The organism is Kitasatospora sp. NEAU-69, from assembly GCF_057158765.1.
The window spans coordinates 1-115343 of record NZ_JBWXUE010000018.1; the positions used below are offsets into that span (position 1 = coordinate 1).

The following is a 115343-nucleotide window of genomic DNA, read 5'->3' on the forward strand; positions in this document are numbered from 1 at the left end:
CCTGGAGTATGCGGTGGAGTTGTTCGATCGGGTGTCGGTGGTGGGGTTGGCGGAGCGGTTTGTGTCGGTGTTGCGGGGTGTGGTGGGGGATCCGTCGTTGCGGGTGGGTGCGGTGGATGTGTTGTTGGTGGGGGAGTTGGAGCGGTTGGTGGGTGTGGCCTCTTCGGTGGGTGGGGTGCCGGGTGGGTCGTTGGTGGAGTTGGTGGAGCGTCGGGTGGGGGTGTCGCCGGGTGCGGTGGCGGTGGTGTGTGAGGGGGTGGAGTGGTCGTTTGCGGAGGTGAATGCGCGGGCGAATCGGTTGGCGCGGGTGTTGGTGTCGCGGGGGGTGGGGCCGGAGTCGTTGGTGGGGTTGGCGTTGCCGCGGTCGGTGGATCTGGTTGTCGGGTTGTTGGGGATCTTGAAGTCGGGTGCTGGGTATGTGCCGGTTGATCCGCGGTATCCGAGTCGGCGGTTGGATCTGATTCTGTCGCAGGCGTCGGTGGCGTTGGTGGTGACGGATGCGGTGACGTCGGGTGTGGTGCCTGGGGTTGGTGTGGGGTTGTTGGTGTTGGAGGAGGTGGATCTGGTCGGGGGTGATGGGTCGGATCTGGGTGATGGGGAGCGGTTGGCGCCGTTGCGGGCGGAGAACGTGGCGTACGTGATGTACACCTCGGGTTCGACCGGCACCCCGAAGGGCGTCACCATCACGCATGCCAACCTCGTCAACGGTGTCTCCCGGCTGGCCGAGGCGGTCGGCCTGCGGCCCGGCTCGCTGATGCTCGGCGCGACCTCGATCAACTTCGACGTGTCCGTCTTCGAGATCTTCAGCGCGCTGACCTCGGGAGCCGCGGTCGAGATCGTCCGCGATCCGCTGGAGATCGCCGAGCGCGGCGGCTGGACGGGCGGTGTCCTGCAGGCCGTCCCGTCGGTGCTGGAACGCGTGCTCGACCAGGTGGCGGGCGGGTTGCAGGCGGACACCGTCGTGCTCGGCGGCGACGCGTTCCCCGCAGGCCTGTTCGCGAAGCTCAGGGCCGCGATACCGGGCGCCCGGATCATGCAGGCGTACGGGCAGACGGAGGACTTCTACGCGACGACGTACGCCGTGCCCGACGACTGGGCCGGTGCGGGCAACGTCCCGATCGGTTTGCCGTTGGGTGGGATGCGGACGTATGTGCTGGGGTCCGGTCTGGCGCCGGTTCCGGTGGGTGTGGTGGGTGAGTTGTATGTCGGTGGTGCGATCGGTCGGGGGTATCACCAGCGGCCGGGGTTGACTGCCGAGCGGTTCGTCGCGGATCCGTTCGGTGAGCCGGGCAGCCGGATGTACCGCACCGGCGACCTCGTCCGCTGGAACGCCGAGGGGGCGCTGGAGTACCTCGGCCGCAGCGACGCCCAGGTGAAGATCCGTGGTTTCCGGATCGAACCGGGCGAGGTCGAGGCCGTCATGGCCGAGCACCCGAGCGTCGCGCAGGCCGTGCTGCTGGTCCGCACGGCAGCCGGGTCGGGCGACCCGCAGCTCGTCGGCTACGTCGTGCCGGCCGGCAGTGCGGCGACGCCCGGCGGCACCGACTTCGACCTCGACGCCCAGGTGGACCTCGCGGAACTGCGGCGTTTCGTGGCTGAGCGGTTGCCGGAGTTTCTGGTGCCGTCGGTGTTCGTGGTGTTGGAGCGGCTGCCGTTGGATCTGAATGGGAAGTTGGATCGGCGGGCGTTGCCGGAGCCGGAGTTCTCGGGTGGGGTGTATCGGGGGCCGTCGTCGGCGGGTGAGGTGGTGCTGGCGGGGGTGTTCGCCGAGGTGCTGGGGCTGGATCGGGTCGGTGTGGATGATGATTTCTTCGCGGTGGGTGGGGACAGCATCCGTTCGATTCAGGTGGTGACGCGGGCGCGGGCGCGGGGTGTGGAGGTGTCGGCGCGGGATGTGTTCGAGTGTCGGACGGTCGCGGAGCTGGCGGTGCGGGCGCGTTCGGTGGGGTCGGCGGTGGTGCTGGAGGAGCTGGCCGGTGGTGGGGTCGGTCGGGTGCCGCTGCTGCCGGTCGGCGGCTGGCTCACCGACCTGCCCGGTGACACCAGCGCCTTCGCGATGACCAGCCTGGTGGAGCTCCCGATCGGGATCGACGGGGTGCAGTTGGGTGCTGTGCTGGCGGCGGTGCTGGATCGTCATGATGTGCTGCGGTCCAAGTTGGTGCCGGGTATGGCTGGTGTGGGTTGGGAGTTGGAGGTCGGTGCGCCGGGTTCGGTGGTGGTGGGGGATGTGCTGTGCCGGGTGGTGTGTGACGGGCGGTGGGAGTCGGAGGGCTGGCGTGCGCTGGCGGGGCGGGAGTTGGATGCCGCGCTGGGTGAACTGGATCCGGTTGGTGGGGTGGTGGCGCGGTTCGTCTGGTTCGACGCGGGTGTGGGGGTGGCGGGTCGGCTGTTGATCGTGCTGCATCACTTCGTGGTGGACGGGGTGTCGTGGCGGATTCTGTTGCCGGATCTCGCGCAGGCGTATGCGCAGGTGCGGGAGGGGCGGGTGCCGGTGTTGCCGGGGGTCGGCACCTCGGTGCGGCGATGGGCACACGCGCTCACCGAGGAGGCGCAGGCGGACCGCAGGGTGGCCGAACTCCCGTACTGGAGGCAGACCCTGGAAGGCGGCGGCGGACTCTTCGGGGAGCAGCGGCCGGCTCCGGTGACGGACACCATGAGCAGCGTCGAGGTCGCGCGGGTGGCCGTGCCGACCGCCGTGACGCGGGCGTTGTTGACGTCGGTGCCGGCGGTGTTCCGGGGTGGGGTGAACGACGGTCTGCTGGCGGGGTTGGCGCTCGCGGTGGCGCGGTGGCGTGATCGGGTGCGGGTGTTGGTGCGGCTGGAGGGGCACGGCCGTGAGGAGGCGGTGGTGCCGGGGGCTGATCTGTCGCGCACGGTGGGTTGGTTGACGAGTATGTTCCCGGTGCGGCTGGATGTGTCGGGTGTGGATCTGGCGGATGCGTTCGCCGGTGGCGTGGCGGCCGGTCGGGCGGTGAAGGCGGTCAAGGAGCAGTTGCTCTCGGTGCCGGACAAGGGTCTTGGCTATGGTCTGCTGCGGTATCTGAACCAGGAGACGGCGGCCGAGTTGGCCGGGTATCCGGAGCCGCAGATCGGGTTCAACTACCTGGGCCGGTTCTCCGCCGCCGACATGCCCGAGGAACTGCGCGGCCTCGGCTGGACCCAGGCCACCGAGCTGGACGGCGTCGAGGCGCGCGTGCTGACCGACATGCCGGCGCTCTCCGCGCTGGAGATCGGTGCGTACGTCACCGACACCGCCGACGGCCCGACACTGGAGGCGACGTTCAGCTACGCCCCGAGCGTGCTGGACGCGGCCGAGGTCGAGCAACTCGCCGAGCTGTGGCGGGCGGCGCTGACCGCGCTCGCCGAGCACGTGGCGCGGCCGGCGGCGGGTGGGCTGACGCCGTCGGACCTGCCGCTGGTGCGGGTCGGCCAGGCCGAGATCGAGGTCTGGGAGCAGCGTTACCCGGCGCTCTCGGATGCCTGGCTGCTCACCCCGCTGCAGGGCGGCCTGCTCTTCCACACGCTGCTGACCGGCAACGACTCCGATGTCGACGCCTATCAGATGCAGCTGGTCTTCCACCTGTCCGGCCGGGTCGAGCCGGAGCGGATGCGACGGGCGGGCCAGGCACTGCTGGACCGGCACGCGAACCTGCGCACGGCCTTCGTCTCCGGTGGCGACGGGCTGGTCCAACTCGTCGTGGACGGCGTCGAGTTGCCCTGGCGTGAGCTCGATCTGCGCGCGCTCGCCGAGGCCGAACGCGGCGCGGCGCTGGAGGAGTTCCTCGCCCGCGACCACACCGTCCACTTCGACCCCGCCACCCCGCCGCTGCTGCGCCTGGCGCTGGTGCGGCTGACCGACGAGCGCTCCGAACTCGTGCTGACCGCACACCACGTGCTCTTCGACGGCTGGTCGGGTCCGCTGCTGATGCAGGACCTGCTGCGGCTCTACGGATCGGCGGGGGAGGCGACCACGCTGCCGACGGTCGCCGGCTACCGGGACTTCCTGGCCTGGCTGGCCCGGCAGGACCGGGCGGCCGCCGCCGAGGCCTGGGCCGCGGAACTCGACGGCCTGGCGGAGCCCACGCTGCTCGCGGCGGCGATGCCCGCCTCGACCGACGCGCCCGCGCCGGAACCGGTGCGGGGGCACGTCGAGATCGCGCTGGACGGCGACGAGACCCGGGAGCTGAGTCGCCGGGCCGGTGAGTTGGGCGTCACCGTCAACACCTTGGTGCAGGGCGCCTGGGCGCTGGTGCTCGGCCAGCTGACGGGCCGTCAGGACGTCGTCTTCGGTGCCACGGTCTCCGGCCGCCCGCCCGCCGTGCCCGGTGCGGACGCGATGGTCGGCATGTTCATCAACACCCTGCCGGTCCGGGTGAGCCACACCACCGGGGAGACCGGCGGTGCACTGCTGCGGCGGCTCCAGGAACGGCAGGCGGCGCTGCTCGACCACCACCACTACGGGCTCACCGAGATCCAGCAGCACACCGGACTGCCGACACTCTTCGACACGCTCGTCGTCTTCGAGTCCTACCCGCTCGACCGGATCGGCATCGCCGAGGCGACCGACGCGGCGGGGCTCGCCTGCACCGGGATCAGGGCGTTCTCCGGCACGCACTATCCGCTGACCGTGATGGCCGTGACCGCGCCGCACCTGCAACTGGCGCTGGACTACCGGCGGGACCTGTTCCGGCATGAGGCGGTGTCGGACATCGGCGACCGGCTGCTGCGCGTCCTGCGCGCGCTGGTCGCCGACCCCGGGCGCCCGGTCGACTCGATCGACACCCTGGCGGCCTCCGAACGGGCCTGGCTGCTGGGCGATTTGACCGACACGGCCGTCGAGGTTCCGGACGCCACCGTGCCGGGCTTGTTCGAGCGGCAGGTGGCGCTGACCCCGGACGCCGTCGCGCTGGAGTGCGGAGCGGTCGCCTGGACCTACCGCGAACTCGACGACCGGGCCGAGCGGTTGGCGCAGGAGCTGATCGGCCGGGGCGCCGGGCCCGAAGCCGTGGTGGGACTCGCGCTGCCCCGGACGCCGGAGCTGGTCGCGGGCCTGCTCGGCATCCTCAAGGCCGGGGCGGCCTATCTGCCGATGGACCCCGCCTACCCCGGCCACCGGCTGCACCTGGTGCTGGAGCAGGCCCGGCCGCTGCTCGTGCTGACCGACACCGCGAGCGCGGGCACACTGCCGCTGGGCGACGTGCCCACGCTCCTGGTGGACGCGCCGGTGCCGGCGACGCAGCCACAGCCACAGCCGCAGGCTCGGCTGACTGCGCGGCCCCGGCCCCCGCTGCGCCCGCAGAACCTGGCCTACGTGATGTACACCTCGGGCTCGTCCGGCACACCCAAGGGCGTGGCCATCACGCACCGCGGCGTGACGAACGGCCTGGCCGGGCTGCGGTCCGCACTGGACGTCGCACCGGGCGCCCGGATGCTCGCGGGCACCTCGGTCAACTTCGACGTGTCGGTCTTCGAGCTCTTCACCACGCTCTGCTCGGGCGGCACCGTCGAGCTCGTCCGGGACGTCCTCGACCTCGCCGAGTTGGCCGAGCGGGACGACTGGACCGGCGGGGTGATCAGCGCCGTGCCGTCGGCCTTCGCCGAACTCGTCGAGCGGATCGCCGGTCGCGTCCACGCGGACGCCGTCGTGCTGGCCGGTGAGGCCCTGCCCGGCGGTCTGGTGCGGCGCATCCGGGAGATCATGCCGACGGCGAGGATCGTCAACGGCTATGGCCAGAGCGAGAGTTTCTACGCCAGCACGTACCGCCTCGCGGCCGGCGAGGAGTGGTCCGGCGCCGACAGCGCCCCGATCGGCGCCCCGCTCGGCAACATGCGGGCGTACGTGCTCGGCCCGGGCCTGCTCCCGGTGCCGCCGGGTGTGGTCGGCGAGCTCTACGTGGCCGGCGCGATCGGCCGCGGCTACCACGGCCGGGCCGCGCTGACCGCCGAGCGGTTCGTCGCGGACCCGTTCGGACCGGCCGGCGAGCGGATGTACCGCACCGGCGACCTGGCCCGGTGGACGGCCGACGGACAGCTCGACTACGCCGGACGCGCCGACGCACAGGTCAAGGTCCGCGGCTTCCGGGTGGAGCCGGGCGAGGTCGAGGCGGCGCTCGCCACCCACCCGGACGTCGCCCGCGCGGTCGTCCAGCCGCGCGGCGACCGGCTGATCGCGTACGTCGTCCCCGAGCGGGACGCCGCGCCGAGCGGCGCGGAGCTGCGCCGGTACGCGGCCGAACGCCTGCCGTCGTACCTGGTGCCGGCCGCCGTCGTGCCGCTGGAGCGGCTGCCGCTGATGCCGAACGGCAAGCTGGACCGGGCCGCGCTGCCGGAACCCGGATACGCCGGCGAGGCCTACCGGGCCCCGGAGACGGACGACGAGCGGCTGCTCGCCGGCCTGTTCGCCGAAGTGCTCGGGGTGGAGCGGGTGGGGGTGGACGACAGTTTCTTCGCGCTCGGCGGGCACTCCCTGCTGGCCGCCCAGCTGACCGGACGGATCGGGACGGCCTTCGGGACCGCGCTGCCGATCCGGCTGCTGTTCCAGTACCCGACCATCGCCGAGCTCGCCGGACAGCTCGGTGAGGGCGCGACCCACCAGATCGAGGACCCGTACGCACGCCTGCTGACGATCCGGTCCGGCGGGGACGGCGAGCCGCTCTGGTTCATCCAGCCCGGGTTCGGCCTGAGCTGGTCGTACCTCAACTTCGCCGCGCACATCCGCGACCGGCCGGTGTACGCGTTCCAGGCGCAGGTGTTCAGCGGCGAGGCCGCCCCCGAGACGGTCGAGGACGTGGTCGAGGACTGCATCCGGCGGATCCGCGAGATCCAGCCCGAAGGGCCGTACCACCTGCTCGGCTGGTCGTTCGGCGGCACGGCCGCGCACGCGGTCGCCGCCGAACTCGCGGCCCGCGGCCACGAAGTGGGCCTGCTCGGCCTGCTCGACTGCGCGCCCGCCGACTACTTCGCCGATGCGCAGATGCTGCCGCAGCGCGAGGTCGAACAGATCCTGGAGGGGTACATCGGCCACCTGGTCGGGGCGCAGGAGTACCAGCGAGTGCTGGAGAACTCGGCGGCCGCGCTCATCACGCACGTGACGATCCTGCAGAAGTTCACCTCGCCGCAGTACGCGGGGGACGCGGTGTTCTTCCACGCCACGCAGAGCCCGCACGACCGGTACGCCGGGGACGCCGGGCACTGGCGGCCCTACATCTCCGGCACCGTCGAGTCGTACGACATCGAGACCGGCCACCCGCAGATGTGCGACCCGGGACCGACGGCCGAGATCGCCGCGATCGTCAACCGCAAGCTCGCCCAGCGCAAGGACACCCAGCGCAAGCCGGCCGCCCGCAAGGACACCGAGCGGTAGCCGACGGCAGCCGGGAGGGGCGCGGCTCTCGCCACGCCCCTCCCGGCTGCCGCCCGGTGCGCCCGCTACCAGAGCACCGGCAGCTCGGACAGCCCGTACACGCCCTGGTCGCCCTTGAAGCGCAGCTCGTCGAGCGGCACCGCGGCCTTCAGCCCGGGCATCCGGGCGAGCAGCGAGTCGAACACGATCTGGAACTCCAGCCGGGCCAGGCTCTGGCCGAGGCACTGGTGCGGGCCGTGGCCGAACGCCAGGTGGTTGTGGACCGGCCGGTCGATGACGAACGCGCCCGGGTCCTCGAACACCGACGGGTCGTGGTTGGCCGCGAGTCCGAAGCCCACCACGCCCTCGCCGGCCCCGATCCGCCGCCCGCCGATCTCGACGTCCTCGGTCGCGACCCGGACCATCGCGAGCTCGGACACGGTGAAGTAGCGCAGCACCTCCTCCACCAGCCCCGGCGTCAGCGACGGATCGGCCCGCACCCGCTCCAGCTGCTCCGGGTGCCGCAGCAGCAGCGCGATGCCGAGCGCGATCGTGTTCGCGGACGTCTCGTGGCCGGCGATCAGCAGCAGGAACGCCAGACCCATCAGCGTCATCCGGTCGTAGTCGCCACGCTCCCGGTTCTTCGCGATCTGCCGGCTCAGCAGGTCGTCCGCGGGTTCCCGCTCCTTCTGCTCGACGAGGCCCATCAGGTACCCGGCGAGCGCGCCGAACGCCTCGTCCCGCTCGCTCTCCGAGGCCGTGATGCTGACCAGGCGGGTGCTCTGGGCCAGGAAGAACCCGTGGTCCCCGTGTGGCACGCCGAGCTGCTCGCACATCACCAGCGCGGGTACCTGCACGGCGAGTTCGGCCACCAGGTCGGCGGGCCGCGGGCCGGCCAGGATCGCGTCCAGCCGTTCGTCGACGATGCGCTGCACCTGCGGCCGCAGGTCCTTGACGCGCTTCGCCGTGTACTCGGTGATCACCCTGCGGCGGGCCTCGCCGTGCGCCGGCGCGTCGAGGTTGATCATCGTCTGGATCGGCTGCTCGGTCGGCTTCTCCAGGCTGAACAGCGGGTAGCCGGGGTGCCGGTTGTCCGAGCTGAAGCGTGGGTCGCTCAGCATCGCCCGGACGTCCTCGTAGCGGGTCAGCGCCCAGACCTGGTCGCTGTTGGGCAGCCGGACCCGGGCGACCGGCTCCTGCTCGCGCAGGCGGGCGTAGGCCTCGGGCGGGGCGAACGGGCACTGGCGGGGGAACGGGATCCGCTCCCCGGCCGGTGCGGTCTGCTCTGACATGTCGGGTGGACCTCTCTCGTGATGATCCGTCAGATCCGGACGGGCAGCCGCAGCAGGTGGTTGCCGTCGCCCGGCCAGCTGGCGTACTCCAGCTCGTCGCGGCCGACGGCAAGGCGCAGCGAGTCGCGCCGCAGGACCAGCCGGTCCAGCGAGATCTCGGCCTGCATCACGGCGAGTGCGGCGCCGAGGCAGTAGTGCGCGCCGCCGCCGAACGCCACGTGCGGTTCGCCCTGGGCCATCCGGCGGGTGATGTCCAGCCGGGCGGGCTGCTCGAACCGGCGGGGGTCGTGGTCCGCCGCGAGCAGCGCGTACGTGACGGCCTCGCCGCGCCGCACCGGGACGCCGGCGAACTCCAGGTCCTCGGTCGCGTACGCGGTGGCGCCGATCGTCACCGGCGTGGTGTAGCGCAGGAGTTCCTGGATCGCGTTGTCCAGCAGCGCCGGTTCGGCCTGCAACTTGGCGAGCTGGTCCGGGTGGTCGAGCAGCGTGAGCAGCGCCGAGCAGAGGAACAGCACCGGTGGCGTGTTCCCCGTGTTGATCAGGAGGAAGACCATGGCGATCATCTCGGCCTCGGTCGTGTGGTCCGGGTCGGCGATCATCCCGGAGATCAGGTCGCCGTTCGGCTCCTTGCGGCGCCGCGCGATCAGCTCCTTCGTGTAGCCGACGACCCCCTCCAGGCCGGCGACGATGTCCTGCGGACTGCTGCCGGAGACGTACTGGCGGATCCAGTCGCACATCCGGTCCTGGTCCGCCTGCTCGACGCCGAGCAGGTCACAGACCGCCCGGTTCGCCAGCCGGTACCCGAAGTCGACCATCAGGTCGAACGGTTCGCCCCCGGCGAGCTCCTCGATCAGCTGGTCGGCGAGCTGCTCGATGCGCGGGCGCAGCGCGTTGATCCGGCGCATCGAGAACGCCCGGACCACCTTGCCGCGCAGCCGGGCGTGTTCGGGGCCGTCGAGCACCACCAGGCTGGTCAGGTACTCGGTGTACTCGAGCGGCAGGCCGTAGGCGGCCAGCATCTCCACGCCGAGGTTGGGGATGTCACTGCCGGGCAGCTTGCGGTGGTCCCGGACGAAACGGGGGTCGTGCGTCAGGGCCTTGACGTCCTCGTAGCGGGTGGCCAGCCAGACCGGCGTCTCGGTGCCGGGCAAGGTGACCCGCACCAGCGGACCCTGCTCGCGCAGTTCGGTGTAACCGTCGACGGGGTCGCTGACCTGTTCCGGGGTCAGCTCGATCGAAGAAGGGCGGAACATGGTTGTCCTTTCTGCTTCGCAAAGGGATTCTGGATGCACGCCGGAGACAATTCCCGGATAAGCCAGGCGAATTGCACAGTCGCGCACCCTACGATGCGGTGTGCTGATGTTCTTCCGGCACGACGTGTCCCGTCAACGGGACGTGGCCCGCCCGGAAATCTCCGCCCCGGCCACAATCCGACGAACCCGAGGAGCAAACGTGTCAGACGGAAAGACGGCGGTGACCGGCGAGCGCGCGGTCACCCGGCGGCACTATCTGATGTGCCAGCCGACACACTTCGACGTGACCTACTCGATCAATCCGTGGATGGAGCCCGACAAGCCGAGTTCGGCAGAGGTCGGCCTGGCCCAGTGGAAGCTGCTGCACGACGCGTTCGTCGCGCTCGGGCACGAGGTGGACCTGATCGAGCCGGTCCCCGGCCTGCCCGACATGGTGTTCGCCGCGAACGGTGCGACCGTGGTCGGCGGCAAGGTGCTGGTCGCCAGGTTCCGGCACCAGGAGCGGGTCGGTGAGGCGGAGCCGTACCTGGACTGGTTCCGGTCCCGGGGCTGGAGCGAGGTGCGGCAGGCCGAGTACATCAACGAGGGCGAGGGCGACTTCCTCTGCGCGGGGGACGCGATCCTGGCCGGCACCGGGTTCCGCAGCGACCGGCGCTCCCATGACGAGGCGCGGGAGTTCTTCGGCCGCGAGGTCGTCTCGCTCACGCTGGTCGACCCGCGCTTCTACCACCTGGACACGGCACTCGCGGTGCTCGGCCCGGGGGAGGTCATGTACTACCCGGAGGCGTTCTCCGCGGAGAGCCGGGGGGTGCTCGCCGAGCGGTTCCCCGACGCGATCCGCGCCGAGCGGGAGGACGCGGAGGTCTTCGGCCTCAACGCGCTCTCGGACGGCCGGCACGTGCTGCTGCCGGGTCAGGCCGTGCGGCTCGCCGCCCGGCTGCGCGAGCGCGGCTACGAGCCGATCGGCGTGGACATCACCGAACTCCTCAAGGCCGGCGGCAGCGTGAAATGCTGCACGCTGGAGCTGCGCGACTGACGCCCGCGGCGCGGCGTCCTGTCGGCGGGACGACCGCGGGACGACCGCGGGACGATTGCGGGGCGGCCGGGGGACGGCTGGGGCCGTTCCGGCGGTACGTTCGAATCCGGCCGGAGAACGGCCTTCGCAAGGAATTCACCGGCGCCCCGGGCCCATTCACGAATGGGTCGCCGTTTCCCGGAAACCGACCGGGAAACGCGAAATGCCCACCGATCAGGAGGAGGGAACATGGCGCATTCCACGACCGGCCGGCCCCATATCTCGTCAAGGGCCGCGGTGCTGGCCGGCAACAGCCTCGGCGAACTCTTCCTGCTCGCCCGGGAACGCGGCGCGATCGATCTGGCGGTCGGCACCCCGGGATTTCCCGAACCGGCCGCCGAGATCATCGAGGCCGCCGCCGACGCGATGCGGGCCGGCCGCAACCAGTACGACCACCCGTCCGGCGACCTGCTGCTGCGCGAGCGGATCGCCGCGACGCTGACCACCCCGGCCGACCCGGGGTCCGAACTGACCGTCACCGTCGGCGCGACCGAGGCGCTCTGCGTCGCGCTGCTCGCCAGCTGCGACCCGGGCGACGAGGTGGTGCTCCTCGACCCCGGCTACGAGCAGTTCAAGGCGGCCGTCGCGCTGGCCGGCGCGGTGCCGCGGTTCGTGCCGCTGCACCCGCCGACCTGGCGCTACGACCCCGCCGACCTGGCGGCGGCGTTCGGCCCGCGGACCCGGGCGGTGCTGCTGAACTCGCCCGCGAACCCGACCGGGCGCGTCCTCGACCGCGCGGAGCTCGACGAGATCGCCGAGCTCTGCGAACGCTGGGACGTCACCGTCATCTGCGACGAGGTCTACGCCGCCTTCGTCTTCGACGACCGGCCCCGGCTCTCGGTCGCCGACGTGCCCGGCCTCGCCGAGCGGAGCATCGTCGTCGGCTCCCTCTCCAAGAGCCACGCGATCAGCGGCTGGCGCCTCGGCTTCCTGCGCGCCGACCCGGCCCGCACCGAGGTGCTGCGGCGCGTGCACGAGGTGACCACGAACGGCGCCGCCACCCCGCTCCAGGTAGCCGTCGGGCTGGCCGCGCTCGCGGTGGACCCGGTCGCCGCCGGCGTGGGGATGGCCCGGCGCCGGGACCTGGCGCAGCAGATCTTCGCCCGGCAGGGCATGAAGTTCGCCCCGACGGAGGGAGGTTGCTTCCTCTTCGCGGACGTCGGCCCGCTCACCGGCGGAGCCCGAGACGGCCGGCGGTTCGTCCTCGACCTGCTGGACGAGGCCGGCGTCCTGCTGGTGCCCGGCGCCTCGTTCTTCGCCGACCCCGCCCGCGGCGGGCAGTACGTGCGCATCGCGTTCAACCGGCCGACCGAGCTGCTGCACGAGGTCGAGCGCCGGCTCCTGGGTGGCTGACACCGACGAACTGGAGGGAGAACCCGCATGAGGCAGTACCCGGCCTACCCGTTGGGGCCGCTTCCGGAGTTCCTGCACGACGGCACCGAGGACGTGGCCCGCATCGTCACTCCCGCCGGCGACAAGATGTGGCTGGTGCGCGACTACGCGCTGGGGCGCACGGTGCTGACCGACCCGAGGTTCAGCCGGGCCGGGGCCGTCCGGCCCGAGGCCCCGAAGTTCAACGACGCCCAGCCGGCGCCGGATTCGATGATGAGCATGGACGGCGACCGGCACACCCGGCTGCGCCGCATCGTCAGCGGCGCGTTCTCCACCGGCCGGATCGCCGCGATGGTCCCGTTCGTGGAGGAGCTGGCCGACCGGCACCTCGATGCGATCGCCGCGCACGGCCCCGGTGCCGACCTGGTCGGTCAACTCGCCGACCCGCTACCGCTGGCCGTGCTCTGTGAGGTGCTCGGCATCCCGGCACAGGACGGCGACCGGTTCCGCGGCTGGGTCGAGGTGCTCTTCGACATCTCGGCGAGCGATCTGCGGGAGAAGGCCCGCCGGCGCCTCGAACTCGCCGACTACATCAGCGATCTGGTGGACCGCAAGCGCCGGGAGCCACAGGACGACCTGCTCAGCGCGCTGATCCGGGTGCACGACCAGGGCGACCTCACCATGAACGAGCTGCTCACGCTCGGGCTCACGCTGCTGATGGCCGGCTACGAGACGACGGTCGGGCAGCTGGGGCTCGCGGCGCTGTCGCTGCTGACCGACCGCGGCGTGCAGGAGGAACTCGTCGCGCGGCCCGAGCGGATCGCGCCCGTCGTGGAGGAACTGCTCCGGATCAACCCCGCCACGCCCCTCGCGTTCCCCCGGGTCGCGCTGCAGCCGGTGCGACTCGGCGACGTCACGGTCCAGGCGGGGGAGGCCGTGATGGTCGCCCTGCTGCACGGCAACCGGGACGCGAAGGTGTTCGCCGAGCCGGCCTCGCTCGCCCTGGTCGGCCATGACTCCGCGCACCTGACCTTCGGCCACGGCGTGCACCGCTGCCTCGGCGCGCCGCTCGCCCGGATCCAGGTGCGGATCGTGCTGGAACGGCTGCTGCGGCGGTTCCCGACGCTGCGGTTCGCCGCCGTGGAGACGCCGGTGACCTGGAAGGACGGCCTGGCGACCCGCGGCCTGTCCCGCCTGCTCGTCGACTGGTAGCCCCGGGCGGTCCCGATCTCCCGGCCCCGCCACGCCCTGCCCGCGCCCCTTGCGCCCCGCGCCCAGACCTGAAGCGAGAGACACGTGTCTGAAGACCGCACACGCACCGACGCCGGGACCGTGCCGCACGGGTCGGGCAGTCCCGTCCTCCGCAGCGCCACGGTCCCGGTGCCGCTCGCCGGGGCGGACCGGGCCGCGCTGAGCGAGCGCGCGGCGCGGCTGCTCGCGCACGTCACGGCGCACCGGCCCGCGCTGCCCGACCTGGGCCTGGGCCTCGCATCACTCGGCCCGGGCATCGACGGGCCGGGCAGCGGCGGGCCGTACCGGGCCGTGCTGATGGCCGAGGACCACGCGCAGCTCACCGCCGAACTCGCCGCACTCGCGGCCGGCGCCCGCAGCGCGACCCGGGTCGATGGCCGTGCCGAGCCGCGCGCCCGCACCGTGTTCGTCTTCCCCGGTCAGGGCTCGCAGTGGACGGGCATGGCCGCCGGGCTGCTCGACAGCTCCGAGGTGTTCCGGGACGCCATCGACGCCTGCGCCCGTGCGCTCGCCCCGCACATCGACTGGTCGCTGCACGACGTGCTGCGCGGCGTGCCCGGCAGTGCCTCGCTCGACCGGGACGACGTCGTGCAGCCCGCGCTGTTCGCGGTGATGGTCGCGCTGGCCGAGCTGTGGGCCGCGTTCGGCGTGCGCCCCTCGGCCGTCATCGGGCACAGCAACGGTGAGCTCGCCGCCGCGGTCGTGGCCGGCGGACTGTCGCTGGCGGACGGCGCACGGGTCGTCTCGCTGTGGAGCAGGGCCCAGGCGCGCCTGGCGGGTCAGGGCGGCATGCTCGCCGTCTCGGCGCCGCTGGCAGTGCTGGAGCCGAAGCTCGCGGCCCTGGGTGACCGGGTGGTCGTCGCCGCGATCAACGGACCGGCCTCGGTCGTGCTCTCCGGTGACCCGGAGGCCATCGAGGGGCTGTGGGCGGAGCTCACCGACGCGGGCATCACCGCACGGCGGATCCCCGTCAGCGTGGCCGCCCACTCCCCGCAGATGGAGGTGCTGCGCACGGAGGTGCTCGACGGGCTCGCGGCGCTGCGGCCGCGCAGCTCCACCGTGCCGTTCCACTCCACCGTGACCGGTGGCCTCCTCGACACCGCAGGCCTGGACGCCGGCTACTGGTACGCGAACCTGCGCGGCACGGTCCGGCTCGAGCAGGTCACCCGCGGGCTCGCGGACCACGACGCGTTCGTCGAGATCAGCCCGCACCCGGTGCTGACGATGGCGCTGCAACAGACGCTGGACGAGGTGGACTCGGCCGCCGTCGTCGCGGAGTCGCTGCGCCGCGGCCAGGACGGTGCCCAGCGCCTCCTCGGCTCGCTGGCCCGGCTGCACACCAACGGCGTCGCCGTGGACTGGCGGCCGGCCTTCGGCCCGGACGCCGTACCGGCCGAGCTGCCGGAGGAGGTGCTGCGCCTGACCCCGGCGTCGCCCCCGGCTCCCGCGACCGGGAGCGACCATGCCGGGACCGAGCCTGGCGCGCCCGCCGGTGCCGCCCGCTCCGGCCGGCAGGCCGAGGAGCGGGCGGAGGCCGTCGGCCGCCTGCTGGAGCTGATCCTCGCCGAGACGGCCCTCGTGCTCGGGTCCGACGCGGCCGTCCTCGTCGATGCGGTCGGAGCGTTTCGCGACCTCGGCCTCGACTCGGCGATGGCGGTCGAACTGCGCAATCGGCTGGTCGCCGCGACCGGCCTGCGGCTCCCGATGACGCTGCTGTTCGACCTGCCCACCCCGCAGCGGCTCGCCGAGCACCTCGCCGACCGGCTGGCCGGGGCCGACACCGACACCGACACCGGGGCCGGCACCACCGTCACGGCCGCCGCGTCGCCCGCCCGCCGCCGCGCCGACGCCGATGACCCGGTGGTGATCGTCTCGATGGCCTGCCGCTTCCCCGGCGGGGTGACCACGCCCGAGGAGCTGTGGCAGCTCGTCCTGGAGGAGCGGGACGCCATCGGCGAGTTCCCCGAGAACCGCGGCTGGCCGCTGGACACGCTCTTCGACGCCGACCCGGGCCGGGCCGGCCACTGCTACACCCGCCACGGCGGTTTCCTGTACGACGCGGACCGGTTCGACGCCGAGTTCTTCGGCATCAGCCCGCGAGAGGCGCTCGGCATGGACCCGCAGCAGCGGCTCGTCCTGGAGGCCGTCTGGGAGGCCGTCGAACGGGCCGGGATCCCCTCGGCCGCACTGCAGGGCAGCAACACCGGCGTCTACTTCGGCGCGATCGGGCAGGACTACGGCCCCCGGCTGCACGAGGTGGACGACACCGCGGGCGGCTACCTGCTGACCGGCACCTTCACCAGCGTGCTCTCCGGTCGCGTCGCCTACACCAACGGCCTGGCCGGCCCCGCTGTCACGGTGGACACCGCCTGCTCCTCCTCGCTGGTTGCGTTGCACCTGGCCGCGCAGGCGCTGCGCGCCGGCGAGTGCGACCTGGCATTGGCCGGTGGCGTGACGGTGATGTCGAGCCCTGGCCTGTTCGTGGAGTTCAGTCGTCAGCGTGGTCTGGCGCCGGATGGGCGGTGCAAGGCGTTTTCGGAGTCGGCGGATGGCACGGCGTGGAGTGAGGGTGTGGGGGTGTTGCTGTTGGAGCGGCTCTCTGATGCTCGGCGTCTTGGGCATGAGGTTTTGGCGGTGGTTCGTGGTTCGGCGGTCAATCAGGACGGTGCGAGCAACGGCCTGGCGGCGCCGAGTGGTCCGGCGCAGGAGGGTGTGATTCGTGCTGCGCTTTCCAGTGCGGGGTTGGGTGTGGGGGAGGTGGATGTGGTCGAGGCGCATGGGACGGGTACGCGGTTGGGGGATCCGATCGAGGCGCAGGCGTTGTTGGCCACGTATGGTCAGCGGGGTGATGGTGAACGGCCTTTGTTTGTGGGGTCGTTGAAGTCGAATATCGGTCATGCGCAGGCTGCGGCCGGTGTGGGTGGGGTCATCAAGTCGGTTCTGGCGATGCGTCATGGTGTGTTGCCGCGGACTTTGCATGTGGTTGCGCCGACCTCGCATGTCGATTGGGGCAGCGGTGCGGTGTCGTTGCTGACCGAGGCGCGGCCGTGGCCGCGGACCGGTCGGCCGCGCCGTGCGGGTGTCTCCTCCTTCGGCATCAGCGGCACGAACGCCCACGTGATCCTGGAGCAACCGGCCGACTCCACCGACTCCGTCGTCCCCGACGCGCCGCTCACCCCGGCCTCGGCGGTGCCCGGCCCGTGGCTGCTGTCCGCCCGCAGTACGGACGCGCTGCGCGAGCAGGCCGCCAGGCTGCACGCGCATGTCTCGGCCCGTCCGGAACAGCAACTCGCCGATGTCGGCCTGACCCTGGCCACCGCGCCCGCCCGCTTCGCGCACCGCGCCGCAGTTGTCGCCGAGGATCGCGAGGGCTTCCTGCGCGGCCTCGCCGCACTCGCGGCGGCCGAGCCGTCGGCGGACGTCGTGACCGGCCAGGCCCCTCGGACCCCCGGCCGCACGGCCTTCCTGTTCTCTGGTCAGGGGAGTCAGCGGGTGGGTGCGGGGCGGGAGTTGTATGGGCGGTTCGGGGTGTTCGCGGGTGCGTTGGATGAGGTGTGTGCGGGGCTGGATCCGGTGGTGGGTCGGTCGGTGCGGGGGTTGCTTTTTGCGGGGGAGGGGTCGGTAGAGGCGGGTTTGCTGGATGAGACGCGGTATACGCAGCCGGTGTTGTTCGCGTTGGAGGTTGCGTTGTTCCGGTTGTTGGAGAGTTTCGGGGTGGTGCCGGATTTCTTGTTGGGTCATTCGGTGGGTGAGTTGGTGGCGGCGCATGTGGGTGGGGTGTTGGGGCTGGCGGATGCGTGTGTGTTGGTGGGGGCGCGTGGGCGGTTGATGCAGGCGGCGCCGGTGGGTGGGTTGATGGTGGCGTTGGAGGGTGGTGAGGAGGAGGTTCGTGGGGTGGTGGCGGATCTGGGTGGTCGGGGTGCCGGGGTTTCGGTGGCGTCGGTCAATGGTCCGTCTTCGGTGGTGGTTTCGGGTGATGCCGGTGTGGTGGCCGGTTTGGAGGGGGAGTGGCGGCGGCGGGGTCGGCGGGTGTCGCGGTTGCGGGTGAGTCATGCGTTTCATTCGCCGCATATGGATGGGGTGTTGGAGGAGTTTCGGGAGGTTGCGGCTGGGCTTGGGTTTGGTGCGCCGCGGATTCCGGTGGTCTCGAATGTGACGGGTTGGTTGGCGACGGCGGAGGAGCTGTCCGATCCGGATTACTGGGTACGGCAGTTGCGCGGCACCGTCCGGTTCCAGGACGGGCTGCACACGCTGCGCGAAGAACGCGTGGGCAACTACCTCGAACTCGGCCCGGACCCCGTCCTCGCAGGGATGGCCCGGGCCTGCCTGGGGGATTCGGGCCGGCAGATCGCGGCCGTCCTGCGCCGTGACCGGCCCGAGGCGCACACGCTCATCAGTGCGATCGCCCAACTTGCCCTGAACGGCCAGGAGCTGGACACCGAGAAGGTGTTCCCCGGCGCCCGGCGGACGGTGCTGCCCGGCTACCCGTTCCAGCGTCGCCGCTACTGGCTCGACACACCCACGCCCGCCGGTGATGCCGCCGGCCTGGGCCTCGCACCAGCCGGTCACCCGCTGCTCGGCGGCATGACCGGTCTTGCCGACGGCGACGGGCTGCTGCTGGCCGGTCGGCTCTCGTCGCGCACCAGCCCGTGGCTCGCACAGCACGTGATCGCCGGCGCGACGCTGCTGCCCGGCGCCGCGCTGGTCGAGCTGGCGGTCGCCGCCGGGGATCGGGCCGGCTGCGGTGGGCTGCGCGAACTGGTGCTGGAGGAAGCGCTGTTGCTGCCCGAGGGTGGCGTCCGCGTGCAGCTCACGGTGGGCTCCGCCGAGGCGGACGGCAGCCGGACGATCGCGCTGTACTCCTGCCGCGAGGAGGAGGCCGGCCACGGCGAGGGGACCTGGACCCGGCACGCCGCCGGCGTCCTCGCACCGGCCGCCCAGCCCGAACCGGCCGCGCAGCCCGTACCGCCCGTGCCGGGAGATCTGACCGCCTGGCCGCCGCCGGACGCCCGGCCGCTCCCGCTCGACGGCGGCTACGAACGGCTCGCCGAGCGCGGCTACGCGTACGGTCCGGCCTTCCACGGGCTGGTCGCCGCCTGGCGGTCGGGCACCGACCTGTACGGCGAGGTGGAACTGCCCGAGCCACTGCACCCGGAGGCCGCCGAGTACGGCATCCACCCAGCGCTGCTCGACTCGGCGCTGCACACACTGCTGCTCGCCGAACCGGCCGAACCCGCCGAACCGGGCACGCTGAACCTGCCGTTCGCCTACACCGGTGTGACGCTGCATGCCGCCGGCGCCACCCGGCTCCGGGTCCGGCTGTCCCGGGATCCGCAACGCGACGGCCTCCTGCTGACGGCGACCGACCCGACCGGGCAACCGGTGCTGACCATCGACTCGGTGACGCTGCGTCCGGTACCCGCCGATCGGATCACCGGGTGGACCGGATCCGCCGAGCTGCCGCACCGCATCGCCTGGCAGCCCGTGCCGGCCGTCACCGTGGCGGCTGCCACCGGTCCGGCAGTGGCCGGGCAGTGGGCGGGCCGGCGGTGGGCCGCTCTCGGCGCGGCCGTCCCGGGCCTGACCACGGCCACCTTCGCCGACCTCGGTACGCTCGGCGCGGCCCTCGACGCGGGCGAAGCGGCGCCCGAGGTAATCGTTCTGTCGCACTCGGCGGATCACGGCGGCGATCCGGCGGCGGTCCGCGGCGCCGTCCGTGAGGCGCTCGGCGTGATCCGGCACGGCCTCGCTGATGAGCGCCTCCAGTCCACCCGCTACCTGCTGTTGACCCGGCAGGCGGTCGCCGTGACCCCGGGCGAGGACGTCCACGACCTGCCCGCGGCGGCGGTGCGCGGGCTGCTGCGTACCGCGTCGAGCGAGCACCCGGGCGGCTTCGCGCTGCTCGACGCCGACCGCACCGACGACCTCGACCGGCTGCGCGCGGCCGCCGCCACCGCGGTCGCCGAGGGGCTCGAACTCGCGCTGCGCGACGCCGAGATGCTCACCCCCCGGCTGGTTCGCGGCCACACCGCGCCGGGCCGCCCGGTCGCGCTCGACCCGGAGGGGACCGTCCTGATCACCGGCGGGACCGGCGGTCTCGGCCGGCAGCTCGCCCGCCATCTGGTCGCCGAGTACGGCGTGCGGCGGCTGCTGCTGACCGGCCGACGCGGACCGGATGCCCCGGGGGCCGCCGAACTCGTGGCCGAACTGGCCGAGTCGGGCGCCGAAGCCACCGTCGTCGCGTGCGACGCCGCGGACCGTGCGCGGCTCGCCGAGGTGCTCGGCGCCGTCCCCGCCGCGCACCCGCTGACCGCGGTGGTACACGCCGCCGGTGTCCTCGCCGACGCGACGCTGGAGAACCTGCGCGCCGACGAGGCCGACCTGGTGCTCGCCGCGAAGGCGGACGGTGCTCGGCATCTGCACGACCTCACCGCCGGGCTGCCGCTCGCCGCCTTCGTGCTGTTCTCCTCCGTCGCCGGACTGCTCGGCACCCCCGGCCAGGGCGCGTACGCCGCCGCCAACACCTACCTCGACGCGCTCGCCCAGCACCGCCGGGCCAACGGACTGCCCGGCACCTCGCTGGCCTGGGGTCTGTGGGACGGCGCCGCCGGCGGCATGGCCGCCCGGCTGGGCGAGCCGGACGTCGCCCGCTGGAGCCGGATCGGAGTGCGGCCGCTCTCCGTCGAACGCGGCCTGCGGCTGCTCGACGCGGCACTGGCCACGGACGAACCGCTGCTGGTGCCGATCGCGCTGGACCCGACCGCGCTGGGAGATCCCGACGGCGCCGCGTTCGTCCGGCCGCCCGCCCTGCTGGCCGCCCTCGCTCCTCGCAGCCGCCCTCGCGCCACCGCCATCGCCGCCACGGCGGGCGGTGTCTCCTGGGCGCAGCGGACGGCGCTGCTGCCCACGGCCGAACGCCGCCGAGTGGTGGCCGACCTGGTCCGCGGCACGGTAGCCGCGGTGCTCGCGCTGCCGGGCGCCGGGAGCGTCGATACGGCGGCGGCGTTCCGTGACCTCGGCCTGGACTCCCTGTCGGGTCTGGAACTGCGCGCCCGACTCGGTACGGCGACGGGCGTCCCGCTGTCGGCCACCGTCGTCTTCGACCACCCGAGCCCGTCGGCCCTCGTCGAGCACCTGCTGGCCCGGCTCGGCCCGGCGCCTACCGGACCCGCCGCCGGAGAGGCAGGCGACCCCGCAGGCGGCCTTGCCGACGGCCCCGCCGCCGAGCGCGTCGCACCGCTCGCCGTCCGCCCCGAGCAGGACGACCCTGTCGTGATCGTCGGGATGGCCTGCCGCTACCCGGGTGACGTCCGCACGCCCGACGAGCTGTGGCGCCTGGTCGCCGACGGCGTGGACGCGATCGGACCGTTCCCCGAGAACCGTGGCTGGGACGTCGATGCCCTCTACGACCCCGACCCCGACCGTCCGGGCAAGTCGTACACCCGGCACAGCGGTTTCCTGTACGACGCGGACCGGTTCGACGCCGAGTTCTTCGGCATCAGCCCCCGCGAGGCACTCGGCACGGACCCGCAGCAGCGGCTGCTGCTGGAGACGAGCTGGGAGGCCGTGGAGAGCGCGGGCATCGCCCCGACCGCGCTGCACGGCAGCCGAACCGGCGTCTTCTGCGGCGTGATGTACAGCGACTACACCAGCCGGCTGCACAGCACGCCGGACAGCGTCGAGGCGTACCGGTTCATCGGCAACTCGCCGAGCGTCGTCTCAGGCCGGGTGTCCTACACGCTCGGGCTGAAGGGCCCGGCCGTCACGGTGGACACCGCGTGCTCCTCCTCGCTGGTCGCGTTGCACCTGGCCGCGCAGGCGCTGCGTGCCGGCGAGTGCGAGCTCGCGTTGGCGGGCGGCGTCACCGTGATGGCCGCGCCGAGCACGTTCGTGGAGTTCAGTCGTCAGCGTGGTCTGGCGCCGGATGGGCGGTGCAAGGCGTTTTCGGAGTCGGCGGATGGCACGGCGTGGAGCGAGGGTGTGGGGGTGTTGCTGTTGGAGCGGCTCTCTGATGCTCGGCGTCTTGGGCATGAGGTTTTGGCGGTGGTTCGTGGTTCGGCGGTCAATCAGGACGGTGCGAGCAACGGCTTGACGGCGCCGAGTGGTCCGGCGCAGGAGGGTGTGATTCGTGCTGCGCTTTCCAGTGCGGGGTTGGGTGTAGGGGAGGTGGATGTGGTCGAGGCGCATGGGACGGGTACGCGGTTGGGGGATCCGATCGAGGCGCAGGCGTTGTTGGCCACGTATGGTCAGCGGGGTGATGGTGAACGGCCTTTGTTTGTGGGGTCGTTGAAGTCGAATATCGGTCATGCGCAGGCTGCGGCCGGTGTGGGTGGGGTCATCAAGTCGGTTCTGGCGATGCGTCATGGTGTGTTGCCGCGGACCTTGCATGTGGTTGCGCCGACCTCGCATGTCGATTGGGGCAGTGGCGCGGTGTCGTTGCTGACCGAGGCCCGGCCGTGGCCGCGGACCGGTCGGCCGCGCCGCGCGGGTGTCTCCTCGTTCGGCGTCAGTGGCACGAACGCGCATGTCATCGTGGAGGAAGCCCCCGCGACCGGCACGGTCGAGGCGGCCACCGAACCCCGGGAGCCGGTCGTGCCGGGCCTGCTGCCCTGGGTGGTCTCCGCCCGCGGCGACCGGGCGCTGCGTGCCCAGGCCGACGGCCTGCTGCCGTTCGTCACCCGGTCGGTCCACGCGCAGTCGGCTGTCGCCGAGCCGGCCGTCGCTCAGTTGGGCGTCGCCGAGCCGGCCGTCGCCGAGTCGGGCGGCGAACTCGGCGACCGGAGCGCCGCATGGGGCACGGCGCAGCTCGATATCGGTCACTCGCTGGCCGTGTCCCGCGCCGCGCTCGCCGACCGCGCCGTCGTGCTCGCCGCCGACCACGCCGAACTCCTCGCCGGCCTGACCGCGCTGGGCCGCGGCGAACCGGCCCCCAACGTGCTGACCGGGCGGGACGAGGGGCGGTCCAGGATCGCCTTCCTGTTCTCTGGTCAGGGGAGTCAGCGGGTGGGTGCGGGGCGGGAGTTGTATGGGCGGTTCGGGGTGTTCGCGGGTGCGTTGGATGAGGTGTGTGCGGGGCTGGATCCGGTGGTGGGTCGGTCGGTGCGGGGGTTGCTTTTTGCGGGGGAGGGGTCGGTAGAGGCGGGTTTGTTGGATGAGACGCGGTATACGCAGCCGGTGTTGTTCGCGTTGGAGGTTGCGTTGTTCCGGTTGTTGGAGAGTTTCGGGGTGGTGCCGGATTTCCTGTTGGGTCATTCGGTGGGTGAGTTGGTGGCGGCGCATGTGGCTGGGGTGTTGGGGCTGGCGGATGCGTGTGTGTTGGTGGGGGCGCGTGGGCGGTTGATGCAGGCGGCGCCGGTGGGTGGGTTGATGGTGGCGTTGGAGGGGGGTGAGGAGGAGGTTCGTGGGGTGGTGGCGGATCTGGGTGGTCGGGGTGCCGGGGTTTCGGTGGCGTCGGTCAATGGTCCGTCTTCGGTGGTGGTTTCGGGTGATGCCGGTGTGGTGGCCGGTCTGGAGGGGGAGTGGCGGCGGCGGGGTCGGCGGGCGTCGCGGTTGCGGGTGAGTCATGCGTTTCATTCGCCGCATATGGATGGGGTGTTGGAGGAGTTCCGGGAGGTTGCGGCTGGGCTTGGGTATGGTGCGCCGCGGATTCCGTTGGTCTCGAATGTGACGGGCCGGCTGGCGACGGCGGAGGAGCTGTCCGATCCGGACTACTGGGTGCGGCAGTTGCGCGGCACCGTCCGATTCTATGAGGGAGTGCGCCTGCTCGTCGTGGACGGTGTCACGACCTGTCTGGAGCTCGGCCCGGACCCCGTCCTCACCGCGATGGTCCGCGCGAGCGGGACGGACGAGGACGGCGGCCGGCCGATGACCGCCACGCCGCTGCTGCGCAGTGGCCACGACGAGGCCCGCACGCTGACGACCGCGCTCGCCGAGGCCTACGTCGGTGGCGCGCAGGTGGATTGGCGCGGTTGCTTCCCCGGTGCCCGCACGGTGCCGCTGCCGACCTACCCGTTCCAGCGTGAACGGTTCTGGCTGAGCGAACCGGCCGGCACCGCCACGGCGCCGCCCACCGGCGGCGAGCTGCCCGGCCACGCCGTGCTGGACGACGGAGTCGAACTGGCCGACAGCGGAGTCGTGCTGTTCACCGGTCGGCTGGACCCGGGCACCCGGCCCTGGCTCGCGGAACACGTGATCGCCGGCGCCACCACGCTGCCCGGCGCGGCCGTCGCCGCGCTCGCGCTGCACGCGGTGGGCCGCACCGGTGGCGGGCAGGTGGCCGAACTGACGCTGGAGCAACCGCTGTTGCTCGCCGAGCCGGTCGCGATCCAGCTCACCGTCGGTGCCGCGGCCGGCGACGGCAGCCGCGCCCTGACGCTGCACGCGCGGCCGGCCGACGCACCGGCGGCCCAGTGGACCCGGCATGCCACGGGCGTGCTGGTCACCGGCGTCGCGGTCACCGACGTCCCGGTCACCGGCGTCGCGGCCGTCGGCGCCACGACCGGCGCCGGTGAACCGGCCGGTCTGACCGCCTGGCCGCCGCCGGATGCCTCGCCCGTTCCGCTGGACGGCCGCTACGAACGGCTCGCCGAGCGCGGCTACGCGTACGGTCCGGCCTTCCGGGGGCTGCGCGCGCTCTGGCACCAGGGTGCGGACCTGTACGCGGAGGTCAGCCCGCCTGCCGGCGCCGACGGTTTCCCGCTGCACCCGGCCGCCCTGGACGCCGCGCTGCACGCGCTGCTCGGCGCCACGGGGGACGACGCCCGGCTGCTCGTGCCCTTCGCCTGGAGCGGCCTGACCCTGTACCGGCCGGCCGGGGACGGCCCGCTGCGGGTGCGGCTGCGCCGAACCGAGGGCGATGCCTACGCGCTCCTGGTCGCCGACGCGGCCGGAGCACCCGTCCTCGCCGTCGATGCGCTCGCCCTGCGCGAGCTCACCGGCCCCGCGACCGGCCCCGCGACCGGGCCGGCCATCGGCGCGGCGCTGTACGCGCTCGGGTGGGCGCGGCAGGATCCTGACGCGGCACTGCCGACCGGCCCGTGGGCCGTGCTCGGCTCCGACAGCGCTGAGGGCCCCGGCGGCCCCGGCGGCGCGGAGGTGCGCGAGGCGCTGCGCGCCGCCGGGGCCAGGGTCGGCGGGTATCCGGACCTCGACGCGCTGCTCCACGCGCTCGACGCCGGTGCGCCGGCACCCGCCCTCGTCGTCGCGCTCGTGCCCGGTGCCGCCGAGCCGTCGGTCACCGCGGCCGCCAGGGCGGACACCCGCGCCGTGCACGCCGCTCTCGACCTGACCCGGCGCTGGCTCGCCGACGAGCGGCTCGCCGCCTCGCGGCTGGCCCTGCTCACCCGGGACGCGGTCGCGGCCGCCGACAGCGACCGCCCCGACCCGGCCCGCGCCGCGGTCTGGGGCCTGGTCCGCTCGGCGCAGACCGAGCACCCGGGACGCTTCACCCTCATCGACACCGATGGCCACCGCACCTCCCACCGGGCCCTCGCCGCGGCACTGGCCTCGGGCGAGCCCCAGGCGGCGGTGCGCTGCGGCAGCGTGTGGGTGCCCCGGCTGCGGTCGCACACCGGCGTGGCGGCGCGGCAGCCCGAACTCCGCACGGCCGCAACCGCTATCACGGCCCCAGACACGATCACGATCGCAGGCACGGCCACGCCCGAAGGCATGGCCGCCCCCGCAGTCACCCGCTTCGACGAGCAGAGCCACGTCCTGATCACCGGTGGCCTGGGCACCCTCGGCCGGCTGCTCGCCCGGCACCTGGTGGACCGCTACGGCGTGCGGCACCTGACGCTCACCGGCCGCCGCGGCCCGCGCACGCCGGGCGCCGCCGAGCTCGTGGCCGAGCTCCAGGCCCGCGGGGCCCGGGTGATGGTCACCGCCTGCGACGTGGCCGACCGCACCGCGCTGGCCGCCGTCCTCGCCGGTCTGCCCGCCGACCGGCCGCTGACCGGCGTGCTGCACGCGGCCGGCGTGCTCGACGACACCGTCGTCGAGCGGCTCACGCCCGAGCGGCTGGACCGGGTGCTGGCGCCCAAGGCGGATGCGGCCGTCCACCTGCACGAGCTGACGCAGGGTCAGGAACTGTCCGCGTTCGTGCTGTTCTCCTCCCTCTCGGGCATGCTCGGCACGGCCGGGCAGGGCAGCTATGCGGCGGCCAACAGCCAGCTCGACGCACTGGCCCAGGCCCGCCGCGCCGCGGGACTGCCCGCACTGTCGCTGGCCTGGGGTCTCTGGGCGGGCGAGGGGGAGATGACCGCCGGCCTCGGCGAGCGGGACCTGCGCCGGCTGGCCCGGGCCGGGATCGGTGCGCTCACCGCGGAGGAGGGCCTCGCGCTCTTCGACGCCGCGATCGCCGACGGCGCACCGGTCCTGGCGCCCGCCCGCTTCCACCTGCCCGGTGGCTCCGGCCCTGACAGCCCGGACCCGGGCAGCCTCGACCCCGCCACGCTCCCGCCTGTGCTGCGGGCGCTCGTCCCGGCCGCCGGTGTGCGCGCGCAGGCCGCACGGCCGGCCGCCGACCCGGCCGCCGACCCGGCCGCCGAGCTGCGCGAGCGGCTGGACCGGGCGCCGCGCAAGGAGCGGCGGCACATCCTGCTCGAAACCGTGCGCGCCGAGATCGCCGCCGTCCTCGGGCATCTGACGCAGGAGCGGGTGCCGGCCGACCGCCGCTTCCAGGACATGGGCTTCGACTCGCTGACCGCCCTCGAACTGCGCAACCGGCTCAGCACGGTGACCGGCGTCAGGTTGCCCCCCACCCTCGTCTTCGACCACCCGAGCCCCGGCGCGCTGGCGGAGCGGCTCGGTGCCGACCTCGTGCCCCGCACCACCCCGCAGGAACCACGGGAAGCGCAGAAGCCCCAAGAGCCCCAGGAACCGCGGGACGGGACCGGTGACGGCAGCGCCGTGGACTCGATGACCGCCGACGAACTGGTCCGCCTGGCCCTGGGCGCGGCCCGCCCCGATCAGCCCTAGCGAGTTACGGAGAGAGACGATGACGGCCACATCCCCCGAGCAAGTCGTCGACGCGCTGCGGGCCGCGTTGAAGGAGAACGAGCGCCTGAAGACGGCCGCCCGCGAAGCCGAGCGCGACGCTTCCCGCGAAGCCGAGCGCAGCCGCGAGCCCGTCGCGATCGTCGGCATGGCCTGCCGCTACCCCGGTGGGGTCGGCTCCCCGCAGGACCTCTGGCGATTGGTCACCGACGAGGTGGACGCGATCGGCCCGTTCCCCGACGACCGCGGCTGGGACCTGGCCTCGCTCTACGACCCGGACCCGGACACCCCCGGCACGTCGTACGTCAAGGAGGGCGGGTTCCTGCGGGACGCCGCGCGGTTCGACGCCGAGTTCTTCGGCATCTCGCCGCGCGAGGCGTACGCGACGGACCCGCAGCACCGGCTGCTGCTGGAGACCGCCTGGGAGGCCGTGGAGGACGCCGGACTCGACCCGGCCGCGCTGCGCGGCAGCCGTACCGGCGTCTTCGTCGGCACCATGTACGGCGACTACGGCTCCCGCCTCGTGCCCGCCCCCGCCGAGTACGAGGGCTACCTCGGGCTCGGCAGCGCCGGCAGCGTCGCGTCCGGGCGCGTCGCGTACACCCTCGGCCTCCAGGGCCCGGCGCTGACCGTTGACACGGCCTGCTCCTCCTCGCTGGTCGCGCTGCACCTCGCCTGTGCCGCGCTGCGCCGGGGCGAGTGCTCGCTGGCGCTGGCCGGCGGCGCGACCGTGATGGCGACGCCGATGCCGTTCGTGGAGTTCAGCCGGCAGCGCGGGCTCGCCGCCGACGGCCGGTGCAAGTCCTTCGCCGCGGCCGCGGACGGCACCGGCTGGTCCGAGGGCGCCGGACTGCTGCTGCTGGAACGGCTGGCGGACGCCCGTCGCCTCGGCCACCCGGTGCTCGCCGTGGTCCGCGGCACCGCCGTCAACCACAGCAGCGACAGCAACGGGCTGACCGCGCCGAGCGGCAGTGCGCAGGAACGCGTGATCGCCGACGCGCTCGCCGCCGCCGGCCTGCCCGCCGGAGAGATCGACGCGGTCGAGGCGCACGGCACCGGCACCTCGCTCGGCGACCCGATCGAGGCGCAGGCGCTGCGGGCCGTCTACGGCGCCGGTCGGCCGGCGGACCGTCCGCTGTACCTGGGCTCGCTGAAGTCCAACATCGGGCACACCCAGGCCGCCGCCGGCGTGGGCGGCGTGATCAAGACGGTCCAGGCACTACGGCACGGCGTCCTGCCGCGGACGCTGCACGCGGACGAACCCACCCCTCATGTGGACTGGGCCGACGGCGCGTTGGCGCTGCTCACCGAGGCGACGCCGTGGCCCGACCGAGGCCGTCCCCGGCGGGCGGCCGTCTCCTCGTTCGGCATCAGCGGCACCAACGCGCACGTGATCCTGGAAGAGGACGCCGAAGCCGAAGCGGAAACCGGCGCCGCAGCTGAGCCCGCATCACCCGCCGGCCCGGCGCCGGTGCCGCTGCCCGTCGTGCCCCTGGTGCTGTCGGCGGCCGGCGCACCGGCGCTGCGCGCGCAGGCCGCCCGGCTGCTCGACCGGGTGACCGCCGAGCCGGCCCGTCCGGTCGATCTCGGCTTCTCCCTCGCGACGACCCGGGGGCACCTCGACCACCGTGCCGTGCTGCTCTGCGCGGACCGGACGGATCTGCACGAGGGCCTGCGCGCGCTGGCCGACGGCGCCGACCACCCGGCCGCCGTGCGGGGCACGGCGGCCGGCGGCCGCACGGCCTTCCTCTTCGCCGGGCAGGGCGCCCAGCGGCTCGGCATGGGCCGGGAGCTGGCCGCGGCGTTCCCTGCCTACGCCGCGGCCCTCGACGCGGCGTGCGCCGAGCTCGACGCCCGGCTCGACCGCCCGCTGCGCGAGGTGCTGTTCGCGGCCGAGGATTCCGCCGAGACCGGGCTGCTGCACCGCACGGAGTACACCCAGCCCGCGTTGTTCGCTTTCGAGGTCGCACTGTTCCGCCTGTTCGAGGCGTGGGGCGTCCAGCCCGACGCGGTCATCGGGCACTCCGTCGGCGCGCTCGCCGCCGTGCACGCCGCCGGGGTGCTCTCGCTCGCGGACGCGGCCGAACTGGCGGTGGAGCGTGGCCGGTTGATGCAGCGGCTGCCCAGCGGCGGCGCCATGGTCGCGCTGCGGGCGGGCGAGGAGCAGGCGGCGGCACTCGTCGCCGGCCGGACCGACCGCATCGCGGTTGCCGCCGTCAACGGGCCGGCCGCCAGCGTGCTTTCCGGGGACACCGACGAACTGGCCGAGGTGGTGGCCGAGTTCGAGAAGTCCGGGGGCAGGGCCCGCTGGCTGCCGGTCAGTCACGCGTTCCACTCGCCGTTGATGCGGCCGGCGCTCGACGAGCTGCGGGCCGTCGTCGAGCGGCTGACGTTCCACCCGCCGCAGCTCACGGTCGTCTCCGACCTGACCGGCGAGCCGACGCGGCCCGGCGAGCTCGCCGACCCCGAGTACTGGGTGCGCCACGCCCGCGAGACGGTCCGCTTCCAGGCCGGTGTGCGCACCTTGACGGAGCTCGGCTGCCACCGGTTCCTCGACCTGGGCCCGGCCGGCGATCTGCTGGCGACCACCGCCGACTGCCTCGCCGGCCTTGCCGCCGGCCCCGCGCCCGGCCAGCCGCCCGGTTCGGCGGCCGGGCCCGAGCTGGTGCCGGCGCTGCGCCGTGGCCGGGCCGAGCCCGTGGCCGCGCTCAGCGCGCTCGCGCGGCTGCACGCCGGCGGCACGGAGGTGGACTGGACCGCGGTCTTCGCCGGCAGCGGCGCCCGCCGCGTCCCGCTGCCGACCTACGCGTTCCAGCGCCGCCGGTTCTGGATCGACCGGACCGGCGGCGCCGGTGACGTGCGGTCGGCCGGTCTCACCGGCCTCGATCACTGGGCGCTGACCGCCGTCGCCGAGCTGCCGGAACCCGGCGGGACGCTGTACACCGGACGGCTCTCGCTCGCCGCGCAGCCGTGGCTCGCGGACCACCGGGTCGCCGGCCGGGTGCTGCTGCCGGGCACGGCGCTGCTCGACCTGGTGGCGAGCGCCGCGCGGGCCGCAGGGGGCGGCGCGGCCGAAGCGGCCGAAACGGTGGAGGAGCTGGTGCTGGAGGCGCCGCTGACCGTGCCGCAGGAGGCCGGGATCCAGCTGCGTGTGTTCCTCGCCGCGGCCGGCGCGGACGGCACCCGTGCGGTCACCGTGCACGCCCGCCGGGCCGACGGCCCCGAACCGTCGCCGTGGACCCGCCATGCGCACGGCACGCTCACCCGCCGGACGCTGGCCGTCGCGGATCCGGCCGATCCGGCGGGTCCGGCCGGCCCTGCGGATCCGGCCGACCCCGCGGGTCGCACCGACCCGGCGGATTCTGTCGATCCCGCCGCCGGCACGTGGCCGCCCGTGGGCGCCGAACCCGTCCCGGTGCCGCTCGACGAGCTCTACGCGGAGCTGGCCGGGCGCGGCCTGGAGTACGGACCGGCGTTCCGCGGGGTGCGCGCGCTCTGGCGGCGCGGGGCGGAGCTCTTCGCCGAGGTCGCGCCGCCCGCGCAGCGGTGGCCGGGCGGCGCCGGGAGCAGCCTGCACCCCGCGCTTCTCGACGCCTGCCTGCACCCCTTCGCGCTGAGCTCCCCGGACCCCGGCGCCCCCCGGGCCGAGGGCGGCCGTGCGCTGCTGCCGTACGTCTGGTCCGGCGTCCGGATCCACCGCGCGGCGGCCGACCTGGTCCGGGTCCGGCTGACCCCCACCGGCCGCGACGCGGTGGCCGTCGAGGTGACCGACGGCGACGGCAGGCCGGTGGCCACGGTCGGCTCGCTCTCGCTGCGCCCGGTTCCGGCGGGTGCCGCCGGGCCGGCCGCCGCCCTGCTGCTGCCGCACTGGACGGCCGGGCCCGTGCTGCCCGCGCCGCCCGGCACCGAGCGCTGGCTGCGGGTCGGCCCCGGCGAAGCCGTCGCCGACGCGGCAGCCCTCGGGTCCGCGCTCGCCGCCGATCTCGCCGCCGGGGCGGCGGCCCCGGAGGTGGTGCTGCTCGGTTGCGCCGAGGCCGACGCGGACCCCGCCGCCGTCCGGGCGCTGCTGCGGGAGGTGCTGGCCGCCACCCGACTGCTGCTCGGCGACGAACGGCTCGCCGGCACCCGGCTCGTGGTGCTCACCCGCGGGGCCGTGGCCGTTCCCGCCCCTGCGTCCGCGCCTGGCCCGGCGTCCGCCGCCGCGGACCAGGCACCCGCTCGGCTCGCCCACCGCGCCGTCTGGGGCCTGCTGCGGTCCGCCCAGGCCGAACACCCCGGCCGTTTCACCCTCATCGACGAGGACGGCACCGCGGCCTCCCTCGCCGCGCTCCCCGCCGCCGTGGCGACCGGCGAACCGCAGCTCGCGCTGCGCGACGGCACGGCCCACCGCCCCGGCCTCGCCGAGGCACCCGAGCGCACCGGACTGGTCCCACCAGCCGGCACCCGGAGCTGGCGGCTGGACTACGTCGCCAAGCAGTCCTTCGCCAACCTGTCGCTGGAGCCCTGGCCGGAGGCAGACCTGCCGCTGGCACCCGGTCAGGTCCGGGTGCGGTTGCGGGCCGCCGGGCTCAACTTCCGTGACGTGCTGCTCTCGCTGGGCGTGATACCGCCCTCCGTCGACCCGGACGCGGGCGACCGCGGCCAGGGCGGCGAGGGCGCCGGCGAGGTCGTCGAGGTCGGCGCGGGCGTCACCGACCTGCGCCCGGGCGACCGCGTCCTCGGCCTCTTCTCCGGCATCGGGCCGACTTCGGTGACCGACCGGCGGCTGGTCTGCCCGGTCCCCGAGGGCTGGACGTTCCAGCAGGCCGCCGCCGTGCCGGTCGCCTACCTGACCGCCTACTACGGGCTGGTGGAGCTGGCCGGGCTGAGCGCGGGCGAGTCGGTCCTGGTGCACGCGGGCACCGGCGGCGTCGGCACCGCCGCGCTGCAGATCGCCCGCCATCTCGGCGCGGTGGCCTACGCCACGGCTTCCCCCGGCAAGTGGGACACGCTGCGGTCCTTCGGGTTGCCGGACGAGCGGCTCGCCTCCTCGCGCAGCCTCGACTTCGAGCAGCGCCTGCTCGACGCCACCGGTGGTGCGGGCGTAGACGTCGTCCTCAACTCCCTGGCCGGCCCCTACACGGACGCTTCGCTGCGCCTGCTGCCGCGCGGCGGCCGCTTCCTGGAGATGGGCAAGACCGACCGGCGGGATCCGGCCGCCGTGGCCGCGCAGCACCCCGGGGTCGCCTATCGGGCGTACGACGTGCGCGAGCCGGGTCCCGACCGCATCCAGCAGATGCTCCGTGCCCTGCTCGCGCTGTTCGAACGGGGCGAGCTCCAGCCGCCGCCGGTCCGCGGCTGGGCCGTCCGCAGCGCGCCGGAGGCGTTCCGGTACCTGGCCGAGGCTCGGCACGTCGGCAAGGTCGTCCTCGAACTGCCCGACCCCGTCTGGGACACCGGGCGGGCCGTGCTGATCACCGGCGGCCTCGGCTGGCTCGGTCGGCTGACCGCGCGCCACCTGGTCGTCGAGCACGGCGTCCGGCAGCTGGTCCTGCTCGGGCGCGGCGCCCCCAGCCCGGCCGCGACCCGCGACATCGCCGAACTGCGCGGCCTGGGCGCCGAGGTGCGCACCCTCGCCTGCGACGCGGCGGACCGGACGGCACTGGCCGCCGCGCTCGACGGGCTCGACCGCGAGGGCCTGCGGCTCGGCGGCGTCGTCCACGCGGCGGGCGTCGTCGATGACGGGCTGCTGGCCGCTCTGACCCCCGAGCAGCTCGACCGGACGCTCCGGCCGAAGGTCGATGCGGCGGTCAACCTGCACGAACTGACCGCCGGGCGCGAGCTGTCCGCGTTCGTGCTCTACTCCTCGCTGGCCGGCACGCTCGGCTCCGCAGGGCAGGCCGGCTACGCCGCCGGCAACGCGTTCCTGGACGGCCTGGCGGAGCGGCGGCGCGCGCTAGGCCTGGCCGGTGTCTCGCTCGTCTGGGGCCTGTGGGACGTCGCCGGTGGCATGGGCAGCGCGCTGACCGGGGCCGACCTGGCCCGGATGGCCCGGCTCGGCGTGCTGCCGCTCCCGATCGATCAGGGCCTCGGCCTGCTGGACGCGGCACTGGACGGCGACCGGCCGGTGGCCGTGGCCGCCCGCTGGGACCGGACGGCGCACCGGGACCGGGACCGGGATCAGGAACGGGAGCAGGAGCGGGAGCAGGAGCGGGACCGGTCGGCCCGAGCCGCGACAACCGCGAGTGCCGGAACCGCCGTTGTGCCGGTCGGCGACCTGCAGGAGGTGATCCTGCACGAGGTCGCCACCGTGCTCGGCCACGACTCGGACGCGGTGCTCACCCCCGACAGCGTCTTCGACCGGATCGGCTTCGACTCGCTGACGGCCGTCGAACTGCGCAACCGGATCGCCGCCGCCACCGGCGTCCGCCTGCCGGCCACGTTCATCTTCGACTGGCCGACCCCGCGCGAACTCGCCGACCACCTGCGGACGGAGCTGCCGACGGAAACGGCCACGGACACGGACACGCTCATGGCCACCGCTGCCGCACCGGCGGACGAGCGGCCCGGCTCCCCGTCCCACGCACTCGCCGCCGTCGAGGCCGCGATAGCGGACGGCACCCTCGGGGACGCCGAGCGCACCCGGCTGCGCGAGCGACTGCACGAGCTGCTGGACCAGCTGTCCACCACCACCGAGGACAGGACACCGAGGACATGACCCAAGACGTGACCCAAGACATGGCCGAGCGCACCCCTGCCGCCGCGCCGCAGCCTGGGGCGCAGCGGTGGCTGCGGGACTTCCCGGCGGGGGAGCAGCCGGCCGCCCGCCTGGTCTGCTTCCCGCACGCGGGCGGCACCGCCAACGCCTTCGCCGCGCTCGCCGCCGCGCTGCCCGCGGACATCGCGCTGCTCGCGGTGCAGTACCCCGGCCGGCAGGACCGCCGTGCCGAACCCGAGCCGCACGACATCGCCGCGCTCGCCCGGGGAGCGGCCGCCGCGCTCACGCCGTACACCGACCGGCCGCTGTTCCTGCTCGGTCACAGCATGGGCGCGCTGGCAGCCTTCGAGACGGCCCGGCTGCTGGCCGAACGCACCACCGTGGCACGCCTGTTCGTCTCCGCCGCCCGGCCGCCCGCGGCGGACTGGGCGGAGCCCGACCTCGACGCGCTGGCCGACGACGAGCTGGTCGCAGGCCTGCGCCGGCTCGGCGGCGTCCCGGACGCGCTGCTGCGCGACCCGGAGATCCGCATCGAGGTGCTGCGCCTGCTCCGCGCCGACCATCGGCTGCTGCGCCGCTACCACTGCGCGCCGGACACCGCCCTCGCCACCCCGATCACGGTCCTGCTCGCGGCCGAGGACCCGAAGAACACACTGGAACAGGTGCAGGGCTGGGCCGGGCACAGCGGCGCCGGGCACACGGTCGAGATCCACCCGGGCGGCCACTTCGCGCTGATCGAAGAGGCGGCGGAGACCGCGAAACTGCTCGTCCGCCAGATCCACGCCGATCTGGCGGCCCGGCCCCTGCCCGCCCCATCGGCTGCCCCGCCGGCCGATTTGGTGCGCGAGATCTACCTCGCCGGCCCCGCCGCCGCGGGGTCCCGCCTCTCCACCGACCTCACGCTCCTGCAGGACGCGGCCCGCGCGGTGCTGCCGCCGTCCGCGTACGGGTACGTCGCGGGCGACGCCGGGACGGGGGCGACGGGCCGCGCGAACCGCGAGGCGTTCGACCGGTGGCGGATCGTGCCGCGGATGCTGCGCGGCGTCGTCCGGCGGGACCTGTCGGTGCGGCTGCTCGGCCGGGAGTCGGCGGTGCCGGTGCTGCTCGCGCCGGTCGCCGCGCAGACCGTGGTCCACCCCGAGGGCGAGCTCGCGGCCGTGCGCGGCGCGGCCGACGCGGGCGTGCCGTTCGTCCTCTCCTCGTTCGCGTCGCACAGCATGGAAGAGGTCGCGGCGGCGGCTGGTCCGCAGCCGCGCTGGTTCCAGCTGTACTGGCCCTCGGACCCGTCGGTCGCGGAGTCGCTGGTCCGCCGCGCCGAGGCGAGCGGGTACACCGCGCTCGTGCTCACCGTCGACAACCCCGCCTTCGGATACCGTCCTTCGGATCTCGACCACGGCTACCTGCCGTTCCTGCACGGCGCCGGACTCGCGAACTTCACCAGCGACCCCGCGTTCCGGGCGGCGCTGCCGCCGGACGCCGGCGACCGGGCGACGCTCGCGCACTGGGCGGCGATCTCCGCGAACCCCGGCCTCACCTGGGACCGGCTCCCGCAGCTGCGCGAGCTCACCGATCTGCCGATCCTGATCAAGGGCATCCTGCATCCGCAGGACGCCCGCCTGGCGCTCGCGCACGGCGCCGACGGGGTGATCGTCTCCAACCACGGTGGGCGCCAACTCGACGGCGCCGCCGCCGCGCTGGACTGCCTGCCGGCCGTCCGGGCGGCAGTCGGCGACACCGTGCCGGTGCTGATGGACTCCGGCGTGCGGACCGGCAGCGACGTGTTCAAGGCGCTGGCCCTCGGTGCGGACGCCGTGCTGCTCGGCCGGCCCTACCAGTACGGCCTGGCGCTCGACGGGCGCGGCGGCGTGCGGCACGTGCTGCGCTGCCTGCTCGCCGAGCTCGACCTCGCGCTGACGCTCAGCGGCTGCGGCAGCGTCCGCGAGATCACCCGGGACCTGCTCACCCCGCCGGGCCCGCCGGGAGGCGCCTGACCGCCCGGCCCGGCGCCCGGCTCTGCCGGCGGCGCCCCGTCCCGCCCGGGCCTCACCCGCACCACTCGCCTCGCCGGCATTCCGCGCCTCACCCGCACCCCGTCCCTCACTCGCGCTCAGCGCCTCACCCGCACTCCGCGCCTCACCGGCACCCCGTGCCCCCGCAGCCCGCTCGCCACCGCAGCTGGGCCGCGAGCACGCAGGACACCGAAGGAGAACGTACGCATGATCCCGTCGCCCTCGCCGTTGCCGTCGGCGCAGCCTCGCCCGCCGATCGCGAGCGGCCGGGTCGGTACCGTTCCGGTGCTGCTGGAGCCGGGCGTCGCGGCCGCCGTCCGCAGGCTGGCCGCCGACCGGCGCGCGAGCCCGCTGATGGTGCTGCAGGCGGCGTTCGCCGTCCTGCTGCACCAGCTCGGGGCCGGCACCGACGTGCCGGTCACCGCGGTCACCGCGGTCGGCACGGTCGGCGCCCACGGCTCGGCGCCGGCGCCGCCCGGCGCCACCCGGGTGCTCCGCGCGGACCTGTCCGGCCACCCGTCGTTCGCACGGCTGCTCGACCAGGTACGGGACCGCACCCGGGCCGCCCGCGACCGCCCGCCGTCCCCGCCCGAGCCGACGGTGACCGCAGAGCCCGGCCCCGCCGGGGGAACGGGCTGCGCGCTGGCCCTGCGCCTCCCACCCGGCACCGGCACCGGCACCGGCACCGGCACCGGCACCGGCACCGGCGAGGCGGCGAACGGCGGCGCGCCGGCAGCCGAGATCGCGTATGCCGCCGACCTCTTCGAGCCCGCGGCGGCAGCCGCCCTCGCCACCCGGTTGCTCCGGATCCTGGCGCAGGTGACGGCCCGTCCGGCCACGGTGGTGAGCCGCATCGACCTGCTGGACCCGGCCGAGCGCCACCGGCTGCTCGGCGAACTGGCCGGAGCCGCTGCGCCCACGCCGGACGCGTCGGTGCCCGAGCTGGTGGCCCGGCAGGCCGCCGCGACCCCGGACGCGCTCGCGGTCGTCTGCGGCGAGGAGAGCCTGACGTACCGTCAACTCGACGAGCGGGCGACCGCGCTGGCGCGGCGACTGCGGAGCGCCGGGGTCGGCCCGGAGTCACTCGTCGCGCTCGCGCTGCCCCGCTCCGCTGAGCTGGTGGTCGCGCTGCTCGGCACGCTGAGGTCGGGAGCCGCGTATCTGCCGATCGACCCGCGCTATCCGGCCGGGCGGCTGGCGTTCCTGCTCTCCGACGCCGCACCGGACCTGCTCCTCACCGACTCCGCGACGGCGGCGGAACTCCCGGGGCACACCGTCCCTGTCTGCCTGCTCGACGACCCGGTGCCTCCTCGACCCCTTCAGCCCCCGATACCCGGTGAGCCGTGGCTCGTGCGTCCGGGCCAGCTCGCGTACGTGATGTACACCTCCGGCTCGACCGGCACTCCGAAGGGAGTCGCCGTCACGCACGCGAACGTCGTCAACGGCATCACCCGGCTGGCCGCTGTGGCCGGGATCGGCCCCGGTGCGCGGGTACTGGCCGGGACCTCGATCAACTTCGACGTCTCCGTGTTCGAGGTGTTCACCGCGCTCACCAACGCGGCCACCGTCGAGGTGGTCCGCGACGTCCTGGTGCTGGCCGAGCGCGGCGGCTGGCAGGGCAGCGTGCTGCACACCGTGCCGTCGGTCTTCGCCGAGCTCACCGACCGGCTTGCGGGGTGCCTGGGCGCCGACGTCCTGATGTTCGCCGGCGAGCCGCTCCCGGCCGACCTGGTCCGGCGGCTGGGGGCTGCGCTGCCCGGCACGCGGCTGGTCAACGCGTACGGGCAGACCGAGAGCTTCTACGCCACCGCGTACACCGTGCCGGAGGGCTGGCAGGGCGCCGGCGTGCCGATCGGGCGGCCGCTGGGCAACATGCGGACGTACGTGCTCGGCCCCGGACTCGTGCCCGTGCCACCGGGTGTGACGGGGGAGTTGTACGTCGCCGGCTCGGTGGCACGCGGCTACCACGGCCGGCCCGGGGCAACCGCCGAACGGTTCGTGGCGGACCCGTTCGGACCGCCCGGTGCGCGCATGTACCGGACCGGGGATCTGGCCCGCTGGAACGCGGACGGCCAGTTGGAGCATGTCGGCCGGGGTGACGGCCAGCTGAAGATCCGCGGCATGCGGATCGAGGCGGCCGAGATCGAGGCCGTGCTCGCCGGACACCCCGGCATCGCGCACGCCGCGATCGCCCTGCGCCCGGACCCTGGCTCGCACGGCAAGCGCCTGGTGGCCTACCTGGTCCCCGCGCCGCGGCCCGCCGAGCCGGCCGGAACCGCTGACGCCGCGCAATCCGCCGCGCAGCCCGCCGCGCTGTCCGCAGAGCTGTCCCCGCGCCGGCTGCGCCGGTACGTGGCCGACCGGCTGCCCGCCTTCATGATCCCGGCCGTCTTCGTCACCCTGGAGCGGCTGCCGCTCACCCCGAACGGCAAGCTCGACCGGGCGGCACTGCCGGAGCCGTCGGCAACCGCTTGAACACGACCGTCAGGCCGCCGGGCACCCGGCGGCCTGACGGTCGTGCTCAGGCGGTTGCCGTTCGGGCTGGCCCGTCAGGCCCGTCGTCTGCGGCCCGTCGTCTCCGGGTGGCAGCCGGTCAGGCGGTGCTGAACCGCTTCTCCCGCTCGGTCTCCGCCGCCGTCGTCGGCATCCGGCGGGTCGCGTGTCGCAGCAGTGGCGGAGCCATCATCGACGTCACGACCGCGACCAGGATGATCACCGTGTACGTGGCCGTGGTGAGCACGCCGAGCTTGAGGCCGACCGTCGCCACCACGATCTCCACCACGCCCCGGGCGTTGAGTCCGGCCCCGATCGCCAGCCCCTCGCGGTGGTCGAGGCGTCCCGCGCGGGCGCCGAGGTAACCGCCCGCGAACTTGGCCGAGGTGGCGACCGCGAGTGTGACCAGCGCGGCGGCGAACACGGCAGGGCGGGCCAGCGCGGACAGGTCGACCTGCAAGCCCGCGGTGGCGAAGAAGAGCGGAGCGAGCACGGCCATGACGAACGGCCGCAGCGCGTTCAGGCCGGCCCGCCCGGCCGGCCCGAGCGAGGCGATCACGATGCCGCCCAGGAACGTGCCGAGGATCGGTTCCAGGCCGAGCGCGTCGGTCGCCGCCGCGAAGACCAGCAGCAGGACGACGACCGCGGCCACCGCGCCACCGGAGTGATCGGGGTGCTCGCCGATCCGCAGCACCCGGGCGGCCACCGGTCGCGCGACCAGCCCGGTGAACGCCAGCACGGCGACGAGGCAGCCGGCCGCTCTGGCCACCGGTGCCAGCTGCGTCCCCGTGGTCGCCATGGTGGAGACCAGCGACAGCAGCAGCCAGCCCACGATGTCGCTGACCGCGGCCGCACCGATGATCAGCTGGCCGACGTTGCGGTGCAGCAGCCGCATGTCCAGCAGCGTCTTCGCGATCACCGGCAGTGCGCTGACCGCGACGGCGACCCCCACGAAGAGCGCGAAGGAGACGCGGTCGGCGTTCGGTGCCAGCAGCGAACCGGGGGCCAGGAAGCCGAGGCAGACGCCGAGGGCGAGCGGCAGCACCACACCGCCGACGCTGACGAAGCCGACGGCCCGGCGGCGTCGCCGGAGCAGGTCGAGGTCGATGTGCGCGCCGGTGACGGCGACCAGCAGCAGCACGCCGAGCTGGGCCACCACCGCGAGCAGGTGTCGCTGGTCCGGGTCCGGCGGCAGTAGCCAGCCGGACGGGCCGGGCAGCAGGTGGCCGAACACCGACGGGCCGAGCAGCACCCCGGTGCTCAGCTCGCCGACCACGGCTGGCATCCGCAGCCGCGCCGCCACCCTGCCCAGCACCACCGCGGCGGTCAGGAACAGGGCGAACTGGAGTAGGAACAGCAGCAGTTGATGGTCGCCGATGCCGGGGACCGGCCCGGCCGCCCGCGCTGTCATCATCGGCATCGTCGTTGCCATCGCCATCTCGACTCCTTCGGCCGCGGTGGTCGGGGGCCGGGCCCGGCCCGGCCGGTGGATCAGTGCGGCTCGACCGCCCCCGGCGGCGGACCGAGCAGCGCGTCGAGCACGGCCGCGGCCAGGCCGGCGGGATTGGCGGCGGAGAGCAGGTGTCCGCCGGGCAGCCGCAGCACGGCGCAGTGCCCGTCGGCGTGCTGCGCCCAGGAGTCGAGCCGCTCGGCGGCGGCGTCGTCCCGGCCGGCGATCACCCGGATGTCCCCGGGCGTCCGGGTTGCCCGGTGCCCGGCGATGAGCGAGCCGGCCAGCCGCAGGTCGTCCCGGATCAGCGGGAAGGCCCGTGCGGCGAGGGCCGGATCCGTGACGACCTCCGGCGGGATCTCGCCGCCCATCGCCGTCAGCGCCGCGACCGCCGACTCGATCGAGGTCACCTCCGGGAGCGGGCCCGTCCGCCGCACCGACGGCGGCGAGTTGGAGACGGCGAACAGCAGCGGGGGACGAGCCTGCCGGAGCACCGCCGTCACGGCGAGGCCGACGTACGCGCCGAGGCTCTCGCCGTAGACGGCGTCCACCGGGCCGTCGAGCTGCCCGGTCACGTCGCGTACGGCGGCCTCCGCCGTCACCAGGCAGGGCTCCTCGAACCGGCGGCCGTGGCCGGGCAGTTCGATGCCGCGGAAGTCGATCCGGTCGCCGAGGGCCCGCCTGAGCCGCCGGAAGTAGCCGGCGCCGCAACCGGACGGCGGGATGAAGGCGACCACCGGCCTGGCCCGCGCGTCGTCCCGCTCGCGCTGCCGCCCGTGGTCCGGGTCGGGTTGCCGGTTGCGGTCATGCTCGGGTTCCCGGTCATGCGTCATGGGGGCTCCAGACGTGGTGCTCCGGACAACCGGGCGGTCAGGCCTGGTGGATCGGCGTGCCCCGCAGCGTCGTGTCGCTGATCCTGTTGTGGCCGTAGTCGTCTCGGCCGCTGACCAGGAAGGCGGACCACTTCTCCAGTGAGATGCTGCCGCCGTACTCGTCGATGTGGTCGGTGCCGGGATAGACCCGCACCTTGGTCGGGACATAGCGGGTGGCGAAGCCCATCCGGTAGTTCTTGCCCGTACCGGTGTTCGGCAGCGAGGCGTGCATCAGCGTGGACAGGAAGATCACGCACTGACCACGCTCCATCACCAGCGAGACGGCGTCCTCCTCGTTCGGCCGCCACCCGGGATCGACCTGCAACTGCCGGTAGTCGTACCCGAAGAATCCGCGCCGGACACCGTCCTTGACCTCCGAGTTGATGCGGCTCTCGTTGTACTCCATCCGCTTCGTCTCGTCGTAGTTCATCTGGTGGTGCGTGCCCGGGATGATCTGCAGGCAGCCGTTCTCGATGGTGGAGTCGGTGAACGCCGTCCACACGGTCAGGGTGCCCGCGCCGAAGTTGTCCTCGGTCTCGCCGGGCCACAGCAGCTGCGGCTTGCCGCTCGCGTTCGCGAAGGTGTCGGCCTGGTGCCAGTCGGTGCCCTCGTCTCCCGGGTACTTCGGGAAGAACTCCGAGCGCCAGCAGAGCAGATCGGGGCCGAGCACGGACGCGACCCGGTCGACGATCCTCCGGTTGCACGCGTGCCGGGCCAGCAGATCGATGTCCAGGTGGCGGTCGTAGTTGAAGATGTTCGGTGCTCCGACGCCCTTGTCCACCTCGGGATAGGCGGCGTACCGGCGGTCGAGCGCCTCGCGCTGGACGGTCTTCCACATCTCGTCCATCTCGTCGGGCGAGTAGACCGTCAGCGGGCCGAGGTAGCCGTTCTGCTGGAACGAGGCCACCTCCTCGTCCGACAGGGAGAATTCGGCGCCTTCGATGGTGGTCATGTCCTGCGTCCTCTCAACTGCGTCTGCTGGTCGGGGTCAGCGCTGCTCGGCCGGCCGCAGCTGCGCGACGGCCGCGTCGAGCGGCTCGGAGTACGTGGTCTTCATGTCGAGGACGACCCCGAAGGAGTCGCCGAGGTGCTTGTTCAGCTTCGCGAAGGTCACCGAGTGACCCCCGATGTCGAGGAAGTTGTCGGAGCCGACGAGTTCCGGATCGTCCAGCTCGACGCGCAGCCACTCGACGACGGAACGCTCGATCTCCGCCCGGCCGGCTTCGGGAGCCGTCTCGTTGCCTGCCGCTGAAACCTGCATGGGGGCATTCCTCCTGTCGTTCTTTCAGGTGAGTTTCGAGTGCCCTGCGGGGCGCACCGGAAAATGCGGTGCGCGGGTCCGGGAGTTTGTCTCGAAGCGGAATCGGCGCCGGCGCCGGAGAACGCGGCCCGGAGCACGGTGGACCGCCTCGTCACGCTAGACCGGCGGGCGTCGGCACTTCAAGGCCCGCACCGGGGCCGCATGTCCCGTCGGCGGGACAGCGCCTGACGGATGGTCATCGGGTTCGAATGCTGGATAGCCTTCGAAGGAACCCCGAAGAACGCGCGGCTCGACACCGACAACTCGAATGCGGGAAGGGGAAAACGATGACGAATCCCTTTGAGGACGAAAACGGCGTTTACCTGGTACTGGTGAATGACGAGGGCCAGTATTCGCTGTGGCCGTCGTTCATCGACGCACCGGCCGGCTGGACGATCGCCAAGGGCGAGGACGGCCGGCAGGCCTGCATCGACTTCATCAACGAGAACTGGACGGACATGCGCCCGAAGAACCTGGCCGAGGCGATGGCGGGCGACGATGCCTGAGCCGCGCGGCCGGGCGGCCGAACCGGCGCCCGGGATCACCGAACTGGCCGACGATGATCTCGAACTCCTGCTGCTGATCCGCAACTTCGAGCTGGCCCTGCTGGACCTCTTCGCGGCGGGCCGGCTCAACGGCACGACCCACACCTGTCTTGGCCAGGAGTACGTGCCGGTCGCGCTGGCGCCACTGCTCCGCGACGACTTCGTCTTCAGCAACCACCGCGGCCACGGGCACTACCTCGCCCGGTTCCGGGACCCGGCCGGGCTGCTGGCGGAGATCATGGGACGCTCCGGCGCGGTGTGCGCCGGCGTCGGTGGCAGCCAGCACATCTACCGTGAGGGCTTCCTGTCGACCGGTGTGCAGGGGCAGAGCCTGCCGGTGGCCGTCGGTGTCGCGCTGGACTTCGCCCGCACGGGCCGCCGGAGCATCGCCGTGGCCCACATCGGGGACGGTACCTGGGGTGAGGGATCGGTCTACGAGGCCCTGAACATGGCGCAGTTGTGGCAGGTGCCGCTGCTGGTCGTGGTCGAGAACAACGGGATCGCCCAATCGACGCGGACCGAGCGGCAGTTGGCCGGCAGCATCGCGGATCGCGCTGCGGCGTTCGGCATCGCGCACCACGAGATCCACAGCAGCGACGTCAACGCGATCCGCGCCGAACTCGCCCCGGTGATCGAGGACGTGCGCCGTCGGCGGACGCCGGCCGTGCTGGAGTTCCACTGCCTGCGGCTGGGCCCGCACAGCAAGGGTGACGACACCCGCTCCGAGGCGGAGCTGGCCGAGGTACGCGCCCGGGAGTGGGGGGCGGCGTACGCGCAGCGGTTCGGTGAGCAGTTCGCGGTGATGGACAAGCGCACCCGGGAGCGGATCGCCGACCTGGTCGCGCAGGTCTCCGCCCGTCCGCCGTCGCACTGGCCGGCCCTGACCGACGCGCTGACCGGTGCGGGGGTGGGCGGATGAGTGCGCTGGAGCGGATCGTCGCCGAGGTGCTGGGCATAGGCGAGGACGAGGTCGCCGACGACACCGGCCCGGCGGTCACCGCGCTGTGGAGCAGTCTCAAGCACGTGCGGATCATCGCGGCCGTCGGCCAGGAGTTCGGCGTCAGGTTCACGCCGCGGCAGGCGCGTTCCTGCCGCAGCGTGGGCGACCTGCGCAAGCTCCTCGCGGAGAAAGGACACCCGGTATGACAGCGGTCGCGACCGACCCGGTCGGCACCGTCGCCCTCCGCGTCGCGGAGCACCTCAACCGCGCGCTGCACCAGCTGTTCCGCCGGGAGGAGCGGCTCTACCTGCTCGGCGAGGACCTGACCGATCCGTACGGCGGTGCCTTCAAGATCACCAGGGGGCTCTCCAGCGGCTTCCCGGACCGGGTACTGTCCACGCCGCTGAGCGAGAGCGGTATCGTCGGCGTCGCCGGGGGCCTCGCGCTCTCCGGGAACAAGGTCATCGTCGAGATCATGTTCGGCGACTTCATCGCGCTCGGCTTCGACCAGGTGCTGAACTTCGCCTCCAAGTCGGTGTCGATGTACGGGCGGGAGGTGCCCGTGCCGCTGGTGGTCCGCTGCCCGGTCGGCGGCAACCGCGGCTACGGACCGACGCACAGCCAGAGCCCGCAGAAGCACTTCATCGGCATCCCCAACCTCGCGCTGTACGAGCTCTCGCCGTACCACGACGTGGGCGCGCTGCTCGGCGAGGCGTTCGATCGCGGTGCGCCCGCCATCCTGTTCGAGGACAAGGTGCTCTACACCCGGCGGATGTACCGGGACGGACGGGTCGACGACCTGTTCCACTACGAGATGCTGGGCGGCACGGGCACGGGCACGGGCGCCGGCACGGGCTGGGCGCACACGTTCCCCGAGGGGGAGCGGTCCACCCCCGATCTCGTCGTCATCGCCCCGGGCGGCATGGCCCACCGCTCCCTGGACGCGGCCCGCGCGCTGCGCGCCGAACACGGCCGCTCCGTGCACCTGCTGACCCCGGGGCGGCTCTATCCGCTGGATCTGGAGCCGGTGCTGCCGCTGCTCGCCTCGGCCGGGCGGATCGCCGTCGTCGAGGAGGGGACGGCCGGCGGCACCTGGGGAGCCGAGGTGGCTCGCGGGCTGTACGAGCGGATCTGGTCCTCGCTGCGCGGACCGGTGATCCTGCTCAACTCGGCCGACTCGATCATTCCGACCGCCCCCCACCTGGAGAGCCGGGTGCTGCTGGGCGCCGGCCACATCGAGGCCGGTCTCCGGTCCGCGGCGGGCTGGGACGCCGCCGGCCCGTCACCGGCCGAGACGGCGACCACCGGGGAGGCGGACCGGGCCGATGCGGCGCGGGAGCCCGGTGGGACCGGCGTTGCGGTCACCGTGCCGAAGCTCAACAACAACGACACCGCCTACCTCGTCGTCGACTGGCTGGTCGCGGACGGCGAGTGGGTCGAGGCGGACACCGACCTCGTCTCGCTGGAGACCTCCAAGGCCGTCGAGGACATCCCGGCCCCCGGCTCCGGCTATCTGCACCGCATGGTGCCGGCGGGGGAGGAGCGCGGCGTCGGCGAGCTGCTGGCCCGGCTCCTGCCGCAGCCGGCCGCGGCCCCGGCCGCTGCCACGACGGGCACCCCTTGGGGTACCGACGCCCCTCTCCCGGTCTCCGACCTCGCACCAGGCCCCGCACCAGGCCCCGCATCCGACGCTGCCCGCCCGTCCCGCACGCTGCTGCTGGACCGGGCGCAGCAGGGCACCGCCGCGGTGGTCAGCAGGAGCCACCGCGAAGTGCCGGCCGGCTTCACCGTGGTGCGTGCCGAGGTGGACACGGTGCTGGAGGAACTGGATCGCCTCGGGGCCGAGACGGGCACGGACTTCGGCCTCGCCGAGGTGGTGGTCAAGGCGGTGGCCGGGACGTACGACGAGTTCCCGCACTTCTTCGGCTCACTGGTGGACGACCGCACCGTCGCCGTCGCGGACGCCCCCCACGTCGGTGTCACGGTGGACGTCGACGGAGGCCTCTATGTGCCGGTGGTCGAGCGCGCCCACGAACGCTCGCTCGAAGACGTCGCCGACGCGCTGATGGACTTCCGGATGAAGGCGCTGACCAAGAGTTTCGCCGCCGCCGAGCTGGCGGGCGGTGCCATCTCCGTCTCGCTCAACCCGGACGCCGGTGTGGTCCTGGTGCATCCGATCGTGCTGTGGCCGCAGCTGTGCATGGTCTCGGTGGGCGCCGTCGGCGAGGAGTGCCGGCTCGACGCCGACGGGACCGTGCGGACGGTCCGGTCCGTGCACCTCGGACTGGCCTACGACCACCGGGTGGTCAACGGCCGGGACGCCGTCCTGTTCCTGACCCGGCTCAGGGCCTCGCTGGAACAGCCGGACGGCCTGCGGCCCTGGCTCGACCCGCAGCAGCTCGACACCCAGGAGCTCGACACACAGGAGAAGGAGCCGCCACGGTGTTCGGGATGACGTCTTTCGGTTCGGTGATCGGGGAGCGAGCCCCGGTGGCCGACATCGTCGCGGAGTACACACCCGACGTGGAACGGGTGCTCGCGTACGGCTACCGCGCCGTGCACCGTTCCCCGGCCGAGGTCGGCCTGACCGACCTGGCTGTGGACGCCGCCCGTCGCGCGCTCGAAGGGTCCGGCACCGCGCCGGAGGACCTTGACCTGGTGGTCATGGCGATCACCGACATCCCCGAGTACCTGTACTGGGATCCGGCGGCGAGCCTGCAGGCCCGGCTCGGCGCCCATCGCGCCGAGGCCGTCCTGATCAGCCAGGGCTGCCTCGGCGGGATCACCGGCTTCGACACGCTCGCGGGCCGGTTCGCGACCCACCCGGACTACCGGCGGGCGCTGTTCGTCGGCGTGAACCGCACCTGCGAGGCGTATTGGAACCGGATGGCGACGCACTCGCTGCTCTTCTCCGACGGCGCCGCCGCGACGGTCGTCGCCCGCGGCCACGACCGGTTCCGCTGGCTGGCGAGCGAGGTCATCAGCGACGGCCGCTTCGCCGAGTTCTTCCTGATGGACCAGGGCGGCGCGGCCATGCCGTTCACGCCCGGGGACGAGCCGCCGGCCGCGCGGGACGCCTGGGACATGATGGAGTTCTTCGACTACGACTCCGACCGCTTCGAGGGCTTCATCGAGCTGATGAACGACCGGGTGCGGGAGGTGGTCGCCCGCGCCTGCAAGCGGGCGGGCACCGATCCCGACCGGCTGGCCCGGGTCGTCCTGCTCAACGACAACCGGCAGACGCTGACCGCGCTGGCCGAGCGGATCGGCGTGCCGCTCGACCGAACCAATCTCGCGTTCTCCCTGGAACACGGTCACTTCGGTGCGGCAGACCACCTCCTGACGCTGCAGCACCACGTCGAGTCGGGCGAGCTGCGCCGCGGTGACCTGGTCGCGCTGGCCGGTATGGGCCGCGGCATGCACTGGGGCTGCACGGTCCTCGAGTGCTGACCCGCGTTCCCCCCTGACCCCTCCTCGGTCCCTGGCTCCCCCGGGGCCGAGCGGCGCCATCGGGTGCTCCGCGCAGCGGCGCCGTGGCGCACCCGATCGCCTCGGGGCGGCTGACGGGACCTGTTGACTCGGTTGCCCCACCGATGACTTCCAGCCAAGACATATACCGACCGGCCACCCGGACCGATGGCCGGTCGCGCGCAGATCTCCAGGTCGGAGCCGCGCCGGCACGGCGAGCGCCCGAGCCGAACCGTGCGCCGCCCGACGCGCGGCGCACGATATACGCCAGGGTGGCGCGCATCGGCTTGGCATGGCCATCACGTGACGTCATCATGGCGTTATGCCTCCTGCACGATCGCCCTGCGCGGCCACCCCGCTGACCGCCCTGGAGACGCCTGCCGCGCGGCCCTGGTGACGAGCAGCCCGCTCGGCCGGCCGTCCGCCACCTGTGCCCGCGCCTGCCCGGGTGCACCCACGGCGGCCGCGTGTGCCCACATGCGCTGAATTCGGTGCAGCGGGGCTTCCGGAGATCGTTCTGTCGGCATTCGGCAGGATCCATTAATTGTCGCATTGCCGTGCCCTCGTATCGGGGGTGCGGACGGCCGGATTCCGTTCGGGCGGATCCGGCCATCGGGCTGCCCGTTTTCGGCCCGGTCGGATATCGGATCGATGCACCCTGGCCGCATACCGGAACCTGCACGCGAATGTGTATTCGAAGCCGATCGGTGCGCCGGTCGGTAAGATCACGTCACAGGGACGGGCGGACTCTGCAAAGTAGCGTCGAGCGATGCCGCGATACTTGAAAATTGCATCGACTCCGCGATGTACTCGGATCGACAGCGGTTGGCATTCGACCTATCGAAGCGCCGGCGAGCCGTCGACGACCCGCTCCGGCCGATGGTATTTCACCGGCAGGTTTTGTGGTCAATGTGTTGGGCACTTCTGTGCAAACGGGGAGGCGTGATGAGCAGTCAGGTTGAAGAGGGCAAAGACTCGAAAGTGCTCATGTTCGGCAAGGCCGCCGAGGCGGCGCCCAGGATCCCGAGATGCCAGGGATTCGATTCGCGGCGTGATCAGGTCCTCACCACGCAGGTCGGGCTGCACATACCGGTGGGCCTCGCGTTCGAGGACTGGGAGCGGGCCGGGCGCCAGCTTTCCGGGCTGCTCAGCTCGTCGTCCTGGTGGCTCGGTGACTGGCTCGTCTACGGCAAGGACCACTACGCCGACCGCTACGAGCGAGGCGTCCGCGCGGTCGGGCTGCAGTACCAGACGCTGCGGAACTACGCGTGGGTCTCCCGGCGGTTCGAACTGCCCAGGCGACGGCCCGCGCTGAGCTTCCAGCACCACGCCGAGCTGGCCTCGCTGCCCGTCGACGAGCAGGAGACCTGGCTCGACCGCGCCGAGCGGATGAAGTGGACCACCAAGCAGCTGCGCAACGCGATCCGGGCCGATCGTGACGGCGAGAGCGAGAGCCCGCAGGTGGCGGACGACGCCGCGGCAACGCGCCGGCTGGCGATTCCCGACCACCGGCTGCAGTGGTGGCACAAGGCGGCGGCTCAGGCCGGAGCCGAGCTCGCGGAGTGGGTGACGGCCACCCTCGACGCCGCCGCCGAGCAGGTCCTGAAGGAGACCGGGCAGCAGGTCCCCGTCGAATGACGGCCGCAGGGTCCGCCCCCACGGCGGGGGCGGACCCTGCCCGGCGTCGCGCGCCCGGCGGCAACGGTCGCGCGAACGGCCACGCGCATAGCCACGGGAACGGCCACGGGAACGGTCGGACGGGCCCTACGGAAGGCGGCCCATCAGCGCGGCCGTCTCCGCGTGCCTGGTGCAGCCGGCACGGTCGGCGAACGACCGGACCACCCGGTCGCGGATCTCCGGCTGCTGCTCCTGGCTCAGCTTGAACATGCCCTCGGCCCCGGTCACCTCGATCCGGAAGGCGCCGACGGCGGGCACGATCTTGCGGAAGTAGTCGAGGGAGCCGCTCATGTCCCAGGCGTTGCCGAACTCGGTCTCGAAGGCCCGCACGGTGGACTGCACCACGCCGAGCGTCTCCTCCACCGATTCGATCTTCTCGACCACGCCGTGGACGTGCACCGAGGTGAAGTTCCACGTCGGCGCGGCCGGCGTGACGTCATATACCGTGGGCGAGACATACGCGTGCGGGCCGGTGAAGGTCAATAGCACCACCGTGCCGGTCCGCAGTGCGGACCAGTGCGGATTGGCGCGGTTCAGGTGCCCGAGCAGCCGCATTCCGGAGAGGTCCGCAGCCGGTTCTCCCGTTCCGTTCGGATCGGTGATGACCGGAAGATGCGTGGCAAACGGGCCGTCAGCGGGATCCCCGTTGCTGGCCATCAGCGCCAATGGGTTCTTGCGCATCAGATCGACCATCCATGAAACGTCGGGCTCCCGGTAGTGCGGGGGGACGAACATGCGGAACTCACCTTTCCAGGGGGTGATTCAGGCACGGGATGCGAAACCATCAAGGTCATGGGCACGTCAATGATGCAGCGGATGCCCGAGGAAACGGTGGGACTGTCCCGTCGGCAGGACGACGAGTTTCTCCATGGTGGCGCGCCGCCGCTCCCAAGGCAATGCGGCGGAGCTGCGTCGGTCATTGCTTTCGTGCCGCCATTTCGGACCGGCCGAGAAATCACCTGACCGCCGGCCGGGCGGCTTTCGAATAGGCCCGGGGTCGGCGCGGCAACGTGGCTATTGCCGCTCGCCTTTTCCATGCGGTGGCGCCACGGGGAAGGGGAGGCAAGGGCGGCGGCGGGAGGGGGGAGGCGTACGCGGCGCCCTTCCCTGTCCGGAGGGGGGAAGGCGCACGGGCCCCCGCGCCGCCCGGCACGCGCCGGGCGGCGCGCATGGCGCCATTGGCGTCCGGCCGGGTCAGCCGGTCGTGTGGGTGGCGCGGTGGAAGAGGCGGTGCATGGCTGTGCGCAGCTGGTCCGGGCCGTCGAGGGGGTGGTCGAAGTCGAAGCGGGCGTCGGCGGTGCGCCGGCCGGTGGTGAAGCGGACGCGCAGCCCGTACCGGTCCAGGGCCAGCGGCACCGCCGTGACGGTGCTGTCGGCGTGCATCGCCGGGGCCGCCGGGGCCGCCGGGTCGGACTCGGTGAGGCGGGCGACGAACGGGCGGACCAGCAGGTCGAGTTGGTCGGGGTGGGCGCTGACCAGGTGCTGCAGCAGGCCGAGCTCGTGCGGGGCGATCGGGTCGGGCGCGGCGCGGGCGAAGGCGTCCGCCTCGACGTGGGCGGCGCCCCACAGGTCATTGGTGAGGACGTCCTCCACTTCGAGGACCACCGGGGTGCCGGCCTGTGGATCGGTGAGGCCGGGAGTCTGTGCCGCGAGCAGCTCCCGGTGGTGCTGCCGCTCGGCCGCCGGTACGGGCGCCAGCCAGCCGCCGACCCAGGCGCGGCCGCGGATCCGGTGGCGCACGGCGAGCGGTGCGACGTCGGTGGCCTCGACCACCGCGCGCAGCTGCTCCGCCTGGCGGTGGGCCAGTTGGACGCAGCGGACCACCGGAGAGGAGCCGGGGAGCAGCATCAGCAGGTTCCCGTCCGGCAGGACCGTGCGCACCAGGGGAGACCAGGGGGCGGGGCGGGCGGCGAGATCGAGCCCGGGCACGTCCAGGACCGCCGAGGAGGCGAACTCCACCAGCGTGCGGGCGCGTTCGGCCGGCGCCGGGCCGGCTGCCGGGTCCGGGTGGTCGCATCGGCAGGTCGTGGCAGAGGTGGGGCCGGTGGTCGGGGTCTGCATCTGTCCTCCTCGGGTGGCTTAGGTAAGGCTAGCCTAAGTTGGCGAGTTCGTGACCCCCTGCGGCCGGTCGGCGGAAACGCCACCGGGCCCGCTCGTCGCGTGAGCGGCGAGCGGGCCCGGATCGGCTTGTCGGTCAATCAGTTGATCGGTGTATCAGTGGATCGGTGTATCAGTGGAGCGTCGATCGGTGAAGCGTCCGGCCTAGTACTCGTTGGCCGAGGTGTCGTCGATCAGGAACGCCGTGGTCGGCGTGGTGCCCGACTCGTGCGCGACCAGCTGGATGCCCAGCGTGGTGCCCCAGCCGACCTGGTTGAGGAAGGGGGTGAGGTCGACCGACTGCTGCTGGTAGCCGTTGGTCGGGTTCTGGCTGGTCCAGGTCTTGGCGGTGCCGAGGACCTGGCCGGTGTACTGGTCGATGACGTTCAGCTTCAGCGTGTCCGGCGTGCCGGTGGTGTTGGTGGTCTGCGTGTTCAGCCAGAACGAGAACGTCGCGCTGTTGAAGCCCGGGTAGTCGTTCAGGTAGTTGGTGATCGAGTCGTCCTGGGTGGTGTTCTGGCCGAGCCAGGCGTACCAGGTGCCGGAGTGCGGCGCGTGCAGGCTGGACGGGGTGATCAGGTTGTAGCCGTTCGGGCTCCAGGCATCGGTCATCACGGTGTGGTCGACGTCGGCCGAACCGTTCTCGAAGCCCGCGTCGGTCAGCTGCTGCACGGCGCTGCAGCCGTGCTGGCCGCCGGCGAACAGGCCTTCGTAGAAGCTGGTGTTGGCGCTCTTGCCGTTGGCGTCGGTGGCGGTCACGGTGATCCGTGAGTAGCCGTTGGCCGAGGCGCTGGTGGTGCCGGAGATGACACCGGTCGAGGCGTTGATGCCCAGGCCGGCCGGCAGGCCGCTGGCGCTGTAGCTGACCGTGGAGTTGGTGTTGTCAACGGCGACCGCGGGTATCGACAGCGGCGTGCCCGGTGCGTCGGTGCGGTCGCACATGGTGCTGATCACGACCGGCGGGTTGCTGACGATCGGGTCGGAGGCCATGCAGAGGTGGTCGGAGTTGGACCAGAGCGTCTGCAGCGGGAACGAACCGGTGGAGAGGTTCTCGGTGAACAGGCCGCCGTTCGATCCGGCCGGGATCCAGGCGCACTTGTCGCCGACCTCCTGGCCGGTCGCGTCGGTCCAACCGCCGGGCGTGTTGGGGTCGGTGACCGTCTCGGCGTACTCGTGGCCGCCGATGATGCCGTAGCCGTCGAGGCGGCCGCGCGGGGTGTTCTCGCCGAACCAGTTGGTGCCGCAGCCGGCCACGTCGGTCAGGTACGGCATGTTGGTGTAGGCGAGCTGCCCGGACGGGGAGCGCTCGAAGTCGTGCCAGGCGCAGTAGCCGAGCTCACGCCACTTGTCGGGGTCGGTGCCCTGCGGCGAGTCGATGACGTACTGCACGTTGCGGTTCTGCGCCTCGGTCGTGTTGCCGAAGTGCGCGGCCGCGGCGGCGGCTTCGGCACCGAGCTGCGGCTCGGTGGCGGACTGCGGGGCGGCGGCGCTGTTGTCCACCCAGACGCCGGCCAGCACGCTGCCGGGCTGCGGGTAGGGGATGTGCGCGGCGTTCGCCGGGCACTGGATCGAGCCGGACTGGATGCCCTCGCAGTACTGGGTGAGCACCGCGCTCCACCCGTCGCCGGAGCTGCCCAGGCCCTTGAAGAAGTCCTGCTGGTACGGGACGGCCTGGTCGGCGTCGTGCGACATCGTCACGTCACCGGTGGAGTTGGTGGACGGGGTGCCCCACTGGGATCCCCACACCACCAGGTAGACCTTCGGCGGGCCGATCACGACGCCGCTGTTCTCCTGGCCACCCTTGTAGGTGACCTGGAGGTCGTACTCGTTGGCGACGTTGCCGTCGCCGTCCTTGCCGCCGGTGCCCGGGTCCGCGCCGTCCGCGAGCTGCGGGGTGACCTTGCCGCCGCCCTTGGTCGCGGCGGCCGGCGCCGGGCGGGCCGCGCCGATCCGGCCGGTCTTCATGGCGTGCGGGGAGCTGGCGGCGGCCGTCTTGGGGGTTTCCGACACGGGCGTCCCGGGCTTGACCTGCACCCAGCCGCTGGATGAGGTCTTGACCCAGCCGTCGGCGGCGGGGTGCGGATCGGCGTTGGCGGTGAGCGGGCTGAGCAGGCCCGCGCCGGCCACTGCCATGACAAGTCCGGCGAACAGGGTGCGCCTGCCGCGTCGGATCATGCCGGACCGGATGGTGGTCACGTAGAGGACTCACTTTCTGTGGGGGCGTTCGGCAGCGCGTCGTGGTCGAGGGCATGGGGGAGCGACACGATGGCCTCCGTGGAGGAGGAGGCCTCACCGCGAACATCAGTGCAATGGCATATTGCACTGATGTGGCGAACCGCACAAGACTTCACGGCGGCGATCAGGAACCAACACCGGCGGCTTGCCGTTCGTCAGGCTCGCGGTGGCGGGGCTCGGTTGATGCGGTGTTCGGTTGATGCTGTGCTCGATCAGATGAAGTAGCCCGCTGCGTGGTCGTCCTCGGCCTGCTGCGCCGCGTCGCCGCTCCCCTCCTCCGGGGCGAGGAAGTCGTCCCAGTTCAACTCCTGCTGTTGCGGGGGGTTCGGGAGGCCGCCCCCGGGGTGCGCAGCGGGCTGCGTGTGGTCGGGGATGGCGCTCGGGATGGCGCTCGGTATAGCGCTCGGGATGGCGCTCGGGGCCGTGGGCCCGGGGGTCGCGTTCCACATGTCCCAGGGGAAGGCCGGCAGGCCGGCGGCAGTCTGGGTGATCTCCTGCGCCGAGGCGTTGTTGTGGGCGCTCGAAGTCGCCGTGGAGCCACCGGTGTTGCCGGGCCCGACGGCACTGCTCGGCCCGGCGACACTGGCGGGCCCGCTGACCGTGCTGGAGTTGCTGGAGCTGCTGGGGTTGCTCGGGAGCTGGTCCGTCGTCGAGCTCGTCGGTTGCTGGGTGGCGATCCGGGCCGCCCGTCGCTCCTGTGCCTTGGTGGCGAATTCCGACAGGCTCTTCTGACCGAAGGACTGCCAGGTGTTGTCGGCCTGCTCCGGTGATTTCGACCACTGCGGGAACGGTTCACCGGAGCGCACCCCGGCATGGTCCGGGCCGCTGTTGATCGCCGGCTTGGTGTAGGTGTAGGACTCCGTGGTGAAGAAGGTCGCCCGGTCCAGCGGGAACCCCTGGTGCGTGCTGACGGTGCTGTCGTTGTGGTACTGCTGGATCTTCGCGACCGTGTCGGCATAGGTGTCGCCGAGTTGCTCCGCTCCTCCGGCTCCCATGCTGGTCAGCCACTCACTCCTCGTCATGGGCGCGTCGGCGCGGATCGACGGGTCGAAGACCATGTCCTGGTCCGGCCCGCCCTCGCGCTTGACCTTGACCTCCACGGCGACGTGGTAATCCCAGGTGACCGTCCCGGAGGTTCCCGGCTTGGCGTCCGCGGCATTCGGCGACGGCACCGAAAGGGCGCGTGCGGGCTGGGCCGCTCCGTTCGATCGCTGATGCACGGCGAAGATCTTCTTGACCGCGTAGTTCTGCCTGGTGATGTGCGCGGCCATCTGGTGCGCGCGGTGCGGGCAGCCTTCCTCGGGATAGTCGAACGGGACCGGCACCCGGGCGCCGTCGCTGTTGACGAATTCGAGGGTCCGCACCTGGTCGAAGAGCTCGCGGAGTTGATTGTCGGTCAGCGTCTCGGTGCGCGGCGCCGTGCTGGTGCTCGGCTGCGCGGTCGGGTGGGGAGCCGGCTGCGCGGTCTGCTGCGGGGTCGGCAGCGGGTTCAGGTGCGTGGTCGGCAGCGTGTTGAGGTGCGGATTCGCGACGGTGTTCAGGTGCGTGTTCGGGTGTGTGTTCGGGAGTGCGGTGTTGGCCGTGGGCAGCCCGAGGTTGGCGAGATCGATGGGCATGGGCATGGGCGCGAGTGGCTGGCCGGTCGTGTCGCCCATCAGAAACTGCCACAGGTAGGCCTCGTTGGCGTCCTGATGCGGCTGGGTGCCGGGTACGGCTGTGGTGGGTATGGCCGTGGCGGCGGGCAGTTGGGTCGCCACGGGTGCCACGGGTGCCACAGGGGCCAGTGGGGCTGCCTCGTTCATGTCCCAGTCGAAGAAGTCCAGTCCCTGATTGCCGACCTGGTCCACGTCCACGTCCATGTCCATGTCCATGTCCTGGTCGGTGTTCTGGGTGTCGTCGTTGAGCAGCGGGGCCTGCGCGGCGGGGTGGGTCGGGGGTTGGCCGCCCGGGGGCAGCGGGTCGTCGCCGCGCGGGGCGGGGTCGAGCGGCCGGGCGGGTTGCCGGTCATCGGTGGGGAGCGGGTGGTCGCGCAGCGGGGTGCCGTCCTCGGTGAGCCGTTCGAGCTCGGAGAGGTAGCGGTGCGGAATCGTCCGGCCGAGCGCGTCGGTGGTGTTCGCCATCAGCCCGTGCGTCTTCGACTTCGCGTCGGTGTTGAGGAACAGCGCCTCGTCGTTGCGCTGCTCGTCGTTCAGGCCGGCGTAGTGCAGCAGTTCGTGCAGCACGTCCGCATCGCTGTGCGCGAGGTTCAGGTGGTGCTGGTCGGCGCGGTCCGGGGTGGCGCCGTTCGTCTGCTCCGGACCGGTGAGCTCGATCGCCTCCGGGTGGTTGTCGCTGCGGGTGAACGTGGCCTCGAAGTGCACCTGGTCGCCGGAGTGCGGCAGCAGGTAGCCGATGTTCAGGTGCTGGTCGAGCAGGTCGTTGGCCCGCTCCTCGAATCCGTCGAGGTGCGCGGCCGAGACGCCCGCGCCCAGCCGCACCGGCAGGTGGAACGAGATGAGGCGCACCCAGCGTCCGTCGTCCGCCTGGATCCGGCGGGTGCTGTTGCGGACGTAGACCATCCGGCCGTGCAGGTAACCGGGCCTGCGCTCGGGGTTGCCGAGGGCCGTGGTGGAGGGGCTGAACCGCTCGGTGCTCCGCTCCGCGCGCGGTGCGGAGTCACGGCGCGCCGCCCACTGGTCCGCCGTGACCGGGTGTTCGACGGGATGCGCCCACTCGGCGTCGTCGCCGACCGCGATGTGCTCCTGCGGCAGGTCGGTCGGCAGGTCGTGGTGCGGGGTGAGGCGGACGGGGGCCTGGACACCCGGCAGGCCCAGCCCGGGCGCCAGCACCGGCAGGCCGTGCTGGTCGTAGTCGGTGACGATCGGTGTCGGCAGGGGAGTGCCGTCCGGGGCGTGGTAGGTGGCCTCTGTGCGGAGCACGCGCAGGCTGCCGCCTGCTTGCGCGTTGGTGGCGGCGGTGTTCGTTGCCATCGGGTTGCCGGCCGCGTCGAAGTGGGCGGTGGTTTCGACGGCTATCGGCAGGCTGTTGCCCTGCGCGTCGTTCAGCACACCACCGTGGGTGAACGGCAGCACGGGATCGCCGAGGCTGTCCGAAGCGCGCGGCAGCGCGATGCTGCCGTCCCGCCTGGTCCGCGTGGTGGCGGCAGCGGCGGCCGTCCGCAGCGGGAAGCCGGTGTCCTGGAACAGTCCGGTGGTGAGGGTGGTCGGTTGGAGCAGCCGGTCCACGTGGCTGTGCAGCCTGGTGGACAGGGTTCGCGGCTGCATGGCACCGCCCTGCGGGTTGCGGAAGGTGGTGCTGGTGGTGGCCGACAGGAGGAGATGCTGGTTCTGGTTGTAGAGCGTGACGCTCGTGATGACGGGCTGATGCGGGTCGGCGGGCCGCTGGTACAGCGTGGTGAAGGAGTAGGCCGGCAGGTTGGGGTCGCCGTGGAGCTCGTAGGTCGTCATGGTCGTGATCGCCGGTATCAGCGGGACCTGGCCGTGGCCGAGTATCGGGATGACCGGCCCGGTGGCGTCGGCGTGCACGTAGAGCGAGCTGATGGTGCTGGTGGGCACCCGGGCGTCGGTGCCCGGCTCGTAGAGCGTGGTGGTGGCGGTGGTCGGCTGCTGAACGTTTCCGACACCGTCGTGCAGCACGGTGGTGACGTCCGCGGGCCGTGGCACGGTGATCCCCGTGCGCAACAGCCTGCGGATCTCGACCTCGACGACGTTCGCCGCGACGCCGTATTGGGTCACGTTCTCCCAGAGGCTCTGGGCATCCGCCATGCTGGCCTGGCCGGGAACGGCGTCCTGTCCGTTCGGACCGAGGCTCAGCCTGGTGTAGATGTGGTTCTCGGCGGTGTAGACGGTCGGCGCGTCGAATGGGTAGCCCTGGTGGGTGTTGTTCTGGTTCGCACCGTGAAGGAGCCGCAGGTTGCCGGCGACCTGGTTGGCGTTCTCGCCCAGATGAGTCGGGTGCAAGACACCCATGCTGCCCAGCCAGGCAGCCGTGGTCACCGGGCCGTTGGGATTGATGGACGGGTCGAAGACCCGCTCCTCGACGGTCCCCTGAGGTGTCGTCACATGGACGACGACCGCGACGTGGTACCCCCAGTTGACCGGACCGGGCTGTCCGGGGCCGGCGCCCCGGGCGTTCTCGGAGTCGACGTGCAGCAGCTCCTCGACCATGCCGTTCGCGCCTCTGCGCCGGTAGTCGGCGAAGATCTTCTTGTTGGCGACGCCCTGGCTGGTGAGCCAGGTGGCCATCGCGTGTGCCCGGTCGGCGCAGCCGTCCTCGGGGTGGGCGAACGGCAGCGGCGCGAGGGTGTTGTCCGGCATGGTGATCCGGTGGTTCAGGATCCCCTGGAAGTATCCGGCGGCCTCCGCCTCGGTCACGGTCGCCTGCCAGTGGCCGGGGGCCTGGGCAGAGGGGTGGCTGAGCTGGTCGCCGCGGGGCAGCGGGTCGGTGCTCCGGGTGCGGGTACGTGTGGCGGTGCTGGTGGTGGCGGGGGCGGTGGTGGTTGTGCCGCTCGGGCCGCCGGACGGGCTGTCGGACGTCCGGTCGGCGTGCGAGGGCTCCGAGGTCCGCCAGCGAGTGCCCTCCTGGTACCAGTGGCGCGGGCGACCCAGCGGCGGTGCCACCGGCGGTGCCACGGCCGGGGGTACCTGCTGCTGCTCGGTCTGCTCGGCCGGTTCCGGGTGCGGGTGTTCGGCGACGGCGGGTTCCGGCGCCGGCGTGCCGGCCCAGTAGTACAGCCGGCCGGCGGTGCGCGCGGTGGCGCCGTAGTCCTCGGCGTCCTCCCGCCGGTTGACGGTGATCACGACCGGCTGCCGGTACAGCGTCTGCGAGCCCTTGAGCGCGGCCGTCCCCGGCTTGGTCTCGGGCTTGTCGTACGGGACGGCGCCGATCGGCAGGCCGCGGCTCGGCGTGCCGGGGGCTCGCGTGGCCGGGGCGTCCCCGGCGGTCGTCCGGGTGTTGCCGAACTTGCCCGTGTTCACCGGGACGGTCACGGTCGGGACGTTCGTCGTCGCCGTGAAGTCGGCCGGTGCGACGTTCCACGTCCTCGTGCTGCTGGACGAGGCGGCCGACTCCTGCTCGGTCGAGCCCGTGAGCTCGTCGTCGCCGGCCTCCCGGCGCCCGACCTCGGTCGCCGGTCCGGTGGGCTCCACGCCGACCACGAGCTTGGTCCGGCCGTCCGGGCCCAGCGGGACGGTCACGTACTTCTCGTCCGGGTCCTTCAGCCGGTGGAAGTTCGCGTGCAGGGACTGCGGGGCGAGCGCCTGGTGCAGCGCGACCTGCGGTCCGAGCGGGAGCCGCTGGGCGTTGCGCAACCGGTTCTGCTCGCCCAGGCGCGGGTCGTTCACGAAGGAGCCGACGGTGTCCCGGGCCATCCGCAGCACCGGCGCGGAGAGGGCGGCCTCCGCGATCTTCACCGCGTTCGAGCCGACCAGACCGGAGTTGGGGTCGAAGAGTTCCGCGGTGGCGGCTCCCAGCCGGCCGAACACGCCCGCCGGCGGGTTCCGGGGGTCCAGCAGCAGTTGCACCGCGCTGTCCAGCAGGCCGTTCGTGTGGTCGAAGCCGACCAGGTCGTGGCCCGCGGTGAGCGAGGCCTGCCAGGCCGGATCGAGGACCGGCGTGACGAGGACCTCGCTCAGCTCGCCGCCCGCGGGCTCGCCGTTCGCGGGCTCGACGATCGCCTCTGCGCCCGGGTGCGGCACGGTCATCGACTCCGGCACCCAGGCCGTCACCGTCGACTCCGGCACCTCGCGGGGCGGCCGGAGCTCGCTGTACAGGCCGTACGAGCTCTGCCGGGTGGCCGTCACCTCGAACGTCATCCGGCTGCGGAACCCGAGGATGCCCCCGAACTTCGACGTCTTGTGCCCGACCTTCGTGGTGATGCCCAGCTCGGCGTCGCTGCTGCGGCCGCCCTCGAAGCCCGCGCCGGGGGAGTAGGTCACGTTGCTGAAGTGCTCCGCGGAGCGGGGCGTCCGGACCGAGGGGCGGATGTTGCCGTCGAAGCCGAGCGTCCAGCTCCCCGCGGCGGTGCCCTTGACGGTCCGCGCGGATCCCGTCTTGCGCGTGAGCTCCCAGGGGGCGCGCTGCCCGGTGTCCTGCCAGTCGTGCGGGATGCCGCGCACCAGCACCTGGGTGATGGTCCGGACGGACCGGTTCTCCTGGACGTGGTAGGCCAGGATGCCGCCGTTGACCAGGTCGTCGAAGTTCGCCGAGAGGCTGTCCGATGAGAAGGCGTCGGCGAACGGCAGCGCCGCGACGGGCGGCCCGTCCGGCGCGCCGCCGAGCTGGTGGTCGATCTCGGTGAGGATCGCGTCCGAGTCGGGGAACTCGGCGATCGCGCCGCCGGTGACGCCGTCGTCGAGCAGCGCGGCCTGCCGGCGCTGCGCGGGCTCCGGAACGTCGGCCGCGGCCGCCGGGGCGGCGAGCCGGCGCACGTCGGCGTCCGAGAGCAGGATCAGCACCTCGTGGGCGGAGGCCGGTTCGTCCGTCCGGCCGGCGTCCCGGTAGGTGACCTTGCCGGCGGCGTCGGTGATCCGGCCCAGCACGCTGATCTCCGCCCGCGCCCGGTAGACGTGCCAGGTGCCCTTCTGCGCGACCTTGCGGGTCGTCGTCCCTTTCTCTTTCAACGAGTCGCTCCGGTCGCCCGCGAGCGAGCCCTTGACCTTGGCGCCGCCGCGGACCTGCCAGCTCGACTCGTGCAGGCCCAGCGGGGTCTGCGGGAAGCGGCCGGCGTCCAGGCCGGTGCCGCCCTTGCCGGTGACGGACTCCTTGTCGGCCACGGCGTTCGAGGTGCCGGACTTGAGCTCCACGGCGAGCTTGCCCTCACCCGCGAGGGTCTCGTGGTAGACGAAGTCGCTCAGGCGCGTCCGGACCGCAAGACCGGCGGTCTCGGGCTTGCGCTGCGCATCGATGTGCACGTCGGCGGTGGTGAACCAGGAGTCGTGCGAGCCCGAGACGGCGCTGAGCAGCTGGTGCCGGCCGGTCAGGGCGTCCAGCGCCTTGTCGAGCTCCAGCACCTGCTCGGCGGTCGGAGCGCTGCCGAACGCCTCTCGGTGGGCGTTGCGCAGGGCCGCCTCGGCCTGCCGGCGGAACGCGGCGGCATCGGTGACGTCGCGCACGAGGTGTGCCGGGGGCAGCTTGGCGAGCGTCAGCGGGCCGGGCACCTCCTCGGGAGTCTCGGTGCGCTGGATGCCGAGGACGAGGTCACCGCCGCTGTGCGGCACCACCGTGCCCACCGGCGCGGCCTGCGACTGCGGGTCGTGCGGGGGGAGTTGGCGCGTCGGGTTCGCGGGCTCCAGCGGGCGGACCAGGGCGCGGTACGTCACCTGGTGGGCGAAGGTGTCTTCCGTCGACTCGAGGCTGAACTCCCGCTTGACCTCCAACTCGTTGCCCGTGGTGAGCTGGTGGGTGCTGCTGCCGACGCGCTCGACGTTCGCGGAGTAGAACAGCCGTGTGGTGTCGGCCGGGTTCAGCGCGGCGCGGACGTTGCCGCTGAAGCCCACGGCGTGCTTGCCGGCGCCGCCGACCGTCCGGTCCGCGGCGGCACTGCGGGTGACGGTCTCCTTGGTCGTGGCTGTCGCGCTGCCCGACGCCGGGGCGTTCGCATCGGCCAGGTCGGCCCGGATCAGCACCTCGTACGTCCGGGCGGTGTGCAGCGGCCGGTCGGGCTCGGTGAGCGTCAGCCGGAAGGTGCCGTCGAGCAGGTCCCGGGCGCTGCCGCGCAGCGCGGAGGGGGCAAGCTGCTGCCGGAGGCTGTGCAGGTTCGCCTGCGCCTGGAGCTCGCCGCCGGCCTGGGCGGTGCCGGTCGCCGGCGGCAGGATGTCGGGGGCCTGCTCGCGGAGCGCGTCGGCGATGTGCGTCACCAGCTCCGCCGATCCGGGGACGTGCAGGTAGGAGGTGCGGGCGCGCTTCGCAGCGGTGGCGGTTGCGGTTGCGGTGGCGGGTGCCGGGGAGGCGACGGTCGGGGCGGCTTCGGCCGGCTGCTCCGTCCGGGCGTGCGGGCGGACCCGCAGGACGGTGGCGGTGGTGCCACCGGCCTCCGGGTCCAGCGGCCGGGGGACCGTGATCGACTCCCGCGGCAGCCCGACGAACTCGACGTCGAACTGCACCGGCGTCGACACCAGGTCGGACAGGCCCGTCCCCTGGTGGCTCTGCTCCACGGTGAGGGTCCGCTTCTCCTTGACCCCGTGGGTGCTGCTGCTGGAGTAGGTGTAACCGAGGGCGCCCGTCGCCCACTTGCTCTCCGAGTCGGTCGGCGAGTGCCAGATCTGCCCGGAGGCACCGACGTTGATGCCCAGACTCCGGGTGCTGCTCTCCGAGCGGTTGCCGGCCTGTTCGGTGGACCACTTGTTGCCGAGGACGCTGTTCCCCTGGACCCGCGACAGGACGGTGGACGTGCCGGGGCGGATCGTCAGCCGGAGGAACCCGCGCTGCCCGTCCGTGAACGTGATCCGGGGCGAGGTCAGGCCCCAGGACGACGCGTGCTCGAAGCCGCCGATCACGTTCGTCGGGTCGAGGAAGTCGATGATGGCGCGGTGCGCCGTGCCGTCCGGCCGGCCCTCCTGCGGGAGCTGGGCGAAGACCGCGTCGCGGACCGCGCCGAGGCCGGTGATGGTGAGCGGGTGGCCCTGGACGGGGGCGGGTGCCGGCTCCCAGCCGGTCCAGCTGTGCTGATCGTTCTGGGTGGTCTGGCCGTTCTGGGTGGACTCGGGCAGCGGGATCTCGGCGCGCACCGGACCGGTGATCAGCGGCGGCTGGCCGATGGTCTGGTCGCCGATGGTGCGCTGACCGGGGCGCTGTTCGGTGCCCTCCTCGTTGACGACGGTGACGTGGTAGCCGAACTCGGACTCGTAGAGATGGGTCGGCCCGGTCAGTGCGACCTTGTTCGCCACCGACTCGGCGGGCTTGACCGAGGTCTCGGTCGCATGGGTGACCCCGCCGAAGCCGAAGGGCACGGTAGCGGTCACCATCAGCTTCGGGTTGAGCGTGTGGGTGTAGCTCGGCGCCTCGTCGAGGCCCGCCTCGCCGGTGGAGAGCTGGACCTTGGTCTGGCCGGGTTCGTAGCTGTGCTCGGCCGCGACCTCGAAGCCCTCGCCGTCGTTGGCCGGTGCCGTGGCGCCGTCGGCGCGCTGCTGGAGCCGCCACTCGCCGGGCTGGGCCTCGACCCGCACCTCGAACGGCCGATCGCCGACCCGCAGGGTGAACCGCCAGCCGCCGTTCACCATCGTGGCGTGCTTGCCACGGAAGTTCGCCGGGTCCAGGATCGCGTCCAGCTGCTGGGCGATCTGCGGGGTGTCCTGGCCGTCACCGAGCAGCTCGACGATGCGGTTGCGGACGGCGGTGGGCTCGGGCGCATCGGTGATCTTGATGCCCGCGAGGTGCCGGTGCTGCTGGCCGTCGAGCGTGGGAGGGGCGGGGTCGGGGACGGGGATGGGGGCGGGCTCGGTGGCGGCAACGGGGGATGGGACGGGCGTGGGTTCGGGTTGCGGCTCGGGCTCGGGCTCGGGCTCGTGCTCGGGTTCCGGCTCGGGTTCGGGTTCCGGCTCGGGCTCCGGCTCGTGCTCGGCGCTGGTGCCGTCGTGCTGGTCCGGGGTTTCCGCAGCGGAGTCGTCGGAGCGCGTGAGTGCGAGCAACTCGTCCAGGTCGGCGGTGTCGGGAATCCGGTCGGGGTCGGTCAGCGGCGCGAGCAGCTCGCTGTCCGCGTCCACGTCCGATTCCGTGTCCGAGCTGGACGTCGAGTCGGAGTCGTCGTGGCGCGGCTGCCGTTGCCGGGTCAGTAGCTCCGGCTGCGCGTTACCGGGTGCGGGTCGCGGCCGGCTCTCGGCCCGGGGCGGTGCGCCCTCGCTCTCCGCCTCGCCCTCATGGTTGCTCTCGTGTTCGCCGCCGGGGTGCGGCTGCGGTACGTCGGGCAGCTCGATGTCGTGCGCCACCGGCGCGGCGATGCGCTCCTGCTGCTCCGAGGTGTCGGCCGTGTCGCGGGCCTCGGGCAACGAGGGCAGGTCGCCGGTGTCCGGGAGGGAGCCGAAGAGCTGGTCGATCTCCTCGGGCGTCCGCTCCTCGGGGGCGTCGAACGAGGGCAGGTCGCCGGTGTCCGGCAGTGAGCCGAACAGGTCGTCGATCTCCTCCGGTGTCCGCTCCTCGGGCGCGCCGTCGGTGCCGGACTCGGACGCTGCCGCGACCTCCGGCCCGCCGGCCTGCTCGTCATCGCGACGGTCCGACGAGCCGTCGTCGGCGATCCGGCTGAGCCGGGAGGCGTCCTCGGGGCGCTCCAGCGGTCGGTCGGTCTCCTGCTGCAGGTCGAGCAGCCGTTCGTGCTCGTGGCGGGTGCCGTCCAGCAGGTTCAGCACGTGGTCGTACTGCCGGCTTGTCTCGGCGGCCTCGTCCAGCCGGCCTTCGGCCAGCTGCGTGGTGAGGTCCTCGCGCAGGGAGTGCAACTGGTCCTGGTAGCCGCTGATCCGGGCCAGACGGTCATCCTGACGCTGCGTCAGAAGCTGGTCGAGCTCGTCGGCCACCGCCCGGCTGTGGTCCTCGCTGGTGCTGGTGGCCAACTGCTGGTGCAGCTCGGCGATTTGGGTATCGGTGCCCTCGGAGAGGGCGGTCAGGCGCGCGCGCAGCTCCTCGTCGGTGGGTGGCGGTGCGTCGTCCTCGCCGTTCCCGCCGTCCTCGCCGTCGTGTGGCTCCGGCCGCAGCAGGGCTTCGTACCGTCGCTGCAGGTCCAGTGCTTCTAGTGCCTCGCGGCTCTGCTGTTCGGTCTGTGCCTGCTCGATCTGCTGGTGCAGTTCGGGTGCCCCGGGGGTGTCGCCGTCGTACAGCGCGCTGAGCCGGTTGCTCAACTCCTCGTCGGTGACAGCTGGTTCGGCGTGCTCGGTGTGCTCGGGGAGCGGGTCGCTGCTCTTGAGCTTCTGCAACTGCTCATCGAGTCGCCGGAGTTCGAGATGCTGGTCCAGCTGCTGCCGGACGTCGGATTCCGTCTCCGGACCGTCGGCCTGGAAGAGCCGGCGCCGCAGCGCCGCCTCCGTGTCGTCGGCGGAGGCGAGCTTGACGAACTGCTCGCGCAGGTGGAGCTCCGGCACGGCGCCGAGGCCGGCTGCGCCGTCCGGCTCCTGCCGGCCTTCGACGTAGTCGGTGTACTCGCGCAGGCTGCTGTCCACCCGGGCCGGGTCCAAGCCGACCCGGGCGGCCTCGACCGCGTCCACTCGCTGCTGCCAGGCGGGGTCGCTGGTGCCGTGCTCGGCGAGCTTCGCGGAGCTCCAGTCGGCGTGCGAGACGAAGTCGTCGTAACGCAGCTCCAGCACGTGGGACTCGATGCTGTTGCGGAAGTCCCGGAGGTGGCGGGTGGTGGCCGACCAGTCGTGTGCGTCGGCCGCGTCCTGGACCGCCTTGCGGAAGGCCTGGCGGTCCTCGCTCGACACACCGGCCTCGCGTGCCGTCCGGTTCAGGTCGCCGAGGCGCTGCCTGACACCGGCGGGCGAGGCGAACGCGGTGTCGGGCACCGACGGCAGGTCGGGCAGCGGATCACCCGGGTCCCGTGGGTCGTCGTCGCCGAGGCGATCACTCGGGACGGTCAGGTCGCTCAGCAGGCCGAGGCGGGCGTCGGTGTCGTCCTCGAACTGTGACTCGGGGAGCGGCTCTTCGGTGCTCTCGGTGCTGGTCCTGGTCTCGGGCCCTGCCGTTGTCGCTGTGGCGCCTGCGGTCGCGGTTGCGGTTGCGGTTGCGGTGAGGTGCTGCGGTTCGGTCTCGGAGGGCTCTGCGGGCTTCGAGATCTCCGGGGATTCCGAGGACTCCTTGACGGCCGTGGGGCGGTCGAGGTCCGCAGTGGTGCGGATCGAGGACGGCGAACCGGAATCGGTCCTCTCCGTGCCGTTCCTGACCTCGGTCTCGGTGCTGACGCGCGCTGCCTGCGCGCTCGGCGATCCCGTCGAGCCGGTGCCGCCTGTGCCCGCGCCGGCCTTCGCGTTGGCGTTGGCGACGGACTCGGTCACCGGGCGGGAGCCCGCGCCGGTCTCGGCCGTTCCGTTCCCGGAGGTGCCCGCGCCGGCGCCCCCGGAGGTGCCCGCGCTGGCGCCCCCGGAGGCGCCGTCGGTGTGCTCGATGGTTGCGTCCGACTTGGTCAACGTCGTTTTGAAGTCGTGCAGTTCGGTTTCCTGGTAACGCCCGGCCGACTGCTCACCCGTGCTGCGGGACTCGTCGGCCGTGCCGGCGGCCTCGCCGGTGTGCTGCTCGGCAGAGGCGTTGGCCGATGCGTTGGCCGGGGCGGCGAACTCCTCGGTGCCGAAGGCGCTCCAGCCGCTTCCGGACGTGTCGTGCGCGTCCGCAGAGGCGTGCTCGTTCTCCTCCGCCGGCTGCTCGGCCCAGTACGCTGCCTCGTCCTCGGCCGAGGCGGGCAGGTACTGCAGCCCGGGCTCCTGGGCCTCGGCCGTTCCGGGGGCGGTGGCGGAGTGCGTCCCCTCCTCGCTGCCCGTCCTTGGTGCCCCGCCGGACTCCGTGACCGGCGTCGTGACCGTGACCGGGGGGAGCTCGGTCGTCGGGACGCCGGGGCCGCCGCCCGGCGGCTCGACGAGCTCCGGCCCGGTGAGCTCCGGCGCGGTGAGCTCCGGGCCGTGGATCGGCTCCAGCTCGATGTGCGGACCGCCGCCCGGTTCGGACTTGTTCGGCTCCGGCTCGTCGTGGCCGCCCAGGGCGCCGATCATGCCGGAGCTCAGCGCGCCGGCGAGGTCGAACTCGCCGCCGAGGGCGGCCGACATGATGCCGGCGCTGGCCACGCCGGAGACGCCGCCGACGGTGATCTTGCCGAGCAGGCTGTTGCTGAACTTCGGCGCGAAGCGGCCGGCGCCGAGGCCGATCGCCCCGCCGACCGCGCCGCCGATCGCACCGGATTCCAGGGCCCCGAGGGTGCTCTTGGTGTCCCACTGCGTCCGGTCGCCCTTGAGCAGCTGGATCGTCTGGACCAGTACGTCCATGCCGACGTTCATGGCGATGCCGGTGGCGATCGACTTGGCCAGCCGTTGCAGGATCAGCCTGACGGTCAGTTGGGTCACGGTGACCGCGCCCGGGATGGCCTCCGGCGTGGCGGAGGCGATGAACTGGCTGATCTCCCAGGACAGCCAGCCGAGTTGGACCAGGATCATGTACTTCGCGTATTCGATCTGGGTCGCCGTTTCGTGGCTCAGCTGACCCAGCTGCCCCGCCGAGTCCGACATCTGCGGCAGGTTCGCCTGCAGCGTGCCGGTGAACTCGCTGAACTGGGTGGCGACGTCGCCACCCAGGCTGTTCAGCACTCCATGGGTGGCCGGATCGATCTCGCCGGCCATCGTGCTCAGGTGGGTGGCGGCCTCGTTCCAGATGTCGCCCACCGCCCGGAGCTTGTCCTCGTCGCCCTTGGGCCAGTTCTGGCCCACTGCGAGCTTGGAGACCCAGGCCAGCTCGGGGGGAATTTCGATGCTCATTTCTTGCCGGGCCCGCCTTCGTGGCCCGGGGTGTGGATGTCGGTGGTGCCGTTGCCACCGATCCGGCGGACGCTGAAGACGTTCTCCTCCTCCAGCTGCTGGAACTTGAAGCTCATCGTCTCGATGCCGTCACCGGTGCTGTCCACCACGTCGCCGATGTCGCCGAGCGCCTTGATGACCTGGCTGCTGCCGTCTCCGTACTTCTCGAAGAAGGCCACGCCGGTGGGATCGTCGCCCCAGCACTCGCCGAGCGCGTCCAGCCGGGCCTGGACGTCGGAGCCCAGGCTCTTGAAGTGGACGGCCAGGGTCCGCAGGTAGGGCATCTGCTGGCGCAGGCCGTCGGTGTCGACCGAGAACTCCTCAGACACCGGAGCCTCCCGAACCGTTCGTCCGCAGGGCGCCGGCGCGGGCCGGTGCACCGTGGTCGAGGTACTCGCGGACCAGGTCCGGCATGCCGGGCGTCTCGGGCAGCAGCGTGGACGGGTCGACCTTGCCCTGGAGGAGCTCGACGACGTCCGCACCGGCGGGCAGCGCGAGGGAGGTCAGCTCGGCGACCTGCTTGAGCGCGTTGCTGCGCGCCTGGGCGAGCGTGGCCAGCAGGACGTCGGAGAGTTCCTTGGGGGCCATCCGGTGGAAGGCGCCGGTGGGGAACTCGATCGCGGTGACCTCGCCCTGGGCGCTGACGGTGGCCTTGACGGTCTGCCGGGGGGCGGTCGCGGTGCCGGTGACCTCGTTGATCCGGCGCCGGGTCTCGACGGCCTCGCTGCGCTGGCGCTGGTAGAGCGCCATCAGCTCCTCGATCTCCTGGTCGTACGGGCTGCTCATGCTGCATTTCCTTTTCGGGGGCGGACGGGCGGACGGGCGGACGGCTGGATGTGCGGACGGGTGGGCGGGGTGTCAGGAGAGGGCGTCGTAGCCCTCGGACGGCAGGGCGCCCCAGGCGTCGCGCTCCTGGACGAGCAGGTCGGCGATGCCGGGCGGGGCGGCGGCCGGGTCCGCCTCCGCCTCGTCGGCCTCTTCCTCTGCCTCCTCCTGCGGCTGTTCCGGCTCCGGGGCGCCGTCCCCGCAGCTGAAGGTGACCGGGATCGTGACCGGCCCGGACGCGCTGCCCTCGCCGACGGGCTGCGGCTTCCAGGCCGCCAGCGGCGCGCTCTGCTCGACCTGCTCCAGGTGCTCGCCGGTCCAGATGGCGGCGGCCTCGCTGGTGCGGCTCGCGATCAGCACCTCCGGCTCCTCCTCGGTGGGGACGGCCCACAGCAGCGGCACGAAGGCCGACCCGGCCGTGTCCCAGGCGGCGAAGGACTCGGCGTCCTCCTCGCCGGTCGGCACGGGCGCGGCCGCCGGGGCGTCGGGACGGTCCGGTGCGGACTCGGTGGGCGTGGTGCTGGGTACGCCGGGTGCGGCGGCGCTGGGCTCGGCGGTGGGGCCGACGCCGTCGAGGTCGTCGAGGCCGTCGAACTCGGCGCTCCAGGGCTCGTTCCAGGAGGTGCCCTCGGTCCCACCCCCGCTCTCGGCCTCGCTCCTGGCCTCGGGTGAGGTGGTGAGGTCGCCGCGCGCGGTGCCCTCGGTGCCGGCCGTCGCGGGAGTGCCCGCGGCCGCCACCGCGACGGCCGCCGCCTCCAGCGTCAGGAGGCCGCTCGGCAGATCGAGGACCGCGCCGCCGGCGGCGGTGCCGTGCTCCGAGCCGACCTCGTCCTCCTCGGACTCTTCGGCGCCCGCCCACGGTTCGCCGTCGGAGTCGATCAGGCCGGAGGAGTCGCTGCGCTCGTTCGGCGTCTGCTGGCCGCCGCCGCCCGCGCCGGGCATCATCGGCATGCCTTCGCCGCCCGCGCCCGCTCCTTCGGCTGCGCCCGCAGCTGCGCCGCCCTCCTCGGCGGCCGGGCCGGACGAGGAGAGGCTGGACGGCTTGACCGGCGAGGGCCCGGACAGCTCGGACTCCGCGTCGGGGCCGGACGAGCTCAGCGAACCCTTCCGCAGGGACGAGAGACCGGAGGGCAGGTCGGATTCGAGCTCCGTGCCGATCGGCGCCGGCCGGCCGCCGATGCCCGAGCTGTTGAGACTGCCGCTGCCCAGCCCGTTCAGGCCCGGGTAGGACAGGCCGCCGCCGAGCTCGCCCGGCAGGTTGTCGGAGACCAGGTGGCTACCGAACGCGCCGCTGCCGGAGGAGAGTTCGCTGCCGAGGCCGCCGAGGTTGAGACCGCTGCCGAGCCCGCCGCCCAGGTTGAGCCCGCTGCCGCCGGTGCCACCGGGGTTGAGCAGGTGGTCCAGCCCGCTGAGGTCGAGGGTCGGCGGCGGCGGGTTCAGGTTGGTGCCGCCGGGGAACGGCGCCGGGACGAACGGCGGCGGCACGTTGCCGTGGCCGTCGGTGCCACCCTTGCCGTCCTTTCCGTTCCCGTCCTTGCCGTTGCCGCCGCCGAGGCCCAGGCCGCCGGGGAACGGCTTCGGCTTGGGCGGGGCCGGGAGGGGCGGCGGCGCGCTGTGCTTGGTGTCGTTCCCGCCGGTCTTCGGTCCGTTCGACCCGTCCGTGTTGGGGGCGTCCTTGTTGGGATTGTCCTTCTTGGGGCCGTTGTCCCCGGTGTTCGGGTTGTCGGTGGTGGGCGGCGGCTTGACCGGAGGGGCGATCGGAGGAGGCGCGTGGATCGTGTTGATGGTGATGCTGTACTCGGCTGCCAGATTGCTCAGCACGACCCGCATGTCGTGCGTCATCATCTCGGCCAGCGGCGGCGACGTGATCGTGCTGATCGGGATGAGGGAGCCGGAGGTCGACGCGCCCAGCTCGGCCGCCTGCTGGGCGTACCACGAGTCGATGTCGTGGATCTTCTGCTGTGCGGTCCTGAGCGTCAGCCCGCTGTCCCCGAGTTGCAGGTAGACGGCCTCGGTGCCGTCCGCCGCGCCTGACAGGACGTCGGCGGTCGCCGATATCTGCTGGGAGAAGAGGTTGATCGTGGTCATGAAGCTGTCCGCCGCGTCGCCCTTCCAGGGGCCGTCGGGGCCGGCGAGCAGCTTGGCCGCAGCAGTGAGCTCGACTGCGGTGGAGGTCAGCGCCTCGTAGACGTAGTGGAACCGCTCCCCCGCCAGTATCAGCGAGTCGGGGTCGGCCACCCCCTTGGCGCGCTGCAGGTTGTCGGTGGTGCCGACGCCGGAGGACATGCCGCAGATGGCCGCCTCGACCTTCTTCCAGTCCCAGGAGGTGTAGTCGTCTGCGGTGGTGGCGGTGCCGGGGTCGCCGAAGATGGCCCCGTCGTCGCCCTGGGCGAATCCGCCGCCGGTGTAGCTGGTCATGGTGGGTGGTCCTCCTGTCGTCGTCTGGCCCCGGTGACGGGGTGTCGGGCTCCGGTGGCCCGGGGCGGCGGCCCGCGGTCACCGTCCCGCCGCCGGCGGGTGGGGCGAGGACCACGGGCCGAGAGGCTCCGCTCAGGAACTGCCGCTGCCGGGGTCGGGTGGCGGCTTACCGCCAGGGTTGGGCGGCGGGGTACTGCCGGGGGGCTTGGGGAGGTCGGCCACCACCTGCGTGAAGTCCGCCGAGGCGGGGGCGTTGTTGTTGTCCATCGCCGTCTGCAACTCGGTGGACGTGATCTTGCTGAGGTCCTCGATGCTGGTGTACTTGGCGGCCAGCGAGTTCGTCGCGCTCTGGAGGTGGAACAACCCCTTCGAAATGTCCGTGAGTACGTGGGTGTACTGCTGCTTCAGGCCGGTGTCGCCGTTGATCAGCGTGCGTATGTTGTTCGCGGCGAAGAAGGCGCCGGGCTCGACCTGGACCGGGACCAGCTGGGCGCCGGCGTCGTCCACGCTCTTCTTGAGCAGCGTGAGGTACGCCGAGAAGCGGGCCATCGGTCCCGTGTCCACCTGCGTGCCGGTGCCCGGGTCCGGGGGCGGTGTGAAGACGGAGGAGCCGGTGTGCCAGCCCGGGTCGTCGTCGGGGTCGAACGGCGTCTTGGGTACGTCGGTGCCGCCGTGGTAGTGGCGGTCGGGCACCTTCGGCGGCGGCACGTCCACGGGCGGGTCCGGGGGTGGCTTCTTCGGAAGGTTCGGGTTGGGCCCTGACGGGCTGTCGGGCGGGAAGTACGTACTTCCCGGTGGGATGGCCATCGTCAGTTGCTCCAGAGCTGAACGCCCTGGCGCTCACCGGCGGAGTAGTACTCGTTGATGCTGCCGAGCAGCGTGTGGGCGGTTTCGGCCTTCAACGTCATGTCGGCGGCGGCCGCGTCCCACTGCGCCTTGGCGTGCGCGTAGGTCTCCTGCGAGCTGCTGGTCCACTCCGCGAGGTGCATCTTCGTCTGGTCGTCCAGATCGACGAGCGTCTGGGTGAGCTTCTGGGTGATGGCGTTCATCTCGCCGACGATGTAGTCGACCTGTTCCATCTGGACGGTGTAGGTGGTCATGCCGCTGGCTCCTTGCCGGGTGGGTCTGGCTTTACGGGGGGAGGGTGGTGAGGAGGGAAGGTGCTCAGGAGGGAAGGTGCTCAGGACGGGAAGCCGGGCAGGCCGCTCGCGCCCGAACCCATGCTCTTCGCCACCTGGTTGGCGATCTGCTGGGTGTTCTCGTGGGTGTTGGCGTACACCTTGGTGTTCGCCGCGAGGCTCTCCAGCATGTTGGTCAGCGCCTGGTTGACCCTGCTGAAGTCCTGCAACCACTCCCGCATGGCCTGGGTGTAGATCGTGGCCGCTTCGCCGCTCCAGCTGCCCTGCAGGCCCTCGATCTGGCCCTCCATCTGCGCGTAGGCACCGCTGGTCTCGTCCAGCGCGGTCTGGAAGCTCTGCTGGGCGGCGGTCATGCCCTGGATTTCAACGGAGGTCTGTGCCATGGGAACGTCCTTTCATCGGGTGCCGGCCTCGGGCCGGCGGTGGGTGAGGGGGTGAGGGTGAGTGCGTGGGCTGAGCAGGGCTCAGGAGCGCACCAGGGCCGGCCCGGCCGGGCGCGGCTCCGGGGGAGCGGGTTCGGGCGGCAGGTCCGCGGCGGTGACGGTCCGCGCCCGGACCGAGCGGGCGATGAGCCGGGCCAGCCGGTGGAGCTCGTACGCACCGCCGTGTGGCGGCCGCGCGGTGAACCTGGCGGTCAGCGCTTCGGCGGCATCCTCGCCCAACTCGAATCCGTGCGCAGCCAGATGACGTCGCGTCAACTCGGTGGCCTGGCCGCCGGTGTACCCGGCCAGCTCGACGGGCGCGGCGAACGCCGCGACCAGGGCGGTGCGTTCGCGCAGCAGCTCGGTCAGCTGTGGCGGGCTGCCGATCAGCGCGAGCGCCGTGTCCGGTGCGGCGCCGGTGAGCTCGGTCAGCGCATCGAGAACCGCGTCGCGCGAGGCGGGTTGGCGGTTCGCGAACGCCGGGTCCAGGTCGAGCAGCAGCAGCCCGCCGGCGGCCTCGGTGAGCGCCGCGCTCAGGTAGTGCACGGGCTGCTCCGGCCAGCGGGCCGGTACGGCTGACAGGGCCACCCGGTGCGTCGCTCCGTTGCCGGCGAGGCCGAGCTCGGCCAGGCTGCGCGCGTACAGCCGGGCCAGCGTCCGGCGTCCGCTGCCCGGTAGGCCCTGGAGTGCGAGGTTCGCCCGGGTGCCGACCGGTTCGCCGGAGCGCTGCAGCCGGTCCAGCTCCGCCAGGCGCGCGAGCAGCGTCCGGCGGGCGGCGTCCAGGCCGGTCAGTGCGGCGATGCTGCGCAGTCCCGGGGTGTCGGCGGGCGCGGCGTCGGCGGGCGCGGGGGTGGCGGGTTTGGTCTCAACGGGCTGCTGGGCAACGGGTGCTGGAGCATCGGGCGTGATCGCGGGCGCCGTCTCGGGCGTGGCGTCCGGTGTGCTGTCGGCCGGGGCGGTGAGCACGTCGGCGCCGGTGAGCCGGCTCAACTCGCTGTCGTGCTGCGGGGGTCGGGCGGCGAGCCGGGAGGCCTGCCGGCTGATCATCTCCTCGAAGATCTGGCGGGCGACCCGGCCGTTGCCGAAGGTGGCGCCCTTGGGGACCTCCTCGAAGTACCGGTTGAGACCGGCCAGTGCGTCGTCGTCGAGCTCGTAGTAGTGCTTCGCACAGAGCCCGCGCACGATCGTGACGAGCTCGGCGGGGCTGTAGTTCGGGAACTCCACGCTGCGTGCGAGCCGGGAGGCCATGCCGGGGTTGGACTGGAGGAACTGGTCCATCTGCGCGGAGTAGCCGGCCACGATGACGACGATCTCGTCCCGGTGGTCCTCCATCAGCTTCATCAGCGTCTCGACCGCCTCCAGCCCGAAGTCCGGTCCGCTGCCCTTCGACTGGTTGGTGAGCGTGTACGCCTCGTCGATGAAGAGCACGCCGCCGATGGCCTTCTTGAAGACCTCGCTGGTCTTGATGGCGGTGCCGCCGATGATCTGCGCGACCAGGTCGGCGCGGGCGACCTCCACGATGTGGCCCTTGCTGAGGATGCCGAGCTCGGCGAGCACGGCGCCGTAGAGCCGGGCGACCGTCGTCTTTCCGGTGCCGGGCGGGCCGGCGAAGACCAGGTGGCGGCTCATCGGCGGCATCGGCAGGCCCATCTCCTGGCGCCGCTGGGTCATCTTGTTGAGGTTGATCAGACCGGTGACCTCGCGCTTGACGCTCTCCAGGCCGACCAGCGACTCCAGTTCGGCGAGCGGGCCGACCCCCGAGGGTCGGGTCGCCGCAGCCTCCGGCACCTCGGCCTGGGCCTGGGCCCGGGCCGGCGTGCGGCCGCCGGTCGGCGGCTGCGCGGCCGGTGCCGGCTGCCCGGCCGCCGGCTTGCGGACCGGGCCGCCGTTGTCGCGGATCTCGCAGTCGTGGATCCGGACCTGCTCGTCGGTGTCGCAGCGCACGCCCTCGCCGCCGTTGTCGATGACGGTGCAGTTGGTCAACTCCGTGCGGGAGGAGGCGTCCACGGTCAGTCCGTGGCCGCGCGCACCGGAGATCCGGCAGCCGACGGCCGTCACCGAGCCGCCGTTGACCAGCCGGATCCCGTCGGTCTCGGAGTCGGCGAACTCGCTGTCCCGGGTGATCAGTTCGGCTTCGGAGCCGACCTCGGTCCGGCAGCCCCGGAACACCGAGGAGGTCAACTCGGCCCGGGCGCCGCCGGTGAGGGCCAGCCCGAGGCCGCCGGCGCCGCGCACCCGCAGGTCGGAGAGGCGCGCCTGGGCGCCCGCGTCCAGCTCCAGCCCGGTGCCGCCGTCGAGCGTGAACTCGGCCTCCCGGATGGTCAGTCGGGCCCCGCCTGCGGCCCGGACGGCCACGGCGGCGTCCCGCACGGTCAGGCCGGTGCAGTCCGCCGTGCCGTTCGCATCGACCAGTAGGCCGAGCGGGGTGCCGCTGATCCGGCAGTTCTCCAGCCGTGCCTGGCAGCCGTCGGCGATCTGCACCGCACCGGTCGCGGGCGAGTCGATCACGCAGCCGCGCAACAGCGGCGCCGCATCGCCGCCGATGTGCACCGCCTGACCGCCCGAGCCGGTGAACGAGCAGTCCGTCAGCGAGATCTGTGCCGAACTGGTCAGATAGGCGTCGAGCGCGGCGCTGTCGGTGACGGTGACCCTGAGCAGCTCCGCGTGGCCCTGCTGCTCCACGGCGACGGCCGGCTTGCCGCTGCCGTGGATCCGGGTGCCCTCCAGCACCGCGGCGCCGTTCCCGTTGACGCAGATGCCGTTGCCGCGCGGCCGGTCGAAGAAGCAGTCCCGGACGGTGAACCGCCCGCCCTCGGCGACCACCACCGCCGAGGAGCCGACCTCGGTGATCTCGCACCGCTCCGCCACGTTGCCGCCGCCCGAGGTCACCACGACCCCGGCGCCCTGGGTGTTGGCCACCCGGCAGTCGCGCAGCGCCAGCACGCCGTCCTGCCAGGCCAGTACGGCCGCCCAGGCCTCGCCGGAGACCTGGCAGCCGTCCAGCGCGGCCTGCCCGCGCCGCACGTCCAGCACCGGCGCCTCCCGGTCGGCGCCGGAGAGCAGCAGCCCGGAGAGTTGCACCGCCTCGGCGTCCAGCACGACGGTGCTGCCGCTCGCCGAGTGGATCCGGACCGTACCGGCCTGGCCCTCGGCGGCGACCGTCACCGCCTTGGTGATGACGAGCGCCTCGTCGTAGCGGCCGGGCGCCACGGTGATCAGCGCGCCCTCGGTGGCCTCGGCCAGCGCCGCGGCGATGGACCGGTGGGCACCCGGGCGGTCGGGGGCGACCAGCAGGACTTGCCGGGTCACGGCTTCGCTCCTTCGAGAGGTGCCGGGTGGGCGGCGGCGGTGGTGGTGGCAGGTGTGGCGGTCGGACGGGCGGTTCGGAAGCCGATCAGGCCGGGCGGCGCGCCGGCCGGGCCGGCCGGTAGCTGCGCGGACGCCCCTGCGGACGCCTGTGCCGACGACTGGGCGGACGACTGGGTGGCGGAGGTGATGACCTGGACGGCCTGTTCGAGCCCGCCCAGCGCGAGCTCGTCGAGCGGCGGGCGGCGGGTGTCGGCCCGGCCGTCCCCGGCGGCCTCCGAGGTGAGCAACTCGCGGAGCAGGACGGGCTGGTCGGCCGATCCGCCGCGCAGCACCTTGAACCGGGTGCCGGGCGGGAAGATCACCCGGTCGGGGGCGGTGGGGTCGAGCAGGTTGGTCCGCCGGGCGGTCAGCGACCAGATCAGGAAGTCGGTGGCGCCCTCCGGCGCCGCGTACGCCGCGCCCTGCGCGGTGCAGCACGCCCACTCGGTGACCAACCGCCCCTCCTGGTACCAGGCGTGCTCCGCCGGGCTGGTCATCGCCCGCAGCAGCGCGGCCCCCCGGTAGGACGGCAGCCGCTGGAGGCCGGCGGCGACGCAGCGGGCCAGCGGGACGTGTGGGCCCACGGTGGCCTCCCGCACGGCGGTGTCCAGCGCGGCGCTGTCGCCCGACAGGTACAGCCGCACGGCCACCAGCTCGGTCAGGGCGTCGCCGTCGAGCGCCCGGGACACGCCGCGCAGGCCGGGCGACTCCGACATCACCCGCGAGACGCTGCCGGCGAGGGCGTTGTACTGCGCGCTGAAGGTGCGCCGGACCCAGTCGCGCTCCTGCGCGAGGCCGCGGTCGGGCGGGAGCGCGCTGGCGGCCGCCCGGGGGACGGGCTGGACGCGCACCTCGGGGGACGTGGTGGTGGGCGCCGCCTCGGGGGTCGGGGGCGCGGGCGGCGTCGGCGTGGCTGCGGTGGGGAGGCTCGCGGGTGCCGCCGGGCCGGCCGGCGCAGCGACCGGTGCGCCGGACTCCAGCCGGATGCGCGGGACTTCACGCGGACGGACGGGCTGCGCGACGGGCGGTGCGGGTGCCGGTGCCGGTGCCGGTGCTGCGGGGGCGGGGGGAGCGGGGGTGGGCTCCACGGCCGGGATGGTGACGCCGGTGACGGCGGCGGCGGTGGCCGCGCCGGGCTCGGGGGCTTCGGTGGCCTCGGCCGGGCTCGGCAGGGCGGCCGGTGACGCCTCCTCGGCCGGCGGCGGCGTTGCGCTGCCGGTCCTGGTGGACTCGGGTGCGGGCGCCGGGGCCGTCGCCCGGGGTGACGACCCCGCAGCTGCCACGGGACGCACCCACGACCGGCGCGTCGCGGCCCGCGTGTCGGCCGCGGCCGCCGTCCCGTCGGCCGACCCGCCGATCGCCGTCCGGCCCGCAGCCGGGTGCGCCGCCGGATGCGCAGCCCGGTCCGGCGCCCGGTCCGGCGCCAGGCCCCGGGCCGCCCGTACCGCTACGTCCGCCGGGGCGAGCCGGGCCGATTCGCGGCAGCTCGGCTCCAGCCGCCAGCGGACGTCCTCCGCCAGAGCGCGCATGCGGTCGGCGGTCTGGGGCGTGCTGCGGTCGTAGAGGATCGCCGTACGGCCCGGCTGCGCCGGGATCCGGCGCACGTCGTCGGCCTGGGCGGGATCGGCCGGCGGCCGGAGCCAGAGGCCGCTCTGGACGATCTCCAGCACGGCGTCCGCCGCGTACCGGTACACGCCCGCGGTGACCTCCGGGATGCCGAAGACCGGGGCCCGCAGGCCGCGCAGGGCCGGCGGCGCGGCCTCGCCGTCGGTGCCCGTGCTCGTGCCCGTGCCCGCTGAGGGCGCGTAGACCAGCTCGGAGCTGAACGCGCGCCAGCCGGGCGAGCCGTCCGCCCGCAGCGCGCGAACGGCCGTCCCGCTGTCGTCACCGCGGTCGGGGACGGGCAGCCCCGGGTACAGCACCACCGGCGCGCCGAACGCCTCGGCCAGCACCTGGCCGAGTGCGCCGCCACCCTCGGGCAGCGCCACCGGGCCGTACTGGACGAAGCGCACGCAGCCGCGCGCCGAGGGCAGCATGGCGCGCCAGAAGGCGGTCACGGCGGCCAGCGGCAGCGCGGGGCCGCCGGGGCTGCCGAGTACCACGGTCAGCAGCTCGGGGCGGCCGGCCAGGCTCTCGATCAGCCGGTGGCGGCCGCCCTGCTCGGCTGTCGGCCGGGCGCTGCGCAGCCACAGGCCGGTGGGCAGCGGCTCGACGACGGTGTCCGGGCAGGCCTCCCACGGCCGGTCGGCGGTCGCGAACTCCCAGTGCGGCTTGGGGAAGCGCTGCGAGTCGCGCTCGACGGCGCGGCCGGGGGAGAGCCGCAGCCAGCCGGCGCCGCGGTCGGCGGGCACGAACAGGCCGCCGTCCGCGGTGGGCAGCAACTCGCCGTCCGGCACCAGCACCAGGCGCTGCAACTGGGCGCCGATCCGCAGACCGGCCCGGATCGCCTCCTCGGGAGTGGCCTGGCCGAAGACCAGCCGCAGGCCGCCGGGCCGGCGGCCCAGCCGGCGGGTCAGCAGCCGGGCCACCGTGGTCCAGCCCATGTCGTCCACGCCGAACGGCAACTGCAGGACGACCAGCGTGTGTTCGGTGTCCGGCGCGAGCCCGGCCGCGAACGCCACGGTGGCCGGATCGGGCTGCCCCTTGGGGAGCACCAGCAACGCGTTGCCGACCGTGCGCAGCTCCAGGTCGAGATCCCGGTCGCGTCCGGGGTTCTGACGGGAAATCAGATCCGGCGCCAGGTCAGGCTCCGCGGCAGGCCCGGTGCTCCGGGCGGACTTCAGCGAGAGGCGCACGGCTCAGCCCACCTTGACGGTGTCGGTGGCCGCGGCGGTGTCCAGCGCGGGCCCGCGCGTGAGCAGGCCGAGCACGCTCTCCGGCAGCGCCGTCCTGGTCCCGCCGCCGACGCCCAGCGCCGTCGCGGCGCCGCTGTCGCCGAGCGGGTAGGCGACGCCCTGGTCGGTGATCAGGTACGTCTGCGCGGTGGTGTCCGGCTTCGCGAGCTGCTCCAGGTCGACGGCGTAGATCCCGGCGTCGGCGGGGATCAGCAGCGATCGGCTGCCGGTGGCGGCCTGGCCGTGCTCGACGACGGGGTGGCTGGTCAGCTTCGTCCCGTCGGCCTGCTGGCGCAGGCAGACGGCCTGCGTGGCCGCGTCGGCCGGCTGGGTCTGCACCGGGCTGGTGCCGAGCAGGTCGGGCAGCGCGGTGAGCAGCGACTGGTCGGCGGAGAGCGGTGTGGTGGCGATGTCGTTCGCGGTCACCTTCAGCACGGCCGGTGCGCCGGGACGGGCGGCCAGCAGGGCCGCCTCGGTAGCGCTGGTCGGGGCGATGCCCGCGTCGGTCAGCACGTAGGAGTGCCGGCCCCCGGCCGCGTCGGTCTCGAACTGCTGGCCGATGGCGACCGGGTGTCCGGCGATCTGGCCGGCCGGCTTGCCGCCGTCGGCGATCGCGGCGGCGGCCAGCGCGGGGCCGGTCGGCAGCGCGAGCAGCCAGCCCGCCGGAGCCGGCATCGCGCGGTTGCCGTCGAGGCCGAGCGCGACCAGCGCGGCGCTGTCGGGCACCGGGTACTTGACGCCGTGCCAGAGCAGGAACCGCTGCCCGTCCGCACCGGTGAGCAGCACCTGCCGGTCGTCGGGGATTTCCGCGGTCCGGTCGGCCGGAGCGAGGTCGAGCAGCTGGCCGCCGGCCAGGTCCGGGCGCAGGCACCAGGTCCACGGGCCGGAGAGCAGCGCCGAGGCGGCCGGCAGCGAGTCGGGCGCGCCGGTGATGCCCACCGGGGCGCCGTGCGGGGTGGTGCCCAGCGCGGTGGCGGAGACCGGGTGGAGCGGGGCGCCCTTGCCGAGCAGCAGCAGCGCCGAGGCGTAGTTGCGCAGCGGGCGCAGCCGGCCGCCGAGGTAGAGGTACCGGTTGCCGGTCTGCTGCTCCAGCACGATGGCCTGCGGGGTGCGCCAGTTGCTCTGCTCACTGGGCGAGATGAACCCGTACGCGGTGGACCCGGCGCAGAGCAGCAGCACGATGCCCGCGCCGAGGAAGGTGCCGAGCGCGGCCCGCTTGGTCGGGCTGTCGCCGCGGCCCGGATCGCCGCTGACCAGGGCGGCGGCCAGCCGGTTCACGGCGAACCGGTGGGCCTGGAGGTGGTCCTTTCGGGTCTGCATCCGTCCCGCCCCCTCAGCCGGCCAGCGAGCGCAGGTACGCGTACACGTGCAGGTCTTCGAGCAGCAGCGGCAGCAGCGAGAGCGCCGCGAGCAGCTCCAGGATGTCCCCGCTGTGGCCCCAGACCGGCAGCAGCCGGCCGTTCGGCCGCGGCGCCCGGACCAGCAGCAGGACGGCCGCGGCGAGCAGCACGGCCGCTGCCGCCGCCCGGCCGCCGGTGCCGGCCGCGTCGGCGCGCACCAGCAGCACCAGCAGCAGGCCGGTCACGCCGGCCAGCACCATCGGGCCGCGCTGCAGCGTGCCGGTCAGCCCGCGGGCGCGCAGCAGCACGGCGCTGCTGAACACCAGCGGCAGCGCCCAGCCGATCCAGCCGCCCTGCTGCGCCAGGCACCAGAAGGCGGTCGCGTAGACCAGCGCGGAGGCCAGGTTCAGCGCGTTGAGGTGCGCGTTGGCCGCCGCCACCCGCTGCTCGATCCGGCGCTGCGGCTCGGGGTCGAGGTCCTCCTGCAGCTCCTCGGCGTTGTGCGGCAGCAGCGGGACGTGCAGCTGGGCCAGGCGCAGCGCCGGGCGCGCTGCGAAGTGCCCCAGCACGAAGAGCGCCGCGGCCACCGTCGCGACCGCCTGGCCGCGCTGCCAGTGCGCGGCGTCCATCAGCCCCACGGCGAGCGCGGTGGCCAGTGCGCCGACCAGTGCGGTGGCGGGCACCACGAGCGGCAGCGGGCGCAGCGCCAGCAGCATGCCGGAGACGATGGCCACGCAACCGGCGGCGATCAGCACGCCGTTGGTGCCGGGCGCGAAGCCGCCGTGCGGGCCGGCGTGCAGGGTCAGCCCCTCCACCGCGCTGTACGCGAGTGCCCCGATGCCGGCGGTCAGCACGGCGCCGCGGTCGGCGGCCGGGCGGGCGCCGAGCGAGAAGGCGGCGGCCAGCAGCGCGGTCGCACTCGCCCCGGCGCAGGTCGTGGTGAGCAGCCCGGGGCCGGCGTGCAGCAGCGCGAGGAGCTGGCCGAGCAGCACGAGCGCGGCGAGCGTCAGCGTCAGCGCGCGGGTGGCCTGCGGCCGCCAGCGGTCGGGCCGGGCGTTGATCGCCTGCGCGACGCCGTCGACGACGTCGTCGAAGTGCAGGGTCGGGAGCGCCAGTTCGGCCGGGCGCAGGTGCAGGATGTCGCCGTGGCGCAGGCCCAGGCTGCGCGGCGTGCCGTCCGGATCCAGCGGCGCTTCGCCGAGCCGCTGGAGCACCAGCGGGGTGCCGGGCTCCGCGGGCGGCTCGGGCAGCTGGTGCAGCAGCGCGGTGAGCAGGGCGCCGACCGGGGTGGCGACCGGGACGACCAGGTCGCAGCGGCCGGTGGGGTGGACGACCGTGAGGCGGCAGACGTCGGTGTCCGGCGTGGCGGCGAGCGCGGGCGCTGAGGTCGGCATGGTGCTCCTGGGCGGCGAGGCGGGCGGGGAGGCTGTGTTGGTGGCCAGTGAGGTGGCGGGCAGCGAGGTGGCGGGCAGTGAGGCGGCGTCCAGCGAGGTGGCGGTGCTCATGCCGGCGTCACCGACCCGGTCTGGACCAGGCGCACCGAGCGGCGCGTCACGAACTGCGCGCGGCCGGCGGGCAGCGTGCGGGGCTTGGCCTCGCCGAGGAACTTGCCCTCCTCCTTGGGGTAGGAGAAGAGCAGCGCCGGGTTGCCGAGCTCCCACAGCCGGCGCAGCACCGGGTCGGTCATCGCCCGCATCGCGCCGGAGGTGCTGCGGGCGATCACCAGGTGCATCCCGATGTGCTGTCCGTGCGAGAGCAGCGGCACCAGCGGCGCCATCGGCGAGGGCGCGCCGGGCGCACCGGTGAACAGGTCGTAGTCGTCGATCACCACGAACAGCCGCGGTCCGCTCCACCAGTCGCGGGCGGCGAGCTGCTCGGGGCTGACGTCCGGCCCCGGCACCCGCTTGCCGACCGAGACCGCCGCGTTGGCGGCCAGTTCGGTCAGCGCCTCGCGGTCCACCACGTAGCCGACCCGGTAGGCCTCGGGCACCTCGGCGAGCAGCCCGCGCCCGGGATCGGCGACCATGATCCGCGCCTCGTCCGGCGTGTAGCGCGAGGTGATGGCGCGGATCGCCAGCCGCAGCGCGTTGGTCTTGCCGCTCTCCGCGTCGCCGAAGGCCATCAGGTGCGGGGTGGTGGCGAAGTCGTGCCAGAACGGCTCCAGCCGCTGCTCGTCCCAGCCCAGGCAGACCCGCAGGTCGCCGTCGGCGGGCGGCAGTTGCTCGACCGGCAGGCGGGTCGGCAGCAGTCGCACGCTCGGCGCCGGACGGCCCGTCCAGAACGTGTCGATCTCCGCGACGGCCGCCTTGGTCGCGCTGGTCAGGTCCGCCGTGTCACCGATGGAGTCCAGCCGCGGCAGCGCGGCCAGGAAGTGGTGCCCGGCCGTGGTCAGGCCGCGACCCGGCCGGTGCGGGACGGCCGCGGCGATCCGGGGCCCGACCTCGGACTCCATCGGGTCACCCAGGCGCAGCTCGAACTTGGTGCCGAGCAGATCGCGCAGCCGCGGCCGGATCTCCGACCAGCGCACCGAGGAGGCGATCAGGTGCAGGCCGAACGACAGCCCCCGGGCGGCCAGTTCGATCACCCTGGCCTCCAGCTCCTCGTAGTCCTGGCGCAGCGTGGACCAGCCGTCCACCACCAGGAACACGTCGCCGTACGGGTCGTCGAGCTCCCCGGCGGCCCGCAGCGCGCGGTACGCGGTCATCGACTCCAGGCCGCGGGAGGTGAACTCCGCCTCGCGGCGCTCCAGCAGCGTGGTCAGCTCCGCGACCGTGCGGAGCACCCGGTCGCGCTCCAGCCGGGTGGCGACCGAGCCGACGTGCGGCAGGCCCGCGATCGAGACGAGACCGCCGCCGCCGAAGTCCAGGCCGTAGAACTGGACTTCCTCGGGGGTGTGGGTCAGCGCCAGCGAGAGGATCAGCGTGCGCAGCGTGGTCGACTTGCCGGTCTGCGGCGCGCCGACCAGGCCGACGTGACCGTCGGCGCCGGACAGGTCGGCGACCAGCAGCTCGCGCAGCTGCTCGTACGGGCGGTCCACCATGCCCAGCGGCACCCGCAGCGAGCCGAGCGCCGGGCCGTCGGCCGCGCTCATGCCGCGGACCGGGTCCGGCACGATGCCGGGCAGCAGCTCGTCCAGGCAGGGGGAGGCGGTCAGCGGCGGCAGCCAGACCTGGCGGGCCGGCGGGCCCTGGTCGACCAGCCGATCGACCAGCAGCTCCAACAGGGTTTCCTCGCCGGACTGTTCGGCGCCGTGCTGGTCCCCGACGGTTCCGGTGCCGTCCGCCGCTCCGGCCGCCGCCGCGCGCTCGGCCTGGGCCTCGCGCAGTGACTGCTCGGCCAGCGCCGTCAGCTCCTGCTCGGCCTGGACCGAGCGCAGCTGTCCCTGCGCCGCCAGACCGAAGGCCGTCATCTCCGGTGCCCGGCCGGCCGGCAGCGCCGCCGGCTCGCCACTGCCCACCGGCTCGGGGGCCGGGCCGGAGACGTACGCCGCCTTGAACCGCACCAGGTTGGTGGTGTCGATCTTCAGGAAGCCGTTGCCCGGCGCCGACGGCAGCTCGTAGGCACTGGAGACGCCGATCACGCTGCGCGACTCCATCGCGGAGAAGGTGCGCAGCGCGATGCGGTACGACAGGTGCCCCTCCACCTTGTGGATCCGGCTCTCGTCCAGCCGCTGCGAGGCGAGCAGCAGGTGCACGCCGAGGCTGCGGCCCAGCCGGCCGATCGAGACGAAGAGATCGACGAACTCCGGCTTGCTGGCCAGCAGTTCGGAGAACTCATCGACGATGATCAGCAGTGAGGGCAGCGGCGTCAGACCGGCGCCGCCGGCCCGCGCCCGCTCGTAGTCGTAGAGCGAGGAGTAGCCGGCCTCGCGGAGCAGCTCCTGACGGCGGATCATCTCGCCGTTGATGGAGTCGCGCATCCGGTCCACGAGGTGGATCTCGTCGGCGAGGTTGGTGATGACGGCCGAGGTGTGCGGCAGCCGGTCCATGTGCAGGAACGTCGCGCCGCCCTTGAAGTCCACCAGCACCAGGTTGAGCACCTCGGAGGAGTGGGTGGCGGCCAGGCCCATCACCAGCGTGCGCAGCAGCTCGCTCTTTCCGGAGCCGGTCGCGCCGATCAGCAGGCCGTGCGGGCCCATGCCGCCCTGCGCCGACTCCTTGAGGTCCAGGTGGACGACCTCGCCCTGCTCGGTCACGCCGAGTGGCACCAGCAGCCGGGCGGCCTGGTCCTGCCGGCCGCGCCAGGTGGCCGCCACGTCGAAGGTCCGCGGGTCGCGCACGCCGAGCAGCGCGACCAGGTCGAGGTCCGACTCCAGCGGACGGTCCGTCAGGTCCACGCTGCCGCTGGTGCGCAGTGGCGCGAGCGAGCGCGCGAGGGTCTCGGCACCGGTGGCGCTGAACGAGTCGGCCGTCGCCCCGACCGTCTCGCCACCGGACGGGTACTCCACCCGGTCCCGGTGCGCGGTCAGCCGCAGCACCTTCGGACCGCCGCTCATCGCGCCCGTCGCGTCCAGCAGCACCACGTTGCGCAGCCCGCCGGTCAGCAGCCGGGAGCCGGCCGGCAGCGCGGCGCCCTGCGCGACGATCACCACGAACGGCTCGGCGACGCTCGGCAAGGCCGCCGGGTCGTGGTCGGGCCGGTCGCGCACCTCAGCGCCGAGCAGGTCGAGCAGCGCCTCCGGGTCCTCGGCGGTGAGCCGCACCGGGCCGGCCGCGTCCTGCTCCTGCGGGTGGGCGTTGTGCGGCAGCCACTTCAGCCAGTCCCAGGTGGTGCGCGCGGACGCGTCGCCGAGCAGCGCGATGCGCAGCTCGTCCGGGGAGTGGAAGACGGCCAGCTGGCCGAGCATCGAGCGCATCAGGCCGAGCGCCGCCGACGCCTCACCGGCGAACTCGACGCTGGTGAAGCGGCGCAGCGCCACCGGGACGGGCAGCTGCGGCACGGTCTGGTGAGCGTGCGTGAAGCGGCGCAGCGAGACCGCGCAGAGCGGCTCCAGGTCCTCCACTGGCTTCGTCTGCGGCGGGACGAACGTGAGCGCCGCGCGCCGCGGGCCCAGACCGATCCGGACCCGGGCGAAGTCCTCCTGGTTGGGACGGCGTTCCCAGAGGCGGCTGCCGCGGGCGATCGCCGACAGCTCGCGCGGGTCCGGGTTGTCCCAGAGCAGCGCCGCGCGCTGCTCGGCCGCGGCCAGCCGGGCCTGGCCGCGCTTCTGCGCCAGGTAGCGGAGGTAGTCGCGGCGTTCGGCGCGCAGCCGGCGGCGCCGCTCGCCGCCGGAGCGGCCGATCTGGGTCAGCGTCATGCTGGCCATCGCGACGCCCATCATCCCGGACATCAGGTAGCTCGACGTGCCGGAGCCGTGCACCGAGAACATCAGCACCATCGAACCGGTGCCCAGCGCCATCGGCAGGTAGGTGAGCGCCGACCCGAAGTCGGCGGTGGCCGGCTCGCCCAGCACCGGCGGCTCGGCGAGTTCGATCCGGCCCTCGGGGAGCTGAGGGCCGTCGGCGCGTGGTGAGCGCTTGACGAGAACCGTGCTCAAGACCCGTCCTCTTCCGTGCGTGGGCGTGCCGGCCTGCCGGCGATCGGGCGGCGGCACGGGGCGGCCCCGGGGGTGGGCCGCCGACCGTGTCGCCGCTGACCAGAAGACTGCCCTGACCGGATCACCGTCGGATCCGCGCGCCGGTGGACGGCACGGCCGCGCTGCCCGCGGCGATGGAGATCGGCGAATATCGGGCGGATATCGAGGAGTGCCAGCCTGGGCGCTCACTCGGTCCGCCGAGCACGGCAGCAGCCAGTAACCCACCACCAGCCCGGTAGCAGCGAAGGGACACCAGCGGGATGAGCGCGTCGCAGAGCCCCGGAGCGGACCAAGGAAGCGCGGACGGCGGAGCATCCGACGCACCGGCGGCGTCGTCGCCCGGCGGCGTCCGCTGGTCGGTGATCGGCGGAGTGGTGGCGGGCTCGCTGCTGCTGGCGCTCCCGCTCGCGATGTCGCACACGGGCAGCGGGCACCCGCACGCGGACGGAAAGCAGCCGCACGCGGGGGGCAGCCCGCTGCCGGCCGGTGGTGGGTCGGGCGCCGATCTGGCCCTCGCCGGGGGCGGCCTGCCCGCGGCCTCGCCGGACGGCTCGCCGCTGCCGACCGGCGCGTCCGGGTCGCCGCTCGCGAACGCGGTGCCCGTGGCGGCCGGTGCGCCGGCGCCGGGTGTGCCTGCGGTGCCCGGTGCTCCGGTGGCGGGCGGGGACGGCGGCGGCGGTACGGGCGGTGGGGGTGCGCCGGCCGGCGGCTCGGGCGGCGGCGGTGGTGGCACCGGTGGCGGCGGGAACGGTCGGTCGTACGACGGGGGCGGGTCGAGCAGCGGCGGTTCGAGCAGCGGTGGTTCCGGTGCCGGGGGGACGAGCGGCGCGGGTGCGCCGTCCGGCACCGGTGGCGGCGGCTCGGGCGGCGGTGGTACCGGCGGTGGTGGGACGGCCGGCGGTGGCTCGGGCAACGGTGGCTCGGGGAACGGTGGCTCCGGTGGCGGAGGTGCTCCGGCACCCGCGCCCGCACCTGCCCAGGCGCCGGCACCCGCCCAGGCTCCGGCTCCGGCACCGGCCCAGGCGCCGGGCGCCGGCTGGCCGTCCCATGGTGGGATCGGGCCGGTCGTCCCCCCGGCGGCACCCCCCGCTCCGGTGCAGCCCCCCGCGCCGCCGGCCTCGTTCCAGGCGGTCACCGGTCCGGGCTGTGGTGGCCGGAGCGGTGCCGCCTACAACGGAGACCTGAACAACCGGTTCTCCCAGGGACAGGCGGGCTGGTACACCGTCTCCGGCGGCGGCTGGACCGGGGACGGCTGCAACGGCAGCTTCGACGCCATGCCGATGTCCGGCAACGCCAACCACGACGACGCGAGCGAGCGGATCGTCTGGTCGTTCCAGACCGCCCCGGTCGCCAACGGGACCTGCGCCATCGACGTCTACGTGCCGTCCAGCCGCAACCCGCTCGACGTGGACGGGCATCCGGCGCAGTACTTCGTGCTGGACCAGCCGAACGCCTCCGCCGGCTACGACTCGTTCATCATCGACCAGGCCGGGAGCCGCGGCGCCGGCTGGGTGCGGGCGGGCAGCTTCGCGCTGAAGGGCGGCCAGATCGCGGTCAAGCTGGTCAACCGCGGTGCCACCAACAGCACCGAGCACCTGGCCGCCGCGCAGCTCCGGGCCAACTGCACGGCCGGCTGACCGGCTGACCGGTTGACTGGCTGACCGGCCGGCGGGCCGGTCAGCCGGTCGGCTTGGTCGGTCCCCACCACCCGAGCTGCGGCCTGCGGGCCTGCCGACCCCCCGTCGGGCGGCCGTTCCGGGCAAGCCCTAAGGTACCGGCGTGCCCGATATCAACGAGATCATCGACGAAGTCGCCCGCTCCGGCGCCCGGCTGGCCGCCACCCAGGCGGAGCTGAGCGACGCTCAGCTCCGTGCGCCCGCGGCGCTGCCCGGGTGGAGTCGCGGCACTGTGATCAGCCACCTCGCCCGCAGCGTCGACGCCTACCTCTGGCTGCTCGCCCTGGCCCGCACCGGGGTCGAGCCCGGTCCGCGGGCCGACGGCGCGACGATCGCCCGCGCCGTCGAGCAGGGCGCCGACCGCCCCGCCGCCGAGCTCGCCGCGGACCTGGCCGGCCGGCTCGACCAGCTGCTCGCGGACGCCGCGGCGATGCCCGCCGAGCGGTGGGACCACCCGGTCACGGCGCTGGCGGGCTGGTCGCACCCGGCCTGGTACACGCTGTTCCGCTGCTGGCGCGAGCTCGAAACCCACCACCTGGACCTGGACACCGGCTACCGGACGGCCGACTGGCCCGACGCGTACGTGGCCTGGGCACTCGACGACACCGTCGCCGCGCTGACCGCGCGCGCGTTCCCCGTCGCCCGCATCGAGGCCGTCGATCTCGGCCGCTCCTGGACGCTCGTTCCGACCGGCCCCACCGTCAGCGGCGCCGGCCACGCCGTGCTCGGCTGGCTCAGCGGCCGAACGACGGCCGCCGCGCTCGGCTCGGACCAGCCGCTGCCCGAGCCGCCGAACTGGCCGCTGCCACTCGCCGCCGGCCACGAGCCCCGCGCATCCTGAGCACCTGATCGTCCCTGGCAGGTCCCGACCGATCCCGGCCATCCCGGCCATCCCGACCTCCTGACGCCACGCGCCGGCCCGGCCGTCATCTGCCGACGGCCGGTGTCCGGGCCGGGCCGTTGCCGCTGCTGCGGCTCGGCTGAATGCCCAAATCCGGTCCGGTGACTGATGGTTGGCGGAACCATGAACTCCGCCGCGCGTGCGCCGGTGGCCACCGTTGCCTGCCCGCCGCCGATGGCGGGCCCCGCTCCCCGGGCGATCCCCCGTGCCGCCCAGCTCAGCGCTCAGGTCGGCCCGCCCGGCGCGTTTCGCGGGGCGCCGGCGGTCCGCTCCCGGCGCACGCGCCCGAGGCCCGCGCAGCGCGCATTCGAGCGCCCGGCTCGTTCTGCGGCCTTCGGCCGCGCCGGTGCGCATATTCCTCTGGAATAGCCATGCTCACGCCGTTGCGGACGATCTGCGGGCACCCGCATATTTCGTGGAGTCGCAGAGCAGGACCGGCCTCACTCGCCGGTTACCGTTGCACTGCCGTCTCGCTGTTCCACCGTCTCCACCATCTCCGCCGTACTGCCATCTCGCCGTACTGCCGCCTGCCGTCATGCCGTCATGCCGTCCTGGTCGGGGCAGCGGACTGTCTCCAGCGTTCGCCGTCCTGCCCGCCTGTGCCCCCGCGCTCCGAGGAGGGTTCCGTTGGACAACCGCTACGAGGCCTACGCCTTCGCCGATCCGGTCTTCTACGACTCGCCGCAACGCTGGGGCGCGCAGGAGGAGTTCGACGCCGTCAGCCGGCCGCTGCCGGCGGGCTGGCAGCGCGGTGAGCAGGAGATCTGGTCCGTGGTGCGGCCGGTGGGCGTCCGACTCCCGCCGCAGGGCTGGAAGATCCACGTCTCCTCGCGCGCCGAGGACGCCGAACACGTGCTGGAGCAGGTCTACGCGTTCTGCCTGCGGGAGCGCATCACGTTCAAGTTCCTGCGCGGGCTGCCCGTCCTCCAGGTGCAGAACTCCAAGTACGCACCGCGCGGCGCCAGCGGGAAGTTCTGCGCGCTGTACCCGGTGGACGAAGCGGAGCTGGAGCGATGTCTCGACGGCCTGGGCGGCGCGCTGGCCGGTCGCAAGGGGCCGTACATCCTCAGCGACCTGCGCTGGGGCGACGGCCCGCTCTACCTGCGGTACGGGGGGTTCGCGGAGCGCCACTGCCGCAACGAGGCGGGCGAGCGGGTGCTCGCGCTGCTCGGTCCGGACGGCCGGCTGGTGCCGGACGTGCGCGGCCCCGGGTTCGCGGTGCCGTCCTGGGCGCCGGTGCCGGCCGTGATCGCGCCGGCGGTGGCCGCGCGGGCGGCGCAGCGGGACACCGGGCTGCCATATCAGGTGCAGCGGGTCCTGCACTTCTCCAACGCGGGCGGCGTGTACCTGGCGCAGGACGGCGATGGGGGGCCGCAGTTGGTGCTCAAGGAGGCCCGGCCGTTCGCCGGTCTGGACCAGCGCGGGGTCGATGCCGTGACCAGGCTGCGCAATGAGCACCGAACCCTGGTCCGGCTGGCGGGCGTGCGTGGCGTCCCCGCGCAGCACGGGCTGCTGACGGCCTGGGAACACGAGTTCCTCGTCCAGGAGTTCGTCGAGGGCAAGTCGCTGAGCGAATGGCTGGCGGCCCGCTACCCGCTGATCCACCCGGACGCCGACGAGGCCGTCGTCGCCGAGTACACCCGTGAGGCGCTGGCCATCGTGGACCGCCTGGAGCAGGTGCTGGCTGCGATCCACGCCCGCGGCGTGGTCTTCGGCGACCTCCACCCGCGCAACGTGATCATCCGGCCGGGCGGTGACATCTGCTTCATCGACTTCGAACTCGCCAGCACCGAGGACGAGTTCGTCCGCCCGGCGCTCGGCGCGGCCGGCTTCGCCGCGCCGCGGGGCTTCACCGGCCAGCAGATCGACCGTTACGGTCTGGCCGCGATCCGGCTCTGGCTCTTCCTGCCGCTGGCCCAACTGCCCGCGCTCGACCCGGGCAAGGCCGGCGAGCTCGCCGACGCGATCGAGCACCGATTCCCGGTGCCCGAGGGCTACACCGCCGAGATCCGCCGCCTGCTCGGCCCGGATCCCGCCGCCGGCCGGTCCCCGCGCCCCGAGCTGGGCCGGCGCCGCGCGGAGCTCGGCGAGCTGCTCACCGCGCCGTCCGCCGACTGGCCGCGGATCAGGGACTCGCTGGCCGCCGGCATCGCGGCGATGGCCACCCCGGACCGCGCCGACCGGCTCTTCCCGGGGGACGTCGCCCAGTTCACCCACGGTGGCCTGGGCCTGGCCCACGGCGCGGCCGGCGTCCTCTACGTGCTGCACGCCACCGGCGCCGCGATCGATCCCGGGCACGTCCGTTGGCTGGTCCGGGCCGCCGCCGAGCATCCGGTCGAACCAGGCCTGTACCACGGCGGCCACGGCGTCGCGTACGTGCTGGACCTGCTCGGCGAACGCGACGCGGCGCTCGACCTGCTGCGCCGCCTGGCCGCGGCCCCGGACGACGAACCGCAGCCGGGCCTGGCCGCCGGCGCGCCCGGCATCGCGCTCACGCTGCTGCACTTCGCCGGGGTCACCGGCGCGGACCGGCTGCTGGACGAGTCGCTCGCGCTCGCCCGCGCCTCGGCCGCCGTGCTGGAGAAGGCCGGCCGCAGCGATCCGGGCCGCCGGGCGGGCCTGCTGGCCGGGGCCGCCGGCACCGCACTCGCGCTGGTCCGGCTCCACGAGCAGGTCGGCGAGAGCGCCCTGCTCGACCAGGCCGAGGCACTGCTGGCGCTGGACCTCGACCGCTGCACGACGGTCGCCGACGGCACCTTGCAGGTCATCGACAAGCGCCGGGTGCTGCCCTACCTGGAGACCGGCAGTGCCGGCATCGGCCTCGCGCTGCACGCGCTGCTGGAGCACCGCCCGGACAGCCCGTCGGCCCGGCACGAGCAGGCGATCCGCCGGGCCGCGGAGCCCGAGTTCATCATCCAGCCCGGCCTGTTCAACGGGCGGGCGGGGCTGATCGGTTACGCGGCGCTGACCCGGCACCGGGCGGCCGAGCCGGGCGCTGCGGCGCTGCTGGAGCAGCAACGGGCCCTGCTGGCCTGGCACCAGATCTCCTACCAGGGGCAACTCGCCTTTCCCGGCGATCAGTTGCTGCGGCTCTCGGCAGACCTGGCGACCGGCTCCGCCGGTGTGCTGCTCGCGCTCGGCACGGCGCTGGCCGGCACGGCCTTCCTCCCCTGGACCGGCCGGCCCGCACTGACCGGCCGGCCCGACTGAGGCCTGGCCGACCCCCCGGGCGCCTTCTCGGCGCCCCCACCGACTCCCGGCCGCCGGCCGGGCGATCCACCCCTTAGTAAAGGAGACAGTCATGGCGATCCTCGACCTGCAGACCATGGAGCCCGCCGAGACCGAGGCGGCCCAGATCGACGACACCCTGGCCAGCGTCAGCTCGCTGAGCGCGCTCAACTGCACCACCAGCACGGTCAGCACGCTGCTCTGCCTCTGATGCGGCGGCCCGTCCGGTGGGGCGGGCACCAGCGCGGAGCCGGCCGGGCCGCAGCGGTGAACCCACCGCTGCGGCCCGGTCCGTGCCCGTTCGCCGCACCCGTTCCCCCGCACCCGTTCCCTCCCCATCCAGCCGAGAGGATCCCGTGGCCGACCAGCCCGCCCGCACCGCCCACCACGCGCCGGACCGGGTCCGGCTGCGCCGTGAACTCACCACCGAGCCGGGGGCGCTGGCCGTCGCACTGCTGCTCGCGCTGGGCTCCACCGCCGCCGCGCTCGCCCTGCCGCTGCTGGTCCGGAAGATCATCACCGACTTCTCCGCGCACCACGCGCTCGGCCCCGACGTCCTGCTGATGTGCGCGGCCGCCGCCGTCGGCGCGCTCACCCAGGCGCTGTCGAGCTTCCTGCTCGCCCGGATCGGCGAGCGGATGACCTACCGGCTGCGCACCAGGATCATGGAGCACACGCTCCGCCTGCCGCTGGCCGTGGTCCGCGCCCAGGGCACCGGCGAGCTCACCGCCCGGATCACCTCCGACGCGCTGCTGCTGCGCCAGGTCGTCGATGTGGCCACCCAACTGCCGCTGGCCGCGCTGACGGTGACGGCGACGCTGCTCGTGATGCTGTGGATCGACTGGATCCTCACGCTGGTCACCGTCCTCGCGTTCGTCGTGCTCACCGCCTTGGTGCTGCTGATCGTGCGCCGGATGAAGGCCAACGTGACCGGCCAGCAGGACGCCGTGGGTCGGATCGCGCAGCGCTTCACCGCCAACCTGGAGGCGCTCACCACGATCAAGGCGTACCGGGCCGAGCCGATGGCCGCCCGCGCGCTCGCCGCGGACGCCGAACGGCTGCGCGCCGTCTCGCTGGTGGGCGGGCGCCTCAACTCGCTGATCCCGGCGGTGCTGACGCTCGGCAACCAGCTCGCGATGATCGCCGTGATCCTCACCGGCGGCGCCCGGATGGCCACCGGCGGCCTCAAGGCGGCGGCGTTCGCCGCGTTCCTGCTCTACCTGCTGCAGACCGTGCCCTCGATCAGCGCGCTGGCCACCGGCTTCGGCCGGCTCCAGGCCGGACTGGCCGCCCGGGACCGCTGCACCGAACTGCTCGCGCTCGCAACCGAAACCGATCCGCAGGACGCCGAGCGCGCGGTGCCGCCCCCGCTGCCGGACGCGCCGTCGGTGGTCTTCCGCTCCGTCTCGTTCACCCACACCGGCTCGCGGGACGCCGCGCTGCGCGGCATCTCGTTCAGCACCGCCCGTACCGGCCTGACCGCCGTGGTCGGCCCCTCGGGAGCCGGCAAGAGCACCACGCTCTCGCTGATCGACCGCTTCGTCCGGCCCACCTCGGGCTCCATCGCGGTGCTCGGCCACGACACCGGGAGCTGGCCGCTGGACGCGCTGCGGGCCCGGATCGCCTACGTCGACCAGGCGTTCACGCTGCTGGAGGCGACCGCCCGGGAGAACCTGCAGCTCGGCCGCGCCCGGCAGGCCGGCGACGGCGAGCTCACCGCCGCGCTCGACGCCGTCGGCCTCACCGAGGACATCGCCCGGCTGCCGCAGGGCCTCGACACACCGCTCGGCCGCGAGTCCGACCTGTCCGGCGGCCAGCGCCAGCGGATGGCGCTCGCGCGGGCGCTGCTCTCCGACGCCGAGATCGTGCTGCTGGACGAGCCGACCAGCCAGCTGGACGGGCTCAACGAGCAGCGGTTCCGCGCGATCGTGGCGGACCTGGCGGCGACCCGCGCGGTGATCGTGGTCGCCCACCGGCTCTCCACCGTGCAGCACGCCCGCCACGTGATCATGATGAACCGCGGCACCGTCGTCGACGCCGGCGACCACTCCACCCTGCTGGAGCGCTGCCTGCCGTACCGGGAGCTCGTGGCCAGCCAGGCGATCCTCGCGCACTGACCAGCTGCCTCTGCTGTCAACGCAGCCGGGACCGCGACGGCAGCGCCCGGATCAGGAAGGCCAGCAGGCAGGCCAGCGCACCGGCCGCGACCCCGACCGCGACCGGGTTGACGTGCCGCGGCTCCGGATGGACGGTCAGCACGTGCAGCCAGATCAGTGCGAACGCGAGGTAGCCGAGCTGGTGGAACCTCAGCCACCGCGCATAGCCGAGCTTCTGCTGCAGCCACACCGAGCACCCGACCGCGACGGCCAGCTCGGTGCCCAGCACGCCGAGGCCGACCGGTACCCGCTGCAGGTCCCCGGTGAACGGCACGAGCAGGTTCCCGACACCGATCGCCCAGACCGGCTGGTAGCAGAAGGTCACCCCGTGCAGCGCCCCGAAGATCAGCGCGGAGAGCGCGAGGGTCATGTGCGCGCCGTACACCGTCCGGCGATGGACGGTGCGCTGGAAGTAGCGCATCCGGAGCACCACCCCGAGCAGCACGGTGGTGACCATCAGCACGTAGGAGACGATCGCGGCCAGCCGGGCGATCCGGTGCACGCCCAGGTCGTACGGGATCTGCCGGTCGTAGGCGTCCAGCGGTGAGCCCGGAATCGGTACGACGGCGGCCGCCGCGGCCGGGCGAGCGCCGAGGACGGAGAGCAACACGGCGGAAGTCGAGGTCATGGATTTCTGGCTCCGGTCCTTCTGACGGGTGACCTCGGCGATCGTATGGTCGCGGCCGGCGGCGAACGCGTGCGCACAGCAGCGGCTAACCAACGTCTAAGGTCAGGCTAAACCCGGCCAGGCACCCGGGCGCGGGCCGTTCCCGGTCGTACGATCGTGATCACTTCGCAGCCGTCCGGTCACGCACCGGGAAAGGCAGGTGCCCGCGTGATCGCCCTGGCCGTCAGCATGGGCACGCTCTTCGCCTGGGCCCTGGTGGCCGGCCGGCTGGCGCGCTGGAGCGTCACGGCGCCGGTGGCCATGACCGCCGCGGGCGTGGTGCTGACCCTCGGCACGCACCCGCTGGTGCAGATCAACCTGACCACCTCGAACGCCGAGCACGCGGTCGAGATCATCCTCGCGGTGCTGCTCTTCACCGACGCCACCGAGGTGCCCACCGGGGTCGTGCACGCGCAGCGCGGGCTGCTGACCCGGCTGCTGGTCGTGGCCCTGCCGCTGACCCTGGCCACCGGCCTGCTGATGGGCGGCCTGCTCTTCTGGGGTGGCGGCTGGTGGCAGGCCGCGCTCCTCGCCACGGTGACGGTCCCCATCGACCTGGCCCCCGCCGCCGAGCTGATCCGCGACGCGCGGCTGCCGGCCTGGCTGCGCGGGGTGCTCACGGTCGAGAGCGGGCTGAACGACGGCGTCGTGGCCCCGGTCTTCCTGCTCTGCCTCGCGGGCTTCGAGGCGCACGGCGGCGTCCACGAGGTGCCCTCCGACCAGCTGGGGGACGCCGTCAACGCGCTGCTCTGGGCCCTGCTCGCCGGTCTTCTGGTGGGCCGGCCCGGCGGCTGGCTGCTGCGCCGCGCCTGGCGGGCCGGCTGGACCCGGCCCGCCGCGGTGCGGCTGGGGATCCTCGCGCTGCCGCTGGCGGCGTACGCGCTGGCGATGGAGCTGCACGGCAACGGCTTCGTCGCCGCGTTCGTGGCCGGCCTCTGCTTCACCCCGTACTCCCGGGAGCTGCCGGCGCAGGCCCTGCACCTGGTGGAGGACACCGGCACGCTGCTCTCGCTGGCGGTCTGGTTCGTCTTCGGCAAGATCGTCACCCAGGCCTTCACCGGCGCCTTCGACGGCCGGGTGGTGGCGTACGCGGCCCTGTCGCTGACGGTGGTGCGGATCCTGCCGGTGCTGCTCAGCCTGCGCGGCAGCGACCTGGACCGGGCCGACCGCTGGTTGCTGGCCTGGCTGGGTCCGCGCGGCCTGGCGTCCATCGTCTTCGGCCTGCTCGCCTTCATCGCCCTGGCCCCGGCCGACCCGCATGCCGCCGACCTGGTCGGCCAGGTGATGACGATGACGGTGCTGATGAGCCTGCTCCTGCACGGCCTGACCTACGGCCCGCTGGCCGCGCGCTACGCACGGGCACGCGAGCGGGCCGCTCCCGGGCAGACCTAGCTCCGGCGGCGCTCCAGCCAGGTGGCCAGGGTGGACAGGGCGGTGTTGAGGAGGACGAAGCAGGCTGCCGCGACCAGGTAGGTGGGCAGCACGCTGTGGTAGTACTCGCCCAGCACCTGGGCCTCGTGCAGGAGTTCGAGGTAGCTGACCACATAGCCGAGGGTGGAGTCCTTCAGCAGCCGGACCAGCTGGCTGACCAGGCTCGGGACCAGCCGGCTGACCGCCTGCGGGATCACCACCCAGGTCATCGCCTGCCAGTACGTCATGCCGAGGCTGTACGCGGCCTCGGACTGGCCGCGGTCCAGGGCCAGCACACCGGCCCGGAAGATCTCGGACAGCGCGGCCGCGTTGACGAGCACGATCGGGACGACCAGCTGCCAGAACACCGGCAGGGTGAGCCCGGCCCGGGGCAGGCCGAACAGGAAGACGTACAGCAGCAACAGCAGCGGTACGGCCCGGAACAACTCCACGTAGCCACGGGCCGGCGCCCGTGCCCATCGGCTGCGGCCGAGCCGGACCAGCGCGATCAACGCGCCCAGCGGCAGCGCCAGTCCGGCGGCGACGGCGGTGACCAGCAGGGTCCGGCCGACGCCGTCGAGCAGGAACCGGATGATCGGCCACTGGGTGAACATCTGCCACTGGGCAGCGGCCAGTTGCCCGTGCGCGGCGAACTGGCGCAGCGCCAGGGCCAGCAGCCCGGCCAGCACCAGGAGCGAGGCGATCGTGGCGATCCGGATCCGGCGCCGGCCCCGCGGGCCCGGGGCGTCGAACAGCTGGTCGTCGTTCACCGTTTCATCGCCACCTTCCGTTCGATCCGGCCTGCGATCAGCCCGGAGGTCAGGGTGATGGCCACGTAGACCACCGTGGTCAGCGCGAAGGTGGTCAGTGGGTTGTCGTACTTGATCGTCACCAGCTGTGCCTGGCCGGTGAGTTCGGGCACGCCGACGGCGGCGGCCAGCGAGGTGCCCAGCGCCAGGCCGATGAACACGTTGCCCAGCGGCTGCACCATCGAGCGCAGCGCCTGCGGGATCACCACGTGGCGCAGGCACTGCGTGAAGGTCAGGCCGAGCGCCCGGGCCGCCTCGATCTGCCCGCGCGGCACGGTCCGCACGCCCGAGCGCACCACCTCGCAGACGAAGGCGGCCCAGTACAGCGCCATGGTGAGCGACACCGTCGTGAACAGCGGGTAGAGCAGCCCGACTTCTGGCATCCCGAAGACGAACAGCACCAGCAGCACCAGCAGCGGAATGTTGCGGAACGCCGTGACGTACGCAGCGCCGGCCAGCCGCAGCGGGGGGATCGGGCTGATCCGGCAGATCGCCAGCAGTACCCCCAGCAGCAGCGCGCCCGCGGCGGCCAGCGCCGTCATCTCCACGGTGCGCAGCAGGCCGTCGCCGAGCTGGCTCAGGACCCCGGTCGGCACCGGACTCAGCTCCCGGCGGCCGAGCCGATGACGGGCGGCGTCGGGGCGTCACCGGCGAGTTCGGTGCCGACCGTCGCCTTCCAGAGCTTGGCCCACTCGCCGTCCGACTCGATCAGCTTCAGCCAGTCGTTGACGAAGGCCTTCATGGCGGGCGAGTCCAGCGGCACGCCGATGCCGTACGGCTCGTCGGTGAACGGCTGTCCGACCACCTTGACGCTCTTGTCCCGGGCCGCGTCGCCCAACAGCAGTGCCTGGTCCAGCACATACGCGTCGGTCCGGCCCTGTTCCACGGCCTGCTGGCACTCGGCGTTGGTCTGGAACAGCACGATCTTGGCGCTCGGCGCGAACTGCTTGATGTCGTTGGCGGCGGTCGAACTCGTCTCGGTGCAGACCGACTTGCCGTTGAGGTCGGCCGCCTTGGTGATGCCGGTGTCGGACGACTTGACCAGGATCGCGTCGCCGGAGGAGTAGTACGGGCCCGCGAAGCCGACCTTCTGCGCACGGGCCGGGGTGATGGTGTAGGTGGCGATCACCGTGTCCACCGTGCCGTTCTGCAGCAGCACTTCACGGGTGGTGGCGTCGACCTGGACCCGGTTGGTGCTCGGCCTGCCGATGATGTACTTGGCGAGCATGTCGGCCAGGCCCGCGTCGAAACCGGTCACCTTGCCGCTGACCGGGTCCTTGAGGGCGAAGAGTGCCGCGGCGTCGGTGCCGCCGACGTTCAGTGTGCCGTGGGCCTTGATCTTCGCCATCAGGCTGCCGGCCGGGATGGCCGAGGCGTCGGCCACCGGCGCGTCGTCGATCACCTGCTGGTAGCCGACCCCGGACGCGGACGAGCCGGGTGGGGCCGGCAGTTTGCCGGCGGAACTGCTGCACGCGGTCAGACCGGCCGCGACCGTCAGGGTCAGCAGCAGCGCCGGGGCGGCGAGGGAGGAGCGTGTGGTCAAGAGGGAGTCTCCTTGCTGGCGTTGGGAGCCCACAGGTGGTGCGGCGATCAGGGTCGGCCGTCAGTGCCGCAGGATCTTGGCGAGGAAGTCGCGGGCGCGGTCGGTGTCCGGGTGATCGAAGAAGACGTCGGGCGGCGCGGTCTCCACGATCCGGCCCTGGTCCATGAACGCCACCCGATCGGCGGCGCGGCGGGCGAATCCCATCTCGTGCGTCACCACGAGCATGGTCATGCCCTCGGCGGCGAGTTCGGTCATCACCGCCAGCACTTCGCCGATCATCTCGGGATCCAGTGCGGAGGTGGGTTCGTCGAACAGGATCAGCCGCGGGTCCATCGCCAGGGTCCGGGCGATCGCGACGCGTTGCTGCTGCCCGCCGGAGAGCTCGGCCGGGTGCGCGGCGGCCTTGTCGGCGAGCCCGACCCGGTCGAGCAGCTCCCGCGCGCGGGCCTCGGCCTGCTCGCGGGGCAGCCCGCGCACCCGGACCGGCGCGAGCGTGATGTTGTCCAGCACGGTCCGGTGCCCGAACAGGTTGAACGACTGGAACACCATGCCGACCTGGGCGCGCAGACGGGCGAGTTCGCGGCCTTCGGCCGGGATCGGGGTGCCGTCCAGGATGATCTCGCCGGAGTCGATGGTCTCCAGCCGGTTCACGCACCGGCAGAGCGTCGACTTGCCGGATCCGGAGGCGCCCAGCAGCACCACGACCTCGCCCGGCCGCACATCGAGATCGACGTCGCGCAGCACGTGCGCCTGCCCGTAGTGCTTGTTGACTCTCCTGAGCTGCAGCAGCGCGTCCGCGCCGGCAGCGCTGTCAGGACCACTCGCCACGGACACCTCGCGCACCGTCTCGACCCCGACGGCCCGCGATCCGTGGGCCGGACCGGGTACCTACCCACAACAGGCCTTCACCAAGGCGAAGATGAGAGACCGTTATATATCGTGCGAGCAGCGGCCCGTGAGCTCAGACCTGCGCCGTGATCTCCGCCGCCACCCGCTCGCCCGACGCCACGGCCGCGTTGAGGGTCGCGTTGTCGACGTCGGTGTGCTCGCCGGCGAAGTGGATCCCGCCCTCCTGGGCCGCCTCGTAGCCGGCGATCGTGGTGTACTGCCCGACCTCGTAGTAGTGGTAGGCGCCGAGGTGCCACGGGTCGAGCGACCAGTGGTCCTCGTAGGCGAGGCCGTTGTAGGCGGCCGTGGTGCCGGGGTAGACCTGCTCGATCTGGCCGAGGAACCGGTTCACGTCGGCGGCCGGCGCCGGGCCGTGGGCGGCGCCGGTGAGGACGCTGCGGGCGGTGTTCCCACCGGGGAAGTTGACCAGCAGTGCCGGGCCGCCGCCGGGCCCGAGCTGCACCGAGCCGTCCCAGGCGGTCTGGTAGCCGCTCGGGGCGGTGTTGCTGATGCCGTTGTAGCCCAGGGCGGGCCAGGTCTTGGTCCGCAGCTGGGTGACCAGCTTCGCGTTCTGGCCCATGCCCTGGCACTGGATCGCCTGCAGCTTCAACGGCGAGAGGCCGGCCCTGGAGAGGTCCACGGTGCGCAGGGTGCTGAACGGCAGCGCGAGGACCAGGTGGTCCGCCTGGACGCAGACGCTGGACCCGCCGCCGTCGGTGCGGTCGAAGGTGCAGGTGTAGCTGCCGTTGCTTGTCTGCGCCACGGCCACCAGCCGGTAGCCCTGCTGCACGGTGCCCGGGGGCAGGTGCGCGACCATGGTGCTGACCAGCTGGTCGTTGCCGCCGACGATATGGTACTTCTCGTCGAATCCGGGGGCGCCGTCGAAGGTCGCGGAGCCACCCAGGAATCCGATCATGCCGATCGCCGAGGCCTGCGCGGGCTCGCCACCGCCCTGCAACTGGATCGACTGGATGAGCAGGTTCAGCGCGGAGCCGGCGGGCAGGCCGATCTCGGCCAGGTAGTCGAGGCAGGAGAGCCGGTCGAGCCGCTGCCCCTCCGCTGTCGCGCCGTTCCAGCGCGGGGTGCCCATGGCGGCGTAGGAGGCGGCGAAGGCGGGGTAGGCCTCGGCGACCCAGTCGGCCTGCTGCTGCGGGCCGTCGTACCGCGCGCCGTCGATCCGGCCGGCGTAGTCGCCCGAGTCGAGCGAACCGCCGTTGGCGTACTCGGTCTTGAGGCCGAAGGAGGAGGCGAGCCGGAGCACGGCGGTGTCGGTGGAACTGATGAACGAGCCGCCGTGCTCGCTGACCATGCCGTCGGCGAAGTAGCCGCGCAGCGACCAGCACCGGCCGCCGAGGTGGGTGGTGTCGGCCTCGTAGACGGTGCCGGCGAGCGGCCGCGCGCCGGTCCAGAGCTGGTGCGCGCAGCGCAGCCCCGCCAGGCCCGCGCCGACGATCACGACGCGTGGCGCGGTGACGGAGTTCGCGGCCGCGGCGGGGTCCGGCGCGGCGGCCGCGTGGGCGGCCCCGGCCAGCGAGGCGGCGGCGGCCGCACCTGCGCCGGCGGCCAGGAGTTGACGGCGGCTCAGCTGGTGCGCGGCCCGCTCGGCCCGCTCGGCCCGCTCGCCGGCGACCTCGGCGACGGGCATGCCGCGCCGTCGGGCCTCGCCCTCCAGCGAGAAGGCGAGGCCGAGGCCGGCCGGCATCCCGGTGCGGGTGGTGGTGGTGCGGGTGGTGGATGGGGTGTTCGGTCTGGCTGGTTCCCGGTCCATGGCAGAGCCCCTCTCTGGGGGATCGAACTGTTGACCAGGAGTGAACGGCGCCGCAACGGTGTTGTCAACAACGTTGCGCAGATTGGCTCCTACCGGCCCTTGCCGGGGACGGCGGCCAGCTCCGCCGCCCGTCGCTCGATCGCCGTGATCAGCGCCTCGACCCGGACCCGGTAGACGCCGTCCTGGGTGACCTGCGCCAACTCCTTGGCCACCGTCGTGATCTGGGGGAACGCGACCGGATCGACCAGCCGGTACTCCCGGGTCCAGGACGCTTCGTCCGCCGCTCGTGCCTCGGGGGAGAAGAGCAGGTAGGCCGCGCGCTGGCCGACCAGGGCGAGCAGCGAGTCGCCGACCATCCGGTAGTGGACCGCCGCCTCGGCGCCGGTCAGGCCGGCCTCGGTGACCGCACCGAGGATCAGCTCGACGATGCGGAACTCGTTGGTCCGGCGGGTGGTCCGGCTGGCCATCGCCGAGGCGACGGCCGGGTACTTGAGCGCGACCGCGAGCGAGCCGTCGGCCAGGGCGCGGATCCGGTCCTGCCAGCCCAGGCCATCGGGGATGCTGTCCAGCACCTCGCCGAGGGTGCGGTCGGCTACTTCCAGCAGCAGGTCGTCCTTGTCGCGGAAGTGGCGGTAGACGGCGGTCGGATCGGCGCCGAGCTCCTCGCCGAGGCGTCGCACGGTGAAGGCGTCGGCGCCGCCGCGGGCGGCGATCCGCAGGCTCGCTTCGATGATCGTTTCGGGACTGAGCTGGCTCCCCGAGCGCCGGTTGCGCGCGCGGGAGGGCGCCGCCGCGGCCTGCGAGGGGGACGGGTTCGAGGCTGACTTCGACATGGTGCCGCCAGTGTAGCGACGCGGCCCCGGCTGCGCGCAACAGTGTTGACACTACCGTTGACAACACCGTTGCGCAGCGCTTCACTCCTCTTCACCACCACTCGGGAGGGAACAGCGGATGAATGCTGAAGAACCGTCACGTCATGCTGCCGACTTACTCTTTCGCGGCGGCCGGGTGTTCACCGCGACCGGCGGCGCGCCGGTGCCGGCCGCCGTCGCCGTCCGCGACGGACTCATCCAGGCGGTCGGCGACGAGCGCGAGCTGCGCGAGCAGCTGACCGGCCCGGCCACCGAGGTGATCGACCTCGACGGCGGGCTGCTGGCGCCGGGCTTCCAGGACGCCCATGTGCATCCGGTGGTCGCCGGGGTGCAGTTGCTCCGCTGCGACCTGTCCGGCCGGCGCAGCATCGACGACTACCTGGCGGCCGTCGCCGGCTACGCGGCCGAGCACCCGGACGCCGAGTGGATCTGCGGCGGCGGCTGGTCGATGGACGTCTTCCCCGACGGCATCCCCACCCGGGTCATGCTCGACGCCGTCGTCCCGCACCGCCCGGTGCTGCTCACCAACCGCGACGGGCACGGCGCCTGGGTCAACACCCGCGCCCTGGAGCTGGCCGGCGTGGGCCGCGACACCGCTGACCCGGCCGACGGCCGGATCGAGCGGGAGCCGGACGGCACCCCGATCGGCACCCTCCAGGAGGGCGCCATGGACCTGGTGGCCCGGCACGTCCCCGCCGCCACCCCCGCCGAGGCGCGGGCCGGGCTGCTGGCCGCCCAGCGGTACCTGTTCTCGCTCGGCGTCACCGCCTGGCAGGACGCCATGATCGGCAGCTTCCCCGGCAATCCGGACAACTACCCCGTCTACCTCGATGCCGCCCGCGACGGATCGCTGCTGGCCCGCGTGGTCGGCGCGCTCTGGTGGGACCGCCGGCGCGGTCTCGAACAGATCCCCGAGCTGGTGGAGCGCCGGCTGCACGGCCGGGTCGGCCGGTTCAACGCCACCACCGTCAAGATCATGCAGGACGGCATCGCGGAGAACTTCACCGCGAGCATGCTGGAGCCCTACCTCGATGCCTGCGGCTGCGCCACCGCCAACTCCGGCCTCAGCTTTGTCGATCCGGCCGTGCTCCGCGCCGCGGTGCCGCAACTCGACGCGCTCGGCTTCCAGTTGCACTTCCACGCCCTCGGCGACCGGGCCGTCCGCGAGGTGCTCGACGCGCTGGAGCTGGCCCGGAGCGCGAACGGCGCCAACGACAACCGGCACCACCTCGCGCACCTCCAGGTCGTCCACCCGGATGACATCAAGCGGTTCGCCGAACTCGGTGCCGCCGCCAACATCCAGGCCCTCTGGGCGGCCCACGAGCCGCAGATGGACGAGCTCACCATCCCCTTCCTCGGCCCCGAACGAGCCGCCCTGCAGTACCCGTTCGGCGACCTGGCCCGCGCCGGCGCGCGGATCGTCGCGGGCAGTGACTGGTCGGTGAGCAGCCCCAACCCGCTCTGGGGCATGCACGTCGCCGTCAACCGCTCGGCTCCCCGGCACCAGGTGGGTCCCCACCATCAGACCCAGCGCGGCGGCGCCGCTCGGCGGCCCTTCTACCCGGAACAGGCGCTGACGCTCGCCCAGGCCTTCACCGCCTACACCGCCGGCAGCGCCTGGGCGAACCACCTCGACGCCGAGACCGGGACCGTCGAACCCGGCAAGTGCGCCGATCTGGTGGTGCTCGACCGGGATCCGTTCGCGGGACCGGTCGAGGAGATCGGCTCCGCCAGGGTCCGGATGACCTTCGTCGACGGTCGGGCCGTCCACGTCACCACCAGCTGACCACATGACGTTTTTCTGCTTCCGGAGGCTCCCCCCGTGACCAGAACGCTGACCAGAACAAGACCGCTGACCCGAACCAGACCGCGCCGAGCCGCCCTGGCCGCTCTCCCGCTCGCCGCCCTCGCGCTGACCTCGTGCAGCGGCACCGCCCACCAGGGCGGCTCGGCGGCCGGCGGCGCCCGCTACCAGCTGACCGCCCGCACCGCGCAGGCCGTCGGCGACGTCGACTCCTTCACCTGGTCGCTGTTCGCCGAGCCGGTCTCGATCGACTACGCCTTCTCCTTCGACTACCCGCCCAACACGGTGCTGGCCAACGTCTGCGAGAGCCTGCTGCGCTGGAACCCGGACCTGACCACCTCGCCCGGTCTGGCCACCGCGTTCGCCAACCCCACCCCCACCACCTGGGTCTACACGATCCGCAGCGGCGTCCACTTCCACGACGGCACGCCGCTGACCGCCGACGACGTGGTCGCCTCGCTGCGCCGCAATCTCGATCCGAGCCTGGGCAGCGACTGGGCCTACCCCTTCCGCAACGTCAAGTCCGTGGACCGGACCGGCCCGATGCAGGTCACGGTCACGCTCGACACCCCCGACGCCACCTTCAACGAGTACATGGCCGCCGGCCCCGGCACCGTCGAGTCCGCCGCCACGCTGCAGGCGGACGGCAAGGACTACGGCAACCCCGCGAAGGGCGTCAACTGCACCGGCCCGTTCGCGTTCTCGTCCTGGACCCCCGGGCAGTCGATCGTGCTCAAGCGGTTCGACGACTACTGGGACCCGTCGCTGCGGGCCAAGGCGAAGCAGGTGAAGTTCGTCTTCCTCTCCGACGAGACCGCCCGGGTCAACGCCTTCCAGAGCGGTGAGGTGGACGGCGGCTGGATGGTCCCGGCCGACTCCTACGCGCAACTGGCCCGCTCCGACAAGGGAAAGCTGTACTACGGCCAGAACACCACGGTCGCCGACGAGGTGGTGGGCAACCTCAAGGGCCCGCTCGGCGACGCGCGGGTGCGGCAGGCGCTGCTGATGGCGATCGACCGCAAGGGCATCGTCAAGGCCGGCGTGGGCGGGGTCGGCGAGGTGGCCGACTCGCTGGTCACCCGCAACAACTGGAACAACAGCCCGCAGAGCACCGTCGATCCGCTGCTGAAGGGCCTGCCGCAGTACCCGTACGACCCGGCCAAAGCCCGGCAACTCGCCGCGAGCGCAGGCGTGAACGGCCAGTCGGTGGTCATCGCCAGCAGCCCGCTCGACTCGCAGAGCACGATCATCACCCAGGCCGTCGAACAGGCCGCGACCGCCATCGGGTTGAAGCCGCAGATCGACACCATCTCGCCGGACAAGTACACCGCGCTCTTCACCGACCCGGCCGCGCGCAAGGGCATCGACCTCTTCGAGACCTTCTGGTACACCTCGATCACCGACCCGCTGGACATGTACGGTTCGCTGCAGACCGGTGCGTTCAGCAACTACGGCAACTGGTCGGACCCGCAGTTCGACGCCGCCGTCAACGAGGCCGTCGGCACCGCGGATCCGGCCGCACACGCCGCCGCGGCGGCCAAGGCCCAGCAGATCGCGATGGACCAACTGCCCTGGCTGCCGCTCTACACCGAGCCGGTCTCGGTCTTCCTCGGCAACCGGATCACCGGCCTGCAGCCCTCGATCGACTACCTGTACTACCCCTGGGCCGCCGAGATCGGGGCCAAGGGAATCGGGGCCAAGGGATGAGCCTGGCGCTCGCCATCCTGCGCAAGCTGGCCGGCACCGCCGTGACGCTGCTGATCACCTCGTTCCTGGTCTTCTCCTCGCTCTACCTCGCGCCCGGCGACCCGGTCTCCTTCCTGGTCCGCGGACGCAGCCCGAGCCCCTCCGAACTCGCCTCGATCCGCCACCAGTTCGGCTTCGACCAGCCCTTCCTGCTGCGCTACTGGCACTGGCTGGACGCCGTGCTGCACGGCGACTTCGGCCGCTCCTACCTGTTCCACCAGAGCGTCGGCGCCGTCATCGCGGCCCGGCTGCCCGCCTCGCTCCTGCTGGTCGCCGTCGCCACCGTGCTGATCGCCGTGGTCGGCATCGGCGCGGGCGCGCTCGGGGCGCTACGCCGCGGCACCCGGACGGACGGCACCGTGCTGATGCTGGTCACCGTCGGCGCGGCCGTCCCGTCCTTCGCCGCGGCGATCGTGCTGCGGTCCGTGTTCGGGGTGAGGCTGGGCTGGTTCCCCACCATCGGCAACGGCACCGGCCTGCTGGACCAGTTGCACCACGTGGTGCTGCCCGCGATCGCGCTCGCGGTGACCTTCATGGCCCTGGTCACCCGGGTCACCCGCAGCGCGATGCTGGACCAACTCGGCCGCGAGCACGTCGAGGTGGCGCTCAGCCGGGGCACGCCGCGGTTCGCCGTGCTGCGCCGCCACGTGTTCCGCAACGCGCTCGGGCCGATCGTCACCGTCTCCGGCCTGCTGGTCTCGGGCATGCTCGTCAGCACCGCGATCGTGGAGACCGCCTTCGGGATGTCCGGGATCGGCTCGCTGCTGGTGCAGTGCGTGGACGAGCTCGACTTCCAGGTCGTGCAGGCGCTGGTGCTGCTGGTGGTCGCGGCCTTCGTGCTGGTCAACACGGCGGTGGACCTGCTGTATCCGCTGATCGACCCGCGGGTCGGCAGAACGGGCGGGGGCCTGCGATGAGCACCGACACCGGTATTTCCACGGTCCGTCCGGTCGTCGGCCGGGTGCTGCACCGACTCGCCGGCCGGGACCGGCTGTTCCGGCTCTGCCTGGGCCTGCTGGCCGTCCTGGTCGTGGTGGCGCTGCTCGCGCCGTGGCTGGCACCGCAGGACCCGACGGTCGGCGACTTCGCCGACACCATGGCCGGGCCGGGCGCCGCGCACTGGCTCGGCACCGACCAGGGCGGCCACGACACCTTCTCCGCCCTGCTGGAGGGAGCCAGGACCAGCCTGCTCGGCCCGCTCGGCGTCGTCGTCTTCTCCAGCGTCGGCGGCATCGCCGTCGGGCTCTTCAGCGGCTGGCGCGGCGGCTGGGTGGACGCGGTGATCAGCCGGGTGCTCGACATCCTCTTCGCCTTCCCGTCGCTGCTGCTGGCGATCCTCGCCGTGGCGCTGTTCGGCAAGGGGCTGGGCGCACCGGTGCTGGGCATGGCCATCGCCTACCTGCCCTACACCGCCCGTCTGGTGCGCGGCCTGACCGGCCAGGAGAAGACCCGTCCGTACGTCGCCGCGTACCTGGTCCAGGGCCATGCGCCGGCCTACGTCGCGGTCCGCGGCCTGCTGCCGAACATCGCACCGACCGTGCTCGCGATGTCCACCGTCAACTTCGGCTACGCGTTGCTGGACCTGGCCGCGCTCTCGTTCCTGGGGCTCGGCGTGCAGCCGCCGACGCCGGACTGGGGCGCGATGATCAACCACGCGCAGTCGGCCGTGCTGGCCGGGCAGCCGCTCTCGGCGGTGGTGCCGGTGGTGGCCGTGGTGGCGACGGTGGTGGCGTTCAACGTGGTCGGCGAGCGGCTGGGAGAGAGGGGCACACGGTGAGCGGCTCATTGCTGGAGATCGGCCCGCTGCGGGATATCGGCCCGCTGCTGGAGATCGACGGCCTGACGGTCGAACTGCCCGGCACCGCGCGGCCCGTGCTCGACGCGGTCGGCCTGCGGGTGGCGGCCGGTGAGGTCGTGGGGCTGGTCGGGGAGTCGGGCTCCGGGAAGTCGGTGACCGCGCGGGCCGCGCTCGGGCTGCTCCCGGCGGGTGCGCGGTACGGCGGCCGGGTGCTGGTGGAGGGGGAGGACGTGCTCGGTGCGGGCCAGGCCCGGCTGCGCGCGGTCCGGTCCGCCGCGGTGTCGATGATCTTCCAGGACCCTCGCGCGGGCATCAACCCGGTCCGCCGGATCGGCGACTTCCTCACCGAGCCACTGCGCCTGACGCACCGCTGGACGCGGCGCCGGGCCGAGGAGCGTGCGGTCGAGCTGCTGGCGGCCGTCGGCCTGCCGGAGCCGTCGCGCCAGCTGGGGCGGTACCCGCACCAGCTGTCGGGCGGGATGCTGCAGCGCGTCATGATCGCCGGCGCGCTGGTCGGCGAGCCGCGCCTGCTGCTCTGCGACGAGCCGACCACCGCCCTCGACGTCAGCACCCAGGCGGAGATCCTCGCGCTGCTCGGCCGGCTCCAGCGTGACCGGGGCCTCGGCCTGCTGCTGATCACCCATGACATCGAGCTGGCGGCGGCGAGCTGCGACCGGGTGTACGTGATGTACGCGGGGCGGATCGTGGAGCACGCGACGGCGGCGGAGCTGTTCGCCCGGCCGCGGCACCCCTACACGATCGGCCTGCTCGGATCGACCCCGCCGCTGGCGGGCCCGCTGGAGCGGCTCCGACCGGTGCCCGGCACGCCGATCGGCCTGGACGAGGCGGCGCCGGGGTGCGCGTTCGCACCGCGCTGCGCGTTCGCCTCGGTCGGGCGGTGCGACCAGGAGGCACCGGCCCTGTTGCCACTGGTCGACAACTCCGGCGACGCCAGCCGGGCGGTGGCCTGCGTGCGCGTGGCCGAGATCCCGTCCCCCACCGATACCGAGGAGGTCCACCCGTGAAAGCGCTGCTGGAGGTCACCGGACTGCGCAAGGAGTTCGGCCGCACGCTCGCCGTCGACGGGGTCTCGTTCTCGCTGCCGCCCGGCGGTGCGCTGGGACTGGTCGGCGAGTCCGGCTCCGGCAAGACGACCACCGCCCGGATGCTGGTCGGCCTGGAGCGCCCGGACGCCGGCACGATCACGGTCCTCGGCAGGCCACTGGCGCCCGCCGTGCACGGTCGTGCGGCGCGGCTGGCCCGGGCCAAGGCCGTGCAGATGGTCTACCAGGACCCGTACCTCTCCCTGGACCCGCGGCTGACCATCGGCGACACCCTCGACGGCGTGCTGCGGCTGCACGGCCACCGCGACCGCCCGGCCCGCGCCACCCGGGTCCGCGAACTGCTCGCCCAGGTCGGCCTCGGCAGTCGCGAGGCCGCCGCCCACCCACGCCGGCTCTCCGGCGGCCAGCGCCAGCGCGCCGCGATCGCCCGGGCTCTCGCGGTCGAGCCGGCGGTGCTGGTCCTCGACGAGGCGGTCTCCGCCCTGGACGTCTCGGTCCAGGCCCAGGTGCTCAACCTCCTGACCGACATCCGCCGCGAGGCCGGCATCGGCCTGGTCTTCGTCAGCCACGACCTCGCCGTGGTGCGGTACGTCTGCGACGAGGCCCTGGTCCTGTGGCAGGGCCGCCCGGTCGAGCACCGCGCGCTGCCCGACCTGCTGACGGCGCCCGAGCACCCGTACACCCGTCTGCTACTGGCGTCGGTACCCCACCCGGGCTGGGACCCGGAAGACATCGCACACCGGCGCCGCGCGCTGAACGCGGCCCCGGAGCGTGATCACCGGTCTCAGTGACCCTGATCATCCGGAGCCGCGTTCGTCGTCGCGTCAGTCCTCGATCGTCGGGCGGCAGGGCGACAGGAACGGGTCGAGGCGTTCCGTGATGACCCCCCTCGCCATGACACTCACCCGGAAGGCCCCGGGGCCGGGCGGGCCGTCCAAGTCGTCCGACCGCTCATAGAGGAGGCCCCAGGACCCCGGGAACCGGCCGGCCACATGGTCCAGCAGTGCCCGCAACTCCTCGGCCTCGTCCCTGCGCCGGTTGACCAGGCCGTCGACGTTCAGGAAGAACTCCCCGTTGTGGCAGCTCAGTCGGGCTTCTGCGGTGGCCCAGTGGATCTCCGAGATCCGCTCCCGCAGACTCTCCACGCCTTCTGCCAGCGAGCCGGCGTCGGCTTCTTCCGCGGACTCGGCGATGCCGAACCATCCGTGAAACTCGTACATGCGGGTCACCCTCCCAGCGGGTCGGTGTCGATCACGGGCTGGAGGCCGTACCGCTGCGCGTACTCCTGCAACTTTGCTATCACGCCCGGCTTCGGCGGTCCCTCGAAGTGGAAGTACGGGGTCCGGCCGGTCCGCAGCGCGGCAACGAAGGTCGCCTTCGCCTGGTTCCGGAAGTCGCTGCCCAGGCTGAACCCGGCCGGCTTCGACTGCGCAACGTACTGGTCGCTGATCACATCGTATTCTCTTGGATCGCTCGAGTTCGCGAACCTGACCCGCGATTCACCGCCGATCTTCTTTGCCAGGGCGTCGGCGGCGGGATCCGCCTTGTCCACCTTGACCAGTCCGTCCATCCCGGCGTTGCCGCTGACGCTCCCGCCGTCGGCGCCGCCGCTCGCCTCGGCGTCGCGCAGGGCGACCCGCAGGCCGTCCGAGAAGCGCCCGACGCCGTCCGTCATGGTGTAGGCGCCACCGACGACGAGGCCGGTGCTGGCGGCGATGGCCGGGGCGCCGGCCAGGCAGCCGACTCCGGTGACGCACAGGACGCCGCCCGCGAAGTCCCCCGACGCACCGACGCCCACCATGAGTTGACCGATGGCCGTCTCGCCGACTCCGGTCCAGAGGTCCTTGTTGAGGAACGGCTTGCTGTAGTCCCACACCGTGGTGGCACCGTCGGAGAGCCAGCTCGGGATCCAGCTGTCGTCCTGCTTGGGCTGCTGTTGCTGGTCCGCGGCCTTCTTCCGCAGCGCGTCCTGCATCTTGCGCCACTCGGCCAGCTCGGCCTCGCGCTTGGTGACGGCGGTGACGTACGCGTCCTGGTACGCCTTGCCGGCGGCCGTCGCATCGTGCAGCGCGGTGAAGGAGGAGGCGCGGGCCTGTTCGGCGACGGTCCTGGCGTCGTCGGCGGACGCGCGTGACCAGTTCGCGGAGTACTGGGCGCTGGCCGCGGAGTTGACCGCGCGGCCGGCCGCGTCGTCGGCGTCGGCCTGGGCCTGCCAGGCGGTCTTGGCGGACTGCGCCGCGCTCGTCGCCGACGCTTCGGCGTCGGTTGCGGCCTGGGCGGCCTGGTCCGCGTCCTTCTTGGCATCGGCGGCCGAGGCCTGCGCCTGCCGGCTGTAGTCGGCGGCCTCGGCGGCCGCGTTGCGGGCGGTGGCTGCGGCCCGGCCGGCCTCGGCCGCGTCCTGCTGGGCGGTGGCCGCGACGCCGGCGGCCTGGGCGATCAGCCGCTGGATCTGCGCGGTGTGAGTGGCGGCGAGCTGGTCCTTGCGCTGGGCCTGGTACTGACCGACCTGGATGAAGGCGTGCAGCAGGGGAGCGGGGCCCTCCAGGGCGATCCGGGCGGCGGACTTGACCTCGGGGGTGCCGCTGTCGACGAGCTGGGCGGCGCGGACCCGGTCGTCCTGGTAGCGGGCGGCGTCCAGGCCGGTGGATATGAACGCGCGGTAGGCGTCCGTGGTCCCGGCGTCGAGCGCGGCCCGGCCCGCCTGCTGGACACCGGGTCCGCCGCCGGAGACGGCCTTCGCGATGTACACGCGCAGGTCCTGGACGGCGACCTGGTACTGACCGTCGGCCAGGAAGTCCGCGACCTTGGTGGGGTCGTTGCTGTCGAGGGCCGTCTGCGCGGCGGTCGCGATCCGGTCCGACCTGGTGACCAGCGAGAGGCGTTCGACGGCGGCGCGTTCGTCCTGCTGCGCGGCGTCGTGCCGGCCGGTGCGGACGTACGTGGCGACGTCCTGGTCCGAGCCGGCGAGGGCGACCTCGGCGGCGCTCTGGCTCCAGGGACCGCGGGTCTTCAGCACCTGGAGTGCGACCTTGCGGCCCTTGGCGGCGATGTCCGCGGTGTCGGCCCCGGGCTGGGCGGCCTGCGTCGCCAGCTGCTGGGCCTGCGCGTCGAGGTCCTTGGCCTGCTGGGCCGCGCCCGCCTGGGCGGCGGTGCGCAGGTCGGCCTGTGCCTTGAGGTCCTTGGCCTTCTCCACGCCCTCGTTGGTCCGGCTGGTCCGCTCCTCGTCCTCGACCTGGTCGACCAGCTTGTGGGTCGCCTGGGCCTTGGTGACCGCCGCGCTCGCCTCGTCGGCCGCCTGCTTGGCGGCCGTGGCGTGGGCGGTGGCCTGGTCGGCGGCGGTTGCCGCGTCGCCGGCGTGGGCAGCCGCGTCGTCGGCTGCCGCGGCCGCTGCGGTGGCGTGCGTGGCTGCCGATCGGGCGGCATCGCGGGCCTCGCCCGCGGCACTCGCGGCCTGGTCGGCGAGCCCCTGGGCGGCCTTGGCCGCGCGGATCGCCTCCTTGGCATGGCGGCGGGCCGAGGAGGCCGCCTGGGCCGCGGTGGCGGAGTGGGCACCCGCCTGGTCGGCGAGGGTGCTGGCCTGGTCGGCGGCGTCCGCTGCGGCGTTGGCGTTGCCACCGGCGTCGGCCGCGGCCTTCGCGGCATCGCCGGCGGCGGACGCGGCGATGCCGGCCTGGTCAGCGGCATCCGCCGCCTCGTTGGCGCCCGCGGCGGCGATGCGGGCGTCTTCCGCGGCCTTACGGGCGGTCGCCGCCTGGCCGGCGTTGGTCGCGGCGTCGGCGGCCGCGCTGCGGGCGTTGGCGGCGGCCTGTGCGGCGCCGGCGGCGGCGCTGGCGGCCTGGGCGGCGGCGCTCGCCGCCACGCGAGCGGAGTCGTTCGCGGCGGTGGCCGCGCCGATGGCCTGCTGCGCGGCGTCGGCGGCCTGGTCGGCCGCTTCCGCCGCGCGTCCGGCGGCGGCGGAGGCGTGCTGGGCGTCGTTCTTGGCGGCCTCGGTCTCACCGGCGGCCTTCACGGCCGCGTCCTTGGCCAGTTGGGCGGCGGTGACCGCGCGGGCGGACGCCTCCTTGGCGGCCTGGGTCTCGGCCGCGGCCTGGGCCCCCGCCTCCTTCGCCTGCTGGGCGAGCTGGGCGACGGTGGCGCTCTCCTGGTCGCGGTTGCGGGCCACGTACTGCCCGACCTGCAGGAACTCGTGGATGTCGGCCGCCGTACCGTCCAGCGCGATCCGGCCGGCCGCCAGCACCGAGGGGCCGCCCACGCTCAGGATCTGGGCGAGCTGGACCCGCTCGTCCTGGTCGCGCTGGTCGTACTGGCCCTGCTCCAGGAACGCGCTGACGTCGTCGGGGGTGCCGTTCAGCGCCGCCCGGCCGGTCTCCTGGACCCCGGGACCGCCGGTGCTGACGATCTGTGCGACGCGGACCCGCTGGTCCTGCTGCAGCGGGGCCTTCCAGCCGTCCTTCAGGAAGGCCGCGAGCTGGTCCGGCGTGGCGGACAGCGCCTTGCGGGCGGCCTCCTGCAGACCCTGGCCGCCGACGGTGGCGATCTGGGCGGCGGCGACCCGCTGGTCCTGGAACTCCTCCTGGGGCGCCTCCTTCAGGACGCGCTGCACGTCCTCGTCCTTGCCGGTGAGGGCGACCTCGGCGGCGGCCCTGACCCCGGGCCCGCCGTTGATCCACAGCTGGACCAGCTTGCCGCGTTCGGTCTGCGGGATCGGACTGCCGGCCGCACTGATGCCGGTGCCGGTGCCACTGTCCGCCCAGGCCGGCGGTGTGACGCTGATCATTCCTGCCAGGAGAGCGGAGGACAACAGAGGGAGGCACAGCACGCGTATAGCGCGAGACCCATTCCCCCCGTCGCCCTTCCAACGCAATCCACGTGTCAAGGCAACACTCATCTCGCTGTATGGCAACCACCTGCTGCCAGCACCGAATATCGGCACCAGCGGAGCTTAACCGTGTCTTTATCCGTCCTTGACTTCGCGTCAGAAGATCAGCCATTCGGCGGGGGTTAATTCGGGCATTCTGGGCAGCAGGCCCTCCGGTCGGCGCCTGCCAACCCGCCTTTCGGCTGCTTCCCGATAATTACCCGCCGCTCTGACCTGTCTGACGTTCGCTCACCAACATCCGGTTGCAATTGACTTGACGAACCGACGCCGCGAGCCAGATAGTTTGCCCCGGCACCCGTGCTCTTTGCAGACACCCCTTCCAGGAGCGGGTCAGGTGCAATCCCCTACCTTTTCTGTTCATCCCCAAGGGAATCCTGATGACTTCGCGCGCCCGCAAACTGTTCCTCGCCGCGGCCGTCGGCACCATGGCGACGGTCTTCGCCGTGCCGGTGCTGGCGTCCGCCGCCACGCCCGCCGCCCCCGCTGCTACTGCAGCCTCCACCGCGGACACCCCGCCCCCCGCGGTGGAGGACTTCTCCTACCCGGGTGCGGCGGACATCCTGCAGGAGCGGGGCATCAAGCTGATCAAGGGTGACGGGCACATCATGCTGACCGACTGCGGCAGCCCGACCCAGCAGATCCGGGTGCTGAGCCGCAACGGCGACGTCTGCTTCCAGGTCAGCGCCAAGACCGGCTACCTCACTCTGGAGATTCCCCGGGTCTTCGGCCTGGAGACGGTGGACCACCCGATCAGCGCCGACCTCAGCGCCGCGGGCAACACCCAGTCCGTCAAGGTCGCGCAGGGCGGCTACCAGAGCGTGGGTGAAGGGACCATCGGCGGCGCACCGTCCGTCATGGTCGCCCTGCGCGTCACCGCCTGACCGCCGCGGCCCTCTTCTCCGCCCCGGCTCTCCGACCGCCGGCTCTCCGACTCCTCGACAACCAACGGGTGACCACACATGCTCAACACACGTCCACAGCTCGCGTGGATGACCGGCCTGCTCACGACCGCCCTCACCGCGGGTGCGCTGACCGTGGGGTTCTCCACCACCGCCAACGCGGTCGTCGGCGATCCCGCCGCTGACGGTGACTTCTCCTTCACCGCCAAGATCGACATCGGCGGCACCCGCGCCTGCTCCGGCGCTCTGATCGACCCGTCCTGGGTCATCACCGCCGCCAGCTGCTTCGCCGACAACCCCGCTGGGAGCACCGCCGTTCCCGCCGGCAAGCCGAAGGACAAGACCACGGTCACGGTCGGCCGCACCGACCTGACGGCCGGCGGCGGACACACCATCGAGGTCGTCGAGCTGGTGCCCCGCGCCGACCGCGACCTGGTCATGGCTCGCCTGGCGACGCCCGCCACCGGCACGGCCCTGCTCTCCGTCGGTGCCACGGCCCCCACCCAGGGCGACACCCTCACGGTTGCCGGCTTCGGCCGGACCAAGACCGAGTGGGTCCCCAACAAGCTCCACGCTGCCGCCTTCACCGTCTCCGGGGTCAAGGCCACCGGCATCGACATCGCTGCCAAGGCTCCCGCCGACGCGACCGTCTGCAAGGGCGACACCGGCGGCCCGGCAGTCCGGCAGGTGGCCGGCCACCTGGAGCTCGCCGCCATCAACAGCCGCTCCTGGCAGGGTGGTTGCCTCGGCTCCAGCGAGACCCGCACCGGTGCCTCCGACACCCGGGTGGACGACCTCGGCCCCTGGCTCCAGCAGCTCGGGGTGTACCCCGCCTCCGGCTACACCCCGGTCGGCGCCACCCGTGTCCTGGACACGCGCAACCCCGGCGGCAGCCGCTCCTGGAACACCGGAACCCACCAGGGCGGCGGCGAGAAGGTGCTCGCGCTGGGCCAGGGCAGCACCGGTCCGTTCCAACTGCCGCAGGGCAGCTCCGCCGTGGTGCTCAACGTCACCGTGGTCAACCCCTCGCACGACGGCTTCCTGGCCGTCGAGCCGAACGACGATGCCCGCCCGGCCGCCTCCGCGGTCAACTTCACTGCCAAGCAGACGATCGCCAATCTGGTGACCGCACCGGTCGGCCCGGACGGGCGCGTCTACCTGTGGACCAACACGGACGACTTCGACGTCCTGGTCGATGTCGCCGGCTACTACAGCCCTGCCTCCGTCAACAAGTTCGCACCGCTCAACCCCGTGCGGCTGCTCGACACCCGCAACGGTGGCGGTCCCCTCGGTCAGGGGGGAACCGTCGACGTCCAGATCACCGGCCGGAACGACGTCCCCGCGGACGCCACCGCCGCCGTCCTGAACCTCACCACCACCCGCTCCACCACCGGCGGCTACTTCACCGCCTACCCCGCGGGCACCAACCGGCCGGCCACCTCCAACCTCAACTTCGGCGCCGGCCAAACCCTTTCGAACCAGGCCATCGTGCCGATCGGCAAGGACGGCAAGATCACCGTTCACAACTGGTCCGGCACCGCCGACGCGATCGTCGACCTGGCCGGTTACTACAGCCCGACCGCTCCCGACCTCTTCCACCCGCTCAGCCCGAGCCGCCTGCTGGACACCCGGCAGAGCCCCGGCACCCCGGTCGGCCCGGACCAGGCGATCGCCATCACCGGTGTGCCCCAGGGCGCCGACGCCGCCGTGCTGAACGTCACCACCACCCAGAGCGACACGGACAGCTTCTTCGGCGTCTACCCCCACGGCATCGCCCGGCCGGTTGCCAGCAACCTCAACTTCGCCGCGGGCCAGACCATCTCCATCCAGGCCACCGCGCCCGTCGGCCAGAACCAGATCGACCTGTACAACCACGCCGGCCACTCGCACGCCATCGCCGACCTCTACGGCTACTTCACCAAGGGCTGACCCGGCCCTGATCCGACCCTGATCCGACCCGTCCGGGGTGCGGCAGACCCCTGCCGCACCCCGGACGGGCGGCTCCGGCATCCCCCTCAGGCCCCGCCGGAAAAGCCGTTGAGCGGCGCTGCCTGCCTCGGGCAGGATCCGCTCCGTGGATACCTATCTGGAGACCGAGCGCCTGACCCTGCGTCGTTTCACGGCCGACGACGCGGACCTGCTGATCGAGCTGGACAGCGACCCGGCGGTGATGCGCTACCTGACCGGGGGCGAGGCGCCCGCCCCGGAGATCGTCCGCGAGCGTCACCTGCCGAACATCATCGCGGGCTACGAGCGCTGGGACGGCGAACTCGGCCTGTTCGCCGCGTACGAGAGGGACGGTGGCGCGTTCGTCGGCTGGTTCTGCCTGCGTCCCGAGCGGGATGGCCCGCGGGACGAGGCCGAACTCGGCTACCGGCTGCGGCAGGCGTCCTGGGGCCGTGGTTACGCCACCGAGGTTTCGCAGGCTCTGCTGCGCAAGGGGTTCACCGAGCTCGGAGTGCGGACGGTCTGGGCCGAAACGATGACCGTGAACCGCGGTTCGCGCAATGTCATGGAGAAGCTCGCGATGAGGCTCGCTGACACCGTCCCCGTTCCTCCCGACATGGCGATGATCGACGGCGCCGAGCACGGGGGCGTGCGGTACGAGATCACCAAGGAGCAGTGGGAGCAGCGCTGACACGGGCGAGGAGGAAGAGCGGGCCGTCGAGCCGGTCGATGCGGACTGACGGTCACCGCCACCCCATACACTTCCTGACATCGCACCCGAGCAGGGAGAACTCGCCATGTCCCAGCAGGTTCTCGATCGTGTCGCCGGATACGAGCAGCGGTTCAACAGGCTCTTCGAGGAGTACTTCGACGCCTTGAGCTCTGGGATCGATGCGCCCTCCTTCAGCCGTTTCACTCCCGAATGCCTGCAGTTGCTGCGGGAGTTGTCCTTGCGCGGTGGGAAGCGGATGCGGGTCGTCCTGCTGCACGAGGCGGCTCGGCTGGTGACTGCCGAGCCGGTCGACGGACTCGACGCCGCGGCGCTGAGCATCGAACTGCTGCAGACCCACGGCCTGGTGCACGACGACCTCATCGACGACAGCCCCACCCGCCGCGGCGGCCCGTCCACCTACTACGCCTACCGTGAGCGCTTCCCCGGCCACCCGCAGACGGCCCTTGGTCTCGCCGTGCTCGCGGGCGACCTCGCACTTGCCCTGTCCTTGCGGGTGCTGCTCGACGCGAAGGTGCCCGTCACCCTGCGGCAGGCCATGGTGGAGGTGCAGGCGCAGGCGGCGGCCGACACGTTCGTGGGCCAGATCGTCGATCTGGAGCGCGATTTCACCGCCACCGCGAGCGAGGAGGTCCTGCACAGCGTGGCCGACTACAAGTCCGCCCGCTATTCGGTCCTCGCGCCCATGCGGCTCGGGCTGCTGGCCGCGGGTGGGCAACCGGACCTCTTCATGCCCGAACTGCGCGACTATGCACGGCTGGTGGGGATCTGCGGGCAGCTGCGCGACGACTACCTGGACCTGTTCGGGGACGCGGCAGCCATGGGCAAGCCGACCGGCACCGACATCCGCGCCGGGAA

Annotated in this window: 58 protein-coding genes and 5 pseudogenes (1 of these 63 running past the window's edge); 33 read left to right on the forward strand and 30 right to left on the reverse strand. The window is 73.2% G+C overall.

Features of this window, described 5'->3' with window-relative positions; all coding sequences use genetic code 11:
* Window positions 1–256: 256 nt before the first annotated feature.
* A pseudogene (locus AC060L_RS21280) lies at window positions 257–6085 on the forward strand (amino acid adenylation domain-containing protein); the annotation flags it as partial.
* Window positions 6086–6154: 69 nt separating this feature from the next.
* Window positions 6155–7363, forward strand: a pseudogene (locus tag AC060L_RS21285) (thioesterase domain-containing protein); the annotation flags it as partial.
* Between the two features lie 65 nt (window positions 7364–7428).
* Here the strand turns inward: AC060L_RS21285 and AC060L_RS21290 are convergent.
* Both AC060L_RS21290 and AC060L_RS21295 read right to left on the reverse strand, forming a co-directional pair.
* The gene (locus AC060L_RS21290) at window positions 7429–8634 is read right to left on the reverse strand and encodes a cytochrome P450 (protein ID WP_483800424.1); all 1206 of its coding nucleotides are present in this window, start codon (window positions 8632–8634) and stop codon (window positions 7429–7431) included.
* Between the two features lie 29 nt (window positions 8635–8663).
* Entirely contained in the window at window positions 8664–9887 is a 1224-nt protein-coding gene (locus AC060L_RS21295; RefSeq protein ID WP_483800425.1) for a cytochrome P450 family protein, read from the reverse strand.
* A 199-nt stretch (window positions 9888–10086) separates the two neighbouring features.
* Between AC060L_RS21295 and ddaH the strand changes: the two genes are divergently transcribed.
* From ddaH to AC060L_RS21340, 9 genes and pseudogenes are all read left to right on the forward strand, one after another.
* Entirely contained in the window at window positions 10087–10923 is an 837-nt protein-coding gene (gene ddaH / locus AC060L_RS21300; protein ID WP_483800426.1) for a dimethylargininase, read from the forward strand.
* 228 nt (window positions 10924–11151) lie between these two features.
* Window positions 11152–12315: a pyridoxal phosphate-dependent aminotransferase gene (locus tag AC060L_RS21305; protein ID WP_483800427.1), complete on the forward strand. Its 1164-nt coding sequence runs from the start codon at window positions 11152–11154 to the stop codon at window positions 12313–12315.
* Window positions 12316–12342: 27 nt separating this feature from the next.
* Window positions 12343–13506 (forward strand): cytochrome P450, encoded by a 1164-nt coding sequence (locus AC060L_RS21310; protein WP_483800428.1) that lies wholly within the window; start codon window positions 12343–12345, stop codon window positions 13504–13506.
* 84 nt (window positions 13507–13590) lie between these two features.
* Window positions 13591–26520 carry an SDR family NAD(P)-dependent oxidoreductase gene (locus AC060L_RS21315; protein WP_483800429.1) on the forward strand — a complete coding sequence of 4310 codons (12930 nt, stop codon included), beginning with the start codon at window positions 13591–13593 and terminating at the stop codon, window positions 26518–26520.
* 55 nt (window positions 26521–26575) lie between these two features.
* A pseudogene (locus AC060L_RS21320) lies at window positions 26576–30364 on the forward strand (type I polyketide synthase); the annotation flags it as partial.
* A gap of 84 nt (window positions 30365–30448) precedes the next feature.
* Window positions 30449–32503: pseudogene (locus AC060L_RS21325) on the forward strand (SDR family NAD(P)-dependent oxidoreductase); the annotation flags it as partial.
* Between the two features lie 312 nt (window positions 32504–32815).
* A pseudogene (locus tag AC060L_RS21330) lies at window positions 32816–33235 on the forward strand (acyl carrier protein); the annotation flags it as partial.
* Window positions 33232–35226, forward strand: a complete 1995-nt coding sequence (locus tag AC060L_RS21335; protein ID WP_483800430.1) for an alpha/beta fold hydrolase — start codon at window positions 33232–33234, stop codon at window positions 35224–35226. The pseudogene AC060L_RS21330 and the gene AC060L_RS21335, both read left to right, overlap by 4 nt.
* A 225-nt stretch (window positions 35227–35451) precedes the next feature.
* Window positions 35452–37719 (forward strand): non-ribosomal peptide synthetase, encoded by a 2268-nt coding sequence (locus tag AC060L_RS21340; protein ID WP_483800431.1) that lies wholly within the window; start codon window positions 35452–35454, stop codon window positions 37717–37719.
* 118 nt (window positions 37720–37837) lie between these two features.
* Here the strand turns inward: AC060L_RS21340 and AC060L_RS21345 are convergent, their stop codons facing one another.
* Genes AC060L_RS21345 through AC060L_RS21360 form a run of 4 tightly spaced genes read right to left on the reverse strand, consistent with a single transcriptional unit; the run spans window position 37838 to window position 41320 of the window.
* Complete coding sequence (locus AC060L_RS21345; RefSeq protein WP_483800432.1) at window positions 37838–39169, reverse strand: cation:proton antiporter; 1332 nt, start codon at window positions 39167–39169, stop codon at window positions 37838–37840.
* A 59-nt stretch (window positions 39170–39228) separates the two neighbouring features.
* On the reverse strand, window positions 39229–40020 hold the full coding sequence (locus AC060L_RS21350) for a thioesterase II family protein (RefSeq protein ID WP_483800433.1): 792 nt from the start codon (window positions 40018–40020) through the stop codon (window positions 39229–39231).
* 37 nt (window positions 40021–40057) lie between these two features.
* Entirely contained in the window at window positions 40058–41011 is a 954-nt protein-coding gene (locus tag AC060L_RS21355) for a chlorinating enzyme (protein ID WP_483800434.1), read from the reverse strand.
* A gap of 36 nt (window positions 41012–41047) precedes the next feature.
* The gene (locus tag AC060L_RS21360) at window positions 41048–41320 is read right to left on the reverse strand and encodes a phosphopantetheine-binding protein (RefSeq protein ID WP_483800435.1); all 273 of its coding nucleotides are present in this window, start codon (window positions 41318–41320) and stop codon (window positions 41048–41050) included.
* Window positions 41321–41646: 326 nt separating this feature from the next.
* Here AC060L_RS21360 and AC060L_RS21365 point away from each other — a divergent pair, with 326 nt between their 5' ends.
* The 6 genes from AC060L_RS21365 (at window position 41647) to AC060L_RS21390 (ending at window position 47950) form a co-directional block, all read left to right on the forward strand.
* Window positions 41647–41865 (forward strand): MbtH family protein, encoded by a 219-nt coding sequence (locus tag AC060L_RS21365; protein WP_483800436.1) that lies wholly within the window; start codon window positions 41647–41649, stop codon window positions 41863–41865.
* Window positions 41858–42823: a thiamine pyrophosphate-dependent dehydrogenase E1 component subunit alpha gene (locus AC060L_RS21370; protein ID WP_483800437.1), complete on the forward strand. Its 966-nt coding sequence runs from the start codon at window positions 41858–41860 to the stop codon at window positions 42821–42823. Before AC060L_RS21365 ends, AC060L_RS21370 begins: the two co-directional genes overlap by 8 nt.
* Window positions 42820–43050 (forward strand): acyl carrier protein, encoded by a 231-nt coding sequence (locus AC060L_RS21375; RefSeq protein WP_483800438.1) that lies wholly within the window; start codon window positions 42820–42822, stop codon window positions 43048–43050. The genes AC060L_RS21370 and AC060L_RS21375 overlap by 4 nt, the downstream gene beginning before the upstream one ends.
* On the forward strand, window positions 43047–45299 hold the full coding sequence (locus tag AC060L_RS21380; protein ID WP_483800439.1) for a 2-oxo acid dehydrogenase subunit E2: 2253 nt from the start codon (window positions 43047–43049) through the stop codon (window positions 45297–45299). Before AC060L_RS21375 ends, AC060L_RS21380 begins: the two co-directional genes overlap by 4 nt.
* Window positions 45296–46294: a 3-oxoacyl-ACP synthase III family protein gene (locus AC060L_RS21385; protein WP_483800440.1), complete on the forward strand. Its 999-nt coding sequence runs from the start codon at window positions 45296–45298 to the stop codon at window positions 46292–46294. The genes AC060L_RS21380 and AC060L_RS21385 overlap by 4 nt, the downstream gene beginning before the upstream one ends.
* A gap of 963 nt (window positions 46295–47257) precedes the next feature.
* On the forward strand, window positions 47258–47950 hold the full coding sequence (locus tag AC060L_RS21390; RefSeq protein WP_483800441.1) for an LmbU family transcriptional regulator: 693 nt from the start codon (window positions 47258–47260) through the stop codon (window positions 47948–47950).
* Window positions 47951–48076: 126 nt separating this feature from the next.
* Here AC060L_RS21390 and AC060L_RS21395 read toward each other — a convergent pair whose 3' ends face one another.
* The 15 genes from AC060L_RS21395 to eccCa all read right to left on the reverse strand — a co-directional run bounded on the left by AC060L_RS21395 (window position 48077) and on the right by eccCa (window position 83661).
* On the reverse strand, window positions 48077–48724 hold the full coding sequence (locus tag AC060L_RS21395; protein WP_483800442.1) for an FMN-binding negative transcriptional regulator: 648 nt from the start codon (window positions 48722–48724) through the stop codon (window positions 48077–48079).
* Window positions 48725–49183: 459 nt separating this feature from the next.
* The gene (locus AC060L_RS21400) at window positions 49184–50050 is read right to left on the reverse strand and encodes a DUF2470 domain-containing protein (RefSeq protein WP_483800443.1); all 867 of its coding nucleotides are present in this window, start codon (window positions 50048–50050) and stop codon (window positions 49184–49186) included.
* Window positions 50051–50251: 201 nt separating this feature from the next.
* Entirely contained in the window at window positions 50252–52282 is a 2031-nt protein-coding gene (locus AC060L_RS21405) for an Ig domain-containing protein (protein ID WP_483800444.1), read from the reverse strand.
* A gap of 251 nt (window positions 52283–52533) precedes the next feature.
* Entirely contained in the window at window positions 52534–65760 is a 13227-nt protein-coding gene (locus AC060L_RS21410; protein ID WP_483800445.1) for a protein-glutamine glutaminase family protein, read from the reverse strand.
* A complete protein-coding gene (locus AC060L_RS21415; RefSeq protein WP_483800446.1) occupies window positions 65757–66128 on the reverse strand; it encodes a WXG100 family type VII secretion target in 372 nt (123 codons plus the stop codon). Before AC060L_RS21415 ends, AC060L_RS21410 begins: the two co-directional genes overlap by 4 nt.
* Window positions 66121–66585, reverse strand: coding sequence for a YbaB/EbfC family nucleoid-associated protein (locus AC060L_RS21420; RefSeq protein ID WP_483800447.1), 465 nt, complete (start codon window positions 66583–66585; stop codon window positions 66121–66123). The genes AC060L_RS21415 and AC060L_RS21420 overlap by 8 nt, the downstream gene beginning before the upstream one ends.
* 72 nt (window positions 66586–66657) lie before the next feature.
* Window positions 66658–69042, reverse strand: coding sequence for a hypothetical protein (locus tag AC060L_RS21425; protein WP_483800448.1), 2385 nt, complete (start codon window positions 69040–69042; stop codon window positions 66658–66660).
* A 132-nt stretch (window positions 69043–69174) separates the two neighbouring features.
* Entirely contained in the window at window positions 69175–69849 is a 675-nt protein-coding gene (locus AC060L_RS21430) for a hypothetical protein (protein WP_483800449.1), read from the reverse strand.
* Window positions 69850–69851: 2 nt separating this feature from the next.
* Entirely contained in the window at window positions 69852–70142 is a 291-nt protein-coding gene (locus tag AC060L_RS21435; RefSeq protein WP_483800450.1) for a WXG100 family type VII secretion target, read from the reverse strand.
* Window positions 70143–70222: 80 nt separating this feature from the next.
* Window positions 70223–70564, reverse strand: a complete 342-nt coding sequence (locus AC060L_RS21440) for a WXG100 family type VII secretion target (RefSeq protein ID WP_483800451.1) — start codon at window positions 70562–70564, stop codon at window positions 70223–70225.
* Between the two features lie 81 nt (window positions 70565–70645).
* Window positions 70646–73912 (reverse strand): right-handed parallel beta-helix repeat-containing protein, encoded by a 3267-nt coding sequence (locus AC060L_RS21445; protein WP_483800452.1) that lies wholly within the window; start codon window positions 73910–73912, stop codon window positions 70646–70648.
* Entirely contained in the window at window positions 73909–76746 is a 2838-nt protein-coding gene (locus AC060L_RS21450; protein ID WP_483800453.1) for a hypothetical protein, read from the reverse strand. Before AC060L_RS21450 ends, AC060L_RS21445 begins: the two co-directional genes overlap by 4 nt.
* A gap of 3 nt (window positions 76747–76749) precedes the next feature.
* Complete coding sequence (gene eccB, locus AC060L_RS21455; protein WP_483800454.1) at window positions 76750–78105, reverse strand: type VII secretion protein EccB; 1356 nt, start codon at window positions 78103–78105, stop codon at window positions 76750–76752.
* A gap of 13 nt (window positions 78106–78118) precedes the next feature.
* Window positions 78119–79630 (reverse strand): type VII secretion integral membrane protein EccD, encoded by a 1512-nt coding sequence (gene eccD / locus AC060L_RS21460; RefSeq protein ID WP_483800455.1) that lies wholly within the window; start codon window positions 79628–79630, stop codon window positions 78119–78121.
* Window positions 79627–83661 carry a type VII secretion protein EccCa gene (gene eccCa / locus AC060L_RS21465; RefSeq protein ID WP_483800456.1) on the reverse strand — a complete coding sequence of 1345 codons (4035 nt, stop codon included), beginning with the start codon at window positions 83659–83661 and terminating at the stop codon, window positions 79627–79629. Before eccCa ends, eccD begins: the two co-directional genes overlap by 4 nt.
* A 299-nt stretch (window positions 83662–83960) precedes the next feature.
* Here eccCa and AC060L_RS21470 point away from each other — a divergent pair, with 299 nt between their 5' ends.
* From AC060L_RS21470 to AC060L_RS21490, 5 genes are all read left to right on the forward strand, one after another.
* Window positions 83961–85337 carry a hypothetical protein gene (locus tag AC060L_RS21470; protein WP_483800457.1) on the forward strand — a complete coding sequence of 459 codons (1377 nt, stop codon included), beginning with the start codon at window positions 83961–83963 and terminating at the stop codon, window positions 85335–85337.
* Window positions 85338–85479: 142 nt separating this feature from the next.
* Window positions 85480–86217, forward strand: a complete 738-nt coding sequence (locus AC060L_RS21475) for a maleylpyruvate isomerase family mycothiol-dependent enzyme (protein WP_483800458.1) — start codon at window positions 85480–85482, stop codon at window positions 86215–86217.
* 687 nt (window positions 86218–86904) lie between these two features.
* Window positions 86905–89487, forward strand: a complete 2583-nt coding sequence (gene lanKC, locus AC060L_RS21480) for a class III lanthionine synthetase LanKC (RefSeq protein WP_483800459.1) — start codon at window positions 86905–86907, stop codon at window positions 89485–89487.
* A gap of 91 nt (window positions 89488–89578) precedes the next feature.
* Window positions 89579–89716 carry a SapB/AmfS family lanthipeptide gene (locus AC060L_RS21485; protein WP_483800460.1) on the forward strand — a complete coding sequence of 46 codons (138 nt, stop codon included), beginning with the start codon at window positions 89579–89581 and terminating at the stop codon, window positions 89714–89716.
* Window positions 89717–89861: 145 nt separating this feature from the next.
* The gene (locus AC060L_RS21490; RefSeq protein WP_483800461.1) at window positions 89862–91622 is read left to right on the forward strand and encodes an ABC transporter ATP-binding protein; all 1761 of its coding nucleotides are present in this window, start codon (window positions 89862–89864) and stop codon (window positions 91620–91622) included.
* A gap of 16 nt (window positions 91623–91638) precedes the next feature.
* Here the strand turns inward: AC060L_RS21490 and AC060L_RS21495 are convergent, their stop codons facing one another.
* Window positions 91639–92289, reverse strand: coding sequence for a ferric reductase-like transmembrane domain-containing protein (locus AC060L_RS21495; protein WP_483800462.1), 651 nt, complete (start codon window positions 92287–92289; stop codon window positions 91639–91641).
* Between the two features lie 207 nt (window positions 92290–92496).
* Between AC060L_RS21495 and AC060L_RS21500 the strand changes: the two genes are divergently transcribed.
* Window positions 92497–93720, forward strand: coding sequence for a cation:proton antiporter domain-containing protein (locus AC060L_RS21500; RefSeq protein WP_483800463.1), 1224 nt, complete (start codon window positions 92497–92499; stop codon window positions 93718–93720).
* Here AC060L_RS21500 and AC060L_RS21505 read toward each other — a convergent pair.
* The 6 genes from AC060L_RS21505 to AC060L_RS21530 all read right to left on the reverse strand — a co-directional run bounded on the left by AC060L_RS21505 (window position 93717) and on the right by AC060L_RS21530 (window position 99579).
* Window positions 93717–94508 (reverse strand): amino acid ABC transporter permease, encoded by a 792-nt coding sequence (locus AC060L_RS21505; protein ID WP_483800464.1) that lies wholly within the window; start codon window positions 94506–94508, stop codon window positions 93717–93719. The genes AC060L_RS21500 and AC060L_RS21505 overlap by 4 nt on opposite strands.
* Window positions 94505–95143, reverse strand: a complete 639-nt coding sequence (locus tag AC060L_RS21510; protein ID WP_483800465.1) for an amino acid ABC transporter permease — start codon at window positions 95141–95143, stop codon at window positions 94505–94507. Before AC060L_RS21510 ends, AC060L_RS21505 begins: the two co-directional genes overlap by 4 nt.
* A gap of 5 nt (window positions 95144–95148) precedes the next feature.
* A complete protein-coding gene (locus AC060L_RS21515; protein WP_483800466.1) occupies window positions 95149–96090 on the reverse strand; it encodes a glutamate ABC transporter substrate-binding protein in 942 nt (313 codons plus the stop codon).
* Between the two features lie 60 nt (window positions 96091–96150).
* Window positions 96151–96918: an amino acid ABC transporter ATP-binding protein gene (locus tag AC060L_RS21520; RefSeq protein ID WP_483800517.1), complete on the reverse strand. Its 768-nt coding sequence runs from the start codon at window positions 96916–96918 to the stop codon at window positions 96151–96153.
* A 133-nt stretch (window positions 96919–97051) separates the two neighbouring features.
* Window positions 97052–98746 carry a flavin monoamine oxidase family protein gene (locus tag AC060L_RS21525; protein WP_483800467.1) on the reverse strand — a complete coding sequence of 565 codons (1695 nt, stop codon included), beginning with the start codon at window positions 98744–98746 and terminating at the stop codon, window positions 97052–97054.
* An 89-nt stretch (window positions 98747–98835) separates the two neighbouring features.
* On the reverse strand, window positions 98836–99579 hold the full coding sequence (locus AC060L_RS21530) for a TetR/AcrR family transcriptional regulator (protein WP_483800468.1): 744 nt from the start codon (window positions 99577–99579) through the stop codon (window positions 98836–98838).
* A gap of 118 nt (window positions 99580–99697) precedes the next feature.
* On the opposite strand from AC060L_RS21530, the gene AC060L_RS21535 reads away from it, so the two are divergent.
* The 6 genes from AC060L_RS21535 to AC060L_RS21560 are packed head-to-tail and all read left to right on the forward strand — an operon-like array spanning window position 99698 to window position 106821.
* A complete protein-coding gene (locus tag AC060L_RS21535) occupies window positions 99698–101404 on the forward strand; it encodes an amidohydrolase (protein WP_483800469.1) in 1707 nt (568 codons plus the stop codon).
* A gap of 36 nt (window positions 101405–101440) precedes the next feature.
* Window positions 101441–103129 carry an ABC transporter substrate-binding protein gene (locus tag AC060L_RS21540; RefSeq protein WP_483800470.1) on the forward strand — a complete coding sequence of 563 codons (1689 nt, stop codon included), beginning with the start codon at window positions 101441–101443 and terminating at the stop codon, window positions 103127–103129.
* On the forward strand, window positions 103126–104085 hold the full coding sequence (locus AC060L_RS21545) for an ABC transporter permease (RefSeq protein ID WP_483800471.1): 960 nt from the start codon (window positions 103126–103128) through the stop codon (window positions 104083–104085). The genes AC060L_RS21540 and AC060L_RS21545 overlap by 4 nt, the downstream gene beginning before the upstream one ends.
* Window positions 104082–104945: an ABC transporter permease gene (locus AC060L_RS21550; protein WP_483800472.1), complete on the forward strand. Its 864-nt coding sequence runs from the start codon at window positions 104082–104084 to the stop codon at window positions 104943–104945. Before AC060L_RS21545 ends, AC060L_RS21550 begins: the two co-directional genes overlap by 4 nt.
* Window positions 104942–105991: an ABC transporter ATP-binding protein gene (locus AC060L_RS21555; RefSeq protein WP_483800473.1), complete on the forward strand. Its 1050-nt coding sequence runs from the start codon at window positions 104942–104944 to the stop codon at window positions 105989–105991. Before AC060L_RS21550 ends, AC060L_RS21555 begins: the two co-directional genes overlap by 4 nt.
* Window positions 105988–106821, forward strand: coding sequence for an ABC transporter ATP-binding protein (locus AC060L_RS21560; protein ID WP_483800474.1), 834 nt, complete (start codon window positions 105988–105990; stop codon window positions 106819–106821). The genes AC060L_RS21555 and AC060L_RS21560 overlap by 4 nt, the downstream gene beginning before the upstream one ends.
* Before the next feature lie 33 nt (window positions 106822–106854).
* Here AC060L_RS21560 and AC060L_RS21565 read toward each other — a convergent pair whose 3' ends face one another.
* Window positions 106855–107250, reverse strand: coding sequence for an Imm7 family immunity protein (locus AC060L_RS21565; RefSeq protein WP_483800475.1), 396 nt, complete (start codon window positions 107248–107250; stop codon window positions 106855–106857).
* Between the two features lie 5 nt (window positions 107251–107255).
* Window positions 107256–110807: a restriction endonuclease fold toxin gene (locus tag AC060L_RS21570; RefSeq protein WP_483800476.1), complete on the reverse strand. Its 3552-nt coding sequence runs from the start codon at window positions 110805–110807 to the stop codon at window positions 107256–107258.
* 479 nt (window positions 110808–111286) lie between these two features.
* On the opposite strand from AC060L_RS21570, the gene AC060L_RS21575 reads away from it, so the two are divergent.
* From AC060L_RS21575 to AC060L_RS21590, 4 genes are all read left to right on the forward strand, one after another.
* Window positions 111287–111790, forward strand: a complete 504-nt coding sequence (locus AC060L_RS21575; RefSeq protein WP_483800477.1) for a hypothetical protein — start codon at window positions 111287–111289, stop codon at window positions 111788–111790.
* A 78-nt stretch (window positions 111791–111868) separates the two neighbouring features.
* Entirely contained in the window at window positions 111869–113737 is a 1869-nt protein-coding gene (locus AC060L_RS21580) for a S1 family peptidase (RefSeq protein WP_483800478.1), read from the forward strand.
* Between the two features lie 145 nt (window positions 113738–113882).
* The gene (locus AC060L_RS21585; RefSeq protein ID WP_483800479.1) at window positions 113883–114446 is read left to right on the forward strand and encodes a GNAT family N-acetyltransferase; all 564 of its coding nucleotides are present in this window, start codon (window positions 113883–113885) and stop codon (window positions 114444–114446) included.
* A gap of 106 nt (window positions 114447–114552) precedes the next feature.
* Window positions 114553–115343: the 5' portion of a polyprenyl synthetase family protein gene (locus tag AC060L_RS21590; RefSeq protein ID WP_483800480.1), read on the forward strand. The gene runs 280 nt beyond the window's last position; the window shows 791 of its 1071 coding nt (coding positions 1–791); it begins with the start codon at window positions 114553–114555; its stop codon lies beyond the right edge, outside the window.

Coding starts and splice junctions, on each gene's coding strand:
- AC060L_RS21565 (WP_483800475.1), bottom strand. CDS start 107,250: ATGTACGAGTTTCACGGATGGTTCGGCATCGCCGAGTCCGCGGAAGAA.
- AC060L_RS21440 (WP_483800451.1), bottom strand. CDS start 70,564: ATGGCACAGACCTCCGTTGAAATCCAGGGCATGACCGCCGCCCAGCAG.
- AC060L_RS21355 (WP_483800434.1), bottom strand. CDS start 41,011: ATGACCACCATCGAAGGCGCCGAATTCTCCCTGTCGGACGAGGAGGTG.
- AC060L_RS21545 (WP_483800471.1), top strand. CDS start 103,126: ATGAGCCTGGCGCTCGCCATCCTGCGCAAGCTGGCCGGCACCGCCGTG.
- eccB (WP_483800454.1), bottom strand. CDS start 78,105: ATGCAGACCCGAAAGGACCACCTCCAGGCCCACCGGTTCGCCGTGAAC.
- AC060L_RS21535 (WP_483800469.1), top strand. CDS start 99,698: ATGAATGCTGAAGAACCGTCACGTCATGCTGCCGACTTACTCTTTCGC.
- AC060L_RS21390 (WP_483800441.1), top strand. CDS start 47,258: ATGAGCAGTCAGGTTGAAGAGGGCAAAGACTCGAAAGTGCTCATGTTC.
- AC060L_RS21345 (WP_483800432.1), bottom strand. CDS start 39,169: ATGGCAACGACGATGCCGATGATGACAGCGCGGGCGGCCGGGCCGGTC.
- AC060L_RS21530 (WP_483800468.1), bottom strand. CDS start 99,579: ATGTCGAAGTCAGCCTCGAACCCGTCCCCCTCGCAGGCCGCGGCGGCG.
- AC060L_RS21485 (WP_483800460.1), top strand. CDS start 89,579: ATGGCGATCCTCGACCTGCAGACCATGGAGCCCGCCGAGACCGAGGCG.
- AC060L_RS21570 (WP_483800476.1), bottom strand. CDS start 110,807: ATGATCAGCGTCACACCGCCGGCCTGGGCGGACAGTGGCACCGGCACC.
- AC060L_RS21385 (WP_483800440.1), top strand. CDS start 45,296: ATGACGTCTTTCGGTTCGGTGATCGGGGAGCGAGCCCCGGTGGCCGAC.
- AC060L_RS21430 (WP_483800449.1), bottom strand. CDS start 69,849: ATGGCCATCCCACCGGGAAGTACGTACTTCCCGCCCGACAGCCCGTCA.
- AC060L_RS21370 (WP_483800437.1), top strand. CDS start 41,858: ATGCCTGAGCCGCGCGGCCGGGCGGCCGAACCGGCGCCCGGGATCACC.
- AC060L_RS21375 (WP_483800438.1), top strand. CDS start 42,820: ATGAGTGCGCTGGAGCGGATCGTCGCCGAGGTGCTGGGCATAGGCGAG.
- AC060L_RS21470 (WP_483800457.1), top strand. CDS start 83,961: ATGAGCGCGTCGCAGAGCCCCGGAGCGGACCAAGGAAGCGCGGACGGC.
- AC060L_RS21365 (WP_483800436.1), top strand. CDS start 41,647: ATGACGAATCCCTTTGAGGACGAAAACGGCGTTTACCTGGTACTGGTG.
- AC060L_RS21420 (WP_483800447.1), bottom strand. CDS start 66,585: ATGAGCAGCCCGTACGACCAGGAGATCGAGGAGCTGATGGCGCTCTAC.
- AC060L_RS21435 (WP_483800450.1), bottom strand. CDS start 70,142: ATGACCACCTACACCGTCCAGATGGAACAGGTCGACTACATCGTCGGC.
- AC060L_RS21395 (WP_483800442.1), bottom strand. CDS start 48,724: ATGTTCGTCCCCCCGCACTACCGGGAGCCCGACGTTTCATGGATGGTC.
- AC060L_RS21360 (WP_483800435.1), bottom strand. CDS start 41,320: ATGCAGGTTTCAGCGGCAGGCAACGAGACGGCTCCCGAAGCCGGCCGG.
- eccD (WP_483800455.1), bottom strand. CDS start 79,630: ATGAGCACCGCCACCTCGCTGGACGCCGCCTCACTGCCCGCCACCTCG.
- AC060L_RS21295 (WP_483800425.1), bottom strand. CDS start 9,887: ATGTTCCGCCCTTCTTCGATCGAGCTGACCCCGGAACAGGTCAGCGAC.
- AC060L_RS21495 (WP_483800462.1), bottom strand. CDS start 92,289: ATGACCTCGACTTCCGCCGTGTTGCTCTCCGTCCTCGGCGCTCGCCCG.
- AC060L_RS21400 (WP_483800443.1), bottom strand. CDS start 50,050: ATGCAGACCCCGACCACCGGCCCCACCTCTGCCACGACCTGCCGATGC.
- AC060L_RS21335 (WP_483800430.1), top strand. CDS start 33,232: ATGACCCAAGACGTGACCCAAGACATGGCCGAGCGCACCCCTGCCGCC.
- AC060L_RS21410 (WP_483800445.1), bottom strand. CDS start 65,760: ATGAGCATCGAAATTCCCCCCGAGCTGGCCTGGGTCTCCAAGCTCGCA.
- AC060L_RS21340 (WP_483800431.1), top strand. CDS start 35,452: ATGATCCCGTCGCCCTCGCCGTTGCCGTCGGCGCAGCCTCGCCCGCCG.
- AC060L_RS21550 (WP_483800472.1), top strand. CDS start 104,082: ATGAGCACCGACACCGGTATTTCCACGGTCCGTCCGGTCGTCGGCCGG.
- AC060L_RS21305 (WP_483800427.1), top strand. CDS start 11,152: ATGGCGCATTCCACGACCGGCCGGCCCCATATCTCGTCAAGGGCCGCG.
- AC060L_RS21290 (WP_483800424.1), bottom strand. CDS start 8,634: ATGTCAGAGCAGACCGCACCGGCCGGGGAGCGGATCCCGTTCCCCCGC.
- AC060L_RS21575 (WP_483800477.1), top strand. CDS start 111,287: ATGACTTCGCGCGCCCGCAAACTGTTCCTCGCCGCGGCCGTCGGCACC.
- AC060L_RS21380 (WP_483800439.1), top strand. CDS start 43,047: ATGACAGCGGTCGCGACCGACCCGGTCGGCACCGTCGCCCTCCGCGTC.
- AC060L_RS21525 (WP_483800467.1), bottom strand. CDS start 98,746: ATGGACCGGGAACCAGCCAGACCGAACACCCCATCCACCACCCGCACC.
- AC060L_RS21580 (WP_483800478.1), top strand. CDS start 111,869: ATGCTCAACACACGTCCACAGCTCGCGTGGATGACCGGCCTGCTCACG.
- AC060L_RS21310 (WP_483800428.1), top strand. CDS start 12,343: ATGAGGCAGTACCCGGCCTACCCGTTGGGGCCGCTTCCGGAGTTCCTG.
- AC060L_RS21350 (WP_483800433.1), bottom strand. CDS start 40,020: ATGACGCATGACCGGGAACCCGAGCATGACCGCAACCGGCAACCCGAC.
- AC060L_RS21425 (WP_483800448.1), bottom strand. CDS start 69,042: ATGACCAGCTACACCGGCGGCGGATTCGCCCAGGGCGACGACGGGGCC.